Genomic DNA, 115,343 nt, shown 5'->3' on the forward strand with positions numbered 1-115,343 from the left:
CGTGCCGGTGCGGCACGGCGGGCGCCCATGTCACGCCATCTGGTCCTTGACCAGGAACGAGACGCTTCCCTGGTCGTCGGCTCCGGCGTCCAGTGACTTGTCCTCCAATACGGTGGCGGCCACGGGGTCGAGGTAGACGCGCGCCCCCTCGGTCTCGACGACCTCGTCGGCCGGCTCCGGAGCGGTGGCCAGCGTAAGGGTGAGCGAACTCGCGCCCTCTCCCTGAGACGAGATGCGGATCCCGCTCTGAGAAGGTTCGGGCGCAGACGAGGTCAGATCGCGGATCGCCTGGGCTGCGTTGGCTGTCAGGGTGAGCACTACGGCTCCTCCTCACGGTCGACGTTCAGGAGTTGCCTGCCCTTCCCCCGACTCACCGGCCCAACCCTCTTTGACTGTTTCTTTACTCAGATTTCCTGGAGCTCCCTATGGAGAATGGGAGCCATGGACTTCGCGGAGCAGAGGCAGGCCATGGTGGCGCAGCTGCGGGAACGCCAGGACATCAGCGATCCCGTGGCCGCCGCGCTGCTGGCGGTGCCGCGCCACCTCTTCGTGCCCGGCGTCGACCCCGAGGCCGCCTACCGCGACGCGCCCATCGTCACCAAGCGTGACGAAGCGGGCCGGCCGATCAGCTCGTCCTCGCAGCCCGCGATCATGGCCACCATGCTCGACCAGCTCGGCGTCGAGCCTGGGCACCGGGTGCTGGAGATCGGCGCGGGCACCGGCTACAACGCGGCGCTGCTGGCCCGGCTCGCCGGGCCCGCCGGGCATGTGGTGAGCGTCGACCTCGACGAGGACATCGTCGCGCGGGCCAGAGGGCACCTGTCCGCCGCCGGGGCGGCGCGGGTGGAGGCGGTGTGCGCGGACGGCGTCCAGGGGTACGCGGAGCGGGCCCCGTACGACCGCGTGATCGCCACGGTCGGCGTGTGGGACCTGGCCCCGGCGTGGCTGGAGCAGCTGGGGGAGGGCGGGCGGCTGGTGGCGCCGCTCGACCTGCGGGGCATGCAGGTGTCGGTGGCCCTCCAACGCGCCGGTGACCACTGGGCCAGCCGGTCGGTGGCGCCGTGCGGGTTCATGCGGATGCGCGGGGCGTTCGCCGGGCCCGAGGCGAGCGTGGTGCTGCGCCAGGATCCCGAGCTCGTGCTGGGCCTGCCCGAGTGGCGCGAGATCGGCGACGTGCTGGCCGCGCTCGACGCCGAGCCGGCCGAGGTCGCCGTCGACGGGGGCGAGGCGGCGGCGTACGGGCCGGGCGTCTCGCTGTGGCTGGCCCTGCGCGACTCCCGGTGCTGCGTCCTGACCGGCAGGCTGGGGCGGGGGTACGGGATGAGCGTCGGCCTCGTCGAAGGCCACTCCATCGCGTTGCTCGGAGGGCAGGGCGCGCACGTGGCCGGCGGCCGGGGGCCCACCGGCCCGGGTCTCGCCGCCCAGGGCCATGGACCCGGCGGCGCCGAGCTGGCGGCCGACCTGGCCGGGCACGTGCGAGCGTGGCACGAGGCGGGCCGCCCGGGGGTGAGCGACATGCGCATCCACGCCTATCCCGGGCACGCCCACGGCGACGGGAAGGGAACGGTCATCCCGAAGCGCCACACGACCCTGGTGGTCACCTTCGGCTGACCGCTCACACGCCGTGGCGGACCCGCAGGCGACCGCTCACCCCCCTTCGCCGATCTTCGGCCGGCCGATCTTTTGGCTGGCCGATCTTCAGCTGACCGTCCACTCGCCGTCGCGGATGAGGTCGCGGCCGCGCAGCTCGTTCGCCTCGCGCCAGGCCTGCAGGCGGACCGGCGTGATGCGGAAGTAGTGGTACGGCTCGGGCTCCTTGCGCGGGTCGAAGCCCGACTTCGCCGCGAACGCGTCGCCGACCTCGGCCGGGATCTCGGCATCGGGGATGGCCTCGGCCATGCCCTCGACGAGGACGACGTCGCGCACCAGCCCCACGCCCACGCGCAGCCGTCCGGAGGCGAGCAGGTTGCGGGCGGTCTGGCTGGCGCTGGTGGTGGAGATCAGCAGGGTCGCGCCGTCCCAGAGGAATGACAACGGCACCAGGTACGGCCCCCCGCCCTCGTCCGCCGTGGCCACCCAGGCGTCCACGTCATGCTCCAGCCGGTCGAGGGTGTCCCGCTTGCGCTGGTGGGGCGGGCGGGGGTCTGGGTGGGTCATCCGTGCTCCGGTCGCATCGGCCTCATGGTCGTCGCCATTATCGATGACGGCCCGCGGTGTGGCGGGCGGCGGTGGATCGCGGCAGGCGGTGGGGGTGGACGGGCTCGGAGGTGAAATGTCGGATATTGGGGGAAGGGTGATTACTGTCTGTATTTGATGTGTATCACCCTGTCATAGGAAATGCTCATGCGCACATTGTTGCTGGCCGCCGTGGCCCTCGCCGCTCTCGGGGGCTGCGCCGACGTGCCGACGGACACCGCCGGCCTGGCGCCGCGTACCGACACACAGCCCTCCGAGCAGGACAAGGCCTGGATGCGGGCCATCCACGAGGGCAACCTGGCCGAGGTCCAGGCCGGGCAGCTCGGGGTGGGCAAGGGTAGCTCGGCGCGGATCAAGTCGATCGGCAAGATGCTCGTCGCCGACCACACCAAGCTCGACACGAAGGTGACCAGGGCGGCCACGCAGCTCCACATCGCGCTGCCCATGTCCCCGAGCGCCGACCAGCGTGCCATGCTGGCCGAGCTGCAGGACTCGCCGCCCAACGAGTTCGACCAGGACTTCACCGCCGCCATGATCAACGCGCACCAGGAGGCGCTGGCGGCCACGAAGGTCGAGATCTCCCGCGGGACCTCGCCGACGGTGGTGGCGCTGGCCAGGACGGCGGAGCCGGCGCTGGTGGCGCACCTGACCGCGCTGCGGCAGCCCGGGGGCGGCCAGACCACGCAGACGCCTACCGGGTCGCCTACCGGGTCGCCCACGGAGTCGCCCACCGGCACGCCGACGCAGACGTCCCTGGGGCCGGAGACGCCTCACGGCGAGTAGAGCTCGAGCTCGTTGAGCATGCTGCACGTCCGGCCGAGCTCCGGCCCGCAGCCGGAGGTCGGCTCGGTGACGATCTTGATGTGCCGGCCCGTGCGGTCGATCGCCTCGTACCGCATCGCGTAGTCCGTCCGGTCCGTGATCGTGACGACGGGCTCGCCCCAGGAGCGGCCGTCCTTGGAGACGTACACGCGGGCCCCGGCCGGATGGCCCGGGCGCAGGCTCAGGCCGATCCGGGTCAGGGCGTACTGGCGGTCCAGGTGCAGCACGTACCGGCCGCGGCCCTTGGCGACGGCGCTCGACCAGTAGCCGGTGCTGCCGTCGAAGGCCCCGCCGGGGCGGCTCCTGGGGCGGCCGGTCCAGCGCATGGTCGTCTCGACGCTCAGCCGGCCGGTCCGGCGCATGGCGGCCAGGTCCAGCAGGCCGGGACCAGGAGGGTCGATCGTGAACAGCTGCCGCTTGATCGCGTACCAGCCGTGGTTCTCGAAGCGCCCGTGCGCCGGGCAGGCGGTCTCGTCCAGCAGGCCGCTGGGACGCACGCCGGGCAGCTTGCAGTTGTCGAACACCTGGATCAGCCGGTGCGGGCCGAGGGCCGCGATCCCGGTGTAGCCGGAGGAGCCGTGGACGGGCCAGATGCCGTCGCGGTTGTGGTAAGTCACCCGCGGCTCCAGCCACTCCTCACCGAGCCCGTCGGGGGAGGCAGCCATCCAGTTGTCCGGGCGCCCGGCGCTGAGCACGAGGACGCCGTCCGGCATCAGCAGCAGCCGTGGCGCCACGCCGCGGACCACGCAGTCCTGCCCCGCGAAGCGCAGCTCGCGGACCGGCGACCAGGTGCGCCCGCCGTCGGTGGAGCGGCTCTGGTGCAGCGTGGAGAACCGGCCGCCGTCGCGGCGCAGCACCGCCAGCAGGCTGCCGTCCATCGTCTGCGCGACGCTCGCCTCGTTGTAGACCAACCCGTCGGAGGGTGGCGCGATCACGCCGCGCCGCTCGAACGTCCGGCCGCCGTCCCGGCTGGCGTACAGCTCCGCCTGGTACGTCCCCGTGTCGCCGTACTGGGCGTACATCGTGATGAGGATCGTGCCGTCGGCGAGCTGCACCGGCAGCCCGTGCGTGGCCCCGCCGGGCAGCAGGTCGCCGGGCGTGGTCAGCGTCGCCTCCGAGCGCACCCAGCTCTCCCCGTCCTCCAGCGACGAGGTGGTGAGCACGCCCAGCGTGCCCGAGTGCGGGCTGGTGACCTGCAGGTAGTACTCGGTGGCGAAGTACCGGCCGTCGAGCAGCTGGATGGGGGCCTCGCGGAGCGGCGTCACGTTCGCCGGGCCGAACGAGAGCCCGCCGTCGTCGGAGAGCGCGACCGAGTTGGTGAGGGTGACGATCTGGTCCACGTTCGTGGTGAAGGTGCTGATCACCTTCTGCCGGGGAGCTCCGCCGGGGCCCACGACGTCGAGGACCGAGACGTTCGGGAAGCCCGCGAAGTCGAGCCGTTCGGACTCGGTCGGCTCCCGGTCGACGGGCGGCGGATTGGGATGAATCCAGTCTGGTGAGGAAGCAGTATCGATCAGGTAAGCCTCGCCCGGGATGGACGGCTGGGAGTGATCCGGTAGCTCGCAGTAACCGGCCGCCGCCTGCGCCGCGTCGGGCGGCGCGGGCAGTCCCGCGGCCACCGACAAGGCCACGACCACGGATCTTGGCACCCACACCGGCTCGCTCCCCGCATGACTCCCGAACTGACCGAACCGTTCGGACTCTAGATGATCCACGCTCCGTAACACCGGATTCACCTGCGGGAAGTCGCGGGTTCACGACTGCCGCCGATCGGGCGGCGAGTGATCCATGCTGGTTTGGTTAAGTACCAGTTGACAGAAAACCCGTGTCTGACGACGATCGGGACGGCACTATTAAGTGTCAATTTACGTAAGGCCGTCGGGAGGTGGCCCCAGATGAGCATCGAGCCGAGGGCGAGAGTGGCCCCAGAGCGAGTGCTGCCAGGCCCGGTGCCCCTGGCGCCGGAGACAGCCGCCCAGCAACGGGTGGTTCAGCGGATCTGCGCCAGGGTGGCACCCGCCGGCGTGGACGTCGGCGTCGACGAAGTACCCCCGGGCGGCCTGCAGGTGTGGATCGACACCCCGGTGCCGGTGGCCGCGCAGGAGTCCTGGGTGCTCTACCACCGCATGGCGCGCGAGGTCGCGCTCGTCGGCTGGCACTGCGAGGCCGACGCCGACCGCCTGCTGGTCCTCGGCTGGAGCGCCGCCTGCCTGCACAACCGCGTACGCCTGCTCCAGAGCGGGCTGCGCCGGCTGACCGACTTCGAATCGACCGCGCAGCGGGCCGTGCAGCTCGAAGGGCGGCGCCCGGACCAGCCCGCCACCGAGGTCGTCGCCGCCGTGAACGCCTCGATCGAGCGGCGGCTGCGCTGGCCCGAGCGGCTGGCCGAGCTCGACGGGTTCGAGCGCAGCTCGGGGCTGGCACACCTGCAGCTGCTCCTCGCCCAGGTCATCGGATTGGAGGCGAAGGTCTCGGCCGCCTGCGCGGAGCACCTCGTCATGGCCCGGGTGCTGGCGCGGGCCGTCTGCGAGCAGTACGCCCGCCACTCCGACCTGTCGCGTGCCCAGCGCGACGTGCTGGCGGAGTCCCGCCGTTGGGTGCACGCCAGCTCCATGATCCGAGGCTCGGCCGGCGCCCGGCCGGGCACCGGCGGCACCGCCGGCCGTCCCCACATGGGGCTGGCGGAGCGCCGCATCGCCGCGAGCGTCATCAACCACGGCGTGCCGCGGGCGACCCCCGCGGCCGTCACTCCGGTGGTCGACCACCTCGACCACAAGGAGGGCGCACGCTGACCCAGATCCGCTCAACGGCGAGCGGTCGCCCGGAAAAACCCCATCGAGTCCGGTAGGAGAGCTCCCGTCATGCGAACCCCCCCGCACCTGCCCGCCAGAACCATCCGCGACACCCGGGACACCGACACCATCCGGCCCCGCCGGCACCCCTACGGCCTGCACGAGGTCCCCGTGCAGGCGGCGCCGCTCGGAACCCTCGACCTCCCCGACGCTCCCGCCGAGCCCGACGAGTACGTCGAGCAGCGGCTGCTCGGCATCAGGGAGATGTCCAACCAGGCCATCGGCTCCATCGACGACCTGCTCCAGCACACCGCGTGAGCCGAAAGAGGAGAGTCATGCAGGGACTAGAGCGACTGGAGCTGAAGTCGCACGACGTCGGGGGCCACCAACCGCGTTCCGTGGCGGGCATCGACGCGCCGCGCAGCCTCGACGAGGTACGCGCGCTCGTACGGCAGTCCATGAGGACCGGCCGCCGCCTCTACCCGATCAGCACCGGCAAGAACTGGGGCATGGGCTCGGCCGTGCCGGTCACCGACGACAACCTGGTCGTCGACCTGAGCGGCATGAACCGCATCCGCAGCCTCGACCTGGAGGCCGGCTTCGCGGTCATCGAACCCGGGGTGACCCAGGCCCAGCTCGCCCAGGCGCTGCACGACACCCCCTGGATGCTGAACGTCACCAACTCCTGCGCCGACACCTCCGTCGTGGGCAACGCCCTGGACCGCGGCGACGGCACCTTCCGCTCCCGGGTGCACGACGTGGCCGGGCTGGAGGCCGTGCTGGCCGACGGCAGCGTGGTCACCACCGGCGGGCTCGACCCGGCGGGGCGCTACCACGGCCGGGTCGCCGGGCCCGACCTGACGCCCGCCTTCGTCCAGCACAACCTGGGCATCGTCACCGCCATGGCGGTCGCCCTCGTGCCGCGCCCGCAGACCGTCGGCCTCGTCCACGGCCGCATCCCGCGCGACCAGGTCGGCGTCGCGCTCGACGCGATCGCCGGTTTCCTGCGCCGCGGCAACCCCGCCGACGGGATGTTGCGCGTGCGCGAGCTGGCGCTCGTTCCGAGCCACGGCGACTGGTTCCTGCCCAGGGGCGTCGACCCCGGCCTGTTCACCGTCATGGGGCCGCTGCTCGGCAGCGACGCCGCCGTCGAACTGGCCGAGGAACTGCTGCGCAAGGCGCTCATCGAGGTCGAGGGCGCCGAGGCGCTGCGCGTGGTCGACGCGGCCGAGGTGGGCCCCGACGACCCGCTCTACCCGAGGGCGCTCATGTCCCAGGGCATCCCCACCTGCCTGGGGGTGCGCAACGCCCTGCGCGTCACCTCCTGCGACCAGATCGACGAGGGCCAGACCGGCTTCCTGGCGTTGATGCCGCTGATGCCGACGCACGCCCGCAGGACCGAACACATCCTGGCCGCCCTCCAGACGGCCGTGGACGCGCACACCACCGCGCTCATGGTCGAGTGGAACCTCGTCAGCCGGCACATGGCCAACGGCGTCATCCAGATCTTCTTCGAACGGGGCGTGCCGGATGCCCCCTACCGCGCCCACCAGCTCCGCAACGACGGCAACTGCCTGCTGCGCAGCCACGGGTGCGCCATCTACCGCTCGGACATCGACCACGCCGCGGCCGACGTGTGGTCGGAGACCAGCACCGCCAGCCTGGGCATGCTGCACCGGCTCAAGACCGCCCTCGACCCGGACGGCCTGCTCTCGCCCGGCCGCTACGGCGCCTGACCACTCGGGCCCGACTCGGGCCTGACCGTTCGTGCACAACCGAAGGACCCACCTCTGCCGGTCGCACAGCCGGAGTGTGCCGGTCGGCGGAGACCACTCATAGCTTGGAGGTGACCACGTGCGTCCGTCACCAGCGCGGGGGACGAGCACCATCGACCGTCGTCACGCCGTGATGCTGCGGCTGGTCGGTGCGGGTGTCATGTTGACGGTGATGGCCGACACCACGGCCACCACCCTGGCAGTCGGAGTCCTGCGGTACACACCCGCCGGGGCCGGCATGCCGCTGGGCGACCTGGTCTGGCTGACCAGCGCGGCGTTCATCCCGATCGCGGCGCTGCTGGCCACCGCGGGCCGCTGGGCGGACCTGTTCGGCCGCCGACGGGTCCTGGCCGTAGGGCTCGTGGTGTTCGTCCTGGGCGGTGTCGCCACCGTCCTGGTGGACTCCTGGTCGTACGTCCTGGCGGCCCGGGCCGTCCAGGGCGCCGGTGCCGCGGCGATGATCCCGGCCAGCCTCGGGCTGCTGCTCGGAGAGCTGCCGGAGTCGCAGCGGCGCGGCGCGATCGCTCTGTGGAGCTCCGCCTCCGGGCTGGGCTGCCTGCTCATGCAGGCGGGCGGCGGCTGGCTGGTCGTCTCCGTCGGCTGGCGGGCCCTGTTCGTTCCCGACGTCGTCATCGGCGTCGCGCTCCTGATCGCCTGCGCCGCGCTTCCGCCGGGTAAGCGCGCCGTGGCCAGGGGCCTGCCGGACGTCCTCGGCGCGTGGCTGCTCGCCGCGGGCATCGCGGTCATCGTGCTGGCCATCTCCAAGGCGATGGCCTGGGGCATGGACGTGGTGTGGCTGGCGCTGGCCGCGCTCGCCCTGCTGGGCGGCGCGCTCGCGCAGGCCAAGCACCACCGCCTGCCCGCGATCGACCTGGCCCTGTGGCGGCGTCCCAGATTCGTCTGGGGCTGGCTGGCGACCTGGGGCTTCGGCGCCCTTTCGTACGGGCTGCTGACCGTGCAGCCGCTGTACCTGCTCCACCTGGGCTACCCCATGCTCGAGGTGGCCATGTGGCTGACACCCACGTCGGTGGCGGTCGTCGTGACGAGCTTCCTGGCCGGGCGGATCGTCAAGCGGGTCGGCGCGTACGGGCTGATCTACGCGGGATCGCTGCTGTGCGGCGGCGCCTGCGTGCTCGTGCTGACGCAGGCCGGGCCCACCGTGTGGGGCCTGGTCGCCAGCGTCGTGGTCGGCATCGGCGTCGGCGCGCTCGCGCCGGGCACCTCCGTCGCCACCACCCTGGCCGCCCGCCCCCACCAGTACGCCTCCGCCGTCGGCGCGGCCACCATGGCCCGCATGGTCGGCGGGGCCGTCGGCGTCGCAGTCGTGTCGGTCGTCATCGACCACCCGTTCATGACCGGCCCCTTCGCGGGGCTGGCCGGCGCGCTCGCGATGTGCGTGGCCATCTCCGTGCTGATCGGCGCACTGGCCCTCACCAAGATCACCCGGCTGCGGACCGACCCGGGCGACGTCATGATCAAGGTTCCGCGCAGGATGCTGCTGGAGCTGCGCATGACTCTCGCCACCGTGGCGGCGGAGGCCGACGCGTTGCTGCCTGCCGAGACCCGCACACCCCCCACGGACCACATCCCGCGGCCGCGGGCGGCCGAGCCAGGCCCGCTCGCCGGTTTCCGCGGGAACCCGAACTAGTTCAAACACTCGAAAGGGCTTTCGTCATGGCAACCACATCGTGCGACGTAGCGATCGTCGGCGCCGGGCTCGGCGGCTGCTTCCTCGCCTTGCTGCTGGGTCGCCGCGGCCGTCGCGTCGTCGTCATCGAGCAGGGACCATCGATCCCCAGCGCGGGCGCGGACTTCCTCAAGCCACCCGGGCTCCGGGTGCTGGCCCGGCACGGGCTGGCCGACCTGGTCGGACGCCATGGCCTCAGGCGCGACACCATCCGCTACTACCACGACGGCGACCCCATCCAGGAGTGCCGCTTCCCGGACGGGGGCTTCCTCGTCCGCCCCTACCGGGAGCTGGTCGAGCTCATCTACACGAGCTGCGTCATGGAGGGCGTCGACTTCTGGTTCGACGCCAGCATCGACGACATCGCGATCGGTGACGGCCGCGTGGAGGAGCTGACGCTGTCGAACGGGCGCCGGCTGCGGGCCGGCGTCGTGATCGGCGCCGACGGCACCAAGTCGGCCGTACGGCAGGCGCTCGACATCGAGCAGCGCACGCTGCCGTACGAGCGGCTGCTGATGCGGGTGGCCACCGTCCCGCTGACCGCCAGCGTCGCCCAGCTCAACCGGCTCTACTTCAGCTCGGAAGGCTGGTTCACCTACCTCTACCCGATCAACAGGGACCAGGCCAGGGTGTTCGTCGGCCTGCCCCCCGAGGAGGACAAGGAGATCTTCCAGGACGGCATCCCCGCGCTGCTCGACGAGCTGAAGAAGTTCGTCACCGACAGCTCGGACGCCTTCAACGCCCTCCAGCCCGCGACCTGGCAGCGGATCAAGGTCTCCTCGATGCGGGTGTCGGAATACCACAAGGGCAACGCGGCGCTCCTGGGCTCGGCCGCGTTCGCCTGCCACCCCATGACTGGGATGGGCATGAGCTACACGCTGCACGACGCGGAGCTCCTGGCCGACGTCATCTGCGCGGCCGGCGGCGACGCGGACCTGCTGGAGCGGCTGCTGTCGGCCCGCTACGAGCCCCGCAGGGAAGCCCACAGGCAGCTGATCGACTACGGGGACGCCCTGGCCGCGACCTTCCACGACCGGGACGCCTACCTCGCGGCCTTCCGCCCGGAGCTGCACATCTACGGCGACGCCGCGGCCCTGCAGCCGATCTGAGCCGGTGTCCCCGCCGCCCGCCATTCCCCACCAGGTGAGGTCGTCCAGTGCCACGCTGAGTGCGATGGGCCGGCCCTATCCCCAGGCGGCGGGGGCGCCCATCGGGCGCCCCCGAAGGTAGGGCGTGCACTACCAAGAGAACGGGTGACAGCGGGGGTCCGCCGGGCCACCGTCTCTCGCGATGCTGATGAGTGATCACATACGACTCGTCAGCATCGGAGAGAAATGTGGGGACTGTGGGGACCGCCGCCGTTCAGCGCGGCAGTGACTTCGCGAGGCTGTCACGCCGCATCGCCGAGGCGGGGCTGCTGGACAAGCGGCCAGGCTATTACGCGGCCAGGATCAGCCTGGTGGCCGGCCTGTTCGCGGGGAGCTGGGCGCTGTTCGCCACGGCCGGCGACTCCTGGTGGCAGATCCCGGTCGCGGTGCTGCTCGCCGTCGCCTTCGCCCAGGTGACGCTCCTGGCCCACGACCTGGCGCACGGGCAGATCTCCCGCTCGCGGCGCACCAGCAGGATCGCCGGGCTGCTGGTGGGCAACCTGGCCGTCGGCCTCAGCTACGGCTGGTGGATGGACAAGCACACGCGCCACCACGCCAATCCCAACCATGAGGAGCACGACCCCGACGTCGCGCCCGACATCCTGATCTGGTCGCAGAAGCAGGCCGCGGAGGCGCGCGGGATACCCCGGTTCATCGGGCGTTGGCAGGCGTTCCTGTTCTTCCCGCTGCTCACCCTCGAAGGCGTGAACCTGAAGGTGTCGAGCTTCCGCGCGCTGCGCCGCCCCTCGCTCAAGAGCAGAGGGCTCGAAGGGCTGCTGCTGACCGCGCACGTGCTCCTCTACCTGGGGGCGGTGTTCCTGGTGCTGCCCTTCGGCACGGCGCTGGTCTTCGTGGCCGTGCACCAGGCCTGCTATGGCGTCTACCTCGGCTGCACGTTCGCGCCCAACCACAAGGGCATGCCGGTCCTGACCGCCGAGGACGAGCTGGACTTCCTCCGCCGCCAGGTCCTGACCTCCAGGAACGTACGCGGCGGGCGCGTGGTCAATACCGCGCTCGGTGGCCTGAACTACCAGATCGAGCACCACCTGTTCCCCAGCATGCCGACCGCGAACCTGCGCAGGGCGCAGCCCATCGTCCGCGAGTACTGCGAGCGGCTCGGCGTCGACTACGTCGAATGTGGCCTGTTCGCGTCGTGGGGCCAGGCCCTGCGGCACCTGCACGAGGCCGGCCGCCCGCTACGCGAGGGATCGGCGGGAGCGTAGCGACCAGAGCGGGGGAAGGCGACCGAGCCCGCCTCTGCGGAGCAGAGGCCATAAACAGGTGTTGGTAGGGTTTAGTCGCAAATAGGCGGATCTGAGCGGGTGGGGATAGGTGGAGGTCGAACAGACAGCGCTGCCGGGGATCGGGCTACGACACGACTTCACCACCCGCAAAGGACAGCGGGTCGGCGTCGTGTCCCACCGCACGGGCCGCCGTGACCTGGTGATCTACGACGCGGACGATCCCGACGCCGTCTGCCACGTGGTCAAGCTCAACGACGAGGAGGCCGACGCCCTGGCCGAGCTCCTCGGCGCCCCCCGCATCGTGCAGCGACTCAACCAGCTGCACGAGCAGGTCGAGGGCCTGGTCAGCGTGCAGCTGCCCATCCCCGACGGCTCCCCCTACGCCGGGCGTCCCATGGGCGACGCCCGCGTGCGGACCCGTACCAGCGCCTCCATCGTGGCCGTCGTGCGCGGCGGGCGGGTCTTCGCCAGCCCCGGCCCCGACTTCGTGTTCGCCGCGGGTGACGTCGTGGTCGTCGTGGGCAGCGAGGACACCACCGCCGAGGTGGCCGGCATCCTGGCGGACGGGTAGGGCCGCGGGTGCACCATACCGCGATCCTCTTCCTCGAGTTCGGTGCCATAGTCCTCGCCCTGGGAATCCTGGGCGCCCTCGCGCTGCGCGTGGGCATCTCGCCCATCCCGCTCTACCTGATCGCCGGCCTGGCGTTCGGGACCGGCGGGGTGCTGCCGCTGGCGACCAGCGACGACTTCGTCTCCGTCGGCGCGGAACTGGGCGTCGTCCTGCTGCTGCTGACGCTCGGCCTGGAGTACAACGCCGACGAACTGGTCACCAGCCTGACCGGCAACATCCGCGCGGGCATCGTCGACCTGGTGCTGAACGCCGCCCCCGGCGCGATCTGCGCGTTATTGCTGGGCTGGGGCCCGGTCGCGGCCGTGGCCATGGCGGGCGTCACGTACGCCACCTCCTCGGGCATCACCGCCAAGGTGCTGTCCGACCTGGGGTGGATCGGTAACCGGGAGACGCCGACGGTGCTGTCGCTGCTGGTCTTCGAGGACCTGACGATGGCCGTCTACCTGCCGATCCTGACGACCATCCTGGCCGGGGTGAGCCTGGCCAGCGGGGCGATCGCGGTGGGCGTCGCGCTGCTGACCGTGAGCGTGGTGCTGGTCGTGGCGCTCAAGTTCGGGCGCTTCATCGAGGCGTTCGTGGCCAGCCCCAACAACGAGGTGCTGCTGCTCAAGGTGGTCGGGCTCGCCCTGCTCGTGGCCGGGCTCGCCCAGCAGCTGAACGTGTCGGCGGCGGTCGGCGCGTTCCTGGTCGGGATCGCGCTGTCCGGCGAGCTCGCCGAGGACGCGCAGGCGCTGCTGGCGCCGCTGCGCGACCTGTTCGCGGCGGTGTTCTTCGTCTTCTTCGGGCTCCAGACCGATCCGGCGAAGATCCTGCCGGTGGCGGGGCTGGCCGCGCTGCTCGCCCTGGTCGGCATGGTCACCAAGCTGCTGACCGGCGTGTACGCGGCCAGGCGGGCGGGCATCGCCAAGGCGGGCCAGGCGCGGGCGGGCATCGCGCTGATCCCGCGCGGCGAGTTCAACATCGTCATCGCGGGCCTGGCGGGGGGGGGGGGGGGGCCGGCGCCCACCCCGACCTGGGCGCGCTGGCGGCGGCGTACGTCCTCATCCTGGCGGCCTTCGGACCCCTGGCGGCCAAGCTCGTGCAACCGCTCATCACCTCCATCGCCAAGCGGTCCTGATCCGCTAGTTTGTTCGCATGACCCAGCCCACCGAGAAGACGATCTGGTCCACCGACTGGGACAGCGTGGAGATCTCCGGCGAGAGCCATCGCCGGGTGCTGTTCCAGGACGTGGACATGACCGAGCTGGTCGACCACGGCTCCTCCTTCGAGGAGTGCCACTTCAGCAACGTGCGCTTCAACGTGTCGGTCCACGACGACGCCCGCTTCGTCAACTGCACGTTCACGCGGTGCTCGTTCTTCGACGCGACGTTCGACGGGTGCAAGCTGACCGGCAGCGTGTTCGACGGGTGCACGTACGGGCTGCTCAAGGTCGAGGGCGGCGACTGGTCGTACGTCGGCCTGGCCAACGCCGACCTGCGGGGCAGCGTCTTCCGCGGCACCCGGCTGCGGGAGGCCGACCTGTCGGGCGCCCGGCTGGAGGGCGCCGAGCTGCGGCGGGCCGACCTGTCGGGGGCGTCGCTGCGCGGCGCCGACCTGACGCGGTGCGACCTGCGCGGCAGCGACCTGAGCACGCTCGACCCGCTCACCGTCACGCTCAAGAACGCGGTCATCGACCCCTTCCAGGCGACGGTCGTGGCCGGCGCCCTGGGGCTCGACGTACGCGAGTAGGCGGCCACCGGGATCGGCTGCGGATCTCCGGCGGGCAGCGCAGTATGTCCGTGTGAAAATCACCGATCTCCACCCGGCCGAGCGGGCCGTGGCCGAAGCCGTGCCCCACGGCAGGGAAGTCGACCTGCGCTCGGGCGACCTCGACCCGGTCGTGCGCGCGCAGGCCCTGGCCGAGGTGCTCCTCGGCGAGCACGACGGGCCCAAGCCCGCGCTGCGCCTCATCGGCGCCCGGATCACCGGCCTGCTCCACCTGGCCTTCGCCGAGATCGGCTTCCCGGTCACCCTTGAGCAGTGCGCGTTCGACGAGACGCCCGACCTGTACCAGACGCGCACCCGGTTCCTCAGCCTGAGCGGCTCCACGCTGCCCGGCCTGATCGCCTCGAACCTCCAGGTCGACGGCAACCTGCGGCTGGCCGGCTGCCACGTCACCGGCGAGCTGCGCCTGTCCGGCGCCCGCGTCAGCGGCAACCTCAACCTCAACCGCGCCCACCTGGAGAACCCGGGCGGGGCCGTCGTCAACGGCGAGCACCTCGACGTCGGCGGCAACCTGCGGGCCCAGGACGGCTTCAGCAGCCACGGCGAGATCATCCTCACGGCCGCCCGGATCGGCGCCGCCGTCAACCTCGACGAGGCCCGCCTGCACGCGCCCGGCGGCATGGCCTTCGAAGCGTCCAACCTGACCGCCCAGGTGGGCCTGTTCGCGCGGAGGATGACCGTCGACGGGGAGATCTGCGTGCGCTCCGCCCGCGTCGGAGGGCCGCTCACGTTGCGCGGCTCGCGCGTGCGCAACCCCGGCGGCATCGCCGTGCGCGGTGGCGGGCTCAACGCCGAGGGCGGCCTGTTCCTGTCGCTGGTCGAGACCGAGGGCCAGATACGCCTGGGGAGCGCCGCCGTCGCCCGCTCGCTCAACCTCGACGGCGCCACCCTGCGCAACCCGGGCGGCGTGGCCCTGGCCGGCGACGGCCTCACGGTGGACGGCGCCCTGCACGCCCGCGACGGGATGACCGCGGAGGGCGAGATCAGCCTGCTCGACGCCTCCGTCACCGGCCCCGCCCACTTCGAGGGCGCCCGGCTGGCCAACCCCGGCGGCTCCGCCCTGACCGCCAACGGCATCACGGTCGGCAAGGTGCTCAACCTCTGCAGCGGCTTCTCGGCGCAGGGCCGGGTCCGGCTGACCAACGCCCAGGTCGGCAGCCGCCTGTGCTTCGACGACGCCACGCTGGAGGCCCCCGGCGAGGTGGCGCTCAAATGCTGGCGGGTGGAGGCGCGCGAGCTGGCCCTGCGCACCGCCGTACCCGTTCAGGGCACGGTGGAGCTGCGCCACGCGCGCATCGGCGTCCTGCGCGACGACCCCGGCGTCTGGCCGGACGCGATGCGCATGGACGGGCTCGCTTACGACGTGCTCGACCCCATGCTGCCCGCCGCCAGACGGCTCGGCTGGCTGGGCAGGGATCCCGAGGGCTACCTGCCGAACGCGTACGAGCAGCTCGCCGCGATGTACCGGCGGCTGGGCAGCGACGCCGACGCCCGCGACACGCTGCTGGCCGGCCAGCAGCGGCGGCGCGCCACCCTCCCGTGGTACGCCGGGTTCTGGGGTCACCTCCAGGACGCCACCGTCGGGTACGGCTTCCGCCCCTTACGCGCGGCCGCCTGGCTGCTGGCGCTCCTGGCCGTGGGCACGACCGTGTTCGGCCTGGCCGAGCCGCCGCCGCTGAAGCCGGGGGAGGCCCCGCCGTTCCACCCGCTCGTCTACACGCTGGACCTGCTGCTGCCGATCATCGACTTCGGGCAGGAGAAGGCGTTCAACCCCGGCGGCGGGACGCAGTGGCTCGCGTACGGGCTGATCGCCGCCGGCTGGGTGCTGGCCACGACGATCGCCGCGGGCCTGACCAGGTCGCTGCGCCGTGCGTAGCGGCGGTCAGCCGCTCACGGCCCGCAGGGCGCCCGGGAGGCGGCCTGTCAGCCGGTCGAGCGCGGCCGAGGTGGCGGCGTCGGCCGGCAGGTAGACGATCAGCCGCTGGTCGTCGTAGGAGAGCTCGAGCTGCTCGCGCTTGAGCCGCAGCTCCCCGGCCAGCGGATGCGCCAGCCGTTCCACGGGAGCCGGCAGCGGCGGGGCGGCCGGCCGGGCCGGCCGCCCGCTGAACGCCTCGCCCGCCGCGAACGACAGCTCCGCGACCAGCTCCTCCGCGAACGGGTCGGCCCTGGCGGCCGCCAGCTTGAGCGCGGTCGCGTGCTCGTCGGCCACGCGGTCCCAGTCGGGGTAGGCGGCCCTGGCCCGCGGGTCGGCGAACACGTACCTGACCATGTTGGGCGGATCGCCGTCGAGCAGCCCGACCGGGCCGTACAGCCGCTCGAACCCCGTGGTGCGGGCGAGCACCTCGCCCACCCGGTCGAGCAGCACCGCGGGCGCGGGCTCCAGCCGGTCGAGCACCGCTCGCACCGTCGGGCGCACCGTGCGGGCCGGTGCCTCGCCCGCGGCCGGGCACAGCAGCGCGTCGCCGCTGGCCACCTTGGCCAGCTGGCGCAGGTGGACGCGCTCCTCGGGCGTCAGCCGCAGCGCCTCGGCCAGCGTGATGATCACCTGCGTGGACGGGTTGCGGTCGCGGCCCTGCTCCAGCCTGGTCAGGTATTCGACGCTCACGCCCGCCAGGGTGGCCAGCTCGGACCTGCGCAGGCCCGGCGTGCGCCGCCGCGTCCCGCCGGGCAGCCCGACGTCCTCCGGCTTGACGGCCTCCCGGCGGGAGCGCAGGAACGCCCCCAGTTCGTTGTCACCCACAGGCCACGAGTGTAGGCCCGGCGCCCGGCCCGTATCGTGGCCCCGCGAGGGCCAGTCTCAGCGCGGTCTCCCTTGCCCGCCCGGCGTCCACGAGCCTGGGGCGCATGGAGAACATGACATTGGCAGTGATCACCGGCAGCGTTCGCGAAGGGCGGTTCGGCCCCAGGATCACGGAGTGGCTCACGGAGCGGGCACGCACGCACGGGCTGTTCGACCTCGACGTGATCGACCTGGCGCTGACGCCGCTGCCCGCGGTGATGCCCGCCACCCCCGAGGAACTGGCCGACGTGGAGTCCCGCCCGGCGGCGCTCAGGCGGCTGGCCGCGCGGCTGGCGGCGGCGGACGCGTTCGCGGTGGTGACGCCGGAGTACAACCACAGTTTCCCGGCCTCGCTCAAGAGCGCCATCGACTGGCACTTCTCGGCGTGGATGGCCAAGCCGGTCGCGCTCGTCTCCTACGGCGGGTACGGCGGCGGGGTGCGGGCGGCCGAGCACCTGCGGCCGGTCTTCGCCGAGGTGCACGCCGTGACGATCCGCAACACGATCAGCTTCGACCAGCACTGGAGCCGGTTCGGCCCCGACGGCGAGCTGCTGGACCCGGAGGGGCCCGACGTCGCCGCCAAGGCGCTGCTCGACCAGCTCGGCTGGTGGAGCGGGGTGCTGCGGGACGCCCGCCGGACCACCCCCTACGTGGCCTGAGGCCCTAACACAGGGCCATCGCGGTCTGCCACACGCCGGGCAGCGCCGCCAGGACCAGGTCTCCCTTGCGGCGGCGGTCCCGGCGCGTCTCGGCCCCGAGGTCGGCCAGGAGCTCGCGGAAGCCGTCCTCATACCCCTGCTCGCCCGCCGCGGCCCGCTTGGCCAGGCAGCGCGCGTAGGTGGCCACCAGCCAGAAGACCGCCTCCCGGTGCAGGCCGCTCCGGATGAGCTCGCGGGTGCCGTCGATGGCGATGGGCCGCGCCGGCGGGGTGATGTCCGAGTCGAACGGGTAGGAGGGGACGCGGACGGCCGCCGCGGCGTCGAACACCTTCTCCAGCACGGCCAGGTGCCGTTCGACCCGGGCCGCGCTCAGGTGCGCGGCGCCCAGCAGTTCGAGCAGGCTCTCGTGGAAGTCCAGCCGCCCGTGCTCGGCGAGCATGTCGCGCACGGCCACGTAGCGGCGCCGGATCGTGGGGTTGCGCAGCGCCGCCACCAGCAGCACGTGGGTGGTCACCCCGGTGCCGAACAGCCACGAGTTGACCTGGTCGGGCAGGGGCGCCCGCTCGTCGATGCCGTTGATGAACCCGCGCACCCGGTCCATGGCGTTGGTGCACCGGGCCAGGATCCACGGCCGCTCGGCGAAGTCGCGCGAGACCACCCGCTGGATCTCGGTCAGCCGCCCGGAGGGATCGGCCAGCACGCAGGGGAGGTGGAAGCTGCCGGCCAGGTGGTAGTCGCTCAGCACCTCGTGCGTGGAGCCCACCTCGGAGATGGAGGAGACCTCCAGCAGGACCCCGCGGTAGGCGAACTTGCCCAGGCGGGCGGGCTGGTCCGCGATCACCATGACGTCCACGTCCGAGGTCGCGGCCAGCTCGGCGGCCGGGTCGGCCCACAGGGCCGACCCGGTCAGGAAGGCCCCGTCGAAGCCCGGCAGCGCGGCGCCTTCCTCCAGCACCCACTGCCGAGCGATCTGTCTGGCTTCCTCAATCCGCATCCACTTCCTCCCGATCTGGGCCGCGGCGCGCGGTCCGGATCAGAACGAACGCGCCCAGCACGACAAGCACCACCAGCCCGCCCCAGATCCAGCCGGGAACCCCCGCGGATGCCGCGGGGGGCTCGCCGGCCGCCGCGGCGGACCCGACCGCCTGGGGCGGCGTGCTCGCCGTCGGCCCCCCGCCGATGGACGAGGGCGAAGCCGATGGAGAAGGTGATCCTTTCACGCTGAAGGGGATCTCGCCCTCAATGGGATGCCCGTCGGACGAAACGACACGCCAGGCGATGACGTACGGGCCCGGCGGGAGCGGCTGCGGGACGTCGGTGAGCACCTTCGGCCCGTCGAGCACCGGCTTGCCGAGCGGGACCTCCTTGCCCGCCGCGTCGTGCAGCACGACGAACGGGAACTTCACGCTCGCGCTGTATTCGAGCTCGATCTCGTCGACCGAGTCGACCTGGGAATCCTTCGCGGGCGAGCTGCTCTTGAGCGCGTCGTGCGCGAACGCCGGCGAAGCCGGAAATATCAGGATGAGGGCGCACGCGAGTGCCGCCCCGATGAGGTGTCGTGGCAGGAACGCCATGATGGGTCTCCAGAACGATCTCCCGGACTCGCGCGTGGCGCCGTCCGGACACAGGCAAGGGTACGCGCCCGCCGGGCGCGCCAAGGGACTCGTGCTTCAGCCGAAGTGCCTCGGCCCAGGGGGTGGGCCGCGCCTGAGGATCGCGCCGGAAACGGTCCTTCCCGCGTACGCGGTCAGGTAGGGGGTGACCGGCCGCCACGAGGGCCACCCGGCCTCGGCGGGGACGGCGGCGAGGAGCGGGACGATCGGCCGCGGTGCGCCGTACAGGCGGATCAGGAGCCACAGCGCCCGCTCGCCCCGGTGCAGCCACCAGGCCGTCAGCGCCGCCAGCGTGAGATGGACCAGCGCCATGCCGGGCGCGGGATGCCCGTGCGCCGGACCGGCGCCGGCGACGGGCGTGAGCCGCTCGAAGAGCTGGTGCATCAGCATCTGGGTGCTCACGGTCGCCACCAGCACCGCCGCCGGGCCGCGCTCGCGCCCGTCGATCAGGTACGCCAGCCCGAGCGCGGCCAGCACCCCCGCCAGGTAGACCTCGAACGGCACGAGGCCGCCGCCCGCCAGCGCGTGCCCGCCCGCCGACACCGCGCCGCAGACCGTCGCGAACACGACGGCCCGCGCGAGACGCAGCACTGACGACGCGGAGGGCACAGCCGATATTCTCCTGGAAGGTCGGGAGAAAGTCTCAGATTTCCCTCGGAAATGACCGTCCTGGCCGGTACGGGCGGCCCCGCGATCGGCGTCGTAGCAGGTCATCCGGCCCTTGTCCGGCTCTTCGGACACAGACCCGGCGACGCCGGAACACCGCGATGTGGGTTTGTGGAAGGGACGATCTGATATTGACACTTTTTCACCGGCGCTTTCCCAGCATGGGATATTCGCCTGCGGCGTGGCGTTGAAGAGCGCCTCGTCGCAACTGTAACCATCGTACCGATCTTGTCGGCCCGCTCGGCGGGCGGCACAGGCCGGAACCTGGCCTGACGCATCCCGAAAGGTACGGTACATGTCCACTCCCAATTCACGGACAAATGCCCCAGCCAATTCCGCCCGGACGAAGGCGCGTCACGCGATGAGATGGGCGATGAGCGGCTCACTTTCGATGGCCCTGGTCGCCGCCCTGGTGCCGGCCGCGAGAGCGGACGACGACGACACCGACCGCCGCAGCGACCGCACCGCCGACGCCGCGGAAACCGCCCAGACCGCCGAGGCCGCCGACACCGCCAACACCGCGGACACCACCGACGACCGCCGCCTCCGGCGCCACCGCCACCGCCACTTCCCCCTCATCCACGGTGACCGATGCAGCCCGCACCTCTTCTTCAAGGTGCACACGCTCTCTCCGCGGAACTTCTTCCTGCCCCGCACCAACTACGTCGACGGGCCCGGCGGCACGGTCACGGCGTCGGTCACGCGGGAGCACGAGGTCCGCGCGTTCCTGGAGACCGAGAACGAGAGGCGCAAGGCCGTCTCCACGAACGAACCGCTCACCCGCGTGGAACCGATCACCACCCAGGAAGTGGTGCGCGAGATGCGCCGGATGGGCCTTCCGCACCTCGAAGAGCGTCACATGGTCTTCACCGGCCACGAATACAGCCGGGAGATCACCAAGGGGATGTACGGCCATCTGTGGTACCGCGTCTTCGGCTACCGCGTCGGCTGGTCGGCCTGGCAGGTGATGGGCACGTGCCGCGACGTCAAGGTCGCCAGCGGATTCGCCAACATCCCCGCCAGGGTCGAGGGGTGGCGCTACTGGGAGACCAAGTATCCGACCTTCAAGCACCGCCGCCTGCCCTGGAAGCCGTGAGCGTACGGCGCCGTTGGCCATGGGCGCGCGGGGCGTGGGACACTTGGCCGGCGTGCGCCCGCGCGGGCGCGGAAACCGCGGACAGAGGCAGCGGCAGACATGGCGACTTCCCCGCCGATCCGGGTGGTGCTCGTGGAGGATCACGCCATGGTCGCCGAGGCCATCGGGCTGGCGCTGGAGCGGGTGCCCGAGATCGAGGTGGTGGCCCAGACCGGCAGCATCGCCGGGGCGGTGGCCGAGACCGGCAGGTTCCAGCCGGATGTCGTCGTGCTCGACCGGCGGCTGCCCGACGGCGACGGGATCGCGGCCATCGGGAGGATGGTGGCGGCGGCGCCCAAGGTGCGGGTGCTGGTGCTGACCGGCGAGGCGACCGTTTCCGTGGCGGCCCGGGCGGTGGCGGCCGGGGGGGCCGGGCTGGTGGTGAAGTCGTCCCGGCTGGGCGAGCTGGAGTCGGCGGTGCGGGAGGTGGCGGCCGGCGGGGTGGTGTTCGCGCCCGGGCTGCTGCCCGGGGTGCTCGACCGGCTGACCGGGCGCGCGGGACGCCTGGGGTCGGCGCTGACGGCCCGCGAGCGGGAGACGCTGCTGCTCCTGGCCGAGGGCATGGGCGCGCGCGAGATCGGCGAACGGCTCGGCGTGGCCCGCAACACGGCGCGCAACCACGTGCAGCACGTGCTGGAGAAGCTGGGAGCCAGGACGAAGCTGGAGGCGGTCGCGCTGGCCCGCAGGGAAGGGCTGCTCGACTGACGCATTTGCACCATCTCGCGTCCCACAGGTGTACCAGGCGGCCTGGCGCGGATGCGTCTCGTGATCGGATTGTGGCTCCCCGAAAGTAGAGGGGTGGTCAGCGAGAAGACCGGGCAGTACCAGGTTGACACGCCTCTGCCGAAGGAGATGGGCAGCATCACGGCGGCGCGCCGGATCGTCCGCCGGGCCCTTGCCGAGTGCGGCTACCAGGGCCACCACGAGGACGTCCTGCTCGTCGTGTCCGAGCTGGTGACCAACGCGCTCGTGCACGGCGACGGCCCGCCGTGCCTGAGGATGCGGGGTGGCGCGACACGGGTGCGGATCGAGGTGAGCGACGCCGGAGAGCGGCTGCCCGAGCCGCGCGAGCCCGGTCCGTCGAACGGCTGGGGGCTGCACGTCGTCCGGCTCCTGTCCATCGACTGGGGGACCATGCCCGTCGACGGCGAGACGGGCGGGAAAGTGGTGTGGTGCGAGCTGGCGCCCCGCCTCGCCCCGCTCCAGGCCCGCGCTTACGACAGCTAACCTGGCGGCAGGTTTGGGTCCTCGGGCCACGTCGTGAAAAGCTGCAGTATGGCCGTGGATAACCTTCCACAAGCGGATATGGAGCTACTCGTCCAGAGCATCCGCGATTACGCCATCTTCATGCTCGACCCCCGCGGCAGGATCGTGAGCTGGAACGCCGGAGCCCAGCACATCAAGGGGTACACCGCCGAGGAGATCATCGGAACTCACTTCTCCGTCTTCTATCCGCCCGAGGACGTCGCGGCCGGCAAGCCGTTCGCGGGGCTGGAATCGGCCGCCGCCGGCGGCCGCTGGGAGGAGGAGGGGTGGCGGGTCCGCAAGGACGGCACCAGGTTCTGGGCCAGCGTGGTGATCACCGCCCTGCGCGACGGGCGCGGCGAGCTGCGCGGGTTCGGCAAGGTGACGCGTGACCTCACCGAGCGGCGCATCCTGGCCAGGGCGCTGGACGAGCGCGGACTGCTGCTCGCCCACCTGGTCCAGGCGCAGGAACGGGAGCGCCGGCGCATCGCCTCCGACGTGCACGACGACACCATCCAGTCCATGGTCGCCGTCGGGATGCGGCTGCGGGTGCTGGGGGAGGGCCTGCCCGAGGAGCAGGCGGCCGACGTCCGCGTGCTCGGCGACGCCGTCGAGGCCGCCGTGGGGCGCCTGCGCGACCTGGCCTTCCGGTTACGCCTGCCCGGTGACGGGCTGGTGGAGGGGCTCGCCTCGTACCTGGAGCGGGAGATGGCGGGGGTGGCGTACGAGCTGGTGAACCGCCTGGACGGCGAGCCGCCCACCGAGACGGCGATCACCGTCTTCCGCATCTGCCAGGAGGCCCTCACGAACGTCCGCAGGCACGCCGGGGCCGTCGCCGTGGCCGTGGAGCTGGTCTCGATCGACGGCGGCGTCCAGGTTCGCGTGCGCGACGACGGGATCGGGATCACCAGCCGGGACGGCCAGAACGGTCATTTCGGCCTGATGGAGATGCGCGAGCGGGCCGAGACGGCCGGCGGCTGGTGGAGCATCCGCGGCGCGCCCGGCGCGGGCACGACGGTGGACTTCTGGGTGCCGGCCGTCGCGCGCCGCCCGTCATGACCCCCGGCTGATCAGCGCGAGGGTCTGGCGGGCGATCTCCCACTCCTCGTCCGTCGGGATGACGAGCACGGCCACCTCCGCGCCCGGCGGCGAGACCGCCCGCTCCTGCGCCGACCCGGCCTGGTTGAGCGCGGGGTCCACGGTGACGCCGAGCCGGTCGAGCCCGGCCAGGGACTCGGCGCGGGTGGCCGCGTCGTGCTCCCCGACCCCGCCCGTGAACACGATCGCGTCCACCCGCCCGAGCAGCGCGTAGTAGGCGCCGACGTACTTGCGGATGCGCCGCGTGTAGACCGCCAGGGCCAGCCGGGCCTCGGCGTCGTCGCGGGCGCGCACCTCGCGCATGTCGCCCGTCCCGGCGAGCGCCAGCAGACCGCTGTGGCGGTCGAGCCCGCTCTCCACCTGCCGGGCGTCCATCCCGTTCACGCGCGCCAGGTAGCCGGCGAGCGCGGGGTCGACGTCGCCCGAGCGGGTGCCCATGACCAGCCCCTCCAGGGGCGTCAGGCCCATGGAGGTGTCGACGCTGCGCCCGCCGGAGATCGCGGTCGCGCTGGCGCCGTTGCCCAGGTGCAGCACGATGAGGTCGAGCCCGGCCGGATCGCGGCCGAGGAAGGCGGCGGCGCGGCGGGAGACGTAGGCGCAGGAGGTGCCGTGGAAGCCGAAGCGCCGCACGCCGAGCCGCTCGCGCCAGTCGCGCGGCACCGCGTACGTGTACGCCTCGGGCGGCAGCGCCAGCTGGAACGCGGTGTCGAACACCGCCACCTGCGGCACCCCGGGAAAGGCTTCGCGCGCCACCCGGATCCCGGCGAGGTTGACCGGATTGTGCAGCGGCGCGAGCGGCGCCAGGTCCTCGATCGCCCCGATCACGGCGTCGTCGACCAGCACCGCCTCGGTGAACCGGGTCCCGCCGTGCACCACCCGGTGCCCGACCGCGACCGGGTCCAGCCGCGGCCCCTCCGTCTCGAACGCCTTCATGACCGCGGCCAGCCCCGCGTCGTGCCCGGGGAACGGCTCCTCCGACACGTACGGCGGCCGGTCCCCGGCGTGGTGCGTCAGCCGCCCGCGCTCCTCGCCGATGAGCTCCACCAGCCCCCTGGCCGGGCGCTCGCGGGTGCGGACGTCGACGAGCTCGTACTTGATGGACGACGAGCCCGTGTTCAGTACGAGGATGCGCCCGGCCACGTCCACGACCTGATCTCGGGGGTGTCCTCGCCGTACTCGCGCGTGTGGGCGCGGGCCCGCAGCCGCTCGTCGCTCATGCGCTGGCGCAGGTGCGCCGCCGTGGTGCCGAGCCCCGGCACCCGGTCGATGACGTCCATGACCAGGTGGTAGCGGTCGATGTCGTTCATCATGGCCATGTCGAACGGCGTCGTCGTGGTGCCCTCCTCCTTGTAGCCGCGCACGTGGATGTGGGCGTGGCCGTGGCGGCGGTAGGTGAGCTGGTGGATCAGCGACGGGTAGCCGTGGAAGTTGAAGACGACCGGCCTGTCGGCGGTGAAGAGGGTGTCGAACTCGGCGTCGGGCATGCCGTGCGGGTGCTCCGAGGGCGGCTGGAGGCGCATGAGATCCACCACGTTGACGACCCGTACCCGCAGCGCGGGCAGGTGCTCGCGCAGGATCGCGGCGGCGGCGAGCGTCTCCTGGGTGGGCACGTCGCCCGCGCAGGCCAGCACCACGTCCGGCTCGGCGCCCTCGTCGGTGGAGGCCCACGGCAGGATGCCCAGGCCGCGCGTGTTGTGCGCGATGGCCTCCTCCATGGTGAACAGGTCCAGCACCGGCTGCTTGCCGGCCACGATCACGTTGACGTAGTCGCGCGAGCGCAGGCAGTGGTCGGCGACCGACAGCAGCGTGTTGGCGTCCGGCGGCAGGTAGACCCGCACCACGGACGCCTTCTTGTTGATCACCACGTCGAGGAAGCCCGGGTCCTGGTGGCTGAAGCCGTTGTGGTCCTGGCGCCACACGTGCGAGGACAGCAGGTAGTTGAGCGAGGCGACGGGCCGCCGCCAGGGGATCTTCTGCGAGGACTCCAGCCATTTCGCGTGCTGGTTGAACATGGCGTCCACGATGTGGATGAACGCCTCGTAGCAGTTGAACAGCCCGTGCCTGCCGGTCAGCAGGTAGCCCTCCAGCCAGCCCTGGCACAGGTGCTCGCTCAGCACCTCCATCACCCGGCCGCCGGGGGCCAGGTGCTCGTCCGTCGGCAGCACCTCGGCGTTCCACGCCCGGTCGGTGGCCTCGAACACCGCCGACAGCCGGTTGGAGGCGGTCTCGTCCGGCCCCATCAGCCGGAACGTCCGCGGGTTGGCGATGATCACGTCGCGCAGGAAGCCGCCCAGCACCCGTGTCGGCTCGCTCGACTGCCCGGCGGGCGACTTGACCTCGACCGCGAGCCGGCGGAAGTCCGGCAGCCGCAGCGGCTCCAGCAGCTCCCCGCCGTTGGTGTGCGGGTTGGCACTCATCCGGCGCGTGCCGCGCGGCACGGTCTCCAGGACCTCCCGCACGGGCCTGCCGCCGGAGTCGAACAGCTCCTCCGGCCGGTACGAGCGCATCCACTGCTCCAGCATGGCCAGGTGGGAGGCGTTCTCGCGGACGTTGGGCAGCGGCACCTGGTGCGCCCGCCACGTGCCCTCCACCGGCAGCCCGTCGACCTCGCGCGGCCCCGTCCAGCCTTTCGGCGTCCGCAGGACGATCATCGGCAGCCGGTCGGCCCTGCCCTGCTTGTACGCCTCCATCTGGTCGAAGGCGGTGTCCAGCGTGCGTGCCATCTCCTCGTGCTCCGGCCCCACCAGGTGCGGGCGGTAGCCGTAGCCCTCCAAGAGCTGGCGCAGCTGGGGCTCGGGGATGCGGGCGAGCACGGTGGGGTTGGCGATCTTGTAGCCGTTCAGGTGCAGGATGGGCAGCACGATGCCGTCGCGGTCGCGGTCGGCGAACTTGTTGGAGTGCCAGCTCGCCGCGAGCGGGCCCGTCTCGGCCTCGCCGTCGCCGATGACGCAGGCCACGACCAGGTCCGGGTTGTCGAACGCGGCCCCGTACGCGTGCGCGAGCGAATAGCCCAGCTCCCCGCCCTCGTGGATCGACCCCGGTGTCTCGGGCGCCACGTGGCTCGGGATCCCGCCGGGAAAGGAGAACTGGCGAAACAGCCGCCGCATGCCCTCCACGTCCTGCGAGACCTCCGGATAACGCTCCGAGTAGGTGCCCTCCAGCCACGCGTGCGCCACCGCGGCGGGGCCGCCGTGCCCGGGACCGGCAATGTAGATCATGTCCTGGTCCCGCTCCCTGATCACCCGGTTGAGGTGGGCGAAGCAGAAGGTCAGCCCCGGCGTGGTACCCCAGTGGCCGAGCAGGCGCGGCTTGATGTGCTCGGGCCGCAGCGGCTCGCTCAGCAGCGGATTGTCCAGCAGATAGATCTGCCCGACGGACAGGTAGTTCGCCGCCCGCCAGTACGCGTCGATATGGTCCATCCTCTGCTGCTTCCTCCACAGAACGTGCTGAATCCCCCAAACGCCGGATAAGGTGCCGAATATGGCATTCAGGAGTTCGCGCTGGTACTCGGGGAACGACCGCAACTCCTACATCCATCGGGCGTGGATGCGGCGCGGCCTGCCCCGCGAGGCGTTCGAGGGCGGCAAGCCGCACATCGCGATCGCCAACACCGCCTCCGACCTCACCCCCTGCAACTCCCACCTGAACGAGGTCGCCGACAGCGTCGCCAACGGCGTCTGGGAGGCCGGCGGCGTGCCGCTCAACCTGCCGGTCGTCTCCCTGGGCGAGACGAACGTGCGCCCGACCGCCATGCTCTGGCGCAACCTGGCCGCCATGGCCACCGAGGAGATGCTGCGCGCCAACCCCATCGACGGCGTGGTGCTGCTCGGCGGGTGCGACAAGACCATCCCGTCGCTGCTCATGGCCGCCTCGTCCGTGGACCTGCCCGCCGTCGTGATGCCCGGCGGCCCCATGCTGACGGGGCACTTCCGCGGCGCGCCGCTCGGCTGCGGCACCGACGTGTGGCGCCTCAGCGAGGAAGTGCGCGCGGGCACGCTGTCGCGCGAGGAGTTCCTGCGGTCCGAGTCGTCCATGATCCGCAGCCGCGGCCACTGCAACACGATGGGCACCGCCTCCACCATGGCCTGCATGGCCGAGGCCCTCGGGATGACGCTCCCCGGCACCGCGGGCACCCCCGCCCCCGACAGCCGCCTGCTCGAACGCTCCCACGAGAGCGGCCGCCTGGCCGTGGACCTCGTCCTGCAGGGCCGCCGCCCCAGCCAGGTCATGACCAAGGGCTCGTTCCTCAACGCCATCGTGACCCTGGCCGCCGTCGGCGGCTCCACCAACGCCGTCGTCCACCTGCTGGCCGTCGCGGGCCGGCTCGGCGTGGACCTGTCCCTGGACGACTTCGACCGCACCGGGTCCGGGGTGCCGCTGCTCGTGGACCTCCAGCCCGCCGGGCGCCACCTCATGGACGACCTGTTCAGGGCGGGCGGCCTCGCGGCCGTGCTCAAGGAGGTCGAGGACCTGCTCGACCCGGAGGCGATCACCGTCACCGGCCGCCCGCTCGTCGAGCACCTCGCCGGGGCGCAGATCTGGGACGAGAGCGTCATCAGGCGCCGCTCCGACCCGCTGCTGCCCGACGCCGGCATCGCCGTCCTGCGCGGCAACCTCGCCCCCGGCGGCGCGGTGATCAAGCCCGCCGCCGCCTCGCCCGAGCTGCTGCGCCACCGCGGCCGGGCCGTCGTCTTCGACAGCATCGAGGACGTGTACGCCCGCCTCGACTCGCCCGACCTCGACATCGACGAGACCTCGGTGCTCGTGCTGCGCGGCTGCGGCCCCAAGGGCTACCCCGGCATGCCGGAGGTGGGCAACCTGCCGCTGCCCGCCAAGCTGCTGGAGAAGGGCGTGCGCGACATGGTGCGCATCAGCGACGCCCGCATGAGCGGCACCGCGTACGGCACGGTCGTCCTGCACACCGCGCCGGAGGCGGCGGCCGACGGCCCGCTGGCGCGGGTGCGCACCGGCGACCCGATCGTGCTCGACGTGGGCGCCCGGCGGCTCGACGTGGACATCCCCGACCCCGAGCTGGCCGCCAGGGAGCCCGTGAAGATCGGGCACGCCCGGCCCGTACGCGGCTGGGAGCGCCTCTACGTCGACCACGTCACCCAGGCCGACCGCGGCGCCGACCTCGACTTCCTCATCGGCTCCAGCGGCGACCACGTCGGCCGCGAATCCCACTGAGCCCTGAAAACTGAGCCCTGAAACTCCGCTCCGCCATGCGCGGAATGAGGCCCCGTGGGTAAGCGGTTCCCATGGGAGATCTGCGAAGCTGGATGCCGCTACGGTCCTTGCCGAGCACGACACGGTGCGGCGGTCAGCCGAGCGGGTTTCCCGTTGGCAGGGACAATGGTGATCCGGTTTGGCGACACGAGGAGGAAGCGTGAACGGCGACATCACCCAGAGCCAGGAGTGGGCGGCTCTCGGCAAGCACCATGAGGAGCTGGCGGGCAGGCGGCTGCGGGAGCTGTTCGCGCAGGACCCGGGCCGCGCCGGGCGCATGACCGTGACCGCCGGCGACCTCTTCCTCGACTACGCCAAGCAGCGCGCCACCGGCGAGACGATCGACCTGCTGGTGGCCCTGGCCGAGCGGGCGGGGCTGCGCGAGCGGATCGCCGCGATGTTCGGCGGCGAGCACATCAACGTCAGCGAGGACCGCGCCGTCCTGCACGTCGCGCTCCGCCTGCCGCGCTCCGCCGAGCTGGTCGTCGACGGGCAGGACGTGGTCGCCGACGTGCACGCCGTCCTCGAGAAGATGAGCGCCTTCGCCGACCGGGTCAGGTCCAAGGAGTGGAAGGGCGCCACCGGCAAGCCCATCGAGACCGTGGTCAACATCGGCATCGGCGGCTCCGACCTCGGCCCCGCCATGGCCTACGAGGCGCTGCGCGACTACGCCGACGCGGGCGTGGCGGCCAGGTTCGTCTCCAACATCGACCCGGCCGACATCACCGGCAACCTCGCCGGCCTCGACCCCGCGACCACGCTGTTCGTGGTCAGCTCCAAGACCTTCACCACGCTCGAGACGCTCACCAACGCCCGCGTCGCCCGCCGATGGCTGGTCGAGGCGCTCGGCGAGGACGCGGTGTCCAAGCACTTCGTGGCCGTCTCCACCAACGCCGCCAAGGTCGCCGAGTTCGGCATCGACACCGACAACATGTTCGGCTTCTGGGACTGGGTCGGCGGCCGCTACTCCTACGACGGCGCCATCGGCCTCTCCCTGATGATCGCGATCGGCCCCGAGCGGTTCCGCGAGATGCTGGCCGGCTTCCACACCATCGACGAGCACTTCCGCACCGCCCCGTTCGAGGCCAACATGCCGGTGCTGATGGGCCTGCTCGGGATCTGGTATACCGACTTCTTCGGCGCCGAGACCCGCGCCGTGCTGCCCTACAGCCAGCGGCTGCACCGCTTCCCCGCCTACCTGCAGCAGCTCACGATGGAGTCCAACGGCAAGTCCGTGCGCGCCGACGGCACCCCCGTCCCGGCCGCCACCGGCGAGATCTTCTGGGGCGAGCCGGGCACCAACGGGCAGCACGCCTTCTACCAGCTCCTGCACCAGGGCACCCGGCTCGTGCCCGCCGACTTCATCGGCTTCGCCGAGCCGTTCGAGGACCGCGAGGGCATGCACGACCAGCTCACCGCCAACCTCCTCGCCCAGACCTCGGCGCTGGCGTTCGGCAAGACGGCCGAGGAGATCGCCGCCGAGGGCACGCCGCCCGAGATCGTGCCGCACAAGGTGATGCCCGGAAACCGGCCCACCTCCACGATCCTCGCGCCCAAGCTGACCCCCTCCACGCTGGGCCAGCTCGTCGCGCTCTACGAGCACATCGTGTTCGTCGAGGGCACGATCTGGGGGGTCGACTCCTTCGACCAGTGGGGGGTCGAGCTGGGCAAGAAGATGGCGCTCGACCTGGCGCCCGCGCTCACCTCCGAGGAGCCGCCCACCGAGCTCCCCGACGCCTCCACCGAACAGCTCGTGCGGAGATACCGCGAGCTGCGCGGAAGGCGTGCCTGACATGCGCCACGCCTCCGGGACCGAGCACAGGCGGGGCGCGGAGCGGGCGGGGGCGCTGGTGCTGTTCGGCGTCACCGGCGACCTCGCGCGCAAGATGATCCTGCCCGCCCTCTACCGCCTGAGCGCCGACGGCCGGCTCGACCTGCCCGTCATCGGCGTGGCCAAGAGCGACCTCGACCTCGACGGGCTGCGCGAGCACGCCCGCGAGGCCGTCGGCGGCGTGCACGACGCGGCCTTCGACAAGCTCGCCGGAAACCTGCGGCTGGTCACGGGCGACTACCGCGACCCCGAGACGTTCGCCAGGCTCCGCGAGGAGGTGGCGGGCAAGGGCTTCCTCGTCCACTACCTGGCGGTGCCGCCGTCGCTGTTCGCCACGGTCGCCGAGGGGCTGGCCGGGGCCGGGCTCAACCACGACGCCCGGCTCGTCGTGGAGAAGCCGTTCGGCCACGACCTCGCCTCGGCCCGCGAGCTCAACGAGGAGCTGCTCAAGCACTTCGACGAGGACCACGTGCGGCGGGTCGACCACTTCCTGGCCAAGGAGCCGGTCGAGGACCTGATGGTGTTCCGGTTCGCCAACGCGCTGCTGGAGCCCATCTGGAACCGCAGCCACATCCGCAGCGTGCAGATCACCATGGCCGAGGACTTCGACGTGCGCGACCGCGGCGCCTTCTACGACGCCAACGGCACGGTCCGCGACGTGGTGCAGAACCACCTGCTGCAGCTGCTGGCCATCCTCGCCATGGACCCGCCGCCGTCCACCGACGCGCGTGCCCAGCTCGACGAGAAGTGGCGGGTGCTGCGCGCCGTGCAGGCCATCGACCCCGCCGACGTCGTACGCGGCCAATACTCCGGCTACCTCGACACCGACGGCGTGCGTCCCGGCTCCACGACCGAGACGTTCGTCGCCCTGCGCGCCTACATCGACAACTGGCGCTGGGCCGGCGTGCCGTGGTGCATCCGCTCCGGCAAGGGGCTGCCGACCACCGACCTGGAGATCGTCGCCGAGCTGCGCAAGCCGCCGGTGACGATGTTCCGCGGCGGCGACGCGCCCCACACCCCCAACCTCATCAGGTTCCGGCTGCAGCCGGACGCGGGGGTCACCTTCGACCTGCTGGCCAAGGAGCCGGGCAAGCAGCACACCAGGCCGGTGCCGGTCAGCGTCGACTTCACCAAGGTGCTCGGGCCGATGGAGGCCGCCTACGAGCGCGTCCTGGCCGACGCCGTCAGCGGCGACCCGCGGCGATTCGCCAGGTTCGACCTGGTGGAGGAGTCGTGGCGGATCCTCCAGCGGGTGCTCGACCTGCCGGAGCGGCCGCTGCCGTACGAGCAGGGCTCCTGGGGGCCCGAGGCGGCCGCGAAGATCGCGCCGGGTGGCTGGCACGAGATCTCGACGACGTTCGACTGACGCGGGGGAGACCCCGGTGGCCAGACGGGCGAGCTGTGGTCGACGATGGTGGGATGGACATCATGAAGGTGGTGGAGCAGGCGAAGGACGTCGCGACCGTCAAGCGCGTCTTCGGTGAGCCCGTTCAGCAGGGCGACGTCGTGGTCATCCCGGTCGCCCGGGTCGTCCAAGGGGGCGGCGGCGGGGACGGCCGGGGCAGAGGGGAGAGCGGCGAGGGCGGGGGCAGCGGCGGCGGCTTCGGCTTCAGCGCCACGCCCGCGGGCGTGTTCGTGGTGAAGGACGGCGAGGTCAGCTGGCGGCCCGCCGTCGACGTCAACCGCATCGTGCTCGGCGGCCAGATCGTGCTGATCGTGGCGGCGCTGACCGTGCGCTCCATCCTCAAGAAGCGGCGGCGCAGGCGCTGACGTGCTGATCGACCTGCTCGACGCCGAGCTGCCCGCCCGCGACTTCCTGATCCCGGGCTCCAACCTGCCGGTACGCCAGACCCGGCTGGACGGCTTGTCCTCGCTCGTCCGCTTCCCGCCCGGCTGGGCCCGGCCCGAACCCGGCCACTACCTGGCGGGGGAGGAGTTCGTGCTGCTGGAGGGGGAGCTGTCCGTCTCCGGCATCACGTACGCGGCCGGGCAGCACGGCTGGCTGCCCGCCGGGGCGCTGCGCCACTCCGGCGCGGCCCCCGGCGGCGCGCTGGCGTTCACGGCCTTCGCCGGTGAGGACACCTGGGTGCCCAGCGACCTGGACGAGCCGGACGGCCCGAGCCTGCGCACGCCCCTGGAGGGCGTCGTCATCCCCGAAGGCGGCCTGCGGCTCACCCCGCACTCCGTCCTGGTGGACACGCCCGTCGCCCTCGCCGGCCCCGCCGAGATGATCACTGTGCCGACCTGGACGTGGGAGCGGTCGGCCCTGATCCCCGAGGGGCGGGTCCTAGTTAGGTGGACGCCATGACCGCTGTGACGCAGTTCGTGGCCTTCGGGGGAGTCGTGCTGCTCGGGGCGATGTCGCCCGGTCCCGACTTCGCGGTCGTCGTACGCCGCTCCGCCGTCTCCGGGCGCCTGCACGGCATGGCGGCCGCGACGGGCATCGCCGTGGGCGTGTTCGTCTGGGCGGTGGCCTCCGCCACCGGCATCGCGGCGCTGCTGGCGGCCTCGGCGACGGCCTTCATCGTGGTGAAGGTGGTCGGGGCGGCCTACCTGCTCCACCTCGGGGTCAAGGCGCTGCGCTCCGCTCTGCGCACGGGCGGGAAGCTGGAGCTGGACCTGCCCGACCCGGCGAGGCGCGGCCCGTGGGCCGCGTTCGCGGAGGGGCTGCTGACCAACGTGCTCAATCCCAAGGCGGCGCTGTTCTTCGTGGCCCTGGTGCCGCAGTTCGTCGGCTCGGGGGCCTCGATGGGGGAGACCCTGCTGCTGTCGGCCATCGCGCCGGTGGGGACGGTCGTGTGGTTCCTGGTGGTGGCCAACGTGGTGAGCACGCTGCGCAGGGTGTTCGCCCGGCCGGCCGTGCGCCGCGCCGTGGACGGCCTGACCGGCGCCGCCCTCGTCGCCCTCGGCCTCAAGCTGGCCACCGCCACCCGCCCGTAGCCGCCCGCCGCCCGGGCCCGCGGTATCTCACCCCGCCCGCCGGGTCCCTCTATGGCCGTGCCACCCGCTGCCGGGCAGGCGTGCCGGACCCGCTGGGCGACTCACCCCGATCAGGCGATCCGGCGGCGCCCGGCGCCCGGTGGTCCGGGAAGGCCGAGTCGGCGGCGGCCGGGGTCCGGTGGTTCGGGAGGGCCGAGCCGGCGGCCAGGACGGCGAGTCCGGCGAGGGTGATCCCGGCGCCGACCCAGAGCGGCGAGACGAAGCCGAACCCGGCCCCGAGGGCCAGCCCGCTCAGCCAGGCGCCCAGCGCGTTGCCGACGTTGAAGGCCGCGATGTTGGCGCCGGAGGCCATCGTGGGCGCGTCCTGGGCGTATCGCATGATCCGCAGCTGCAGCCCGGGCGCGGTGGCCAGGCCGACCGCTCCCATCAGCAGCAGCGAGACGACCGTCATGCCCTTGCTCTGCGCGGTCAGCGCGAACACCGCGAGCACCGCGGTGAGCAGCGCCAGGATCGCGGCCAGCGACGTGTTCAGGGCCCGGTCGGCGAACCGGCCGCCGAGGAAGTTGCCCGCGAACGTGCCGGCCCCGAACAGCACCAGCAGCCAGGGCACGGTGGCGGTGGCGAACCCGCTGACCTCGGTGAGCGTGAACGCGATGTAGGTGAACGAGCCGAACATGCCGCCGAAGGCGAGCACGGTGACCGCGGCCGAGATCCAGACCTGCGGCCAGCGGAACGCGGCCAGCTCGCCGCGCAGGCTCGTCCCGGACGGCGCCGGCGTCGGCGGCACGAGCAGCCGGACCCCGGCCAGCGCGACCACGCCGATGATCGTGATCGCCCAGAACGTCGAGCGCCAGCCGAACTGCTGGCCGAGCAGCGTGCCCAGCGGGACCCCGAGCACGTTGGCCGCGGTCAGTCCCGCGAACATCAGCGCGATGGCCCCGGCCCGCCGGTTCGGCGCGACCATGTCGGCGGCGACCACCGAGCCGACGCCGAAGAACGCGCCGTGGCACAGCGCCGCCACGATCCGGCCCGCCATCAGCACCGGATAGGCCGGCGCGATCGCGGAGATCAGGTTACCCGCGATGAACAGCACCATCAGCGCCAGCAGCACCTTCTTGCGGTCGAACCGGGCGATGGCCGCGGTCAGCCCGATGGCGCCGGCCGCCACGCTCAGTGCGTAACCCGAGACCAGATATCCGGCGACCGGCTCGCTGACGCCGAAGTCCGCCGCGACCTGGGGCAGCAGACCGATGATCCCGAACTCGGTGAGCCCGATGCCGAAGCCCCCGAGTGCCAGGGCGAGAAGCCCGACAGGCATGGTTGATCCTCCATTGCAGTGCGTCCGCATTTATACGGCGTCTGCAATTATTGCCCGAGCCGCGACGCCTCTACGAGTGGCCGGTGAGCCACTATGCGAAAGATTCAGGCCATCTAGGACTTCGTCGCGCCGGCCGTGAGGCCGGTGATGAGGTGGCGCTGGACGAGGAGGAAGACGGCGCCCGCCGGGATGGCGATGAGGACGGCCGAGGCGGTCATCAGCCCCCAGTCGGACCAGTGCTGGCCGACGAACTGCTGCAGCCCGACCCCCAGGGTGCGCTTGTCCTCCTGGGACATGAACACGGTGGCGTAGCCGACCTCGCCCCAGGCGGTCATGAAGCAGTAGAACGCGGTCACCGCGATCCCCGGCCGCGCCAGCGGCAGCACCACCCGCCAGAACGTGCCGAACGGGGTCAGTCCGTCCACCATCGCGGCCTGGTCGATCTCCACCGGCACGGTGTCGAAGTAGCTCTTCATCATCCAGGCGCAGAACGGCACCGAGATCGTCATGTACGCGATCACCAGCCCGGGGATCTGGTTGAGCAGCCCCAGCCCGGCCATCAGGTTGTAGAGCGGCACGATGAGGATGGCGACCGGGAACATCTGGGTGATCAGCAGCAGCCACATCACGGAGCGGTGCCCGGGGAAGCGGAACCGGCTGACCGCGTACCCGGTGGTCGCCGCCAGGAACACCCCGGCCAGCATGGTCAGACCGGCGGTGAGCACGCTGTTGAGCAGCCACCGCGGGAACTCGGTCGCGGTCAGCACGCGGACGTAGTTGTCGAACGAGGAGTGGTCGAAGAGCCGCAGCTGCGCCGACAGCCAGCTGTCGCGCGGCTTGAGCGAGGTCAGCACCAGCCACACGACCGGGAACAGCGAGATGGCCACGGCGAGCAGCAGGCCCGCGTGCAGGCCGATCGAGGCCAGCGGGCCGCGCTCGCCGCGCCCGCGCGTCGTCGTGCTCACCAGGGATCTCCTTGACTACGCAACGTGCGGCGGTAGCCGACCGCCAGCACCACCAGCATGAGCAGGATGATCACGCCCCAGGCGGCCGAGCCCGCGTAGTTCCGCACGCCGGTGAAGGCCTCGCGGAAGGCGTAGGTGACCAGGATCTCGGTCTCGCTGCCGGGGCCGCCCCGCGTCACCAGGAAGATGATCGGGAACATGTTGAACGTCCAGATCGTGCCGAGCAGGATCACCGTGGACGACACCTGGCGCAGCCCGGGGAGCGTGATCGCCCGGAAGCGCTGCCAGGAGTTCGCCCCGTCCACCTCGGCCGCCTCGTACAGCTCGGCCGGGATCGACTGCAGGCCGCCGAGCATGGCGACCATCATGAACGGCACCCCGATCCAGACGTTCACCGCGATCACCGCGATCTTGGCCGTGGTCGGGTCGTCCAGCCAGCCCACCCCGGGCAGCCCGGCCGCCTTCAGCAGGCCGTTGATCACGCCGTAGTCGCTGTTGTACAGGTAGCGCCAGACGAAGGCGGCCACGAAGGCGGGCACCGCCCAGGGCAGGATCAGCAGCACGCGGTAGACGGAGCGGAAGCGGAGCCGGCGGTTGAGCATCACGGCCAGGCCGAGGCCGATGCCGTAGTGCAGCCCCACGCAGACCACCGTCCACACGACGGTCCAGGCGAGCTTGTCCCAGAACAGGCTGGAGGTCAGGATCTGCAGATAGTTGTCCAGGCCGACGAACTCGTAGGTGGCCGGGATGACGTTCACCCCGATGGTCCGGCCGATGTTGGCCTCGGTGGCGTCCGTCAGCGACAGATACACCCCGCGCGCCAGCGGCCAGCCGATCAGCACCGCCATCACGACCACCACCGGCGCGATCATCGCCCACGCGTACCAGTGGGCCGACAGCGCGCGCCGTAATGGCCCAGGCCTGTCGTGACGGCCGCGAGCCCCCTCGCCCGCGGCCGCCACCCGTCCGGTCGAGACCGCCACCGGTCAGCTCCAGTCCTTCATGATCCCGCGATACTGCTCGTCGACCTTCTTGAGCAGGTCCGCGGGCGCGGACTTGCCGCCGACGAGCGCCTGGTAGCCCTCCAGCAGCGGCTGGAACAGCTGCCCGCCCTCGGGGATCCAGGGCCGCGGCACGGCGGTGTCCATGATGGGCTTGAAGACCACGACGTCGGAGTTGCCCTGCACGTCGGGGTCGGCGTACGCGGAGGTACGGGTCGGCAGCAGGCTGATCTCCTTGGCGATCTTCGCCTGGGCCTCCACCGTGGTCATGAAACGGACGAACTCGTAGGCGGCCGGGATGTTCTTCGAGCCCGCGTAGATCGCCAGGTTCCAGCCGCCCGTGGGGGCCCCGGCCTTGACCGAGCCGGCCGGGACCGGCGCGATGCCCAGGTTCTTCCTGTCCTTGAACTCCTTGCCCTGGTAGATCTCCGACAACGACCACGGGCCGTTGTAGATCATCGCCGCCTTGCCCTCCTTGAGGGCGGTCATCGCGTTGGCGTAGCTCTCCGTCGTGGCGGGCTTGGGCGCGGCGCCCGAGCTGATCAGGTCGGCCACGGTCTGGATCGCCCGCACGTTCGCCGGCGAGTTCACCACGATCTTCTTGTTCGCCACGTCCAGCAGGTCGCCGCCCTCGCCGTAGATGAACGGCAGCAGGAAGTAGGAGTCGACGTTGAGCGCCAGCCCCTCGGCGCCGGTCTTGGCCTTGACGTCGAGCGCGGTCTGCTTCAGCTCGGCGATCGTCTTGGGCGCCTCCCCGTGTCCCGCCTCCTTCAGCAGCCGCTTGTTGTAGAGCAGCGCGAGGGTGTCGGTGACCTGCGGCACCGCGTAGGTCTTGCCGTTGTACCTGGTGCTGCTCAGCGGCCCCGGCAGGAAGTCGGCCTCGTTGTCCACCGCCCGCGTGCCGTCCAGCGGCTGCAGGTAGCCCAGCGACGCGAACTGCGAGGTCCAGGCCACCTCCGAGCGGATCACGTCCGGCGCGCCCGCCCCCGCCTGCGCGGCGGTCTGGAACTGCCCCTGCGCCTGGTCGGAGGGCACATTGACATACTTGACCTTGACCTGCGGATACTTCGCCTCGAACGCCTTGATCAACGCCTGGAACGTCGGCCCCTCGCTGTCCGGCCGCGTCGTGTCCCACCACGTGATCTCGCCGCTGACCTTCGACGGATCGGAGACGGTCGCGGTGGGGGCTGCCGCGTCCCCACCGCCGCAGGCGGAGACCGCCAGGGCGAGTGCCGCAACGACCGCTGCGGCGGGTAAGAGTCGTCGCATGTCCTTCTCCTCATTTTTTCGAGGTGGAACACGCCGGACGTTACGCCGAGGTGACGCTCCTTGAAAGATGGGTACGTAAGGTTTTGCAAGTTGTTACCTTGATCCACGGATCTGGCAGGCCGGTCGCCGGACCGCGGGTTCCCCAGCGTTTTCGCAGGTGGTCCCCTATGGTGGAGCCCTTCCAACCGCGCGTCCGCCGCCCCGCCGGCCGGGGAGCGGTCCCAGAGGTTTCAGAAATTTCCAGAAAGGGTTGCAAGGCGTCGTGATCCGCGAGGGCGAGACGAGGGCCCACTGGATCGACCGCGACACGGTGGCGTGGCAGGTCGACCCGTCGTTCGAGCACTCCCTGGCATGCGGCGCCGAGCGGGTCATCCGGCTGTCGCCCGGGACGCTGAGCGACGAGCAGCGCAGCGCGTGGCCGCACCTGGCGTCGTACACCGCGCTGAAGGTGGACCCGCGCGACGCCGGCCTCGTCCGCGAGGCGCTGCGCGAGCGGATCCTGGCCGTCGCGCGGGACGGCTCGGGCGAGCTCGTGGCGGCGACGGGCGTGCAGCTCCCCGGCGTGCTCGACGACCTCTACGCCGGGGCCGCCACCGCCCCGCTCGGCCCCAGGGGACGGGTGTTTCCGAGGCTGTCGCTGTGGGCGCCGACCGCCCGTAAGGTCGAGCTGGCCCTGTACGGCCCCGCTGAAGGGCGCGGCCGGAGCGTGCACCCGATGCGGCGCGACGACGCGACCGGCGTCTGGTCGGTACGCGGGCTGCCCACGTGGTGGGGCCGCGAGTACACGTTCCTGGTCACGCTCCACTCGGGGGCGAACGAGGTCACCGACCCGTACGGGCTGGCCGTGACCCCGGACGGCGGCCGTAGCAAATTCGTCAACCTCGACAGCCCCGCGCTCAAGCCGCCCGGCTGGGACCGGCTCGCCAAGCCTCCGGCCGTCCCGCAGCACCAGGCGACGATCTACGAGCTGCACGTGCGCGACTTCTCGGCCTCCGACGCCACCGTCCCGGACGGGCTGCGCGGCACGTACGCCGCCTTCGGCCTCGACTCCGCCGGGATGCGGGAGCTGCGGGCGCTGGCGCGGGACGGGCTGACCCACGTGCACCTGCTGCCGGTGTTCGACTTCGCCACGGTGCCCGAGCGCAGGGCCGACAGGACCGAGCCCGACTGCGACTTCGCCGCGCTGCCGCCCGACTCGCGGCGGCAGCAGGAGTGCGTGGCGCGCACGGCCGCGACCGACTCCTTCAACTGGGGGTACGACCCGCTGCACTACACCGTGCCCGAGGGCTCGTACGCGACGGACCCCGACAAGCGGATCAAGGAGTTCCGCGCCATGGTCGCCGCGCTCAACGGGGCCGGGCTGCGCGTGGTGATGGACGTGGTCTACAACCACACCCACTCCACCGGCGTGCTCGACCCGATCGTGCCCGGCTACTACCACCGCCTGCTGGCGGACGGCGCGGTCGCCGACTCCACCTGTTGCCCCAACACGGCGCCCGAGCACACGATGATGGGCCGGCTGGTGGTCGACTCGGTCGTCACCTGGGCGCGCCAGTACAAGATCGACGGCTTCCGCTTCGACCTCATGGGCCACCACCCGAAGGCCAACCTCCTCGCCGTCCGCCGCGCGCTCGACGAGCTGACCGTGGACGCGGACGGCGTGGACGGCAGGTCGATCATCCTTTACGGCGAGGGCTGGAATTTCGGCGAGGTGGCCGACGGGGCCAGGTTCGAGCAGGCCACTCAGGCCAACCTGGCCGGGACCGGCATCGGCACGTTCAGCGACCGGCTGCGGGACGCCGTGCGCGGCGGCGCCCCGTTCGACGCCGACCCGCGCGTGCAGGGGTTCGGCTCGGGCCTGGCGGGCGCGCCGAACGGCGCCCCGGCCAACGGCACGGCCGAGCAGCAGCGGGCCCGGCTGGCCGGCTACACCGACCTGATCAAGCTCGGGCTGGCCGGCAACCTGCGCGACTACGTGCTGCCCTCCGGGAAGAAGGGCTCGGAGATCGACTTCAACGGCTCACCCGCCGGGTACGCGGCCGAGCCGGGCGAGACGGTGACGTACGTGGACGCGCACGACAACGAGACGCTGTTCGACGCGCTGGCGTACAAGCTGCCGCAGCCGACGCCGATGGCCGGCCGGGTGCGCATGCAGGTGCTGTCGCTGGCCACCGTGCTGCTGGCGCAGGGGACGGCGTTCGTGCACGCGGGCAGCGAGCGGCTGCGTTCGAAGTCCTTCGACCGCAACTCCTACGACTCCGGCGACTGGTTCAACCGGCTGCTGTGGGACTGCTCGCTGGGCAACGGGTTCGGCGGCGGGCTGCCGCCCAGGGCCGACAACGAGTCCAGATGGCCCTACGCGGGCCCGCTGCTGGCGGACCCGGCCCTGCGCCCCGGGTGCGCGGCGATCGGCGAGTGCCGGGCCAGGTTCGGGGAGCTGCTGCGGATCCGGGCCTCGTCGCCGGCGTTCGCGCTGGGATCCGAGGTGCGCGAGCGGCTGACGTTCGCCGACTCGGCGGACGGCGTGATCGCCATGCACGTGGACACGTCCGGGCTGGACCCCCGCTGGTCCTCGGTCACCGTGGTCTTCAACGCCACCCCCTCCACGCAGGCTCAGCCCATGGAGCGGCTGGCGGGGCTGGAGGTGGAGCTGCACCCCGTCCAGGCCGCCTCCGGCGATCCGGTCGTCCGGGAGTCCTCTTTCGACCCGGGCACCGGCACGCTCACGGTCCCGGCCCGCACGGTGGCGGTGTTCGTCGCGGCCCCCGGCGGCAAAACCGGCATCGGATAGAGGTGGGACCGCTCGGGTAGGGGGAACATTCAGGACGAAGAACATACATCACTGGCGTTGGCGATCGCGACAGCGCAAACTGGATAGACGGCGATCGCGTGGAGCAGTGGAGCACCCGTGGACAATCACCTTGATCACATGCCGGTCCTGTCGCGCGGCAGACATCGCAATCCGAAACGCGGTGCCTGTTTCATGGAACTGGCCTCCTACCTGGCCGGAGAGCGGTGGAGCGACCACCCGGCCTGCACCCACCCGTTGCTGGCCGCACTCGCCCGCCTGGTCAACGACAACACCAGCGACGAGAGCCGCGCCCAGCTCGTCCACCTCGTCCCGTCCATCATCGGCCTGACCAGCGACGATCTGAGGGTGGACGCCCGGATCGCGCTGCGCTGCGCCACGACGGCCCTGCCGGTGGCGGCGGCCGAGCGCCAGCTCGCGCTGGCGGTGTCGGTGCTCGCGGCCGAGGAGATGCTCGCCAGGCTCGACGGGGCACCGTCGGGACGGCTCAGCGAGCAGAGCCGCCGGGCGATGGAGGAGGTGCCGCACGCGGCCGAACAGGCCAGGCGCTTCAGCCGTGCGGCCAGGATCACGGAGAAGGGCTTCCGCCGGTACGCGGCGCCGAACGCGGTGCAACTGTCGGTGGTGGGCATCGTCCAGGCCTGCATCTCCGACCCGGACGCGCTGCTGCGCCGCCTGCTGGAAGAGGCGATCGACGACTGCGCCGCCCTGGTCCGCGCCCCGGAGCGCACCGCTCCGGCCCCGGCCCGCGTCTGACCGGTTCACAGCGGCGCCCGGAGGCCGGGCGCCGCCTCTGAAGGGGCTTCTCCGCAGGTCAGGGAAGCCTCTCCTTCGTTGCGGATCTTGATGACCTGTGCCTACATTCCTGATGAAATATTGGGATTGGAGGCATTTCCGTGACTATTGAGCTGACTCATCCCTATTCGCCGGAGAAGCACCACAGTCACCGTGACGTCACCGGTGGGTGGTTGCGGCCGGCCGTCTTCGGGGCGATGGACGGGCTGGTGTCCAACCTCGCGTTGATCGCCGGAGTCGTGGGAGCGGCCGGGGCCGGGCGCGGCGCGGTGGTGGCCGGGGTCGCGGGGCTGATCGCGGGTGCCTGCTCCATGGCGGCCGGCGAGTACACCTCGGTGAAGTCCCAGACCGAGCTGATGCGGGCGGAGATCGCCGTCGAGCGGCGGGAGCTGGCGCGCAATCCCGAGGGCGAGCAGGCGGAGCTGGCGGCGATGTACCGGGCGAAGGGGCTCGACGAGGACCTCGCGCGGCGCGTGGCCGAGGGGCTGTCGGCCGATCCCGAGCAGGCTCTGCGGGTGCACGTGCGGGAGGAGCTGGGCGTGGACCCCGACGACCTGCCCTCGCCGTACGTGGCCGCCGCGTCGTCGTTCTGCGCGTTCGCCGCCGGGGCGCTGGTGCCGCTGGTGCCGTTCCTGTTCGGGGCGTCCGGGCTGGTGGTCGCCGTGGTGGTGAGCGTGCTGGCGCTGTTCGGGTTCGGGGCGGTGGTGGCGCGCATGACCGCGCGGCCGTGGTGGCTGGGCGGGGTGCGCCAGCTCGCGCTGGGCGCGGGGGCCGCCGCCGTGACGTTCGGGCTCGGGCATCTGCTGGGCGTCACCGTCTCGTAAGGCCCGCTCGGAACGTGTGACATTATCGTGACTGTACGTGATGAACCCCTGGGCGGGATCATGTCGGCATGGACGGATTCCTCGACGAGACCCGCTCGGGAGTGACCGAGCTGCGCGTCCACGGTGTCTCCGGCACACCCCCCGAGGGCATGCTCAACCACCCTCACCCCTGGATCGTCGCGGGCGACGGCACCACCGGGTTCTACCGGCGCTGGTGGACCGACGGACCGCCGGACGGCGAGCACGCGGACGTGCCGGACTCCCGCCACCGGGAGGCGTACGCGTGGGGCGGTCTCACCTCCGGCGGCAAGACGATCGCCCTGTGGCTGCTCCTGCTGCCGTTCGCGCTGGCGAACCTGTCCTACTTCATGCTCCCCAGGCCCGCGCGCGGCACTGGCCTGCGGCACGTGACCGAGGCGGCGCAGCGGCTGTTCGCCCTGCTGCTGACCGGGACCCTCGTCGGGGCCGTCACGCGGGCCAGCGTGGACCTCGTCGGCTGGCAGTGCACCGCGGCCGGGCGGGCCTGCACCTACGACACCGCGCCCGTGTGGGTGCACTGGCTGGGCGCGCTGTGGGGCAACGAGCCGTCCAGGCGGCTGGCGGTCACCGCGCTGGTCCCGCTGCTCGTCGTGGTGCTGCTGTGGTGGATCGCCCGGCGCACCTGGCAGCGGGACGAGCGCACGGCCGTCCCGCCCGACGGCGGCTCCGGCGCCGACCTGCCGCTGGCCCGGCCGCGCCTGTGGCACGGCGACGCGCCGGTGTGGCGGCTGCGGGTCGTGCACGTCTGCTTCGCGATCGCCTCGATCGGGATGGCCGTGGCCGCGCCGTTCGCGGGCACCCCGCTGGGGCTCGCCCTGACCGTCGCGAACGCGGCCGTGGAACTGGCCGCCGCGGTGCTGGTCGTGCTGCCGGGGATCGCCCGGCGGCTGGACCCGGGCGCGGATGAGCGGATCCCGGGCGGGCTCACGCTCGCGTGCCGGGCGCTGCGCGTGCTCGCGCCGCTGGTGTGCCTGGCCACGCTCGGGGCGGCGCTGGCCGGGATGGCGCCGGGCGCGCCCGGGCGGCAGCTTCCCGGCGTGGGAGTGGGAGCGTTCCAGTTCGCGCTCACGGTCGGGATCGGGGCGCTCATCCTGGTCGCCACCTGCGTGCTGGCCTGGATGGACCGAGCTTCCGGCGAGCCGCGGGCGATGGGCGGGATCGCCGCGTGGTTCGTGCTGATGGTGGCCGCCGGCAGCGCGAACGTGCTGGCGCTCGGCCTGCTGTTCTGGACCGCCACATTCTTCGGCGTCCCGGGCACCTCCGCCTCCCCGGAGCCGGTCGGCAAGAAGCTCTTCCTCGACGACCCGGTGTGGTGGACGGCCGCGCTGGTGCCGCTGCTGGCCGTCGGTTTCGCCGGCCTGGCCGTCACCCTGTACGCGATCCGCGGGTCCGACGCGGCCCGCCTGACCCCGGAGCTGAAGTCCCTGTACGGCGAGCGCGACGGCGGCGCGGTGGCCGGGAAGTGGGCGCTCGCCGCCCTGACCGACCGCGCCGGGCTCGTGCTGGCCGTGCTGACCGGGATCGGCGTCGCCGGGTTCGCCGCGGCGACCGTGATCAACCAGTTCCACCTGTTCACCCCGACCGGCGGGATCGTGGGACTGCTCGCCACGCTCGGGAGCTGGGCCATGGCGGCGGTCGTCGTGGGCCTGGCCCTCCTCGGCCGCCGCACGTACAGCGACTCCGGGCTGCGCCGGACGATCGGGATCCTCTGGGACATCTCCACCTTCTGGCCCCGCGCCATCCACCCGCTGGCCCCGCCGTGCTACACCGAACGCGTCATCCCCGAGCTGATCGACCGCGTGGGGCGGCTGGCCAGGAGCGGGCGCGACGAGGTGGTCCTGTCCGGGCACAGCCAGGGGAGCGTCATCACCGCCGCCCTGGTGCTGCAGCTCGGGCCCGAGGTGCGGGCCCGGGTCAGGATGCTCACCCACGGCTCGCCGCTGCGCCGCCTGTACGCCGCCTTCTTCCCCGCCTACTTCGGCACCGGCGGGCTGTCGGCCGTACGCGACGCCGTCCCCTGGTACAACCTCTACCGGCTGAGCGACCCCATCGGCGGGCCCGTCTTCGGCCGTGTCGACCCCCTGGCCCCCGGCTCCCCGAACGGCGTGGACGTGTTCTGCTGGGACCCGCACCGGCCCGCCCCCGGCGAGCCCCTGCCGGAGGCCCGCTGGCACTCGGACTACTGGCTCGACCCGGAGTACGACGAGGCGCTCGGCCGGTTGATCGTCGCGAAGCCCTTCGCCTGAGCCTTCGGGCCGGTAGGGTTTCGGGCGTTTCCAACTAGAGCGGGGGTTGGCCGGTGAGGTGGGTGCTGTTGCTCCTGGTGTCGTCCGCCCTGTGGTGGGCGGCCCCGCCTGCCCAGGCGGCGGTGCAGACCGCAGGGCAGGAGGACGCCGGAGGGCATGTGGCGTTCATCGGGGTGCCGGGGCTGATGTGGGACGATCTCGACCCGGCGGACACGCCCCGGCTGTGGCGGCTGGCCGGGCAGAGCGGGATCGGATCCCTGTCGGTCAAGGCCGTGGGCACCGTGACCTGCGCCTACGACGGGTGGCTGACCGTGGCCTCGGGCGTGCGGTCGGCGGTCGGGCGCCGGTGCGGGATGCCGCCCGAGCCGGTCGCGCAGGGGTCCGGGGCCGTGGTCTCCGAGGTCGCCGGGCTGCTGCGGCTGCGCGACGGGACCTACGCGGGCACGCTCGGCAGCGCCCTGCACGCCGCCGGGCAGTGCACGGCCGCCGTCGGGCCCGGCGCGGCGCTGGCCCTCGCCGACCGGACCGGCAAGGTCGACCTGTACGCCGCCGAGCCCGCCGGGCTGGCCGACTGGTCGCGCTGCCGGATGCTGGCCGTGGACGTCGACGTGCTGGTGAAGCCGTACATCGTGGACGGCAAGCTGCCGCTGGAGCCCGAGCTGCTCGCGCCGGAGCGGCGGCGCGCCCTGGTCCGCGAGGCCGACGCCAAGGTCGGCGCCGCGCTGGACAAGCTGCCCCCGGACACCGAGATCGTGCTGGCCGGGATCGGCGACCACGGCTCGGTGCCGCACCTGCGCGTGGCGCTGTGGAAGCGCCCGGGCATGGCGGCCGCGCCGGGCGGCGAGGTCGCCGGGCCGTCGGTGGGGGCCAACTCCACCCGGCGCGAGGACATCGTCGTGCTGCCCGACATCACGCCCACGCTGCTCAGCGCGGCGGGCATCGCCACGCCCTCCACCATGATCGGGCTGCCGTGGCGGCTCGGCGAGCGCACCACGATCGACGACCTGCGCAGGGCCGACCTCAAGGGCACCGCCGTACGCGGCACGACCGGCGTCTTCTTCACCGCCTTCGCCATCGTCCAGGTCGCCTTCTACGCCCTGGCCTACTTCCTGCTGTCCAGGCGCAGGCGGCTGGGCGGGGTCGGCGTGGCCGCCATCGTGCTCGCCTCCATCCCCGTCTCCACGTACGCGGTCAACCTGGTGCCGTGGGAGCGCAGCCCGTACCCCGTGCCGACGCTGATCGGCGGGGTGCTGGCGAGCACCGCGATCATCGCGGGCGTCGCGCTCGGCGGCCCGTGGCGGCGCCACCCGCTGGGCCCGCCCGCGGCCGTCGCGGCGACCACCGCCGCCGTGCTCGTGGGTGACCTGCTGACCGGGACGACGCTGCAGTTCAACAGCCTCATGGGCTACACCGCCGTGGTCGGCGGCCGTTACTACGGTTTGGCGAACATCCCGTTCGCGCTGCTGGCCACGGCCGTGCTGATGGTCACCGCCGTGGCCGCCGAGCACTTCGTCCGCGTCGGCCGCAAGCGGCTGGCCGTGGCCGGGGTGACGGGGCTCGGCGTCGTGGCGATGCTGCTGGCGGGCTGGCCCGGCGTGGGCAGCGACTTCGGCGGCGTGATCGCGTTCGTGCCGGGCATCGCGGTGACCGCGCTGCTCGTCGCGGGCAAGCGGGTGTCGGTGGTGAAGCTGGGCGCGTTCTGCGTGCTGGGCGGGGTGGCGGTGTCGATCATCGCGGTGCTCGACCACCTGCGCCCGCCCGCCTCGCAGACCCACCTGGGGCGGTTCGTGGGGCAGGTGATCGACGGGACGTTCCTGCCCATGATCGGGCGCAAGCTGGGCGCCATGCTCAACACCATGCTCTCCCCCAACCTCATGCCGATCGTGCTGGCCGGCCTGGCGTTCCTGGTCTTCGCGGTGCTGCGGCCCGGGCAGATCAGCGCGGGCATCGTGCCGAAGGCGTTCGCGCGGGCGCCCATGCTGCGGGCCGGGCTGGTCGGGGCGCTGGTCAGCGGGGTGGTCGGCATGCTGGTCAACGACTCGGGCACGGCCGTGCTGTCCATGGCGGTGGCGCTGGCCGTGCCGCTGGTGCTGCACGCGGGCGTGCGCTCGGCGGAGGAGCCGGACTCACCAGCTGAGGTGGAGCTCCTCGGGGGCCCGGTGGATGAGCGTGGCCGCCATGACGACGTCCTCGCCGGCGAGACGTAGGCCGGGCAGCTCGCGTACGAGCAGCTCGAGGGTGACCTTGAGCTGCTCGCGGGCCAGCAGCGCGCCCGGGCAGCCGTGCACGCCGTGCCCGAACGACAGGTGCCGCACCGGCTCCCGGGCGATGTCGAACTCGTCCGGCCGCTCGAACACCGCCTCGTCCCGCCCGGCGGAGCCGAACGACACGAACACCGTCTCGCCCTCGCCGAGCGCGGTCCCCGCCAGCTCCAGCGGCCTGGTGACGGTGCGGCGGAAGCCCTGCACGGGCGCCTCGTACCGGGCCGCCTCCTCGATCGCCGCGCCCGCCAGCTCCGGCCGCCCGCACAGCAGCTCCCACTGGCCGCGCTCGCGCAGCAGGCGGTGCACGACGGTGCCGAGCAGGGCGGTCGTGGTCAGGTGGCCGGCCAGCATGACGTTCTGCGTGTTGGCCACGATCTCGTCGCGCTGCTGCGGAGTCGGCTCGCCGGGACCGGGGGCCAGGCCGCGCGACAGCTCGCCGGTCAGGCTCTCGGCGGTCCTCGACCCGGCCGCGTGTGCCGCGAAGAGGTGACGCAGTGCGGCCACCTCGCGGGCCGCGGCGACCTGGTCGTCCTCCGACATCGGCGTGAACAGCAGGTCCTCGGCCCGGTTGCCGGCCCGGATCGCGGCGGGTACGTCGGCCGGGTCCAGGCCGAGCAGGTGGCCGATCACGGCGGCCGGGAGCGGCCTGGCGTACCCGGACATCCACTCCACGCGGCCGGCCTTGGCGAACGACCCGATCAGGTCGCCCGCCGTAGCGCGAACGAACGGCAGCGCCGCCGCCACCTTGGCGGGGGACAGGCCGCGGGTGAGCGGCCGGCGGTAGCGCGCGTGCGCCTCGCCGTCGGTGCCGAGCACCACCGGGGCGGCGCCGGGCGCGCCCGCCAGCTCTGCGAACGCCCGCGGGCCCGGGATCACGTCGGGCCGCAGCGCGCCCTTGGAGGAGAAGTCGTCCGGGCGCCCCAGCACCTCGCGCACGTCGGCGTGCCGGGCCACCAGCCAGGCGTCCAGCTCCTCGACGAAGGTCAACCCCGGTGCCGCGCGAGCCCTGGCGTAGACGGGATAGGGGTCGCGGTAGAGCGCCTCTCGATCCACGCGTACCATCCTGCAAGCCTGGCCGGGGGCCGACAAGATCTGAAATTTTCTTTTAGTTCACTCTTAAGTCTTGAAAGTTATATCCACGAGCGATTGAGTTCGGTCGTGCAGTCCCTCAGAATCCTGACAGCGTCGGTGCTCGCGTTAGGCCCTCTCGCCCTGGCCACGGCCCCGGCGCAGGCCGATCCCGCGCCCCCCGTAGAGGACGCGCTCAAGGCGTCGTCCTACCCGCCGCAGTCCACGCTGCTCGCCCAGGACGCCGGGCAGCGGCTGGAGACGGCCAAGAGGACCCGGCCGGTGGCGCCGGGCATCTCGCTCACCTCCTTCGACACCTACGACGCGCTCGGCTGGCTGCGCGCGGACGCGGTCACCGCCGACCTCGGCGGCGCGAAGGCCGACTACCTGTACTCCGGCGAGGTGTCCAAGACCGAGCCGCTGTCCGGGCCCGCCAAGCGCGCGCACGCCGTCGCGGCCGTCAACGGCGACTTCTTCGACATCAACAACTCCGGCGCCGCCCAGGGCATCGGCGTGCAGGACGGCTCGCTGGTGCAGTCGCCCGTCACCGGCCACGAGAACGCGGTCGCGATCAGCGGCGACGGCCTCGGCCGCGTGCTCAAGATGTACTTCGAGGGCACCGCCACCCCGGCCGGCGGCACGCCCATCGCGCTCACCCAGTTCAACCAGGTCGTGCGCAGCGGCGGCGTCGGGCTGTTCACGCCGCTGTGGGGCTCCTACAACCGGGCCCGCGCCGTCGAGGGCGCCACGTCCGTCGCCGAGGTCGTCCTGGTGGACGGGGTGGTCTCCGAGGTACGCACGTCCGCCGGCACCGGCCCCATCCCCGCCGGGACGACGATCCTGCTGGGCCGCGACGCCGGGGCCACCGCCCTGTCCGCCCTCAAGGCCGGCGACCGCGTGGACGTGGGATACCAGCCGAAGCCGTCGGACGGCGGCCAGGTCAAGGCCGCCGTGGGCGGCAACTGGGTGCTGGTCAAGGACGGGGTCGTGCAGAACTCCACCGACCCCGCCGCGCACCCCCGCACCGCCGTCGGGTTCTCGGCCGACGGCAGGAAGATGTACCTGCTGACCGTGGACGGCCGCCAGGTCGACAGCCGCGGCGTCACGCTCAACGAGCTCGCCGCCATGATGGTGGACCTCGGCGCCGCCAACGCGCTCAACCTCGACGGCGGCGGCTCCTCCACCATGCTCGCCCGCGAGCCCGGCTCCGCCGACGTCCAGGTGGAGAACAGCCCCTCCGACGGCGGCGAGCGCCACGTGCCCAACGGTCTCGCGCTCTACGCGCCCGAGGGCAGCGGCAAGCTCAAGGGCTTCTGGCTGGAGACCGCGAGCGACCCCGCCAAGGCGCCCGGCGTCGGCCCGGTCGCCGGTGGCCGCCCCGACCGCGTCTTCCCCGGCCTCACCCGGCGGCTGACCGCCGCCGGATACGACGAGACGTACGGCCCCGCCGCCGGCACGCCGTCGTGGCGGGCCAACCCGGCCGTGCACGGCGTCGTCCGCGACGGGAAGTTCCACGCGCTGGTGCCCGGCCAGACCACCGTCACCGCCTCGCGCGGCGGCGCCAAGGGCACTATCGACCTGACCGTCCTGCAGCCGCTCCAGCGGCTCGGCACCACGGCCGACCGGCTCGGCCTGGCGGGCGCGGACGGTGCGGCCACGTTCGGCGTGGTCGGCTACGACCGCAACGGCAACTCCGCGCCCATCGAGCCCTCCGACCTGACGCTCGACTACGACAAGAGCCTGTTCGAGGTGACCGCGGCCGAGCACGGCTACTTCACCGTCAAGGCCAGGAAGGCCAACGGGTCCGGCCTGATCACCGCCAAGGTCGGCAAGATCGGCACGGCGGTGCCGGTGACGGTCGGGTTCGAGGAGAAGCCGGTCGCCGACTTCGAGAACGCGGCCACGTGGACGTTCGCCGCCGCCCGCGCCACCGGCTCGCTGTCGGCCGCGCCCGGTCAGAGCGGGGGCGGGCTCAAGCTCTCGTACGACTTCACCACCTCGACCGCGACCCGGGCCGCGTACGCCAGCCCGCCGCAGCAGATCGTGGTGGACGGCCAGCCGCAGGCGTTCGGGCTCTGGATCAACTCCACCGGCAAGGGCGAGTGGCCCAGCCTGGAGTTCTACGACGCGCTCGGCCAGTCGCAGATCCTGCGCGGGCCGTACCTGACGTGGACCGGGTGGAAGTACGTCGAGTTCGCCGTGCCCCCGGGCGTCAACTACCCGCTCAAGCTGCGGCGCTTCTACGTGGCCGAGACCAAGGCGGACGCCAAGTACACCGACGAGATCCTCATCGACGGCCTGGTGGCCAAGGTGCCGCCGTCGATCTCCGCGCCCGCCGCGCCGAAGGTCGCCGATCCGGTGGTCAAGGCCGACGTGGGCCGGATGCCGTGGCGGTTCGCGGTCATGTCGGACGCGCAGTTCGTGGCCCGGGACCCCGACAGCGACATCGTCAAGAACGCGCGCCGCACGCTGCGGGAGATCAAGGCGGCCAAGCCGGACTTCCTGCTGATCAACGGTGACCTGGTGGACGAGGCGTCGCCCGAGGACTTCGCGCTGGCCAAGAAGATCCTCGACGAGGAACTCGGCGGAACCCTGGAATATCACTACATTCCCGGCAACCACGAGGTCATGGGCGGGAAGATCGACAACTTCAGGACCGTCTTCGGCGACACGTACAGCACCTTCGACCACAAGGGCACGCGCTTCGTCACCCTGGACACCTCCCGCTTGAACCTGCGGGGCGGCGGCTACGACCAGGTGGCCATGCTCCGGTCCCAGCTGGACAAGGCCGCCGGCGACGCGTCGGTGGGCTCGGTCGCGGTGCTGTTCCACGTGCCGCCGCGCGACCCGACGCCCGGCAAGGGCAGCCAGCTCGGCGACCGCAAGGAGGCGGCCCTGGTGGAGGGGTGGCTGGCGGACTTCCAGCGCACCACCGGCAAGGGGGCCGCGTACATCGGGGCGCACGTGGGGACGTTCCACGCCTCGCACGTGGACGCGGTGCCGTACTTCATCAACGGCAACTCCGGCAAGAACCCGGCCACCGCGCCCGACGACGGCGGGTTCACCGGGTGGTCGCTGTGGGGTGTCGACCCGGTGACGGCGGCCGAGGCCGAGCACGTGCGGCGGAACTGGTTCGCCGACGCGCCCGACTGGATCGGCACGCAGGTCCGGCCGCACGTGGACGACCTCGTGCTCACCGCCCCCGCGACGGTCGCGATCGGCGCTCCCGGCGCGGTGACGGCGGCGCTCAAGCAGGGCAGCCGTACGGTCCCCGCGGCCTACCCGGTCTCGGCGGCGTGGTCCGGCTCCCCCAACCTGCACGTCGGCGGCCGTGACGGCGTCAAGCCGTGGCACGTGGCCTCCTTCGACCCCGCCACGGGGACGCTGACGGCGCTGCGGCGGGGGCAGGTGACGCTCGCCGTCACGGTGAGCGGCGTCACCCGCCAGGCCACCGTGGCGCTGACCGCCAAGGCCGCCGCCTGACCGCCGGGCGGGCCGCCGCGGCGATGACCGCGAGGGCCTCTGTGGGGGCCGCCGCGGCGTGCTGCGGTGGCCCGCCCGCACACCGGACCCTATGGGCTGATCCGCAGTGGTCATGCGCGGGCCCGCCACGAGGAGCCCAGAGGGTCCGGTCGTAGTATCGAGACAAACGCACTCATGGCAGCGAGTCGCCGTCTCCTCCCGGGCGATCACGTCGCAAGGCGCTCATAGGAGACTGGAGACGCTGATGGCGCTCTTTGACACTGATGTGGTGATCGTCGGAGCCGGGCCGACGGGCTTGCTGCTCGCGGGTGACCTGGCCGCGAGAGGCGTCGCGTGCATGATCGTCGAACGGGAGCTTCGAGGTTCGAAGCTGTCCCGGGCCTTCGTCGTGCACGCCAGGACGCTGGAACAGCTCGACGCCCGGGGCGTGGCCGACGAGCTGATCGAGACCGGCGCGATCTTCCGGACGATGTCGCTGTTCGGCACCCTGGAACTCGACATGTCCCTGCTGCGGTCGCGGTTCCCGTTCCTGCTGTGCACCCCGCAGTACAACACCGAACACGTGCTGGAGAACCGTGCCTCCAGGCTCGGCGTGGAGGTCATGCGGGGGGTCGAGGTCGTCGGCCTGCGCCAGGACGACGACGGCGTGGACGTGAGCATGCGGATCGACGGCACCATACACGCGCGGCGGGCGAAATTCGTGGTGGGCGCCGACGGTGTGCGCAGCGTCGTGCGGGACGCGCTCGGCGTTCCGTTCCTCGGGCGTTCCGCCGTGGAGTCGGTGATGCTGGCCGACGTCCACCTCAGGCGGCCCCCGGCGCGTGAACTGGCCCTCAACACCGGCGCCGACGGCTTCTGCTTCATCGCCCCCTTCGGAGACGGGCGGTACCGGATCATCGCCTGGGACCGGCGGCGGCAGCTCCCCAGCAGCGCGCCGGTCACCCTCCAGGAGGTCAGCGACATCACCAGCAGCGTCATGGGCAGCGACCTCGGCCTGCACGACGTGCGCTGGCTGACGAGGTTCCACAGCGACGAGCGGCAGGTGCCCAGCTACCGCGTGGGCCGGGTGTTCCTGGCGGGCGATGCCGCGCACGCGCATTCCCCCGCGGGCGGGCAGGGGATGAACACCGGCCTGCAGGATGCGGCCAACCTCGGGTGGAAGCTCGCCGCGGCGGTCCAGGGCTGGGCCCCGGACGGCCTGCTCGACACCTACCACGCCGAACGCCATCCGGTGGGCGGCATGATCGTACGACTCAGCGGCCGCCTGCTCACCACGGCCCTGGCCCGTACCCGGCGTGACCGGGCCATGCGCGCGACGCTCCCGGTCATCGTGAACCGGTTCCCGCCGGCCGCCCGCCGGCTGCGGGAGGCCATCTCCGGCCTCGCGATCTCCTACTCCGCGCCTCTGGGATCGCACCCGCTGGCCGGCCGGCGGGTCCCCGACGTCCTCCTGACGGGCGACGCGACGCGGCTGTACGAGGCGCTGCGCGACGGGCGGTTCGTGCTCGTGGCTCCCGCCGACGAGCCCGGCGTGACGGAGAGCTTTCCGCTGGCGCGCGTCAGGCACGCCACGCCGAGAAGCGCCCGCCTGCCCTCCATGCTGGTCCGTCCGGACGGTTACATCGCCTGGGCGAGCACCGCCACCGATCCCGCCACGCGTGTCTTCGGCCTGCGTTCCGCCCTGGCGACCTGGTGCGGCTCGCCGCCGGAGCCGTCCGTGCCCGGTCCGGTCCGGACGAGGCTGCCCCGGTGACGGCCGAAGTCCACCTGCTCTGTGCTCTCATACCGGCCTGACCTGCGCGTATGTGGGTACACAGGTCGGTACACCGGGTGGCCGACACGAGATCGTCCGTTCCGGGCAGGACCAGGGAGGCGTACTACCGTGTCGAACCAGGACTCAGCGGCGGATGGCGGATTCAACATCCTGGCGGACGTCAAGCCGCCCTTCGTTCCCGACGGTGCTTCGGGGATGACCATCCTCGTCGAGTGGCCTCCCGGTCACCCCGGCCTTGCCCCGCACCGCCACGCGGGGCCGGCGTTCGGCTACGTGATCGAGGGCGCGATCCGGTTCGAGCTCGAGGGCGAGCCGGAGCGCGTGGTCGAGGCCGGTGAGACGTTCTGGGAGCCGGGCGGGGACGTGATCCACTACCAGGACGGCAACGCCCTGCCGGACGCGCCGGCCAAGTTCGTCGTGTTCATGCTGTGCGCGCCGGGTCAGCCGATGCTCACGTTCGTCGAGGAGGCGGAGCTGGCACAGCGCGCCCACCTGCGCGCCCCGCGCCCCACCGCCGGCTGATCCGCCCGGCCGGGCCCGGACACGTGCGCGCCCCGCGGGGCATATCCGCCCCGCCGGGCCCGGACCCGCACGGGGCGCCGGCCGGCCGCCGCCGCCCGTTCCGCAAGGTGCTTGAAAGTGGACGTCGGTCCGGCGGCAAGTCACCTGAAATCGGTGCATCGCACATTGTCGTCATCTCGCCACGAAAGGACGACCCCTGATGACGATCTCCCGCACCCTCGCCGGCCTGGCCGTCGCCGCCACCGCCACCATCGCCGCCGTCACGACCGTCGCCCCCGCCGCCCAGGCCGCGACCGCGTCGGGCTCGGCCGCCACCGCGTGGGGCCCGTACTACGCGCCGGGGCGCTCCGCCCACGCCGTGGGCACCCTGACGGCCACGGGGGAGGACCACGCCGACCTGCCGACGGCCGACGTCGTCCGGGTCTCGGGCAAGGTGTACGACCACACCCGGCGCACCGCCGCCTGCGGCTGGGCGGTCTTCCGCATCACGTACCGCTCCGGGAACAACCTGCCGTCCCGCCAGCACGCGGTGCGCGACTGCTCCTACCGCGCCCCGAAGCACTTCTCGTTCTCCTACCGGGACGTCTACCAGGTCGAGCTCAAGGTCTGCTCCGAGGCCAAGTCCGCCAAGCCGTCCCTCGTCTGCCTGTACGCGGGCACCTGGAAGACCCTCTACCTGTCGAAGTGAGCGTCCTCAGATCTCGGAGATGATCTGCCGCCGTTTGACGGCGTACTCGTCGTCCGTGATCGCCCCCGTCGCGCGCAGCGCCTCCAGCTCCTCCAGGCGGTGGGCGGCGGGCCGCTCGACCGGTGAGGCGGCGCCGGCCGCCGGTCGATCGGCGGCCCGGCGCACCACCACCCGGATCTGCTGACGCAGCTCCGGCCTGGAGCGCACGTCCATCATGCCCGTCAGCGGGATGCCGTTGGCCTTGAGGAGCTGCAGGATCTCCATCAGCGGGCCGGCCTGCCCGCTCAGGTCGTAGGTCCTGCCGTCCTCGGCCAGGTTGAACTTCGCCGGCATCAGCCCGTTCACCAGAGCGCTGCGCTCCCAGTCGATCTGATGCTCCTGCGTGGCCGGATCGACGAGTACGACGACCCGGCGCGCGTTGAAGTTGCCCGCCCGCGTCATGTTGGCGAGCACGCGGTCCTGGGTGTCGAACGCGAATCCCGGGCCCTCGACGCGCAGGCCGAGCTTGACCAGCGGCTGGCCGTTGATCCTGGTGCCGGTCTCCGACATGCCCGTGATGTGGGCGAGCGTCAGAACCCCGTTCCGCTCAAGGGCGGCGGTCTTGGCGGCCGCCTTCGCCCCGTGGCGGGCGATGAGCAGGGCGACCAGCACGTTGGACACCGTGAGCGCCAGCCCGACGTACAGCATCCACTGGATCTCCGCGCGTTCGGCCGGTTCGAGCGCGAAGTAGACGATCACGAAGATCGGCCCGACCAGCCCTCCGCAGAGCAGGACGATTAGTTGCGACCTCAGATAACGCCCGAACATCGGCTTGCTCCAGTCAGTGGGGCGGTGGATCGGGTGCCACAGTAACGATCGGTGATCTCGGTCGGGAATCCGTTTGAGGAAGAATCGGACCGTTCCATCGAGGCTTGAGGCGGCTCTGGACGGGAAAATATGCGGATTGTTGGCCTTTCAGGAGGTTCTCCTGGTGCTCGAGAGACTCAATGGACAAACTCTCTGACGACGACCTGGCGCTGTTACTGCTGATCCGGTTCTTCGAGCTCAAGCTGCTCGCGCTCTTCGAACGCGGCGAGCTCAACGGCACCACCCACACCTGCCTCGGCCAGGAGTACGTCCCCGTCTCCCTGCGAACGCTGCTGCGCGAGAGCGACTGGGTCTTCAGCAACCACCGGGGACACGGCCACTACCTGGCCAGGTTCGAGGACCCGGAGGGCCTGCTGGCCGAGATCATGGGGCGGAAAGGGGCGATCTGCGACGGCGTCGGCGGCAGCCAGCACCTGAAGCGCGACCGCTACCTGTCCACCGGCGTGCAGGGCCAGAGCCTGCCCGTGGCGGCCGGGGTCGCGTTACGGCTGAAGCGGCACGAGCCGGGCGCGCTCGCCTGCGCCTACATCGGCGACGGCACCTGGGGCGAGGGCGCCGTGTACGAGGCGCTCAACCTGGCCCAGCTCTGGCGGCTCCCGCTCCTGGTGGTGGTCGAGCACAACGGCATCGCCCAGTCCACGCCGACGGGGCTGCAGATGGCGGGCACGGTGGAGGGGCGGGCGCGGGCGTTCGGCGTGGCGCACCACCGGGTGGACATCGCGGAAATCCGCGAAATCCGGGCCCGGCTGGCGCCTCTCGTCGACCGGGTGCGGACGGAGTCGCGGCCGCTGGTCGTGGAGTTCGCCACCCATCGCCTCGGCCCTCACAGCAAGGGCGACGACACCCGCCCGCCGGACTTCCCGCGCGTCGACTGGTACGCCGCCTACCGGGCCGCGCATCCCGTACAGTCGGCCGGGATCGAGGCGGAGGCCCGTACGCGGATCGACCGGATCGCGGCCGAGGTCGCCGCCCGGCCGCCGTCCGTCTGGACGGCGGCGTGACGGTCGGCGGGGCGCCCGCAGGCGGCGCGCGGGCCGGTGGGGCGCGAGTAGGTGAGAACCTCAACCGCGCGCTGCACGGCCTCCTCGAGGACGACCCCTCCGTCTACGTCCTGGGCGAGGACCTCCTCGACCCCTACGGCGGCGCCTTCAAGATCACCAAGGGCCTGTCCGCCCGCTTCCCCGGCCGCGTGCTCACCACCCCGCTCAGCGAGGGCGCCATCGTCGGTGCGGCCTCGGGGCTGGCGCTGGCGGGCGGCAAGGCGGTCGTCGAGATCATGTTCGCCGACTTCGTCGCGCTCGCCTTCGACCAGATCCTCAACTTCGCCAGTAAATCCGTCTCCATGTACGGGACCCGCGTGCCCCTCCCGCTGGTGATCCGATGCCCGTCCGGCGGCCACCGCGGCTACGGCCCCACCCACAGCCAGAGCCCGCAGAAGCACTTCATCGGGATCCCCGGGCTGTCGCTGTTCGAGCTGTCGCCCTTCCACGACAACCGGGCGGTGCTCGACCGCATGCTGGCGCTGGGGGAGCCGTGCCTGCTGTTCGAGGACAAGGTGCTCTACACGCGGCGGATGTACGAGGTGGACGAGCTGTTCACGTGGGAGCTGGTGGGCGACGTGGCGGTGGTCCGCCTCGACACGGGGGGACCCGGCGGCCTGGAGATCCCCTCGGGCGATCTCGACTACGTGCTGATCACCCCCGGCGGGGTCACCCACCGCGCGCTGGCCGCCATGCGGACCCTGCTGCTCGACCACGACCTGGCCGGGGTCCTGATGGTCCCCTCGCGCCTTTACCCCTTCGACCCGTCGGAGCTGCTGCCGCTGCTCGGGCGGGCGCCGCTGGTGTGCGTGGCCGAGGACGGCAGCGCGGGCGGCACCTGGGGCGACCACGTGGCCGCCGACCTGCACACCCGCCTCTGGGGCCGCCTGCGGCGCCCGGTCCGGCTGGTCAGCTCGGCGGACAGCGTGATCCCCACGGCCGCCCACCTGGAGCGCGAGGTGCTCGTCCAGGACTCCACGATCCGCCGTGCCGTGCTGGAGGGACTGGATGGCTGAGATCAGGGTGCCGAAGCTGAACACCAACGACTCGGCGTACGTGCTGCTGGAATGGCTGGTGGCGGACGGGGCGCCGGTGCGCGGGGACGACGTGGTGGCCTCGGTGGAGACGTCCAAGACGGTGGAGGAGCTGGTCAGCGGACACGACGGGATCCTGGTCCAGCTGGTCCCGGCCGGCGCCGACTGCACCCCGGGCCAGCCCATCGCCCACGTCACCCCCCAGACCGCACAACCCCCCGCCCTGCCCGCCCCGGCCCCGCCCGCCCCGGCCCCGCCCGCGCCGGTCTCCGGTGGTCCTCCGGCTCTGCAAGCGCCCGCGACGGGCTCCGGGGACGCCCTGCCCTCTGAGGTGCCGCTGATCACGGCGCCCGCTCAGGCGCTCATGGACGAGCTGGGCATCGACCCCGCCCGCGTGCGCGCCCTGCCCGTGAAGGTGGTGCGGCGCGCCGACGTCGAGCGCCTGGCCGCAGCGGGCGCACCCCCGCCGCCTGCCGTCGCGCCCACGGTCGCGTCCACCTCCGCCGGGGCGGATGGGGAGGCCGCGGTCGGGGGGAGCGTGCGGGGGTTGAGCGGTAATCAGCGGGCCGTCGGGAGGACGGTGAGCCTTTCGCATCAGACGATCCCCGCCGCCTACACCGCCATAAAGGTGGACGTCGGCAAGGCCACCGCGGCCGCACGCGACCTCACCAAGCGCCTGCGCAAGCTCGTCGGCCTGCCCGACCTCCTCATCGCCGCCGTCGCCCGCCTCCACCAGGACTTCCCGCTGTGCTTCGCCACGCTCATGGACGAGGGCACGGCCGCCGTCCCCGACGCCCCCAACGTGGGCGTCACGATCGACCTCGGCACCGGCCTGTACGTGCCCGTCATCCGGGACGCGCACGGCAAGGGGATCGAGGAGATCGCCGGGGAGCTGGCCGGGTTCCGGAGGGCGGCCCAGCGGGGCGAGTTCAGGCAGGAGCAGTTCGACGGCGGCAACATCGTCGTCACCCTGCACCACGACCGCGACATCGTCATGGCCGTCCCCATCGTCTTCCCGGGCCAGGCGTGCGCCCTCGCGCTCACCTCACCGCAGCGGGAGGGCGAGCGCACGGTGGCGGTGATCGGGCTGGCCTACGACCACCGGCTGGTCAACGGCAGGGACGCCGTCCTGTTCCTCCAGGCGCTCAAGGAAGCCCTAGAGGCGGCGTCGTTCGAGGGACCGTAGGCCGACCAGGTCGTCGGGGGCGGCGTCGGCGGCGTCGTCCACCAGGGACGGCAGCCGGGACCGGAGCGCCACGACCGCCAGCACCGCCATCGCGACCGCGAACAGGACGTACATCAGTCCCACACCCCGCCCAGCCCCGGTCCCGATCATCTCGCCGACGGTCGAGGCGAGCGGCCCGTCCTGGGCGAGCAGCGGGTCGAACACCGCCGCCCCGTACGGCGCCACGAGCCCGAACCCCAGCGGCAGCGTCGACCAGGCGATCAGCGTGTTCAGCGCGAACACCCGCCCGTGGAAGCGCTGCGGCACCTTCACCTGCACGATCGTGGCGTAGACCCCGTTGAGCAGCGTCACCCACAACGACATCCCGAACGCCCCGAGCCCGATCGTCACCAGATCCGCCCGCAACCCCGTGACCAGGCAGAAGGCGGCCAGCGCGAGCGTGCACCAGAGCACCGCCCGCATCCGGCCGCGCCCGGGCCCGCCCCACACCGTCATGGCCAGGCCGCCGAGCAGCACCCCGAGCCCCGACAGGAAGGAGATCCGCCCCACGTCCTGCAGCCCCGCGAACGACAGCACCAGCGGCGAGATCATCAGGAAGAGCGGCGACAGGAACACGTTCAGGACCGCGAAGAACAGCAGCATCCGCCGGAACCCGAGCTGCCCCCACGAATACCGGAACCCGGCCACCAGCTCCGTCATGACCGGCTCCTTGCGCCGCCAGGCCATCGTCCTGGGGAAGCGCACCAGCAGTGTCACGGCGATCGCGAACACGTAGCTGACCACGTCCAGGACCAGGATGCCCCCGAGCCCGACGACCGCCATCAGCCCGGCGGCCGCCAGCGGCACGATGAGCTGGGTCATCCCTCCGGCCATCTGCACGATGCCGTTCGCGTGGCCGAGATGCCGCTTGGGCACGAGCTGCGGCACGGCCGAGCTGTAGGCCAGGCGCTGGAACGTGAGCGCCACCGACAGCAGCGCGAGCAGCGGGTAGACGTGCCAGGTCTGCAGGTTGCCGGTCCACAGCAGCACGCCGAGCAGGAGCTGCGTCCCGAGGGCGGCGAAGTCGCCGCCGAGCATCACGGCACGGCGGTCGCTGCGGTCCACGATGGCGCCCGCCAGCGGGGCCACCACCATGCCCGGCACCAGGCCGAGGACGGCGAGCAGGGCGAACTGGGCCAGGGAGCCCGTGGTGAGATAGATCCAGATGGGAATGGCGAACTCGGTCAGCGCCGAGCCCGTGATCGACAGCAGCTGGCCCCCGGCCACGACGAGGAACCGCCGCATGCTGGGCTGCGGCCCGGGGAGCGGGATCCGAGACAGGGGAGCGGAGGGGGCTGGCGCGGGGCCCGGGGGAGTGGCGGGGACCGAGCGTGCGGCCGGGGAGGGAGCTGGGGGCGGTTGGGTGAGGTGGGAGGTTTCGTGCAGGCGCCAGTTCGGGCCTGAGACCGGCTCGGCCGCGTCCAGGGCGAGGTGGGTGCGGGTGACGATCTCGGCCAGCTCCTGCGCCCGATATTTCAGGAAAAAGTGTCCGGCCTCATCCAGCTCCACCACTGCGGCCGTCGGACTCAGGAAGTGCCACTCGCGATACCGCTCCTCGAAATACTCGGTCGCCGGATCCCGCTCGCCCGCCACACTGATCACCGGCGCCCGCAACGGCTCCACCGCGCTCTCGAAGAGCCCGGTGAAATACTCTTCCGCGGCCTCCGTGTCCTCGCGCATGTTCCTGATGATGTGCCGCGCCTGCCCGGGATCGAGCTCGCTCATGTCGAGCCCCATCGAGGTCAGCCAGTTGGCGTAACTGCGGTCGCTGCGCAGGTACTCCCGCCGCGCCAGCCGGGACAGCGCCGCCAGCGCCCGGTTCCCCGGCCGAGCGAACGGGAAGATCGCCCCGATGTAGACCGCTTCGAGCCGCCGCCCGGCCGCCTCCAGCCGCCGCGCGATGGCGACCGTCAGCGCCGACCCGACCCCGCAGTGCCCGTACAGCGCGAGCGGCCCCCGTACCTTCTCCAGGATCTCCCGCACGCACCGGTCGGCCACCTCCTCCAGGGGCAGCCGGTCCTCCTCCAGTCCCACGTCGTGCCCCGGGATCGCCACCGCCCACAGCGCGTGCGTGGCGGGCAGCGCGTCGGCCAGCGGCTGGTAGGCCACCGCGGCGCCCCCGCCGTACGGGACGCACACGTACGTGAGCTCGGCGTGGGGGCGGCGCGGCGTCAGCTCGTGCAGCAGCCCGCGCGGCCCGTCGGCGGCGCCGTCGGCGAACGCGGCCAGCGCGCGCACGGTCGGATGCTTGAACAGGTCCACGACCGCGACCGGCGACGGGAGCTGCCTGCGCAGGCGCGCCACGACCTTGATGGCCAGCAGCGAGTGCCCGCCGACGTCGAAGAAGTCGTCGTCGATGCCGAACTCCGCCCCGTCGAGCACCTCCGCCCAGACGGCGCTCACCAGACGTTCGGTGTCCGTCTCCGGCGGGGTGCGCGTCCCGGCCGGGGCGGCGGAGGGGGCGGGCAGGCGGCGGCGGTCCACCTTGCCGTTGGGCGTGAGCGGCAGGCTCGGGAGGGCGACGAAACGGGCGGGGATCATGTACGCGGGCAGCGTCCCGGCGAGGTGGGCGCGCAGGCGCACCGGGTCCAGGCGCGGCGTGACCACGTACGCGACGAGCTGCGCCCCCGTGCCCTGCCCGTCGGTCGTGACCACGCACTCGGTCACGTCGGGGTGGCGGGCGAGGTGGGTCTCGATCTCGCCCGGTTCGATCCGGTAGCCGCGGATCTTGACCTGGGCGTCGGCCCGGCCGAGGAACTCGATCACGCCGTCGGCGGCGTACCGGCCGAGGTCGCCCGTGCGGTAGAGGCGCTCGCCGGTGCGGGGATGGGTGCGGAAGGAGGCGGCCGTCCGCTCGGGGTCGCGCCAGTAGCCGGTGGCCACGCCCGCGCCGCCGATGTACAGGTCGCCGGGGACGCCCGCGGGGGTGTCCCGCAGGCCGGGGCCGAGGATGTGGAACGTCTGGTTGGCGAGGGGGCGTCCGTACGGGATGGAGGTCCAGGACGGGTCCACCCGGCTGATCGGGTACGAGATGGACCAGATCGAGCCCTCGGTGGCGCCGCCCAGGCTGATGACCTCGGCGTCCGGGGCGAGGGCGCGGATGCGGTCGGGGAGCGTCAGCGGGATCCAGTCGCCCGACAGCAGGACCAGGCGCAGGGAGCCGAGGTCGGTGCCCTCGTGCTCGGCGTGGTCCACCAGGAGCTCCATGAGGGCGGGCACGGAGTTCCAGACGGTGACGCGTTCCTGCTCCACGAGGCGGGCCCAGGCGGCCGGGTCCTTGTCGGCGGCCGGGTCGCCCATGACGAGGGTCGCTCCGACGGCCAGCGCGCCGTAGACGTCGTACACGGACAGGTCGAAGCTCAGGGCCGACAGCGCCAGGAAGCGGTCGGCGGGGCCGACACGGAAGCGCTGGTTGAGGTCGCGGACGGTGTTCAGGGCGGCCCGGTGCTCGATCATCACCCCCTTGGGGGCGCCGGTGGAGCCGGAGGTGAAGATCACGTACGCGAGGTCGGCGGGGGAGGCGGGGCAGCCGGAGGGCGGGGCGTCCGCGTCCGGGTTCACCGCGAGCCGGGTCACCCCGGCGGGCCAGGTCAGGTCCAGCCAGGGCTGGGTGACGGCGATCGCGCATCCGCCGCGCTCGATCAGCTCGAAGCGCCGCTGGTCGGGCAGGTCGGCGTCGATCGGCAGGTACGCCGCCCCGGCCGCGTTGATCGCCAGCACCGCGACGACCTGCTCCCAGCCCCGCTCCATCACGACGGCGATCAAGTGGCCCGGCCCGGCCCCGGCCGCCCTGAGCTCGGCGGCCAGCGCCCGCACCCGGCGGCGCAGCTCGCCGTACGTGATCTCGCCCCCGGGATGCCGCACCGCCACGGACCCGCTCTCCGCGGCCGCCATGACCGGCTCGTGCAGCAGGCCCGGCGGGCCGAGGTCGGCGGTGGTGTCGTTCCAGCGCCGCCGCTCGTCAAGCTCCGGCGGCGTGAGCAGCTCCAGCTCCGACACCGGCGCCGCCGGGTCGGCCGCCACCCCCTCCAGCAGCGTGGCCAGATGCCCGGCCATGCGCTCGATCCGCCCGGCGGAGAACAGCGCGGTGTTGTAGACGAACAGGAACGACCCGCCGCCCCCGGTGTAGAGCTCCAGGTCGAACCGGGTCGCCCACACCCCCGGCTCGAACCCCTCCAGCGTCAGCGGTCCCGGCTCCGGCTCGCCGCCGTAGTTCTGCATGGCGAGGATGACCTGGAACACCGGCGACCTGGACGGCTCCCGCGCCACGTTCAGCTCCGACACCAGCCGCTCGAACGGCACCTCCTGGTGCGAGTACGCGTCCGCGGCCAGCTCACGCACCCGGCCCAGCAGCTCCGCGAACGACGGATCCCCGGCCAGGTCCACCCGCATCGCCAGCAGGTTGACGAAGCACCCGACCAGGTTGTCCAGCTCGGGCAGCGTCCGCCCGGCCACCGGCGAGCCGATCGCCACGTCGTCCTGCCCCGCGTACCGGCCGAGCAGCACCGCGAAGGCCGCCAGCAGCACCATGTACGGCGTCGCGCCGTGCTCCCTGCCCAGCCGGTCCAGCCGCTCGGCCAGCTCGGGGGCGATCGCGAAGTGGTGCGCCGCCCCGGCGTAGGTCAGCTCGGGCGGCCGCGGCGCGTCGGCCGGCAGCTCCAGGGGCTCCAGCCCGGCCAGCCGGTCACGCCAGTAGCCGACGTCGCCGTCCGCGCGTTCGCGCTGCCAGGCGGCGAAGTCCCCGTACGTGACGGGCAGCTCGGGCGCCGTCCCGCCGGTGCAGAACGTCAGGATCTCGCGCAGCAGGATGTTCGCCGACCAGCCGTCGGCCGCGATGTGGTGCACGGCCAGCGCCAGCACGTGGTCATCGGGCGCCAGCCGGACCAGCAGGGCTCTCATGACCGGGCCCGACACCAGGTCGAACGGCTCCGCCAGGAACGGCCCCACCAGCTCTCTCGCCGCTTCCGCCGACCCGGCCGCGGCGACGGTCAGCGGGATCTCGGTCTCGTCCGACACCAGCACGTCCGGCTGCCCGTCGGCGCCGGCGGGGAAGCGGGCGCGCAGCGGCTGGTGCCGTTCGCAGACCCTGCGCAGCGCCGCCGCCAGGGCGTCGGCCCGGAGCGGCCCGCGGACCCGCCGCACCAGCGGGATCGTGTAGGCGGCGTTCCCGGGGGCGTACTGCTCCATGAACCACAGCCGCTCCTGCGCGTACGACAGGGGCGGGGGCCGGTCGGCGGGCAGCGCGGGGATGGCCGGCCGCGACCCGCCGCGCCTGCGCAGCCGCTGGGTGAGCAGCGCCCGCTGCGCCTGAGTCAGCTCCGTCATGAGCCCTCCTCCGTCAGTCTCATGACCTGCTCGTCGGACAGCCCCGCCACCTCGGCCACCAGCGCCTCCTCGACGGCCTGCGCCAGCGCCGCGACGGTACGGCGGTCGAACAGCGTACGGATCGGCAGGTCCACCCCCGCCAGGGCGCGCAACCGGGCGGCCACCCTGATGGCGAGCAGCGAGTGGCCGCCGAGGGCGAAGAAGTCGTCGAACGCGCCGATCTTGTCCGCGCCCAGCACCTCCGCCCAGACGTCGGCCACCAGCTCCTCGGCGTCGGTCCTGGGCGGCGTGTCGTCGCTCCCGACGGGGGCGTCCGGCTCGGGGAGCGCGGCCCGGTCGAGCTTGCCGTTGCGGGTGAGGGGCAGCGCGTCGAGCAGCACCCAGTGCGCGGGGACGAGGTACGGCGGCAGCGCCCGCGCGACGTGCTCGGCCAGGCCCGCCACGCTGGTCTCCCCACGCGGGACCACATAGGCCACCAGATCGCCCGCACGCGCGAGCACGGCCGCCTGCCGGACGTCGGGGTGGGTGAGCAGGCGGTGCTCGATCTCGCCCGGCTCGACGCGGAACCCGCGCACCTTCACCTGGGCGTCCAGGCGGCCGAGGAACTCCAGCTGTCCGTCGCGCCGCAGCCGCACCCGGTCGCCCGTCCGGAAGTAGCGGCCCTCCGGCAGGGTCACGAACGGCGTGCCGGGGGCGTTGAGGTAGCCGCGGGCCACGCCGGGGCCGCCGACGTACAGCTCGCCCGGCGCGCCCGGCGGGGTGGGCGCGCCGTGGTGGTCCAGGACCTGGACCGGGGTCGCTCCCACCGGGCGGCCGATCGGCGGGTGCGGGTCCCCGCCCGCCAGCTCCGCGCACGTGGCGATGATCGTCGCCTCCGTGGGGCCGTACGTGTTGACCAGCCGCACCCGGTCGCCGAAGCGTTCGCGCCAGCGGTCCACGGCCTGCGCGCGCACCTGCTCGCCGCCGAGGACCACCAGGCGGAGCCGCTCCGGCCAGGGGATCTCGTCGATCAGGTCCACCAAGTGGTGGAAGTAGGCGGTGGGCAGGTCGAGCACGGTGATGTCGGGCCGCCGGGCGAGCAGGTCGGGCAGGGTGGCGCCGCCGCCGGGCAGCAGCTCGACCGTGGCGCCCGCGGCCAGCGCGGGGAAGATCTCCTCGGCGTGGGTGTCGAAGCTCAGCGAGGCGAGCTGGACGACGCGGTCGCCGGGGCGCAGATCGTACGCGGAGCGCATCCACCGGACCCGCTCGGCCAGCCCGGCGTGCTCGACGGCGACACCCTTGGGGGTGCCGGTGGAGCCCGAGGTGTAGATCACGTACGCCAGGCCGGGCCTGCGCTCCGCGGCGCCCGCCCCCGGCCCGATCCCGGCCGCGACGACGAGGGACGTTCCCGCGGCCATGGCGCGCAGGCGCTCCGGCGGGTACTCGGGGTCCAGGGGCACGTAGGCGGCGCCCACCCGCCAGATCGCCAGCATGGCCACCACGGCGTCGATCGAGCGGCCCGTCCGGAGCCCGACCAGGTCCCCTTCGCCCGCGCCCCGTTCGGCCAGCTCCCCGGCCAGCCGCGCGACCCGCCGCTCCAGCTCGGCGTACGTCACGGCCTCGGCGCCGCAGCTCACGGCCACCTCGCCGGCATGCGCCGCCACCGACTCGGCGATGAGCCCTCCGACGGTCCCCACCGCCCCCGCCGGAGGGCGGTCCAGCGACGCGAGCAGGGCCTCGTCGGACGGCGTCAGGACGGGCAGGCGCGACAGGGGCACCCGCCGGTTGCCCAGGTCGGCCACCCCCCGCAGCACCACCGCGAACCGCTCCGCCAGCTCCGCCACCGTCTCGGCGTCGAACAACCCCGCGTCGTACCCGAACGCCACCCGCAGCCGCCCCGGCGACCGCCACGCCTCCACGGTCAGGTCGAACTTGGCCTGCCGGTACCCGTCGTCGAAGAACGACATCCGCACCGGGCCGAGGCGGTCGCGTTCGCCGTCGGCGGTCTGGCTGTTCAGGGTGAACAGGGTCTGGAACATCGGCTTCCTGGCCAGGTCCCGTTCCACGTCCAGCTCGGCCAGCAGCTGCTCGAACGGCACGTCGTGATGGGCCATCGCGTCCAGGACGGTCCTGCGCGTCCTGGCCAGCAGCTCCTCCGGCGTCGGGTCACCTGACAGGTCGCCGCGCAGGACGAGAGTGGTGCTGAGGTAGCCGATGAGGGGCTCCAGCTCCACCCGGTCCCGTCCCGCCGTCGGCGACCCGACCAGCACGTCGTCCTGCCCCGTGTGCCGGGACAGCAGGATCTGGTACGCCGCCAGCAGCACCATGAAGAGCGTCACGCGATGCCGGCGCGCCGTCGACTCCAGCTGGGCGAGCAGCTCGCCCGGCACCTCCAGCAGGTGGAAGTCGCCGCGCGTCGCCCCGGCGCGGTGCGGCCGGTCCGGGTGCAGGTCCAGGGTGGGCGGGTCGGCGAGCTGCGCGCGCCAGTAGTCGAGGGCCGCGCCGCGGTCCTGTTCCCGCCGCCAGCCGGCGACGTCCCCGTGCTGCACGGCCAGCGGCGCGAGCTCGGCGGAGCCGTACAGGGCGGCCAGGTCGTCCAGGAAGACGGTGATCGACCAGCCGTCGGCCACGATGTGGTGCAGGACGACGCAGAGCACCTGATCGCCGGGGGAGAGCCGGACCAGCGTGACGCGCAGCGGCGGCGCGGCGCCCAGGTCGAGCGAGGCGTTCGTGCGGGCGGCGACGAGGGCCCGCGCCTCGGCCTCGTCGCGGGCTTCCAGCCGCTCGATCTGGACGGGTGCGGGCCGCTCCACCACGGCCACCGGCCGCCCGTCCACCTCGGGGAAGCGGGTTCGCAACGACTCGTGCCTGGCGATCAGCCCGGTCAGCGCCCGCTCCAGCGCCGCCTCGTCGAGGGGGCCCTGGAGCCTGCGCACGATGTACATGTTGTACGAGGCGTCGGAGGGATCAAGGCGGTGCAGGAACCACAGGCGTTCCTGGGCGGGGGAGAGCGGCGGCAGCGTGCCGGCCGGGCGCGGCACGAGAGGGCTGCCCGGCTCGCCCGCGAGCTCGTCCAGCGCCGCGGCGAACCCGGCGACCGTGGGATGGGTGAACAGCTCCCGCAGGGGCGCCGCCGTGCCGGCCGCCGCCAGCCGGGCGATGACCCGGGTGGCCAGCAGCGAGTGGCCGCCGAGCGCGAAGAAGTCGTCGTCCGCGCCGAGGTCGCCGGTGCCCAGCACCTCGGCGAAGATCCGCGCCACCTGCCGCTCCCTGGCGGTGGCCGGCGCGCCGCCCCGGCCCGCCGCCGGTCGCGCGGGCTCGGGCAGCGCCCGCCGGTCCACCTTCCCGTTGGGGGTCAGCGGCAGGGCCTCGAGGGGCACGACGACCGAGGGCACCATGTACGGGGGCAGCCACTCGGCCGCCCGCTCCAGCAGATCATCCGGGCACGCCGCCCCGTCAGAGTCGACGTAGGCGACCAGGTCGCCGCCACGCACCACCACGGCGGCCCGGCGCACCCCGGGATGCCGCTCCAGGGTGGCCTCGATCTCGCCCGGCTCGACCCGGTGCCCCCGCAGCTTGACCTGGCCGTCCTCGCGCCCCAGGAACTCCAGCGTGCCGTCGGCCAGCCAGCGCACCCGGTCGCCCGTGCGGTAGCACCCATCCGGGAACGCCTCTGGCGGCTCCCCCGGCGAGCGCAGGTAGCCGAGGGCCACCCCGGCGCCGCCGATGACCAGCTCCCCGGGGACACCGATGGGCGCCGGCGAGCCGGAGCGGTCGAGCACCCGTACCGTGGTGTTCGCCAGCGGCCGCCCGATGCTCACCCGGTCGGGGGAGGGCGGCACCTCCCAGGCGGTGGACCAGATCGTGGTCTCCGTCGGGCCGTACATGTTGAGCAGCCGCGCCACCCGCCGGCGCAGCCGCCTGGCCGTCGCGAGCGGCAGCGCCTCGCCCCCGGCCAGCGCCACCAGCCCCGACGGGTCCAGCCCGGCGGACAGCAGCATGCTCCACCCCGACGGCGTGGCCTGCACGTGGGTCACCCCGGACGCGCCGATCAGCCGGGCCAGCGCCACCCCGTCGCGCACGGCGTCGTCGCCGGCCAGCACCAGCCGCCCGCCCGTCACCAGCGGCAGGTACAGCTCCAGTCCGGCGATGTCGAACGACAGCGCCGTGCTGCCCAGCCACACGTCCTGCGGACGGGACCCGAGCAGCCGCTCCATCCCGGCCAGCAGGTTGACCAGCGCCGAGTGCGGCACCGCCACCCCCTTGGGCGTGCCGGTGGAGCCCGAGGTGTGCAGCACGTACGCCGGGGCACCGGCCGCCGCCTGCGATGTGGCGAAGGACGCCTCGGGCGCGGGTTCGATCCGTTCGACTGGTTCGGCGAAGGACGCCTCGGGCTCGATCCGTTCGACGTGCCCGGGCAGGGGCGCGGACGGGCCGGCCAGCGCGACCCGCACGCCCGCCCGGGCGAGCATGGCCGCGACACGCCCGGCCGGCAGCGCCGGGTCCACCGGCAGGTACGCGGCCCCCGCCATCATGACGCCCAGCAGCGTCCCCGGCAGCTCGGCCGAGCGCGGCAGGCACACCGCCACCACCGACCCGGGCCCCGCCCCACGCGCACGCAGGCCGGCCGCGACGAGCCGGGCCCGGCCGGCCACCTCGGCATAGGTGCGCGCCTCCCCGCGGCACTCCACCGCCACGGCGTCCGGCCGCAGCTCCGCCTGCCGCAGGAACAGGTCCACGACCGTGCCGGACGGGACGTCGGCCGCGGTGTCGTTCCAGGAGTCCAGCAGCCGGCGCTCCTCGGGCGGCAGCACCTCCAGCTCGGACACCCGCGCCCCGGGACGGCGGACGACGGAGCCCAGCAGGGCGAGGAACCGCGCCGCCAGCCGCTCCACCGTGGCCCGTGAGAACAGCTCGGCGCTGTGGACGAACGCGCCGCGCAGCCCGCCGCCGTCCGGCCACAGGTCCACCCGGAGGTCCACCATCGCGGGCGGCGTCCCGTGCGGGAACGGTTCGCTCCTCAGCCCGGCGAACGTGGCGGCCTCGCCGTACCCGACCGCCGCGTTGTGCAGCCCGAACATGGTCTGGAACAGCGGCGTGCGGCTGAGGTCGCGTTCGATGTCGAGCGCCGACAGCACCCGCTCGACGGGCGTCTCGCCGTGCGCCATCGCCTCCAGCACGCTACGGCGGGTCCGCCGCAGCAACTCCGTGAACGCCGGATCGCCCGACAGGTCGCCCCGCAGCACCAGCGTTGAGGCGAACAGCCCGATCATCGGCTCCAGCTCGGGCCGGTTCCGCCCGGCCGTGGGCGTGCCGACCACGATGTCGTCCTGCCCGGTGTGGCGGGCCAGCAGCGCCTGGTACGCGGCCAGCAGCACCATGAACAGCGTGCACCGCTCCGCCCGGGCGAGCCGCGCCAGCGCGGCCACCAGCTCGGGGTCGAGGTCGAACCAGGTCTCCCCGCCCGCGCTGCCCCGCCGGGCCGGGCGCGGCCGGTCGACCGGCAGGTCCAGCGGCGCGGCCCCGCCGAGCCTGGCCGTCCAGTGGTCCACGTCCGCGTCGGCCTCGCGCTGCGCGTCGGCGTACTCGGCGTAGGTCGTGGCCAGCTCCGGCAGCTCGGCCGGGGTGCCGTCCAGGCGGGCCGCGTAGCACCTGGCCAGGTCGTCCATGAGCACGTTCAGCGACCAGCCGTCGCCGATGATGTGGTGCAGCACGACGCACAGCACGTGGTCGCCGGGGGAGAGCCGGACCAGCGTGACGCGCAAAGGCGGGGCGGAGCCCAGCTCGAAGGGGGTGTTCGCGCGCTCTTCGAGCAGCCGCTCGGCCTGCTCGGGCGTGTCGAGGTCGACGCGCTCGACCGGTACGGGGCCCGGCGGCTCCACGATCGCGACCGGCTGGCCGTCGTGGTCGGGGAAGCGGGTGCGCAGCGACTCGTGCCGCGCCACCACGTCGCCGAACGCGCCGGTCAGCGCGTCGGGGTCGAGCGGACCGGAGATCCGCCGCACGACGGCCACCCGGTAGGCGGGGTCGGCCGGGTCGAGCCGGTGCAGGAACCAGAGCCGTTCCTGGCCGAGGGAGATCATGGGCGCAGCTCGCTGACCGCCGCGGCCACCCCGGCGACCGTCGGATCGTCGAGGAACACGTCGAACGGCACCTCGACGCCGAGCCGTTTCCTGATCCGGGCGCTGATCTGGGTGATGGTCAGCGAGTGGCCGCCGAGGTCGTACAGGTCCTCGTCGGGGGCGAGCTCCTCGATCCGCAGGACCTCCATCCAGATCTGGCGTACCTGCTCGACCAGCTCGCCGTCCACCGTCCCAGCGGCGGAGCCCGGCACGGGGGCCTCGACCGGCGCGGGCGCCGGCACGGGCGCGGCGCCTGGTATGGAGGCGGGCAGGGGCAGGTCGGCGAGCCGGAGGCCGGGGTCGGCGGCCAGCACGGCCCTCAGGTGCTCGCCGGCCCGCTCGACGTGCTCGCGCCCGATGAGGTCGGGGCTGTGGTGCAGGGTGAGCCGGAGCCCGTCGTCGCCGTCCACGGCCTGCAGGTGCAGGACGTTCCTGACCATGTGGTTGGACATCTTCCACTCGGCCACCACGTCCAGCCCGGCGAAGGCCACGTCGGCCGCGCGCCGCCGGAAGCTGATCGACACCGGCGCCAGCGCGGGGCGCGGCCGGATGCCGCCGGCCGCCCGGGCCGCGGGGATGTCGCGGAAGCGGTTCAGCTCGCGCAGCCGCGCCCGCAGGTCGTGGGCCAGCTCCGCGAGCGTGGTGTCCGGCGTGGGCGCGGAGTAGAGGGGTAACTCGGTGGCGAACAGGCCGATGTGCTCCCTGGTCTCGGGCCGCCGGGTCGACATGGCGACCGCGACCGCCGGCTCGGCGTTGCCGTACCGGAAGAGCAGGGCGTGCACGGCCGAGAGGAACAGCTCGAACCGCGTGACCCCGGCCCTCTCCCACCCGGACATCTCGCCCGTCAGGTCGAGCAGGACCGTCTCGCCGCGGCCGGCCGTCCGCGCGGTCCCGGCCACCCCGTCGATGACCACCGTCGACCGGTCGCGCCAGTGCTCGTGCCAGTACGCCGCGGCCTCGGGCGGGATCGCGGCGTCGGCCCCGTACGGCATGGGCAGCGGCGGCAGGGGCCCGCCCGAGTACGCCGCGGCCAGATCGCGCACCAGCAGGTCCTTCGACATGCCGTCGAACACCAGGTGGTGCCCCACGAACAGCAGCAGATGCCGCGACGGCCCCACCTCGGCCAGCGTGAAGCGCGCCAGCGGGCCCCGCCCCAGGTCGAACGGCCGCGCGATCTCCTCGCGCAGCAGGTCGTCCGCGTCCGCCGCCCGGACGAACGCGATCGGCGGCCGGTCGGCGGCGGGCACCAGGTGCAGCTCCCCGTCGCGGTCCTCGAACGCGCACCCCAGCACCGGGTGGCGGGCGAGCACCGACTCGCACGCCTTCAGCATCGCCCCCCGGTCCAGCGGGCCGTCGAACCACATGGCGAACGGCATGTGGTAGGCCGTGCCGCCGCCGTGCATCATCTCGGTGATCCACATGCCGTGCTGGGCCTGCGATGCCAGGACCATCGTCACTCCTCTGCCATACGGCGCAGTTCCCGCTTGATGACCTTGCCCGCGGCGTTCCTGGGCAGGGCGTCCAGGGTGAGCAGCACCGTGGGCAGCTCGTGCCCGGCCAGCCGGGCACTCAGGAAGGCCCGTACGTCGCTGAGCGTCAGCGGCGCGCCGGCCACCACCGCGGCGGCCACCGCCATGCCCATCACCGGATGCGGCACCCCGAACACCGATGCGTCCGCCACGGCCGGGTGCTCGTGCAGCGCCGACTCGACCTGGATCGTCGAGACCTTGAACGCGCCCGACTTGATCACGTCGCTCTCCCGGTCGACGAGGTACAGGTAGCCCTCGTCGTCGAGGCGGCCGAGGTCGCCCATGCGCACCCAGCCGTCCTGGAACGCGCTGTCCTGGTCGGTGTCGTAGTAGGCGCGAGGATGGGCGGCAGCCCTCAGCCACACCTCGCCCGTCTCGCCGGGCGCCACGGGGGTGCCGTTCGCGTTCGCGATCTTGAGCCGGGAGCCGCCGGCCGCGCGGCCGAGCGAGCCGGGCCGGTCCGGGTCGTAGATCATGATGGTCTGCGCCGGGGCGGCCTCGGTGGAGGTGTAGTAGTTCGCGACGGTCGCGTTCGGGAACGCGGCGGTCAGGCCGGCGGCGACCGGCGGGGGCAGCGCGGCGGCGGCCGAGCCGAGCAGCAGCACGCTGGACAGGTCGTGGCGGTCCTGCACGCGGGCGTTGAGCAGCTCGGCGGCCATCGCGGGGACGACGAAGACGGTGCCGGCCGCGTACTCCTCGATCAGGGCGGCGAAGCGGGCCGGGGTGAAGAGCGGGAGCGTCACCACCGCCGGGGCGGCGGTCAGGGCGTGGAGCAGCATCACCTGGCCGGCGTTCGTGCCGATGGGGAAGGCGTGCACCAGGTGCCGGGAATGGGCGAACGGGCGGCGCTTGGGGTGGACGGGCGGGGAGGTCAGGTTCGCGTGGGTGGCGGCCACGCCCTTGGGGCGGCCCGTCGTGCCGGAGGTGTAGAGGATCTGGGCGAGCGAGAGCGGATCCGGGCCCGCCGTCACCTCGCCGGCTGCCGGTCCCGACAGGAGCTCTGTCAACGGGACGGCCCGCTCTGTGGGGAGCGCCGTGTCCCCGCCGCCGTGGACGACCGCCGTCGCCCCGCAGTCCTCGATCATGTACGCCAGCTCCGGCGCGGCCAGCCGGTCCGAGAGCGGGACCGCCACGCCGCCCGCCTTCAGCACGGCCATCCAGCTCACCGCGTAGTCGAGCCACTCGCGGGCGCCGAAGACCAGCGCGACCCGATCGCCCTTGAGCGGCCCCGGGAGCGCGCGGGCGGCGGCGGTGGAGCGCTCGTCCCACTCCGCCAGGGTCAGGCTGCCCTGGCCGGCGACGATCAGCGCGGTGTGGTCGGGATCGGTGGCGGCTCGGGACTTCAGGAGATCGGGCACTGGAAGGGCCGACGGAACCACCCCCAGAATTTTTTTCGTCGTGCCGCTTGACGCTAGAAAAAATGCACACATGCGTCAAGCCCTTACCTACAGGCGCTTGCCGACGTCTGGCACCGCGTGACACACTCGCCCCGGATTCCCCGACGAGGGAGGGTTCACCAGGTGCTGATGGATGGGGAGCTTCACGAACGGCTCGCCGGCATGATCGCCAAGGCCGCCGACGGGGCGGTCGATCCGGCCGAGGTGCTGTCCGGGCAGACCCGGCTGAGCGATCTCGGCGTCACCTCACTGGCCTACTTACGACTGATCGACGCGGTGGAGGCCGAGTTCGGGGTCGAACTCGACCCCACGGCCATCGAGAGCCTGGACGCGCTGGTGGACTACGTCCGGCTCCATGGCTGACCCCGGTGAGCCGGCGGTCCGGGACGGGCCGCTGACCTGGGGGCAGCAGGACATCTGGCGGGCGGTGGTGGCCGCCGCGCCGCAGGAGCGCTACCTCAACATCGCCCGGGTCTTCGCGGCGCCCAGGCGTCCGGTGACCGTGGAGCGCGCCGCTCTGGCCCTCGAACGGCTGGTCGCCAGGCACGACTCGCTCCGCACCCGGCTCACGGGGTCGCGTGAGGCGCCGCTCCAGCGGGTCTGGGCGGCGGCGTGTCCTCCGTACGAGGTGGTCGAGTCAGAGCCGGTGGAGCCGGGGTCGGCTGGTTCGGGTGTGGCCGGTTCGGGTGTGGCCGGTTCCGGGGCCGTCGGCCTGGGGGCGGTCGGCTCGGGGCTGGCCGATGAGGTGGGTGAGCGGCTGGCGGCCGAGCCGTTCGCGTACTGGGAGGAGTGGCCGCTGCGGGTGGCGTTCGTGGTGGCCGGGGGATATGTCCGGCATATCGTCTTGGTTCTCTGCCATCTCGCCGCCGACGGCCACGCGGCCGAACTCGTGGTCAAGGACTTCCGCCTGCTCCTGCTCCGGGACTCCCTGCCACCCCTGCGCAGCGCCACCCCCCGCGAGCTCGCCGCCTGGCAGCACTCGCCCGAGGGGAGGCGCGTGTCGGGGGAGGCGATCGGGTTCTGGCTGGAGGAGTACGCCCGGATGGACCCCGTGCCGCCGTCCTCGCACGTGCCGGGGGAGCCGCGTTTCGTGGAGGCCACGATGCGCTCGCCCGCGCTGGCCGCCGCCGCGCAGGCGGTCGCCGCCCGCAACGGGGTCAGCTCCTCGACGGTGCTGCTGGCGGGCGCGATGCGGCTGGCCGGAGGGCTGACCGGGCAGCGGTTCTGCGGGATGCGGGTGATCGTCGGCAACCGCTTCGCGGCCGGACGGCGCGACGTGGTGTCCACGATCTCGCAGGAGGCGCTGGTGGTGCTGGACCTGCGTACGGAGTCCTTCGACGCGCTGGTGCGGCAGGCGTGGGGGACGGCGCTGCGGGCGTACCGGCAGGCGCAGTACGACCCGTACGCGATGGAGGGGGCGGTCACGCGGGTGGGGCCGGGGATCCGGTCGTTCGGCTGCTTCAACGACCAGCGGCTCGTCCAGGAGGACGGCCGGGCCGCCGTCCTGGAGGGCAAGACCGAGGTGGCCCGGACGGACGCGATGGACCGCAACATCTGCGACTTCCGCCTGCACGTCGGCGGCGAGCCGGGCCGCATGGAGGTCTCCTGCTACGCCGACACCGCCCTGCTGCCCCCGCCGGGGATCGAACAGTACCTGCTGGACCTGGAAGGCCTGATCGTGGAGGCGGCCCGTACATGAGCCTGTACGCGGAGGCGACGTCGTGCGCGCAGGGGGAGGAGCTTCGCTTCCGGCTCCTCGACGCCGGCGGCGGCCCGATCGTGGTGGAGGACGTGCCGTCGGGCCGGGTCGTCATGGAGGAGGATTCCTCCGGCGGGCCCTCCTGGACCCTGAAGATCGGCGACGACTGGCCCAGCTCCCTCTATCGAGCCATTTACCGTGACACCAGCGCATATTTCGTCGTACGCAGCTCTGTGCCCGCTTCGCCCATCCTCGTCTCGATCCCGTTCCCGACCTGGGAGGCGTACAACCGGCCCGGCGTCCCGGGCGAGGGCCTCTACCAGTCGGAGCAGCCCGACCGGGCCGTCAGGGTCACCTTCGACCGGCCGGGCGCGGGGCCGCAGATCGAGGAGTGGGAGCTCGGTCTGCTGCGCTGGCTCGGCCCGGCGGGCTACGCGGTCGACTACTGCTCGGGCCTTGACCTGCACGGCGGTCTGGATCTGCTCTCCCGCTACCGTCTCCTGCTCATCAACGGCCATGACGAGTACTGGTCGTGGGAGATGCGGGACGCGGTGGAGGCCTTTGCCCGCCATGGCGGAAATATCGCCATATTCTCCGGCAACACCTGCTGGTGGCAGGTCCGCTTCGAGGACGATCTCCGTACCATGGTCTGCTACCGCGACGCCACCGCCGACCCCATGGCCGCCACCGACCCCGGCAGGGTCACGGTCGAATGGCCGAGCGACCCCGTCAACCGCCCCGAGAACACCCTCACCGGCCTCACCTTCAGGAACGGCGCCGGCTGCTGGGTGGACTCGCGCGTCATGTCCCACGAGTCATACACCGCCAGATTCGCCGATCACTGGGTCTTCGAGGGGACGGGGCTCGCGGACGGCGACACGTTCGGAAGTGGAGCGCTCGGCTACGAGACGGACGCGGCCGACCTGGAATGGGTGGCCGGCGTCCCCCGGGCGACCGGCCGCGACGGCACGCCACCGTCGTTCGTCGTCCTCGCCACGGCCGACCTGTCGCACTGGCGCCGCTACGGCAAGGGCGGAGCCGCCACGATGGGCCTCCACCGCCTAGGCGCGGGCACCGTCTTCAACGCCGGCACCATCAACTGGGGCAACACCCTCGCCGACCCGGTCCTGGCCACCATCACCCGCAACGTCCTCAACCGCCTCTCCCACCCACCCACCACCCCCACCTGGGACCCGATCGGCCCCACCCCCCACCGGACCCCGGCGCCGGCTTCCCCACCTCCGGCCACCGCGCCGGCTTCGGCACCCTCGGTTTCCACCTCACTCCGAGCCACTGACCCCGCCTCACCGCCCCCGGCTCCGAGCCCACATCCAATCCCCGCGTCACCTTCGGCCACCACGTCCGCTTCGCCGCCCCTTGCCTCCGCCCACCTCGCGCCGCTCTCCGCCGCCTCCACCTCGCCGGCCGGCGGTCTCGCCCCGGAGGAGGGCGTCGAGCCGGACGGCGCCGCAGTCGTGCGGGCGCTCGTGTGCTGCGAGAACCGCCTCTACGCCGCCTGCTCGGACGGGACCCTCGCCGTAAGGGACGTGTGCGGCCAGAACCTCCCGTGGCAGACGATCGACGAGACCGACGCGATCGCGCTAGCCGCACCCCGGGAGGCGCACGGCGGCCCGCCCGCCGGGCTGTACGGGGTCGCCCCCGACGGCACCGTCCGTTACCGCGACCCCGTGAAGGCCCCGGAGCCGTGGCGGGACGTCAGCCGGGCACCCGAGGGCACCATCGCCCTGGCCGCCGTGGACGAAGGGCTGTTCGCCGTCACCTGCGCGGACGAGCTGTGGCACCTGCCCGTCAGGCGGCTCGGCACCCACGACTGGAGGAGCGTCGGCCCGGCCGCCGGCGCGGTGAGCCTGACCGCGATGAACGGCCGGCTGTTCGCCGTCTCCGCCGACCGGATCCTCGTGCGGACGGTCGAGCGGCACGAGGCCCGCTGGAGCGACCTGGGCCCGGCCGGAGGGCACACCGTACTGGCCGCCACCGCCGGACGGCTCATCGGCGCCGCACCCGACGGCGCCCTCCGCTGGCGGTCACTGCCGTAGAGCAGACCCCGGCCATCGTCATTGAGCCCGCCCACCAGCGGCCCCTCTCGCGCAGCGGCTCAGCCCGCCTACCAAGCCGCCGTCGGCCAGCCGCTCAGGCAGGCCGCGCCCGGACGAGCGCCGGAAGCGGCGTGACTCGAGCCCGGCACCAAGCCCCTTCGCCAGCAGGCGCTCAGCGCTCGGCGCTCAGCACGACCGCGCCGAACGGGGGCAGTCGCAGACGGTCCGCGACGGCGGCCTGGCCGTTCAGCAGGTCGACGGACCACGGCAGGGCAGGGTCGAGGTCGACGGTCGCCTCCTCTGTGGTGTGATTGAGCAGGAAGAGGTGGTCGGTGCCGTCGGCGGCGCGGCGGCGGACGGCTTCGACGCCGTCGGGGGTGTCCATGACGGGGGTGACGCCGGCGCCGGTGGCGCAGTCCAGGACGAGGCGGCGCATGGTGCCGGGGTCGGGTGAGGTGCCGAGGTAGGTGGCGGTGCCGGTGCCGAAGCGGTGCCGGGTGGCGGCCGGTTGTCCCTTCTGCTCGCCGGCGGTGTAGGCGGCCAGCTGCTCGGCGCCGTTGAGCAGGATGACGTCCTGCCAGTCGGTGGCCGTCCCGGCATGCCCGGCGTGGTGCAGCTCGTAGGCTTCGCCGATCTGGAGGGGATTGAGCTCGTCGATGTCGATGCCGAGCAGGTCGCGGAAGGCGCCGGGGTGGCCGCCGGGCCGTACCCGGTCATGCTGGTCGACGATGCCGGAGAAGTACGACATCAGCAGGTGCCCGCCGCCGCGCACGTACGCCGTGAGGTTGTCGGCGCCGGCGTCGTCCACAAGGTAGAGGTTGGGCACGATCACCAGGCGGTAGCGGCTCAGGTCGGCGTGCGGGTGGGCGAAGTCGACGGGGATGTTCGCGTGCCAGAGCGGCCGGTAGTGGTCGAGGATCCGTGCGGTGAACCTCAGGTCGCCGGATGGGTGGTCGGGCGCCTCCAACGCCCACCAGTTCTCCCAGTCCCACAGCATGGCCACGTCGGCGGGGTCGCAGGAGCCGCCGACCAGGTCAGCCAGGCGCGCCACGTCGCGGCCCAGGGCGACCACTTCGCGCCAGGTGCGGGTACGGGTGCCGCCGTGGGGGACCATCGCGGAGTGGAAGCGCTCGGCACCGGCGCGGGAGGCGCGCCACTGGAAGAACATCACCGAGTCCGCGCCCCGGGCCACGGCCTGCAGGGAGCGCACCCGCAGCTGGCCGGCGGGGCGGGCGGAGTTGCGGCCGCCCGTGAGGTTGTTGCCGGTGGCCGATTCCAGCATCAGCCATGGCCTGCCGCCGCGTAGCGACCGCATGAGGTCGAAGTTGTAGGCGGCCAGCAGCTGGCCTTCCGGGTCATACGGTTTGGCGTAGATGTCCAGGGATACGACGTCTTCCGCGGCGGCCCAGCGCCAGTAGTCCAGGTGCTTGAAGGAGCCCATGAAGTTGGTGGTCACCGGCAGGCCGGGAGTGTGGCGGCGGATGATGTCGCGTTCGGCGGTGAAGCACTCCAGCGACGCGGTGTCGGAGAAGCGGGCGAAGTCGAGGAGCTGGCCGGGGTTGGGCCCGGACACGAGCCTGCTGCGGGCGGCGGGGGTGCCGACGTGGTCGAAGGAGTCGTACCGCTGGCCCCAGAACGCGGTGCCCCACGCGTCGTTGAGGGCGTCGACGGTGCCGTAACGGTCGGCGAGCCAGCGGCGGAAGTGCGCGACGGAGACCGGGCAGTGGCAGCCGAACCCGACATACTCGTTGCCGACGTGCCACATGGCCAGCGCGGGATGGCCGGCGTAGCGCTCGGCCAGCCGTTCGGTGATCCGCGCCGCGTGGTACCGGTACACCGGCGAGGACGGGCAGAAGTGCAGGCGCGCGCCGAAGGCGATCTTGCGGCCCTCCGCGTCCACCGGCAGCGTTTGCGGATGTTCGTGGGCCAGCCAGGAGGGCGGCGCGGCGGTGGGGGTGGCCAGGTCGACGCCCACCCCTGCCTCGGCCAGGAGGTCCATGACCTCGTCCAGCCGGCCGAAGTCGAAGACGCCCGGGCGGGGCTCCAGCAGGCCCCAGGAGAACACGCCGACGGTGACCAGGTTCACCCCGGCCTCGCGCATCAGACGGACGTCCTCCCGCCAGGTGCCGGCCGGCCACTGCTCGGGGTTGTAGTCGCCGCCGTAGGCCAGGCCCTGCAGGCGCTGCCGCAGCCCGGCCAGGCGTTCGCCGGCGGGGTCGGTGCGGGACACGGATCGCTCCTTGGTGGTGTCGTGGCTCACTTCTGTGTTCCCCTCAGCAGGGCCATGGCGTCGCGGCCCAGCAACTCCGCTGCAGCGGCGGCCAGTCCTGGCGCATGGTCCGGTCCCGCGTCGGCCACGGCGACGCCGTAGCGGAACCGGACCGTCCCCGAGGCTGGCACGGTGTACTCCTCGCTGAAGAACGGCGCCGGGTTGAGGCAGCCGAACGCCTCGGTGCGGGCGAACCACTGTGGCGGGTGCCGGGGGTTGTCCGCGGCGTCGGCGATCAGCACCAGCGACTGTGCGTCGTCCTCGTCGTGCCGGCCCGCGAACGCCATCCAGGGGTGGCGCTGTCCGCGTAGTTCGTCACCGCCCGTGCCGGACGGGGTGACGAGCGTGCCGTCCGTGAAGGAGCGCGGGCCGCGCCAGAACAGGCCCCCGTACCCGGCGTTGTCCCGGCCCCGTGTGGTGGGGGAGCCCAGTGCGAGGTCCGCGCCGGAGACGTTGGTCAGCTCGGTGCCGTAGACCAGCCCCCAGGCGGTGGGGGACAGCAGCGTGACGCTGAGGGTACGCCGCTCCGTGAACATACGGCTGCCACCCTGAGTGATCCAGTCCAGTTCGTGGCCGATCATCGCCGTTCCGTCGGTGGTGCCGACGCCTGTGAAGCGGCGGTGCAGCTGCGCGCCGTTGTTGTCCAGCTGCACGTAGTCCTTGCCGTGGACGTACGTGGGGCCGCCCCAGAAGTTCTCCTCGCCGACCACGGGGAGCGCCCAGGACAGGCCCTTGTGCCAGACGTGGTCCCACGGCCGGAACAGGCTGACCAGGCGGCCGGAGCGGGTCCGCATCGGGTGCAGATACGGCTTCGGGGACTCCAGGCCGGGTGTGTCGGGCCGGTAGACGTAGCGAAGCAGCTCCGTCCCGCCGCCTTCGTCGGTGCGGTCGAGGACGGTGACCTCCGTGCCGCTGTCGTGGACCGTGAGCCCCGCCCCGGTGCCGGGACGGCCGTCCAGCGCGGTCATCCGGCGTCCTTGACGCGCGGCCACGGCACGGCGCCGCCGTCCATGGCGCGTACGAAAGGATCGTCGCCGGTCAGCTCGCCGGCGGCGACGGGGCGGCGGCGGAACGCGGAGGCGTAGGTCGCGGCGGCGAACTCCAGGGTGCGGCGCGCCTCGGCGAGGCTCACCGCGGGCTCGGTGCCGTGCCGCAGCGCGTCCAGGACCGCCGCGATCTGCAGCAGGTGCCCGCTCTCGGCGTCGTCCGCGCCGTCGCCGCGCCACAGGTCGGCCAGGTGCTCGTGGCCGGGGGCGGGAGTGAAGCGCCAGTGCTTCTCGCGGTAGCCGTAGAGGTGCTCCAGCTCGACGGTGGCGTGCTCGAAATCGAAGCGCAGGCGTGAGGTTTCGCGCGGGGCGAGCAGCGAATTGACGACGCTGGCCATGGCCCCGTTCTCGAACCGGGCGAGGGCCATCGAGACGTCCTCGGTGTCGGTGGGCCGCGCGAGACGGCCGGCCACGGCGGTGACCTCGCTCCACGGGCCGAGGACGGAGAGCAACAGGTCGAACTGGTGGATGCCGTGGCCCATGGTCGGGCCGCCGCCCTCCACCTCCCAGCGCCCGCGCCAGGGCACGTCGAAGTACGCGTCGGTGCGGTACCAGAGGGTCTCGCAGACCGCGGTGAGCGGCCGGCCGAGCGCTCCGGAGGAGACCAGCCGGCGCAGCCGGACGGCGGCCGGGCCGAAGCGGTGCTGGAAGACGGTGAGGACGGGCGTGCCGGTGGCCTGCTGCACCGCGGCGAGTTCGTCCAGCTCGGCGAGGCTCAGCGCGGTCGGCTTCTCCACCAGCACCGGCACCCCGGCGCGCAGGGCGGCGACGGCCAGCGGCGTGTGGCTGTGCGGCGGGGTGCAGATGTGCACCAGGTCGAGGCGCTCCGCTGCGAGCAGCTCCTCCGCGTGGGTGTACACGCCCGGCACGGAGAAGCGCCGGGCGAAGGCCTCGGCGCGGTCGCGGTCGGTGTCGGCGACGGCCACCAGGCCCGCCCGGTCGGACAGTTCGGCCAGGGCACCCGCGTGGGCGTGAGCGATGCCGCCGGCGCCGACGATGGCGACGCGGGCGGACGGGGACGGGTCCGGCATGGACGAGCTCCCTCGATAGGCATAATAGTGAACGTTCACTTTTGCTTGGAGGGAAACCGTAGTGAACTTTCTCCCGCAGGGCAATAGGGTGCGTTCAGCACAGGGGGTTCCATCCATGACCGAACGATCCGCACCGATCAGGCGGCCCACCATCAAAGAGGTGGCACGCCTGGCGGGCGTCTCGCACCAGACCGTGTCGCGATATCTGAAGTCCCGACAGGGCCTGCGTCCGGCCACGCTCGAGCGCATCGACGGCGCCGTCGAGAAACTCGGTTACCGCCCCAACCTCATGGCTCGCTCCATGCGCACCCGGCGCACCGGCCGCCTGGCCGTCGTCATGCCCCTCAACACCTTCAACCACGCGCGCCTGCTCGCCGGTGCCCTGGCCGCGGCCCACGAGGCGGGACACGTGGTCGAGGTGGTCAGCGTCGAGGGCTCCACCGCGACCCGGACCGAGCGAGTCCTCGAACTCACCCACGCCGGACAGGTGGACGGGGTGCTGTCCCTGACGCCCATGACGGCCGGCTTCGAGGAGGCCCTGCCCAAGGGGGCGGCCGTCGTCGTCTCCCCGGACTTCGACGACGGCATGCGCAGCATCGGCGAACTCACCGACGCCTCGCCCGTCAGCGAGCTGATGGAACGCCTGGCCGCCCTCGGCCACCGGCGTTTCCTGCACGTCGCCGGCGATCAGGAGTTCGCCTCGGCACGGGCGCGCAAGGCCGCCTACCTGGAGGCGATCGAGCGGCTCGGACTCGAGTCGGTCGGGGTGGCGGAGGGCGACTGGTCCGGCGAGTCGGGGGTGGAAGCCATCCGGCAGATGGACCCCGACCGGCTGGCCACCGCCGTGATCGCCGCCAACGACGTGGTCGCCTCCGGGGTGTTGCGCGGCGCCCGTGACCGCGGCCTGGACGTGCCCGGTGACCTGAGCGTCACCGGGTGGGACGACAACGAGCTGTGCCGGTTCCTCCCCCCGTCGCTCACCACCGTCCGCATCAACTGGGAAGGAGCCGGGCGCAACGCGGTGCGGCGGCTGATCAAGGCGGTCGGTGGGCCCGAGCTCGAACCATGGAGCGGACCGGTGGCGCAGGTCATCTGGCGAGAGTCGACGGCACCCCCGCGCCGTCACCCCGCGTCCGCGCCCGGCGGGAGGCGTTGACACCGGCGGGCCGCCGCGCACCCCGCCGCGGCGCCGCACGGCGGGGTGGCGTTCCGGCCCGGTCTCACGCCACCTGATCCGGTACACCCGGCTCCGCGGCCGTCCGGGGCGTTCCGGGCGCGGCCCGGCCCAGCTCCGGATCCGCGCCGTACCAGATCTCCTCGGCGAGCTGGAGCGTGGCCCAGCAGTAGTTGCCCATCGCCAGCCAGTACGCGTACTCCCGCCGCGTCGCGCCTTGATACACGAAGACCAGCTGCGTCCGGCCCGCGTACAGCGTGCGGATGCGGCGCTGCCGGAGGTGTTCCCCCTCGCGGAAGGTGACGGTGCGCTCCATCTCCACCGCCCCGCCCACCGTGCCCTCGCGCGCCTCCAGGACCTCCCGTTCCGGCAGGGTGGCCAGGCCGGCGTCGAAGCCGTCACGCAGCTCGGGCAGGTCGCCGGCGGTCACGTCGGCCGGGAGGGTGCTCACCCAGGCGGCCACATAGGTGTCCGGATCGTCCGCGCCGGGCCTGAGCATCACCCCCTCGCGGTCCTGGTCGAGGCGGCCGGCGTACCAGTCCCAGGGGTAGCGGAAGGAGAACCGGCCCCGCGGGTCGCGGTAGCGGGTGATGCCGGTGAACTGCGGCACGTCGTCGGTCATGGCACTCCTGTCGTACGCCCGGTGGCGCGAGAACTGGTCAAGAGGCGGGCGCTGCCGTGGCGGCGCCCGCGAGCGGCAGCGCGCCGGCGAAGTGGCAGGCCGAGAGGTGGCCCTCGCCCACCTGGCGCACCGGCGGGGTCTCCGTGGCGCAGACCGGCTGGGCGTAGGGGCAGCGCGGGTGGAAGTAGCAGCCGCCGGGCGGGTTCGCGGGGCTCGGCACGTCGCCGGTCAGCAGCTTCGGACGGGTTCGCACCCGCGGATCGGGCTGCGGCACGGCGGCCAGCAGCGCCTCGGTGTACGGGTGCTTCGGCGCGGTGTAGAGCTGCTCGACCGGTCCGCTCTCGACGATCCGCCCCACGTACATCACCACCACCCGGTCGGCGATGTGCTCGACGGCCGCCAGGTCGTGGCTGATGAAGAGATAGGCGAGGCCCAGCCGGCGCTGCAGCTCCTCCAGCAGGTTGAGGATCTGCGCCTGCACGGACACGTCCAGGGCGGAGACCGCCTCGTCGCACACGATCAGGTCCGGGTTGAGGGCGATCGCCCGCGCGATGCCGATGCGCTGGCGCTGGCCGCCGGAGAAGGCGTGCGGGTAGCGGTTCGCGTGCTCGGGGCGCAGGCCGACCAGGGTGAGCAGTTCCGCGACGCGGTCCTTCAGCGCCCGCCCGGCCGCCGCCTTGTTGATGACGAGTGGTTCCTCGATGATGCTGCCGACGGTCATCCGGGAGTCCAGGGAGGCGAACGGATCCTGGAAGATCATCTGGAGGTGGGGGCGGACCGCGCGCAGAGTGCGGGCGTCGGCGGACTCGAGGTGGACGGGGCCGCGTCCGGGGCGGTGGAAGACGACCTCGCCGGCGCTCGGCTCTTCCAGCCGGACGATCGTGCGCCCGGTCGTGGACTTGCCGCAGCCGGACTCGCCGACCAGGGCGACGGTCTCGCCCCGGTGGACCGTCAGATCGACGCCGTCCACCGCCTTGACGTCCCCGATGCGGCGGCGCAGGAAGCCGCCGCGGACGGGGAAGTGCTTGCGCAGACCGGCTACTTCGAGCAGTGGTTCGTTCATGCGTCCTCTCCCGGCTCGGGCCGGCCGGCCTCATCGTCGCCCTGGTGGAGATGGCAGTGCACGGTGTGTCCCGGTCCGGCGGTGCTCAGGGCCGGGACGGCCGTGTCGCAGCGGCCCGGGAGCGCCTCCGGGCACCGGGGGTGGAACGGGCAGCCGGCCACCCGGGTGTGCGGATCGGGCACCGAGCCCTCGATCACCTCCAGCGGCACCTTGCGGTTGCCGCCGATGCGGGGTATCGAGCGGAGCAGCGCCCGGGTGTAGGGGTGTTTGGGGTCGTGGAAGAGGTCGTCGACGCTGCCGCGCTCCACGATCCGCCCCAGATACATCACGATCACCTCGTCGCAGAGCTGGGCGACCACGCCCATGCTGTGGGTGATGAACATGATCGACATGCCGGTCCGGTCGCGCACGTTACGGATCAGTTCGAGGATCTGCGCCTCGGTGGTGACGTCGAGCGCGGTGGTGGGCTCGTCGGCGATGAGCACCGTCGGGTTGCAGGAGAGCGCCATGGCGATCATGGCGCGCTGCCGCATGCCACCGGAGAGCTGGTGCGGGTAGGACGCGGCGACCGCCTCCGGGTGTGGCATGCCCACCTGGCGCAGCATCTCCACCGCGCGCTCGTGCGCCTCCTTGCGGTTCCGCGTCTGATGGATGAGGACGGCTTCGGCGATCTGGGCGCCGATGGTGTACACCGGGTTGAGCGAGCTCATCGGCTCCTGGAAGATCATCGCGATCTCGCCGCCACGCAGCGCGCGCATCCCCGCGCTGTCCGGGGCGAGCCCGGTGATCTCGGTCTCCCCGTCCGCACCGCGCAGCGTGATGCTGCCGCCGGTGATGCGCCCCGGCCTCTCGACGATCTGCAGGATCGCCCGGGCCGTCACGCTCTTGCCGCAGCCGGACTCGCCGACGATCCCCAGCACCTTGCCCCGCGGGACGTCGAAGGTCACGCCGTTCAGCGCGCGTACCATGCCCAGCGGGGTCGGGAACTCCACCTCCAGGTCGCGGACGGACAGCACGGGGTCTCCGGCGCCGCGCGGCACCTCCGCCGGGGCGGCGGCAGGTGCTCCTTCCTCTGCCGCGTATGACTGGCTCATCGTGCGGTTCTCCGGCTTGGTCGGGGGTCGGTCGGGTCCTGTCACGTGGGTTGCCACGGCGCCCTCATCCGTAGGGGTCGACGGCGTCGCGCAGCCCGTCGCCGATCAGCTGGAAGCAGGTCACCGCGAGCACCACCAGGGCCGCCGGGATCAGGAGCCACGGGTGCTGCTGGACGGCCGAGACGTTCTGCGCGTCCGAGAGCAGGACGCCCCAGCTCACGGCGGGCGGCAGCATGCCGACGCCGAGGAACGACAGCGACGTCTCGGCGATGATCGTGGCCGGCACTGCCAGCATCGACGTGGCGACGATGTGGCTGGAGGCGTTCGGGATCAGGTGCCTGAAGACGATGCGGGCGCTGGAGGCGCCGGCGATCCGGGCGGCGGCGACGTAGTCGCCGGCCGCGTACGACATCACCTTGCCGCGGATCTGCCGCGCCAGGCTCGCCCAGCCGACCAGCGACAGGATGAGAGTGATCAGGAAGTAACGGCTGGTGACGGACATCTCCTGTGGCAGGATCGCGGCCAGCGCCAGCCACAGCGGCAGTGTCGGCAGCGACATCAGCAGTTCGATGAAGCGCTGCAGCACCGTGTCGACGGCTCCCCGGAAGTACCCCGAGACCGTGCCGATCGTCGCGCCGAGGAAGGTGCCGACGGCCACGCCGAACAGGCCGATGGTGAGCGACACCCGCGCGCCCTGCATGGAGCGGGCGAACACGTCCCGGCCGGCGCTGTCGGCGCCCCAGAGCAGCAGGGTGTGCGGCGCGTCCACCGTCACCAGGTGCCGGTCGGTCGGGATCAGGCCGAACAGCTTGTACTCCTGCCCCTTGCCGAAGAACCGCAGCGGTACGGGCTTGCTGCAGTCGCTGCGGTACTCGTAGGAGAAGGTCTCGGTGTCGAGCTGCTGCTCGCGGCTGCAGATCGCCGGTCCGCCGGACCAGACGACGGCCGTCGGGGGCGCGTTCTTCAGGTCGGCGTCCTGGCGGTCGTACGGGTTGGGGGACAGGAACGGGGCCAGGATCGCGCACAGGTAGAGCACCGCGAGCACGACCGCGCCGGCCACCGCGAGGCGGCTCTTGAGGAAGCGGCGCAGCATGAGCCGCCACTGCGGCAGGGTGGCCGTCCCGTTGCCGGCCTCGGCGGGCGCGGAGGGGGCGGGTGGCTCCATGACGGGAGCCGGTGGCGTTGTCGTCATCTCCGATCACTCTCCGAGCCGGATGCGGGGGTCGATCACGGTGAGCAGGAGGTCGGCGACGAAATTGCCGATCACCAGCAGGGCCGAGAGGATGAGCAGGATGGTGCCCGCGACGTACATGTCCTTGTTGAGCAGCGAGTTGACCAGCAGCGGCCCGATGGTCGGCAGGTTGAGGACGATCGAGACGATCGCCTCGCCGGAGATCAGCACCGGGAAGGTGGTCCCGAAGGTCATCACCAGCGGGTGCAGCGAGTTGCGCACCGCGTGCTTCCAGATCACCTTGCGCTCCGACACCCCCTTGGCCCGCGCGGTCTGCACGTACTGGTTGTTGAGGACGTCGAGCAGGTTGGCGCGCACGACGCGGGTCAGCCAGGCGGTCGAGCCGGCCGCGATCACGACCAGCGGGACCCACAGATGTCCGAGCAGATCGGTGAACTTGGCCCAGCTCCACGGGGCGTTCTCGTACTGGTTGGAGAAGAGCCCGCCGACGTCCGCGCCGAGGTGGTCGGCGGCGAACGTCATGACCACGAGCGCGAACAGGAATTCCGGGATGGCGACCCCGATGAACTGGATCACCGTGATGACGCTGTCGGGCAGCGAGCGCCGATGGGTGGCGGAGTAGACCCCGATGGGGATCGACAGGCCCCAGGCGATGAGCAGGGCCCCGATGCTGAGCAGCAGCGAGAGTCCGAGCCGGCTCCAGATGAGAGAGCCGACGGGTTCGTTGAGAGTGAAGGAGAAGCCGAAGTCGCCGTGCCAGAAGCCGGATATCCACTTGCCGTACTGGGTGAGCCAGGACTGGTCGACGCCGTACTGCTCCTTCAGCGCGGCGATCTGCGCGTCGGTCACCTCGCCGCCCTGCGACTGCAGCTGGGAGATCTTCTGCGAGAGAGCGCTGCCGGGCGGGGCGGCGATGATGGCGAAACTGAGCATGGACACGACGGCGAGGGTCACGATCATGTAGACGGCCCGGCGGGCGATCACGATCAGCATGCGGCTCTCCCCGGGATGACGGCCGGCCGGTCCGCGCTGGATGCGCTCACGAGTGCTTGTCCGGGTTGGTCCAGTACCAGCACTCGGGGTCGTAGGTGGCCGGGGCGGGGATGTGCCAGGGGCCGGTGATGCCGCCGAGGGCGAGGTTCTTCGGGCCGGGGACGTTGGCGAGGTCCCGGTTCTTGACGATCGGCTCGGGGAAGTTGGCCGTGGAGCCCATGAAGAACGGCCCGTCCTCAATGTGGATCTTGAACATCTGCCAGACCAGCTGGTTGCGCTTGACCGGGTCTGCTTCGGTCTTGGCCTGTTTGTACAGACTGGTGAGCCTCTCGACTGGGTCGCCCGGCTCGGGCTCCATACGCGGGGGGTGCCGCTTGATCGGCTCGAGGTCCAGCTCCTCCTTGTTCTTGCCGCTCGCGCTGTTGGCGTACCAGGCGGCCTCCAGCGGGGCCCAGTACTGGGTGTTCACCGGGACCAGCCAGTTCGGCACCACCATGATCGAGGTGCCGTTGGCGTTGCCCCAGTTGGTGTGGGACATCAGCTGCCCCGCCGTCCACTGCTCGCCGAAGGCGGCCGGCGACATCGGGACGCGCTTCATGCGCAGCCCGATCTTCTGCATGTCGGCGACGAGCTGCTCGTCCTTGTCGGCCTCCGGCTTGGAGATGTCGGCCGAGTAGGGGACCTGGATCGTCAGGGGCGCGCCGTCGGGGAACTCCACGTAGCCGTCGCCGTCGGCGTCCTTCAGGCCGATCTCCGCCAGCAGTGCCTTGGCCTTGGCGATGTCGGGGCCGAGGAAGGAGTCGCGCCACTGCTGGTACAACTTCGGGCCGTCCGGCTCCGCGTGGAACTCGGCAGTGCCGGGCCCGATGGTCCCGGTGGTGAGCTCGCCCTGGTTGAAGTACAGGCTCTTGCGGGTGGCCTTGCGGTCCCAGCCGAGCGAGACGGCCTGGCGGAAGCGCTTGTCGCGGATGAGCTTGCCGTACTTCTCGTCCTTGGCGATGTAGTCGTAGTTGAAGAAGAAGATCGAGCCGGTGCCGTCCCCGCTGTTCCACAGCAGGATGTCGTAGTGGCCTCTGTCCTTGTACTGGGAGAGCGTGGACACGTCGGCGAGGCTGACCTGGTTGAAGAAGCCCTGGCAGTAGTCGACCGCACCCTGCTGGATCTTGAGCTTGAGCGCCTCGGCGTTGGTCTGCATCGAGAAGCTGATCTCGTCGATGTAGGGCAGCTGGTCGCCGTTGGTGTTGACGACCCAGTAGTACGGGTTGCGCTCGAGGACGATGCCGGTGTTGTTGTCGAAGGACTTGCACCGGTAGCCGGTGAGCGTGGGGCAGTCGGGGTTGCGCTTCCAGTCGGCCTTCTGCTCCCACAGGCCGCCCGGGGTGTCCCAGTCCTTGGGGACCTTCTTGTTGTACTCGGGGTGGAACTGCTTCAGGTAGTGCTTGGGCAGCACCCAGGTCGGGCCGTTCCTGCCCAGGCCGCCGTTGACATAAGTGGCCAGTTGCTCGGGGAAGAGCGGCTGCGGGGTGTCCCAGGTGAACTTCAGCGTATGGTCGTCCACCTTGGTCATCTTCACCGCGGTGCCCTTGCCGGAGATGTTCGACGGCGGTGGCGTCTGCGCGTTGTGGCCGGGCAGGACCATGTCCTCCCACCAGAACAGGATGTCGTCCACGGTGAAGGGTTCGCCGTCGGACCACTTGAGGCCCTCGCGGAAGTGGACGGTCCACTCGGACGCGTCGTTGTTGGGGCTCCAGCGGTCGGCGAGACCCGGGCCGACGTCCAGGCCGTCGTTGAGGAAGCGCAGGGGCGAGTTGCCGTAGAAGAATTCGGCGATCGAGTTGGCGTTGGCGGCGCCCGTGGCGCCGAAGGCGAGCATCTTCAGCTTCCCTCCGTACTTCCCCTCACCGGTCCAGCGGTGCGGGATGACGTACGGGTTCGCGGGGATGCGCTGCTCGACGGGCGGCAGACCCTTGCCCTTCAGCGCGGGCGACTCCTGGATCTTCGCCGGCCGCGCCAGAGCCTTGGTCACGTCGCCCTTCTTGTCCGAGCCACCGCTCGGGGAGGTCGCTTCGGGCTTTTCGGAGCGATCGGTGGTGCACGCGGCGAGCATCACGCCGCCGGCGGCGGCCGCGGCAGTGCGCAGCAAGTGGCGTCGGCTGATTTGGCTCATGGTCCAACTCCCTGGACTTGGAGGCGTCGGGACGAGGAGAAGTGGCGGCAGCGTGCGCGTGCCGGTGCGGGTGAGCTGCGCGAAAGCGGCCCCGCTAACCTGTGGCGACGCGGTTGCGTTGAGGCTAGTGAACGTTCACCTTTGGGTCAATACACCTGACGTGATCGATCACTTTTAAGTGGGCGGGGAGTGAGAGCCGTGCTCAACCCGGCCCGCGAATGGTCGAGCGGACCGTCCGCAGGCTCGACGGGGTCGACATCCTGCAGGCCAACGCGGCGTGGCGTGCTCCTGGCCGGCGGCCCCTCTCCCGCCGTGGCTCAGTCCGCCTGAGGGCGGTCGCTTTCGTAGGCCAGCCATTGCGCGAACGTATGCAGCCCGTAGTCCAGCGTCACACCGGCTCGCCACCCCAGCTCGGTCCCCGCCCGCTCGACGTTCACCAGCGGGCCGGGAGGCTCGTCGGACGTCTTGACGTCCATCGGCCGCACCGCCTTGGCCACCGCCTCGGCCAGCTCGCCCGTGCGCAGCCGCTTCCGGTTGGCGACGTTGTAGACGCGCCCCGCAACCCCGCGTTCCAGCGCGGCCAGCACCGCCCCGGCGACGTCCTGTACGTGCACCAGCTGCACCGGGGGCCCCGAAACAGGCGCGGGACGGTTGAGCGACGACCGCAGCACCAGGTCGGCCACCGGCCCCCGCTGCGGCATGCCGGGCCCGTACGGCTCGCCCAGCCGCAGCACCGCCGCTCCCGGCGCGGCCGCCTCCACCTCCAGCAGGGCGCGCGACAACGGCGTGGCGGCGGGTGACACGGGCGTCTGCTCGTCCACCCACTTCCGCCGCGGGTAGACGTGGACCGAGCTGAGCAGCACCCCGCCCCGCCCGCCCGCGAAGGCCGCCCGCGCCAGTCGCAGCTCCTCCTCCGGGTCGGCGGCCGGGGACCAGCCGAGGGCGCACACGTGCACCACCGGCGCGCCGGAGTCCACGGCGGCGAGACGGAGGCCCCGGTCGGCGAGGGCATGGGCCAGGTGCTCCCGGACGAAGGTCTCGGCACCGCTCACGGCCACCACCGCGCCCGGCCCCGGGGCCACGGTCGAGGGGAGTGGGGACGGCACGGCGCGCGGCGCGCGATCGGCCAGGGGCGGCGAGGGAGCGGAGCGCGGCGCGCGATCCGCCGGGTCCGCCGCGAGGCCTGCCGCCAGGCCCGCCCGCGCCACCTCGTGCAGCTCCGCCGACAGCCGCCCCAGCTCCCGCCCCGAGAGCTCGTGGCACAACCCGCCCGGCCCCATCGTGGCCAGCGCCTCGTCCACGACCCGGGCGTCCCCCAGCCCCCGCCCCCCGTGCACGACCCCCATCGTGTACGCCGTCAGCCACAGCGCCCCGTGCGCCCCCGCGCCCGCCCGCGCCGACAGTGCGCCCGCGTCGATCCCCAGCCCCGCCAGATAGTCCTCGCACCGCAGGTCCCGCCACCGCCCCGACCCCGGCACCCGCACGGCACACTGCGCGACCCCCCGCTTGAAGAACGGGATCACCGGCAGATCATCGAGCAAGGAGTCCTCGCCCAGGCCCGCCAGCGGGTCGTCGGTGAAGAAGCACGGCGCGCGGCGCACCCCCTGGAAGTCGTTGTCCACCAGGCTCGCCAGGTCCTCGTGCTCGGCCAGGCTGGGCACCGCCACGAACACCGGCACCCCTGCCTGCCGCAGGTAGCGCCCCATGAGCACGTCGTCGGGCCACGTGTCGCCCCGGCCCGCGGCCCACTCCACGTACCCCTCGGCGACCTCCTTGGGCAGCAGCAGGGCGGCCACTGGCGTGTACTCGCCCGCCCCCGCCACCCACCGCGCCCCCGCCAGCGCCCCCTGGCGTACGGCGGCGCCGTTGCGCGAGTTCCAGAACGCGAACAGGGCGAGCGCGGCGTGCGGCATGGCGCGGGCGGCGCGCTCGGCCCGTTCGAAGAACGTGCTCGACAGCACCATGTCGTCGTGCAGGACGAAGTGGTGGGTGGAGTCGCCGGGGATGCTCGACCAGGCCAGCAGCGAGGTGCGGAACGCCGAGGGCCGCCCGCCCGGATCGGGGTCGGTGACGACGTCCAGCATGCCCCCCGCCAGCCGCGCCGCCGCCTCCCTGCGCCGGGGATGCGCCATCACGGCCCCGCTCAGCCGCACGCTCCGATTCACGCCCCCAGGCATGCGCCTACCGTGAGCTCGCCCGACTCGACGAGGTCCAGGGCGTCACGCCGGTCCCCGCCCTCCCACTGCACCTCGCGTACCACCAGGAGCCCCGACCCGCAGGCCACCAGCACCCCGCCGGTCCCCGTGGACCACACGGGGGCGAGCACGGTCCCGGCCGGCTCCGTGCCGCCGTGCTCGATGAGATCTGCGCTGTGCACGTACAGCCGCCGCCCGGAGACGGACGTGAACGCCCCCGGATAGGGCGAGGTCAGCGCCCGTACCCAGTCGTAGAGGTCGGAGGCGGGCCGCGACCAGTCGATCAGCCCGTCCTCGGGCCGCCGCTTCTCCCACCATGACCCGCCGGGCCCCTGCAGGCGCGCCACCACGCGGCCCTCCAGCAGCAGCGGGATGTACGTCGCCAGCAGGTCCACGTTGATCTCGGTGACCTTGCGGTAGACCGCGCCGACGTCGTCACGCCGGGTGATCGTGAACTCCCGCTGCGCGATCAGGTCCCCGGTATCGGCCCCCTCGTCCAGGAAGAACAGGCTGACCGCGCTCGTCTCCAGCCGCTTGATGATCGTCCACGGCAGCGCGGCCCGCCCCCGCCCCTCGGGCAGCCGCGTGGGATGCAGCCCGATGGACCCCAGGGGGCACACCGACAGCAGGGGGTCGCGCACGAGCTGCGACCATCCCGCGATCACGAACAGGTCCATGCCCTTGACCAGCTCGTACGCCTGCCCGTCGTTGATGTCGGCCGTCTCCAGCAGCGGGATGCCGTGCTTCTCGGACGCCTCCCGCAGCGGCGCGAACCCGGAGCGGTGCTGCAGCTTCGGCGGGTAGCCGATCAGCAGCGACGGCGGGGTGCCCTGAGCCACCAGCACGTCCACCGCCGGCGCGGCGAACTCCATCCCGGTGGCGAACGCGAACGTCTTCACAGGACCTCCCTCAGCACCCCGAACGCCTCCGCATGAGTGACGCCGATCTCCGCTCCGCGTAACGTGGCCAGCGCCGTCACCGAGTCCTCGCTCCTGATGTGGGGCGAGGGCCGGTGCTGGCTCTTGTACGCCCGCAGCGCCTCCAGCTTCCGCCCCATATAAGTGGATATGTCGCAGTACGCCGTCGAGCGGGGCATCGGCTCGGACGCCCACTGGATCTTCGACATCTCGTACATGAAGACGTTCGGCACCAGCCACTTGCCGAACTGCTGCGCGATCGGGCGGGCGGCGGCGAACCCGGCGTCGAAGACCGCGCAGTGGTCCTGGTCGTAGTCGGCGAAGCTGGGCAGCAGCAGCAGGTCGGGCCGGCGCTCGTTCAGGGCCTGCTCGAACAGGTCCACCAGCTCCCGGCGCGGCAGCGTGTCGAGCCGCTCGGTCAGCCCGCGGTCCCCGTACGCGATCTCGAAGGTGAAGCCGAGCAGGCCCCGCACGGCCTCGAGCTCCTCCAGCCGCTGCGGGTAGGTCGTGGCGCCGGCCAGCCCGTAGTGGCGCATGCCGTCCACCGCCAGATACAGGACGTGCACCTCGGCGCCGAGCTCGGCCTGCGCGGCCATCAGACCGGCGCAGCCCAGGACCTCGTCGTCGGCGTGGGGGGAGATCACCAGGACGCGGTCAAAGCGGCGCATTCACTGCCCTTCGGTCCTCGCGGGCGCGGTAGTAGTCGGCGGTGGCCATGATCAGCTCGTCGAGGGTGACGCGGGGCCGCCAGCCCAGGTCGGTGGCCGTCCTGAGCGCCGGGATCTTGTGGAAGGACTCCGCCTCGGCGTAGTCCGGCCCGTGCACGGTGCGGCCGTCCACGCCGACGATGGGGGAGGAGCTGCCGAGCAGGGCCTTGACGCGTTCGGCGAGCTCCATGACGGTGACGGCGTTGGCCGGGTTGCCGACGTTGATGATGACGTCGTCGCCGTCCAGCGCCGCGTCCATGAAGCCGAGGAGGAACGCCGTCAGGTCGCCGGCCGCGATGAACGCCCTGACCTGCTCCCCGCCCGCGAACACCGTGATCGGCCGCCCGGCCAGGGCCTGCTGCACGAACGTGGGCATCACGAACCCGCCCGCCCGCGACTGCCGCGCGCCCGCCACGTTGAAGGGCCGGATGACGATGCCGCGTAACCCGTGCCGGCGGCTGTTGCAGACCATGGCCTCGGCCAGCGTCTTGGCGACGGCGTACTCGATGCGCGTGTTGTACTGGGCCGGCACGACGATGTCGTCCTTCTCGTCGAGCACGCCGCTGCGCCCGTACACCTCGGCCGAGCTGAACATGCACAGCGGCACCCCGGCGGCGGCGCACGCCTCGATGACCGGCGCTGTGCTGCCGATGATGTCGTGCCCGAGCCGCCCCGAGCGCGACAGGATGCTGGCCGGGCCCACGTAGGAGGCCGCGTGGATGACGCGGTCCACGCCCGTGAAGTCGCCGCCGGAGGCCAGGTGGTCCTCCACGCGCTGCCTGATGACCGTGCAGCGCGGGTCGGTGTCGTAGTCCTCGCCGTCGACGACCGCTCCGGCGTTCGAGTCGATGATCCGTACGCGGTGGCCCGCCGCGAGGTAGGCGTCCACCAGATGTGAGCCGATGAAACCGAGACCGCCGGTGATGACTACTTCGCCACCTGGTGCTCGCACGGACCCGCCTTTCCTGCTCGAGGAAAACGGTCATACTGGGACCTAGGCGGGATTAAAACAGTTTTCGTCTGTCTTGTCACCCATGGCCACAACTTTTCACCGCGGCGCGTGAACCCCTCCCGGCACGGGTAGCTGCCTATCCTGACCGGGTACGCAGACCTGGGGAGACGCGGCCGATGTCCAGTGAGCTCGACCTCATGCCCGCCGGCTTCGTGCGCGCCATCGAGGAGATGGCGCTGGTGGACCACCACGTGCACGGCGTCACGTCCCACGACCTGTCGCGCCGGGCGTTCGAGGAGCTGATCACCGAGTCGGACCGGCCGGTGCCGTCGTGGATGACCCCGTTCGACTCCCAGGTCGGCCATGCCATCCTGCGGCACTGCGCGCCGGTGCTCGGGCTCGACCCGCACTGCACGCCGGAGGAGTACCTGGCCAGGCGCGCCCGGCTCGGCGCCCACGAGGCCAACCGGCTGCTGCTCGGCGCGAGCGGCATCGGGCACTTCCTGGTCGAGACCGGTTACCGCGGCGAGGAGCTGCTCGGGCCCTCCGGCATGGCGGAGGTCACCGGCGTGCCCGCCGACGAGGTGGTGCGGCTGGAGACCGTGGCCGAGCAGGTGGCCGCCGGCGGGTGCGGGGCGGGGGCGTTCGCCGACCGGTTCGCCGAGGCGCTGTGGGAGCGCACGCGTACGGCGCGCGGGCTCAAGAGCATCGCCGCCTACCGCTGCGGTCTCGACTTCGACCCGGCGCCGCCCGCTCGCGAGGAGGTCACGGAGGCCGCCGGGCGCTGGTTGTCCGAAGGGGGCGGGCGGCTGTCCGATCCCGTGCTGCTGCGCCACCTCATCTGGACGGGGCTGGAGCGGGGCCTGCCGCTGCAGTTCCACGTCGGGTTCGGGGACCCGGACGTGGACCTGCGCCGCTCGGACCCGCTGCTGCTGCGCGGGCTCATCGAGCTGGCCGAGCCGACCGGGGTGCCGCTGCTGTTGCTGCACTGCTACCCGTACCAGCGGCACGCGGGGCTGCTGGCGCACGCGTACCCAAACGTGTACTTCGACGTGGGCCTCGGCGTGAGCTACACCGGCGCGCGCAGCGTGGCGCTGGTGGCCGAGAGCCTGGAGGTGGCGCCGTTCGCGAAGCTGCTCTTCTCCTCCGACGGCTTCGGCCCGGCCGAGCTGCACCACCTCGGGGCGCTGCTGTGGCGGCGGGCGATGGCGCGGGTGCTCGGCGGGTTCGTGGCCGAGGGGGAGTGGTCGGTGGAGCAGGCGATGCGGGTGGCCTGGATGGTGGGCGCGGAGAACGCGCACCGCGTCTACGAGCTCGGAGGGTGAGGCCGAATCATGTTCCGCCCAAGTGAGGACAGAAAACTCATCGATGACGAAACCATCTCTAACCTCTAGGCTCGACCGCGATGGATCTCGAAACTTTCTCCCCCGGTTCGGGTCTGCTCGAACCCCGGGCAGCACTCCGCTCTGACGCGCCCGCCCTCGACCTCAACGGCACGTGGCGCTTCCGCCTCTCACCCACCGCGAACGTCCCGGACGACTTCGCCCAGCCGGCCTTCGACGACGCCGGCTGGGACGAGCTCCCGGTCCCGTCCCACTGGAACCTGCACGGGCACGGCGCGCCCGCCTACACCAACGTCGACTTCCCGATCCCCGTCGACCCGCCCCACGTCCCGAACGAGAACCCGACGGGTGACTACCGCCGCGTGTTCGACCTGCCGGAGGGATGGACGGGCGGCCGGCTGCGGTTCGAGGGCGCCGACTCCTTCGCCAGGGTCTGGCTCAACGGCCACGAGCTGGGCTTCTGGACCGGCAGCAGGCTGCCCGCCGAGTTCGACGCGGGGCCGTACCTGCGGCCGGGGCGCAACGTGCTGGCCGTCCGCGTGCACCAGTGGTCGGCCGCCAGCTACCTCGAGGACCAGGACATGTGGTGGCTGCCGGGCATCTTCCGCGACGTCACCCTCACCCGCTCCACCGCCGACGTCTTCGTCCGCGCCTCCTACGCGGACGGGCGCGGCACGCTGAGCTTCGAGGGCTCGGGCACGCTGAGCGTCCCCGAACTGGGGGTCGCGGACCTCGCGCCCGGGGCGGAGGTGACGCTGGAGGCGGAGCCGTGGACGGCCGAGACGCCCCGCCTGTACGACGCCGTCCTCACCCTCCCCGAGGAGACGGTACGGCTGCGCGTCGGCTTCCGCACGATCTCCATCGTGGACGGCGTGCTCCTGGCCAACGGCCGCCCGCTGCTGTTCAAGGGCGTGAACCGGCACGAGTTCCATCCGGAGAGCGGCCGTGCGGTGACGTACGAGACGATGCGCGAGGACGTGCTGCTGATGAAGCGGCACAACGTCAACGCCGTCAGGACCAGCCACTACCCGCCCCACCCCGACTTCCTCGACCTGTGCGACGAGCTGGGCCTGTGGGTCGTCGACGAGTGCGACCTCGAGACCCACGGCTTCGGCGAGGTCGGCTGGCGCGGCAACCCCACCGACGACCCCCGCTACGCCGACGCGCTGCTCGACCGCATGCGCCGCATGGTCGAACGCGACAAGAACCACCCCAGCGTCATCATGTGGTCGCTCGGCAACGAGGCGGGCGTCGGCAGGAACCTGGCCGTGATGTCCGACTGGACCCGCGAACGCGACCCGTCCCGCCCGATCCACTACGAGGGCGACCGCTCCTGCGCGCACACCGACGTCTACTCCCGCATGTACGCCTCGCACGCCGAGGTCGAGCTCATCGGGCGGCGCGAGGAGGCGCCGCTGGACGACCCCGAGCTGGACGCGCGGCGGCGGGGCATGCCGTTCATGCAGTGCGAGTACGCCCACGCCATGGGCAACGGGCCCGGCGGGCTGGCCGAGTACCAGGAGCTGTTCGAGAAGTATCCGCGGCTGGCCGGCGGGTTCATCTGGGAGTGGATCGACCACGGGCTGGCGCATCCGGAGTACGAGTACGCCTACGGCGGCGACTACGGCGAGCCCGTGCACGACTCGAACTTCGTCATCGACGGCCTCGTGTTCCCCGACCGCACGCCGTCGCCGGGCCTGATCGACCTGAAGAAGGTCTTCGAGCCGGTGCGGTTCGAGTTCGGGGACGGCGTGGTGCGCGTCGTCAACGGCCACGGCTTCGCGGACCTGTCCCACCTGGAGTTCCTGGCCACGGTGGAGGCGGACGGGAAGACGGTCGCCGAGCACCGGCTGACCGTGCCCGCCGAGGGCGGCGAGGTCAAGCTGCCCGCCGCGACCGGCCCGGACCCGGGCTCCGAGGTGTGGCTGATCGTACGCGCGGTGCTGGCGGCCGACCAGCCGTGGGCCGGGGCGGGCCACGAGGTGGCGTGGGGCCAGGCGCTCCTGTCACCGCTCGTCGGCGAGGCCGTCGAGGGCGCGCCCGCGACGTGGACCGCTGGACTGGTCCGCGACGGCGGTGAGATCTCCGTGGGCGAGTCGGCCTTCGACCTGGAGACCGGGCGCCTGGTCAGGCTGTTCGGCGTGGAGGTGGAGGGGCCGCGGCTCGGGCTGTGGCGGGCGCCCACCGACAACGACACCTACGGCGGGCTGGCCGGCAAGTGGCGCGGGCTCGGCCTGCACCGCCTCACCCACCGCGTGGACGAGGTCGAGATCGGCGACGCGCTGACCGTGCGCACCCGGGTGGCCCCGGCCGCGACCGACCTCGGCCTGCGCGCCACCTACACCTGGACGGCCGCGGGCGCTGGCCTGGAGCTGACGGTGGACGTCGAGCCGGAGGGCGACTGGGCCGATCCGATCCCGCGCCTCGGGCTGGACATGACGCTGCCCGCGGGCGCGGTCGAGAATGTCACCTGGTTCGGCAGGGGGCCGGGCGAGGCGTACCCGGACACCGGCATGGCCGCCAGGGTCGGCCGCTGGCGGGCGAGCCTCGACGAGTTCCAGACGCCGTACGTGTTCCCGCAGGAGAACGGCCACCGGGCGGACGTGCGCTGGGCCGACTTCGGCGCCTTCACGGTGCGCGGGTTCCCGGTGTTCGGGCTGACCGCGCGGCCGTGGAGCGCCTTCGACCTGGACCGGGCGCGGCACCGGCCGGACCTGGTGCCGGGAGAGCGCGTGCATCTCGGCCTGGACCTGGCCCAGCAGGGCATCGGCACCGCCACCTGCGGGCCCGGCGCCCTTCCCGCCTACGACCTCAGGGCCGGGCGGGTGACGTTCAGGCTCCGCTTCGAGCCCAGCTGACCGACGGATCTGATCATGCGCGGTCCCCTTCCCGGGGGCCGCGCAGCCTTCGTGCTGACCGTTCACCGACGTTCAACGGGAGGAATGTGATGGATGCCAAGGAATACCTGGCCGGTGTGTTCGACCGCGCGTCCGGGACGTACGAGCAGGTGGGGGTGCCGTTCTTCGCGCCCGTGGCCGCCGAGCTGGTACGCCAGGCCGCGCCCGGGCCGGGCGACCGCGTCCTGGACGCCGGCTGCGGGACGGGCGCCTCGCTCGTGCCCGCGGCCCAGGCCGTCGGCCCCACGGGGCGGGTGGTCGGGCTCGACCTCGCGCCCGGCATGGTCGCCGCCGCCACGGCCGAGATCGAGCGGCACGGCCTGAGCCACGCGACCGTCCTGCTGGGCGACGCGGAGCGGGCCGAGGAACTGCTGCCGGGCGAGCGGTTCGACGTCGTGCTGGCCGGGATGATGCTGTACTTCCTGCCCGACCCGCTGGCCGCCGTACGCTCGATGACCGGGCTGCTACGGTCCGGGGGCCGGCTGTCCGCCAGCCTGCTGGTCCGGTCGAGCCCGGTCGAGGTCGAGCTGCTCGGCCTGGTGGGGCGGGCGCTGGAGCCGTACACCGCGGGGGCGGGCGGCGCCCCGTTCAGCCACACGCTGGGCTCGGCCGAGGAGCTGACCGGGCTGTTCGAGGCGGGCGGGCTGGGCGGGGTCCGGCACGAGGACGTGGTGTTCGAGGTGGTCGTCGAGGCGGGACAGGTGTGGGACTGGCTCTGGTCGGCCGCCCGCAGGGCCCCGCTGGAGGCGATCCCGGAGCACCTGCGCGAGGAGGCCCGGGCGGCCCTGGAGGCGGCGCTCCCCCAGGACCGCTTCGTGCTTCCCCGCACGGTCCGCTTCGCGACGGGCTCCCGCCCCTGACCGGACCGAGAGCGGGTCAGGCGTCGGGCACGGTGAGGATCGTGCCCGCGCCGACCGTCAGCCCGCCCTCGCGGATGGCGAAGCCGAGCCCGGGCTCCAGCGCGACCGCCTTGCCCAGCTCGACCGACACGTCCACCGTGTCACCCGGCCGGGCGGCGACGGCGTCGGCGCCGAGCGTCAGCTCCCCGGGCACGTCGGTCGTCCGCAGGTAGAACTGCGGCCGGTACCCGGACGCGATGGGCTTGCGCCGCCCGCCCTCCTCCGCGGTCAGGAGGTACACGCGGGCGGTGAAGGACCGGTGGGCCCGCTGGCTGCCGGACGCCGCCAGCACCATGCCGCGCCGTACCTGCTCGCGGCGGACCCCGCGCAGCAGCACGGCCGCGTTGTCACCGGCCTCGCCCCGCTCCATCGTCTTGCCGAACGTCTCCACTCCCGTGACGACGGCGCCGAACGCGTCACCGAACCCGACCGCCTCCACCGTGTCACCGACCCGGACGGTGCCGCGCTCGATGGCCCCGGTGACGACCGTGCCCCGGCCGGTGACCGTGAGCACGTTCTCGACCGGCATGAGGAACGGCGCGTCCACGTACCGCACCGGCACGGGGATGTGCTCGTCCACCGCCTGGAGCAGCGCCTCGATCGACGCGATCCAGACCGGGTCGCCCTCCAGCGCCCGCAGCCCGGACACCCGCACCATCGGGACGCCGTCGTAGCCGTGCTCGGCCAGCAGCTCCTGCAGCTCCAGCTCGACCAGGTCGGTCAGCTCCGGGTCCGCGCCGTCGGCCTTGTTGACGGCCACGACCAGGTGCTCGACGCCGACCCGCTTGGCGAGCAGCACGTGCTCCCTGGTCTGCGGCATGATCCCGTCGTGCGCGGACACGACGAGGATCGCGCCGTCCAGCTGCGCCGCCCCCGTGATCATGTTCTTCACGTAGTCGGCGTGCCCGGGCATGTCCACGTGCGCGTAGTGGCGGGTGGCGGTCTCGTACTCGACGTGCGAGATGTTGATCGTGATCCCGCGCCGCGCCTCCTCGGGCGTGCGGTCGATCCGCTCGAACGGCGTGTACGTGGCCTGCCCGCGCTGCGCCAGCACCTTCGTGATGGCGGCGGTCAGCGTGGTCTTGCCGTGGTCGACGTGCCCCATCGTGCCGATGTTGAGATGCGGCTTGTTCCGTACGTAGGCCTGCTTGGCCATGGTTCCTTCCTTGAGACCTGGTTTCCGTGTGACCCGTGCTCGGGGCCGACAACCTCCCCCCGCCGGGTCACCTCAGGACTCACGGGAGGAGGTCAACGCTCCAGGCCGTCGCAGGCACGCTCGAGCACGCCCGGCACCGCGGGCGTCGCAAGGAGAGCGTGCAGGAACATGAGGAACATAGTGCGATCCTCAGCACACGACCGCAACCGAATATTCCCAGGCCTGGGCGAACCGATGCCACCCTCCCGTCGCCCATCTGGGTGGCCGGCCGCATTCCTGTCCTGCGCCCCTCATCGGACCCTGAGCAGCTCGTATACGGCGGCGAAGCTGTCGTCGCCATGCCCGTCGGCCGACCGCCTGTCGAGCAGCTCCTTCAGCGGCCGGTGCAGGGCCGGGTCGACGCCGCGCTCGCCGCTGACGGCGATCAGGGTGTCCACCGCGGGCCTGTTCAGGTCGATGGTCGAGGCCGCGCCCCCGTACCGGCCCGATCCCGCCTCCCCGGCCAGCTCGGGCAGGAACGCGGCCATGCCCCGCAGCCAGGCGGCCGCCGCCGGCGCCAGCGTCTCGGGATCGGTGCCGAAGGTCTCCAGCAGCGCCGCGGCGTGCAGGAACCCGGTGAGCGCGGCGTACCCGGTGCCGAGCACGGCCAGGCTGTGGACCTCCGCCGCGGCCGGGTCGGCGCCCACGTAGTGGGCGGCGGCCATCACCTCCAGCGCCGTGCGATGCTCGGCATACGCGCGCTCCGGCCCGCTGTAGAAGAAGAACGCCTCCGGCGTGGCGACCGTGTGCGGCAGGGCCATCATGGCGCCGTCCAGGTAGTCGGCGCCGTGCCCCGCCGCCCAGGCCGCCAGGTCCCCGGCCTGCTGCGGGGTGCCGTTGGCGAGGCCGACCACCGTACGACCGGCCAGGCGGGGCGCGGCCTGTTCCAGAGCCTGCCGGACCGCGCCGGGGTCGAGCAGCGGCACGATCACCAGGGGGCCGGCCTCGACGGCCGCGGTCACGTCGCCGGCGGGTACGGCTCCCTCAGCGGTCAGGACACCGGCCTTGGCGGCGGTGCGGTTCCACACGGTGGTGCGGTAACCGGCGGCCAGGAAGGCGCGGGCGATGGCCGTACCCATCCGGCCCAGGCCGAGGACCGTCACGCGCGGCGCGTCGCGCTCAGTCACGCCGCGACTCCTTGGACAGGGCCTGGGCGGTGCTCGCGATGCCGTCCGCGCTGTGGCCGCCGGTGGCGGCCACCTCCAGCAGACCCCTGAAGAGGTCCGGCACGTCCGTGCGCACGCCTGCGGCGGCGCTCGCATGGATGAGGTGGTCCATCGCGGCGGCGTGCACGTCCACCGTGCCGTCGTCGTCCGGATAGCGGCCCTCCTCGATCTGGCGGGCGTGCTCGGTCAGGAGCGAGGTCACGAACGGCATGTGGCCCACCGCCGCCTGCGCGAACGCGGTGGGGGCGACTCCTTCCGCGGAGACCAGGGCCACCGCGTGGTAGAAGCCCGCCAGCGTGCCCCACGCCAGGCCGAACAGCGCACCGTCGTACACCGAGGCCAGCGCCGGGTCCGCGCCCAGATGCACGGCGTTGCCCAGACTCGCCAGCGCCGCCCGGTGCGCGGCGAAGGCGTCCGCGTCACCGCTCAGCACGAACAGTGCCTCGGGCCGGCCGACCAGCCGCGTGCCGCTCATCGCCGCGCCGTCCAGGTAGCCCACGCCGTGCCCGCCCAGCCAGGCGGACATCTCGCGGGCGGTGCCGGGAGTGCCGGAGGTGAGGTTCACCACGGTCTTGCCGCGCAGCTCGTCCCGTACGGGATCCAGCACCTCGCGGACGGCGTCGTAGGAGGTCAGGCAGACCACCACCAGCGGGGCGGCGGCCACCTCCGTGACCGTCGCCGCAGCCGTCGCCCCCTGCGCGACCAGCGCGTCCGCCTTGGCCCGCGTCCTGTTCCACACCACCGTCCGATACCCGGCCGCCAGGAACGCCTGAGCCAGCCGGGTGCCCATCTGCCCCAGGCCGACCACCGATACGTCCATGCGAGAACTCCTTACCCTGTGCTCTGTCTTTCGGCGACCACTCTGCGCGGCGACGCTGTCGGGATGCTGTCGATCTCCTGTCGGCCGCTGGGTAGCGTTGCGGCATGCACTTCGCGTATCTGGGGCCGCTGGCCGTCACCACGTCCGATGGGCGGCCGGTCGCGATTCCGGAGGCGAAGGTCCGCGCTCTGCTGGCGGACCTGCTCGTCCACGCCGGGCGGCCGGTGGCGGCCGACCGGCTGGTGGACGACCTGTGGGGCGAACGCCTGCCGGGCGATCCGTCCGGGGCGCTGCAGACCAAGGTCTCCCGGTTGCGCGGCGCGCTGGGCCGGGCCGAACCCGGGGCCGAGGCGCTGGTGGTGTCCCAGGCGCCGGGATACGCGCTGCGGGTCGGACCTGAGGACGTGGACGCCGGGCGCTTCGCCCGCATGACGGCCGCCGCGTACGCGAGCGACGATCCGCGCGCCCGCGCGGACCTGCTGGCGGACGCGCTGGCGTTGTGGCGGGGACAGGCGTTCGCCGACCTGGCCGACGCCGAGTTCGTCGCCGTCGCCGCCACCCGGCTGCGGGAGCAGCGGCTGATCGCGCTGGAGACGCTGGCCGAGGCCCGGCTCGAACTGGGGCAACACCTCGAGCTGCTAGGAGAGCTGGGCGAGCTGGTGGCGCTCCACCCGTTGCGCGAACGGCTGCGCGCGGTGCAGCTTCGTGCGTTGTACCAGGCGGGGCGGCAGGCCGAGGCACTGGCCGCCTACGCCGAGCTGCGGGAGCGGCTGGCCGACGAGCTCGGCGCCGATCCCGGCCCCGAGCTGACCGCCCTCCATCAGGCGATCCTGACCCACGATCCGGAACTGAGCCCGCCCCGGTTCCCGACGACAGTCCCGGCCTCCTCCACACCGGCGCCGCTGACCGAGCTCGTCGGGCGCGACCCGGCCGTGGCCGCCGTACGCGAGCTGCTGGCCGGGAACCGGCTGGTGACCTTGACCGGGCTCGGCGGCGTGGGCAAGACCCGGCTGGCGGAGGAGGTGGCCAGGCTCGAAGGAGGGGACGGCCGGCTCGGCGAGGTGCGCGTCGTGGGGCTGGCCGAGGCGGTCGGCGCGGACGAGCAGGTGAGTGCCGCCCTGGGCGTGCGCGAGGATGCGGCAGTGCGGCTGGAGGACCTGCTGCGGTCGCGCCGGCTGCTGCTGGTGCTCGACAACTGCGAGCAGGTGATCGACTCGGCGGCCGATCTCGTACGCCGGCTGCTGCGCGCCGCCACGGGCCTGCGCGTCCTGGCCACCAGCAGAGAGCCGCTCGGACTGGCCGGAGAGGCGGTGTGGACGGTGCCGCCGCTGTCGCAGGACGACGCCGAGCGCCTGTTCACGACCCGCGCGCAGGCGCTCGCGACCGGGGCGGACCTGGATCCGGAGGCCGTCGCGTCCATCTGCCGCCGCCTCGACCGCCTCCCCCTCGCCCTGGAGCTGGCCGCCACCCGGGTGCGGGCGTTCGGAGTGCGGGGGGTGGCCGCCCGGCTGGACGACCGGTTCCGGCTGCTGGCGAACGGCCCGCGCGCCCTGCCGCCCCACCAGCGGAGCCTGCGCGCCGTGATCGACTGGAGCTGGGACCTGCTGGGCGAGGACGACCGCCGGGTCCTGCGCCGCCTGGCCGTCTTCTCCGGCGGCTGCACGCCGGCGGCCGCAGAGGCGGTGGGCGGCCCGGACCTGGACGTCCTCGACCCGCTCGTACGGCTGGTTGACCACTCGCTGGTCACCGTCACCGGCGGCCCGCGCTACCACCTGCCCGAGTCGGTCGGCGCCTACGCCCTCGAACGGCTGGCCGAGTCGGGCGAGACCGAATCCGCCGAGGCCCGGCACGGCGCGTACTATGCCGGACTCGCCGAGCAGGCCGACCTGCGCGGCCCCGAGCAGCCGCGGCGGCTGGCCCGCCTGGACCTGGAGCTCCCCAATCTGCGTGCCGCGCTCCACCGCGCCGTGCGACGGGGCGACGCAAGCGGTGCGACGCGGCTGGCCCTGGCACTGACCTGGTACTGGCTGCTGCGCGGCCGGTTCACCGAGGCCCGGCGGTCGCTGGAGGAGACGCTGACGCCGGCAGGCGACGTTCCGGCGGACCTGCGCGACGCAGCCGCTGTCTGGCATGCCGGCTTCACGCTCCTGGCCGGAGGCGACGCTCCGGCCGACGTGCCCGAGAGCGACGACGCGCCGGCCACCTGGTTCCTCGGGTACGCCCTGTTCACCAGCGGCAAGGACCTCGCCAGGAGCGAGGACTCGATGGCGCGGGCCATGGCCTGCTTCCAGGCCGCCGGCGACCGATGGGGAGTCGCGGCCACGCGCAGCGTCCAGACCCGGCAGGCCTTCATGCGCGGTGACCTGAGAGCGGCGCGGGAGTACGGAGAGTCGGCCCACGCCTTGTTCGAGGAGCTGGACGACCGCTGGGGGCGGCTGCAGACGACGTACCCGCTCGCGGCCCTGGCCGAGACCAGCGGCGACTACGAGCGCGCGGCGCGGCTGCACCGAGACGGTCACCAGTTGGCCGAGGAGCTCGGCTTCTGGACCGAGGCCGCGGACCGGCTCACCGGACTCGGCCGGATCGCCCTGCTCAACGGCGACTTCCGGGGGGCGGAGGAGCTGCACGGGCAGGCCGTGCGGATGGCGGCCGAGCACGGGTACGCGGCCGGGGAGGTCCATGCCGAGATCGGGCTCGCGCTCGGCGCCCGCAGGGAGGGCCACCTCGACGAAGCCGAGGTGCGCCTGAGGAGGCTGCTCGCCTGGCATCGCGCGCGCGACTTCGACCCGGGGCCGGCGCTGCTGCTGGCCGAACTCGGCTTCGTGGCCGAGCGCCACGGCGACGCCCGTGCCGCGCTGGAGCTGCACCGCCAAGGGCTGGACGTGGCACGTTCCGGTGGCGATCCGCGGGCACGCGCCCTCGCACTGGAGGGGCTGGCGGGTGCATACGCGCTGGCAGGAGAGCCGGCACGGGCCGCTCGCCTGCTGGGGACGGCGGCCCGGCTTCGCGAATCCGCGGGAGCCCCGATGCCGCCGGCCGAACGCGGCGACGTGGACCGCATCACCGCCAGGATCCGCGCCGCCTTGGACGAGGAGGATTTCGCCACCGAGTTCGCCACCGATGCGCCCGACGGGGATGGCGAGCTCGACGCGCAGACCGGCAACACTCACTGAGGACCACTCAGACGGGACCGGAGCCAGTGCCGGTAGGTGGCCAGCGTGGATCTCATGCGTGCGACGACTGTTCCACGCGGTCGCCGAGGCCGCGCAGCCAGCCCGCCAGCGCGGAGCCGATTCGAGACCAGCACCAGGTTGCCGGAGAACGCGAGCAGCACCCACAGCGCGGCCGGCGATCACGGTGTGGAACGCAGGTTCTCGCGGGCGGCCCGGCGGCCGGTGGCGAGCAGGAGGAGGTCGGCCGCCGGTCCGCGCACCTCGCGCGGTCCCTCGCCCGCCGACCAGCCGGCGTCCGTGGCGATCAACCGCGTGGTGCGCAGCAGCTCCCGGCCACCGTAGAACCGGCTGGCCGCCACGTGGTCGAGCGCCGCGACCGCCGGCTCGGCGGGCATCTCGCGCGTACGGCCCAGCGGGCGGGCCATGTCCTGACCGTGGACGAGCGCGTCGACCAGCGGGTCGAGCGGGCTCGCCCCCGGAGCGCGGCGGGCCGAGCCGGCCGTTTCGCGCAGCTGCGCGATGAGCTCCCGCGGCTGGAACCGGGCCGCACGCTCCCGGGCGAGGTCGGCGACCATGCGGTTGAAGTCGCCCCGCGCCCGGATCGCGCCCTTGATCGCCACGAACAGGGTGGTACGCGTCGAGAGCGTCAAATGGGCGGCCACGTCCCGGACCGTCCAGCCGTCACACAGCGAGGCGGCGTCCCACTCGTGGTCGTCCAGGTCTTCCAGGAAGGCGGCGAGGCCGAGCCGCTCCGCCTTCGTCCAGGCGAGTATGTCGTCGTGTCGCATGTCGGATCCCCTCGATCGATGGTTTTCGAGCCGCGGCCGGTACGGCATGACCACGAACGGGACCCGGCCGGATGGACCGCCGCCCGCGAAATTCCTCAGGATTCTTCGACGGCGGCCAGGCGGCGCAGGAGGTGGACGCGCTCCGGCTCGCTCCCGGCCACTTCCAGGGCCGCGCGATAGGCCGCGGCGGCCTCGGGGAGGCGGCCGAGCCGGTGCAGCAGGTCGGCGCGCGCCACCAGGTACGGGTGGTAGCCGCGCAGCCGTGGCTCGCCGGCCAGGTCGTCCAGCAGGGCCAGCCCCGCCTCCGGCCCGTCGCGCATGGCCACGGCCGCCGCCCGGTTCAGCGCGACCACCGGGGACGGGTCGAGTGCGAGCAGCACGTCGTACAGGGCCACGACCTGCGGCCAGTCGGTCGTGGCCAGGTCCGCCGCCTCGTCGTGGAGGGCCGCGATGGCGGCCTGCACGCCGTACACGCCGGGCGGGCCGCCGCTCAGCGCGGTCACCACCAGCGCCGAGCCCTCCTGGATCAGGTCCCGGTCCCAGCGGCCGCGGTCCTGCTCGTCCAGCAGCACCGGCTCGCCGCCGGGGCCGGTACGGGCATCGCGGCGCGCGTGGACCAGCAGCAACAGCGCCAGCAGCCCGGCGACCTCCCGCTCCGAGGGCAGCAGCCGGCGCAGGATGCGCGCCAGCCGGATCGCCTCCTCGGCCAGGTCCAGGCGCTGCAGGTCGGGGCCGGAGCTGGCGGCGTACCCCTCGGTGAAGATCGAGTAGATCACCTGGAGCACCCCGGGCAGCCGCTCCGGCAGCTCGTCCGCGCCGGGCACGCGGAACGGGATGCGGGCCTCGCGGATCTTCTTCTTCGCCCGGACGATCCGCTTGGCCATGGTCTGCACCGGCACCAGGTAGGCCCGCGCCACCTCCGGCGTGGTCAGCCCCGCCAGGCAGCGCAACGTCAGCGCCCCGCGGTCCTCGGCGGGCAGCGCGGGGTGGGCGCAGGTGAAGAACAGCTGCAGCCGCTCGTCCGGCAGCTCGCCGTCCGCGTCGGCCGGCGGGGCGTGCTCCGCCCGCTCCGCCTCCACCTGCAGGATGGCCAGCCGCGCGGCGAAGGCCTGGTCGCGCCTGAGCCGGTCGACCGCCTTGCGCCGCGCCGTCGTCATCAGCCACGCGCCCGGCTTGGGCGGCACGCCCTCGACCGGCCAGTGCTTCAGCGCCGCCTCGATGGCGTCCGAGGTCACCTCCTCGGCGAGGTCGAGGTCGCCGAACCGGCGCACGAGCGCGGCCAGCAGCCTGCCGCGCTCCTCCCGGAAGACCGCCTCGACCTCACGCACCTCAGAGACCTCAGACACCGAAGTCGGCGACCGGGCGCACGACCACCGACCCGCCGCCGCGCGCTCCCGGGCAGCGGGCGGCCCAGTCGAGCGCCACGTCGAGGTCCGGCACGTCGATCACATAGAAACCGCCCAGAACCTCCCGGGTCTCGGCATACGGCCCGTCGGTCACGGTCCGCACGCCGTCCCTGTCCACGCGCACGCTCGTGGCGGTCACCAGATCGGCCAGCGACTCGCCGGAGACCCAGATTCCCGCCTCGCGCACCTCCTTGTCGTAGGCCATCCAGTCCTCGACGGTGCAGGGGTCGTCCTGGTCGTCGGAGGTAGCGGCGTTGATCAGCATCATGTACTTCACGGTGTTCCCCTTCATGGGTGAGGCCGGTGTACGGCAGGCCCGCCGCACACCATCACCACGAACGGCCCCCCGCCAAATGGACAACTGCTTCTCACGAAGTTGCGGTCTCCAGAGAACGGGTCAGCCGCACTCCTTCTTCCAGGTACCCCAGCGCGGCGTAGAACCGCCGGGCGGCCGGGTTGGCCGCCCCCGTCTCCAGCGTCAGGTGGCGCAGACCCTGCTGCCGGGCCCAGTCCTCGGCGGCGGCCATCAACCGCCGGCCCACTCCCGTTCGGACGGCTCGCGGATGGACGGCCAACTCGCCGACATAGGCGTCCACCGCACCGGTGAAGTGCTGCTGCCGCTGGACGGACACCACGCCGACCACCTGCGAGTCCCCGCCGTCCACCGCGACGAACACCGCTCCCCGCCCGCTCTTGGCCGCGGCAAGGGACCCGGCGAGCCACTCCCGCGCCGCCCGCATGGCACCCTCGGGATCACGCCACGCCGCCACACCTTCGGCGAGCCGGGGAGCCAGCGCCATGACGGCTTCCAGGTCCTCATCGCTGACAGGCCGGATTGGAACAAGCCCCTGATCCTCGTTCACGAATGGCAGCATGCCAGCCGGAAGCCCGCCGAAAAAACCCCTGTCACGTGCGAGACCACGGTCCGCGGCAGCGGCATGCCGCCGGAGTTCTGCGTCAAAGCCGGGCGTCGCCTTCCGTCACCCCGTCGAGGAGGAGGCCGAGCAGCACCGTCCGACGTTCGGTGTCGTCGGCGATCGCGGTGAACACGATGCTCCAGCCCAGGTCGGGTAACCGAGCCTGCATGGCCCGCAGCCCCGGCCAGCCGCCCCCGTGCCGGTAGACGCGATGCCCGGCGTGCGAGCGGACGCCGATGCCCCAGGCGTAGTCGATCGGCGTCCCGTCATCGAGGCGGCCCGGGGTTTGCATGATGGTGGAGACGCCGAGCTCGTCGGCATTGAGCGCCTGGCTCCACCGCAGCAGGTCGCCGGCGGTGGCCCAAACGCCACCGTCACCCAGGGACAGCGGGGCGGGGTGCTCAGGAGTCAGCGGTGCCGCGCCGGGAGGCGCGGGAGCGGGGCCGGCCCAGAAAAGCGTCTCGCTCATCGACAGCGGGGCGAAGAGCCGGTCCCGCGCGAAATCCGGAAGCGGTTGACCTGCTGCTCGTGCGGCCGCAGCGGCGAGGCAGACATATCCCGCGTTCGAATAGGCGTAATTGCCGCCAGGGCTGCCCTGGAGGGCGGGAAATCGAGTGAGAGCCTGGATGACGCCTTCGCTGGTCCGGTCGGCATCTCCGGCCAGGATGGCGTCGATGTCTCGATCGGCGGGCAGCGCCGCGGTGTGATGGAGAAGCTGCCGGAGCCGGATGTCGTCGGCCCATGGAGGCAGCTGCGGCAGCCAGCGCGACAGAGCGGATTCAAGGTCCAGCGCACCCTGCTGGACGAGCAAGGCCACGCATGCGGCGGTCATTTGTTTGGAAAGGGAGGCCGCGTAGACCGGCGTCGTGGCGGACAACGGCTCCCCCCTGGCCGTCATCCCCTGCGCGTGAAAAGCCGGCGCCTCGTCGCGTTGCTGCAGCCCGACCACGATCGGCTCGTCAATCCGGTAGCCGGCTTCGGCGACCATGGCTTCTATTCGATTCTCAGGATGGGGCACGGAAGTAATTTTTCATCAGCGGGGCCTGGCGAGCGACCACAGAGCCGCCGCCATGAGGAGGGCGGTCAGCCCGCCGCAGATCATCGTCGTGGAGACCGAGAAGGCGTCCACGACCTGGCCGCCGGCAAGCGCTCCGAGGGCGAAGGTGGCCTGGAAGGAGGAGGTGAAGACGACCGTGGCGGCCTCCGGCGTCCGAGGGGCGGCGTTCATGAACCAGGCCTGGGAGCAGACGGGAACGCCCCCGTAGGCCAGTCCCCACAAGACCACCAGCGCGATGGCCCCGGCGGTGGAGGTGCCGGCTACGGGCAGCAGGAGCGTGGTGAGGGCGATCAGGGCGCCGCAGGCCAGGAAGGCCGCTCGTGGGGCGGTCGCGACCGCCTTGCTCGCCAGGAAGTTCCCGGCCGTCCCGGCGATGCCGTACGCCAGGAGCGTGGCGCTGACGGCGGCCGGGCCCAGGTGGGTGACGTTCTGGAGGAAGGGGGTGACGTAGGTGTAGGTGCCGAAGTGCGCCAGGACGATGAGGAACGTGGCCAGCAGGGCGATCCTGGTGCCCCGTTCGCGCAGGAGGCCGAGCAGGACGCGGCCGCTGGTGACCTCGCGGGCGGGGAGCGGCGGCAGCAGCATCAGCAGGGCGATCAGGACGAGGACCGACAACGCGGCCAGGGCGAGGAAGGCGGTTCGCCAGCCGGCGAGGTGGCCGATGAACGTGCCGGCCGGGACGCCGAGCACCGAGCCCAGCGGGACGGCCGAGAAGATCAGCGCGGTGGCGGCGCCGACCGAGCGCGGCGGCACGAGGCGGGCGGCCAGCCCGGCCCCGATCGACCAGAATCCGCCGATGGTCAGGCCGACCAGCACCCTGGAGACCAGCATGATCCAGTACGAGGTCGCCACCGCCGCCAGGACGTCGGCGATCGCGAGCACCGCCATGAGCGCGCACAGCATCACCCGGCGGTCCAGGCGGGCGGTGGCGAGCGTGACGGCGGGCGCGGCGACGGCGGCGACGATGCCGGGCAGGGTCATGGTCAGCCCGGTGGTGCCGTCGGAGATGCCGAAATCGGCGCCGATGTCGGTCAGCAGGCCGATGGGCAGGATCTCGCTGGTGACGATGGCGAAGATGCCCAGCGTGAGCGAGGTGACGGCCAGCCAGCTGACGAGGGGTGAGCGGGGCCGGGCATGGGTGATCGTGGACATGGTTCCGTTCGGGTTGGGACCGTGGGGTAACGGAACCAGCCAAGCAGCGGCGGTAGGGCGGATACCGGCAGGTTTCAGACCACACCATGCCGTGACGACACCCTTCGAGGAATGCGGCACCAGTCGGTGAGACACGAGGAAGCTGAGGTCACCTACGGCTGGAAGGCGCCGATCATCGCCGTCTTGCGACGAAAGCATGCTCGTGGTCGGTGTCCTCGCCGACGGAGCCCACGGCCCACAAGTTGGAGGTGCCGGGGATGGCCGCGATGGCGGCGTGACCACTGTTACCGGCGCTGATGTCCTCGCGCCTCCACGACGTGCCGTCGTAGTGGAGGAGGAGCGCGACACCTGGCTGACGGGGGTCGGTACCGGTCGCCCACAGGTTGTTCTTGCCGAAGGCGGTCAGGCCGTGCAGAGCACCCTTCAACGGTGGCAGTTCCACCCGCTGCCAGGCCGACCCGTTCCAGTGCATGACGAGCGGCGTGGGGAGGGATCCCGGGGTCTCCGCCCCCTCCCCGCCATCTGAGGTTGGGCGGCAGTTCGCCGGGGGATACATCTCCGGGTCGTAGCCTCCGATCGCGCCGACGGCCCAGACGTCTGTCGGCGTGATCGCCAGCACGCTGTCCAGGCGACCTCCGGGGACCTCCGGAACGGACATGTCCTGGTTGTAGCTCCACCTTCCGTACGGAGACATGTGGGCGACCGTCGGCCTGGTGCCCTGGCAATCCTTCAGCGGGCCGTGACGGGCAGGGCTTGGTGACGGGCGCGCATCGGGCCTGCCGCAACGGGATGGCGCGGGTCACCTGTTCATCCAGGTACGGCCGTCCGTCGCGCCGGCTCGAACCCGGCGGAAGCATGGCGAAACGATCGATTCGCCAACAGCGGACCTCAGCAGGTGTCGGCTCCGTCGAAGGTCCGGACGCCCCTTGCGACCTGGGAGGAGATGGTCCCGCCGGGCCGGACGGTGGAGCACTCGCCGTCGGTCCCGCGTGCCCACACGATGTTCAGCCGGAGAGTCCTGCCGCAGTCGTTGCGCGCGTATCCGGTCTTGGTGATCCTGCCCGTGGTCTGCCAGACGGTTACGCAGGTGGGTGCGTTGCCTGCTGGGGCCGCGGCTTGGGCCGGACGGCTCGAGGCGAGAGCACAGCAGGTGAGGGTGAGGGTGGCGAGGGCTGCTCCGGCGGCTGGACGCACGGGGCTCCTTTCTGCGGCGAACACGCTCCACAGCGATTAGTAGTCAAACGGACGCGGAAAGTCAACAGCCTCCGCCGCGACCCACGCCGGAGCCGCGGGGAGGCCGTCGTGACGACGCTCAGAGCGTGATCCACTCCGTGCTCGTGGTCACCGCGTCGAGCACCTCCGGGATCGGGTCCACGCCCAGGCCCGGCCCCGCGGGCACCTCCAGGTGGCCGTCGGACAGCTCGAACGGCCGGGTGATGTCGGTGGAGTAGTAGCGCCGAGACCCCGAGGTGTCGCCGGGCAGCGTGAAGCCCGGCAGGGCGGCCAGGGCCACGTTCGCCGCCCGGCCGAGGCCGGTCTCCAGCATGCCGCCGCACCACACCGCGATCCCGTTCGCCCGGCACAGGTCGTGGATGCGCCGCGCCTCCAAGTAGCCGCCGATCCGGCCGGGCTTGATGTTGACGATCGAGCACGAGCCGAGCGCGATGGCGGCGGCCGCGTGCTCGGCCGACTCGATCGACTCGTCCAGGCAGATCGGCGTCTTGAGCTGTTCGGCCAGCCTGGCGTGCTGGACGAGGTCGTCGTTGGCCAGCGGCTGCTCGATCAGCAGCAGGTCGAACGCGTCGAGCCGGGCCAGGCGGCGGGCGTCGCTCAGCGAGTAGGCGGCGTTCGCGTCGACCTGGAGGAGCAGGTCGTCGCCGAACCGTTCGCGCACGGCCCGGACCGGCTCGACGTCCCAGCCGGGCTCGATCTTGAGCTTGATGCGGACGTACCCCTCGTCGAGGTAGCCCCCGACGGCGTCGAGCAGCTGCGGGATCGAGTCCATGATGCCGACCGACACCCCGCACGGCACCCGCGTGCGGGAGGCGCCGAGGAAGCGGGCGAACGACTCGCCCGCCGTCCTGAGCTGCGCGTCCAGCACCGCCGTCTCCAACGCGGCCTTCGCCATGCGGTGGCCCTTGACGGGCTCCAGCGCGCGCCCGACGTCGTGCACGTCCAGCGTCTTCGGCAGCGCGGGCAGCAGGAAGCGCCGGATCACCTCGGCCGCGCCGTCGGTGTACTCGGAGGAGTAGAGCGGCTCGCCCATGGCCACGCACTCGCCCCACCCCTCGGCGTCCGGCGTCACCACCCTGACCAACAGGACGTCGCGGGCCGTCTCCGTGCCGAACGACGTGCGGAACGGCGCCACCAGCGGCATCGCGATCCGCCGCAGCTCAACTCCAGTGATCTTCACTTTGTCTCCACCACGTAGTAGGACTTCCCCGAGAACCCCGTGACCGCGCGGCCCTCGGCCATCAGAGCGCCCAGCACGTCGCGTACGGCGTGCCGCCACGTCTTGGCCGTTCCCGGGTCGGCGCGGCGCAACCCCGCGATGTCCGCGGGCACGGCCACCAGCACCGTGCCCGCGTCCACCGGGCCGGGCACCGGCCGCCCGCCCACGTCGGCGAGCGCGACCACGGCACCCGGCGGCGACGCGTCCAGCCCCGGCGGCTTTGGTAGCGCCGGAGCATCCACCCGCGGGCCCGGCTCGACGCGCGGATCCCGCCGTGCCAGGGCCTCCACGCGCGGCTCCCGCCGTGCTAGGGCCTCCACGCGCGGATCCGACAGCGGCCAGGCGGTCAGGAGCCGGTCGGACTCGTCGCCCTGGTTGATCGCGTCGTCCATGACCCCGTAGAAGCAGGGCAGGTACTCGCGGGGCCGGGCGCCCAGCTTGGCCAGGTTGAAGTGGGCGTTGCGGCGCATCAGCGGGTCGTACGTCCAGGTGATCCGCTCCAGGCCGCGTTCCAGGGCCCAGCGGCGCTGGTGCAGCTTGAGCGCGAACCCGATGCCGCGCCCGGCCGCCGTCCCCGTGACGTGGGAGTGCAGGGCGTCGCCGCCGGCCAGGAACCCGACCGAGCCGCCCACCAGGCGGCCGCCGTCGAAGGCGCCCGCCACGTGGCCGCCCGCGTGCGACAGGGCCCGCATCAGCTCGACCGTGATGGGCGGGGCGCCGGTCCCGAAGTGCCAGATGCCGTCGAACAGCGCGTTCACCTGCTCGAACTCCGCCATCTCATGGAGCTCCCTGACCTCGACCAACCTGCCGCTCCTCGTCTCGGACGTTCACAGGCGACGGTATTCGACGGCGGGGCCGCCGCGATTCGTCCGGGTTCACCAAGCCGGGGCCGGGCTTTGGTGGAAGCGGCTAAAAGGGCGTGATGAGGAGCCTGCTGGGGGCCTCCTGGCTGAGGCGTACCGACTCCAGGGGGACGCTTCCGGCCAGGCAGGCGCGTACGGCCTCCGCCCGCACGTCCCCGTCGAGCGAGCTGCGCCCGTCGCGGCGGACCTCCACCGCGCACGGCCCCGGCTGCGCGGCCATGACGAGGCCCGCGGCGGTCGCCCCGGCCAGCGCGCCCAGATCGCTCCCGGTCCAGCCGTAGTGCCACATGCCCGCCGCCACCACCGGCGCCGAGGGGCAGCAGTCCGGCGCGGTGGCCACCACGTCGATCCCCTGGGACAGGGCCTCGGCGATCTCCTGCGCGGACGTCGCCACGAGGGAGCCCACGCGCAGCCCGGGAAAGTCGGGCATCGGGCCGCCCACCCCGTAGATGAGCTTGATGCCCGTTTCGAGAGGCCCTGGGCCGCCGTCGTGCCAGCCGCAGACCACCACGTCGAGCGACCCGGCGGACCTCCACGTGCCGATGCGCAGCATGATTCTGGACTACCCTTCGCCGTGGATCATCACACACCGTCACGGGTGCTCGGTGGCGCCGACACCCGTCGTCGAGCCGCTCACGCACCACCCGCCGAACGCGGTGACCGGCGGCGTCTGGCGGGTGCGCAGGGGGTCGGCGGTGCTCAAGGTGCTGACCCGCCGCAAGGAAGGCGGCGAAGGGGTGGGGGCACGGCCCGCCGGTTCAGGGAGCGGGGTGAGGCGCTGACGTTCCTGGCGGGGTGGGCCGATGAGGCTCGCAGGCTGGCCGAGGCGGTCGAGCTGCCTCAGCGGTCGAGGACGTGCAGGGTGTGCGGGTACGCGCCCAGCGGCACCGGCCCGTCGTCCGCGCACACCACCACGTCCGCGACCCGGGCCCCGAACAGGTCGGGCACGTAGATGGCGGGCTCCAGGCAGAACACCATCCCCGGCTCGAACACGGCGTCCTCGCCCGGCCACGGCCCCTCGTCGTGCCCCAGCCCGACGCCCCGGCCCACGTGCGCCGCCGCGAAGTGCCCGTACCCGCTGCCGTCGATCACCTCGCCCACGGCCCTGGCCACCTCGTCCACCGGCACGCCGGGCCGCACGGCCGCGAGCCCGGCCCGGTGGGCGGCCAGCACCACCGAGTACATCGCCTCGAAGTCATCCGG

General features: G+C 72.6%; 90 protein-coding genes and 2 pseudogenes (1 of these 92 cut by a window edge). 44 read left to right on the top strand and 48 right to left on the bottom strand.

What is annotated here, in order from left to right:
• Positions 1-30: 30 nt before the first annotated feature.
• On the bottom strand, positions 31-318 hold the full coding sequence (locus ACFKCF_RS07100) for an iron-sulfur cluster biosynthesis family protein (RefSeq protein ID WP_185074102.1): 288 nt from the start codon (positions 316-318) through the stop codon (positions 31-33).
• A gap of 123 nt (positions 319-441) precedes the next feature.
• On the opposite strand from ACFKCF_RS07100, the gene fxlM reads away from it, so the two are divergent.
• Positions 442-1,611 carry a methyltransferase, FxLD system gene (gene fxlM / locus ACFKCF_RS07105; RefSeq protein WP_394491866.1) on the top strand — a complete coding sequence of 390 codons (1,170 nt, stop codon included), beginning with the start codon at positions 442-444 and terminating at the stop codon, positions 1,609-1,611.
• Positions 1,612-1,698: 87 nt separating this feature from the next.
• On the opposite strand, the gene ACFKCF_RS07110 is transcribed toward fxlM, so the two are convergent.
• A complete protein-coding gene (locus tag ACFKCF_RS07110) occupies positions 1,699-2,157 on the bottom strand; it encodes a pyridoxamine 5'-phosphate oxidase family protein (RefSeq protein WP_394491868.1) in 459 nt (152 codons plus the stop codon).
• Between the two features lie 186 nt (positions 2,158-2,343).
• Between ACFKCF_RS07110 and ACFKCF_RS07115 the strand changes: the two genes are divergently transcribed.
• Positions 2,344-2,979, top strand: a complete 636-nt coding sequence (locus tag ACFKCF_RS07115; RefSeq protein ID WP_394491870.1) for a DUF4142 domain-containing protein — start codon at positions 2,344-2,346, stop codon at positions 2,977-2,979.
• Here the strand turns inward: ACFKCF_RS07115 and ACFKCF_RS07120 are convergent.
• Positions 2,967-4,673: a sialidase family protein gene (locus ACFKCF_RS07120; protein ID WP_394491872.1), complete on the bottom strand. Its 1,707-nt coding sequence runs from the start codon at positions 4,671-4,673 to the stop codon at positions 2,967-2,969. The genes ACFKCF_RS07115 and ACFKCF_RS07120 overlap by 13 nt on opposite strands.
• Positions 4,674-4,913: 240 nt before the next feature.
• On the opposite strand from ACFKCF_RS07120, the gene ACFKCF_RS07125 reads away from it, so the two are divergent.
• The 10 genes and pseudogenes from ACFKCF_RS07125 (at position 4,914) to ACFKCF_RS07170 (ending at position 15,935) form a co-directional block, all read left to right on the top strand.
• Complete coding sequence (locus tag ACFKCF_RS07125; RefSeq protein ID WP_394491874.1) at positions 4,914-5,810, top strand: hypothetical protein; 897 nt, start codon at positions 4,914-4,916, stop codon at positions 5,808-5,810.
• 69 nt (positions 5,811-5,879) lie between these two features.
• Positions 5,880-6,128 carry a hypothetical protein gene (locus ACFKCF_RS07130; RefSeq protein WP_394491876.1) on the top strand — a complete coding sequence of 83 codons (249 nt, stop codon included), beginning with the start codon at positions 5,880-5,882 and terminating at the stop codon, positions 6,126-6,128.
• Between the two features lie 17 nt (positions 6,129-6,145).
• A complete protein-coding gene (locus tag ACFKCF_RS07135; RefSeq protein ID WP_394491878.1) occupies positions 6,146-7,546 on the top strand; it encodes an FAD-binding oxidoreductase in 1,401 nt (466 codons plus the stop codon).
• 118 nt (positions 7,547-7,664) lie between these two features.
• Positions 7,665-9,233: an MFS transporter gene (locus tag ACFKCF_RS07140; protein WP_394491880.1), complete on the top strand. Its 1,569-nt coding sequence runs from the start codon at positions 7,665-7,667 to the stop codon at positions 9,231-9,233.
• A gap of 26 nt (positions 9,234-9,259) precedes the next feature.
• Positions 9,260-10,381 (top strand): FAD-dependent monooxygenase, encoded by a 1,122-nt coding sequence (locus tag ACFKCF_RS07145; protein WP_394491881.1) that lies wholly within the window; start codon positions 9,260-9,262, stop codon positions 10,379-10,381.
• A 227-nt stretch (positions 10,382-10,608) separates the two neighbouring features.
• Positions 10,609-11,643, top strand: coding sequence for a fatty acid desaturase family protein (locus ACFKCF_RS07150; RefSeq protein ID WP_394491883.1), 1,035 nt, complete (start codon positions 10,609-10,611; stop codon positions 11,641-11,643).
• A gap of 109 nt (positions 11,644-11,752) precedes the next feature.
• Complete coding sequence (locus ACFKCF_RS07155; RefSeq protein WP_394491885.1) at positions 11,753-12,235, top strand: cation:proton antiporter regulatory subunit; 483 nt, start codon at positions 11,753-11,755, stop codon at positions 12,233-12,235.
• Between the two features lie 89 nt (positions 12,236-12,324).
• Positions 12,325-13,221 (top strand): annotated as a pseudogene (locus ACFKCF_RS07160) (cation:proton antiporter); the annotation flags it as partial.
• Positions 13,222-13,429: 208 nt separating this feature from the next.
• Positions 13,430-14,023: a pentapeptide repeat-containing protein gene (locus ACFKCF_RS07165; RefSeq protein WP_394491887.1), complete on the top strand. Its 594-nt coding sequence runs from the start codon at positions 13,430-13,432 to the stop codon at positions 14,021-14,023.
• 52 nt (positions 14,024-14,075) lie between these two features.
• Positions 14,076-15,935 carry a hypothetical protein gene (locus ACFKCF_RS07170; protein WP_394491889.1) on the top strand — a complete coding sequence of 620 codons (1,860 nt, stop codon included), beginning with the start codon at positions 14,076-14,078 and terminating at the stop codon, positions 15,933-15,935.
• Between the two features lie 6 nt (positions 15,936-15,941).
• Here the strand turns inward: ACFKCF_RS07170 and ACFKCF_RS07175 are convergent, their stop codons facing one another.
• Positions 15,942-16,799: a helix-turn-helix domain-containing protein gene (locus ACFKCF_RS07175; RefSeq protein WP_394491891.1), complete on the bottom strand. Its 858-nt coding sequence runs from the start codon at positions 16,797-16,799 to the stop codon at positions 15,942-15,944.
• A gap of 113 nt (positions 16,800-16,912) precedes the next feature.
• On the opposite strand from ACFKCF_RS07175, the gene ACFKCF_RS07180 reads away from it, so the two are divergent.
• Positions 16,913-17,497, top strand: coding sequence for an NADPH-dependent FMN reductase (locus tag ACFKCF_RS07180; protein ID WP_394491893.1), 585 nt, complete (start codon positions 16,913-16,915; stop codon positions 17,495-17,497).
• 4 nt (positions 17,498-17,501) lie between these two features.
• Here ACFKCF_RS07180 and ACFKCF_RS07185 read toward each other — a convergent pair whose 3' ends face one another.
• The 3 genes from ACFKCF_RS07185 to ACFKCF_RS07195 all read right to left on the bottom strand — a co-directional run bounded on the left by ACFKCF_RS07185 (position 17,502) and on the right by ACFKCF_RS07195 (position 19,719).
• Positions 17,502-18,491 carry a hypothetical protein gene (locus ACFKCF_RS07185; protein WP_394491895.1) on the bottom strand — a complete coding sequence of 330 codons (990 nt, stop codon included), beginning with the start codon at positions 18,489-18,491 and terminating at the stop codon, positions 17,502-17,504.
• Positions 18,481-19,071 carry a copper resistance protein CopC gene (locus tag ACFKCF_RS07190; protein ID WP_394491897.1) on the bottom strand — a complete coding sequence of 197 codons (591 nt, stop codon included), beginning with the start codon at positions 19,069-19,071 and terminating at the stop codon, positions 18,481-18,483. Before ACFKCF_RS07190 ends, ACFKCF_RS07185 begins: the two co-directional genes overlap by 11 nt.
• Before the next feature lie 96 nt (positions 19,072-19,167).
• Positions 19,168-19,719 (bottom strand): hypothetical protein, encoded by a 552-nt coding sequence (locus ACFKCF_RS07195; protein WP_394491899.1) that lies wholly within the window; start codon positions 19,717-19,719, stop codon positions 19,168-19,170.
• A 430-nt stretch (positions 19,720-20,149) separates the two neighbouring features.
• Between ACFKCF_RS07195 and ACFKCF_RS07200 the strand changes: the two genes are divergently transcribed.
• From ACFKCF_RS07200 to ACFKCF_RS07215, 4 genes are all read left to right on the top strand, one after another.
• Positions 20,150-20,872 (top strand): hypothetical protein, encoded by a 723-nt coding sequence (locus ACFKCF_RS07200; protein WP_394491901.1) that lies wholly within the window; start codon positions 20,150-20,152, stop codon positions 20,870-20,872.
• A gap of 99 nt (positions 20,873-20,971) precedes the next feature.
• Positions 20,972-21,616 carry a response regulator transcription factor gene (locus ACFKCF_RS07205; protein WP_394491903.1) on the top strand — a complete coding sequence of 215 codons (645 nt, stop codon included), beginning with the start codon at positions 20,972-20,974 and terminating at the stop codon, positions 21,614-21,616.
• Between the two features lie 93 nt (positions 21,617-21,709).
• Positions 21,710-22,138 carry an ATP-binding protein gene (locus ACFKCF_RS07210; RefSeq protein WP_394491905.1) on the top strand — a complete coding sequence of 143 codons (429 nt, stop codon included), beginning with the start codon at positions 21,710-21,712 and terminating at the stop codon, positions 22,136-22,138.
• Between the two features lie 78 nt (positions 22,139-22,216).
• Complete coding sequence (locus ACFKCF_RS07215; RefSeq protein WP_394491908.1) at positions 22,217-23,215, top strand: PAS domain S-box protein; 999 nt, start codon at positions 22,217-22,219, stop codon at positions 23,213-23,215.
• Here the strand turns inward: ACFKCF_RS07215 and ACFKCF_RS07220 are convergent.
• Entirely contained in the window at positions 23,210-24,394 is a 1,185-nt protein-coding gene (locus ACFKCF_RS07220; protein ID WP_394491910.1) for an acetate/propionate family kinase, read from the bottom strand. The genes ACFKCF_RS07215 and ACFKCF_RS07220 overlap by 6 nt on opposite strands.
• Positions 24,370-26,673 carry a phosphoketolase gene (locus tag ACFKCF_RS07225; protein ID WP_394491912.1) on the bottom strand — a complete coding sequence of 768 codons (2,304 nt, stop codon included), beginning with the start codon at positions 26,671-26,673 and terminating at the stop codon, positions 24,370-24,372. Before ACFKCF_RS07225 ends, ACFKCF_RS07220 begins: the two co-directional genes overlap by 25 nt.
• Before the next feature lie 61 nt (positions 26,674-26,734).
• Here ACFKCF_RS07225 and ACFKCF_RS07230 point away from each other — a divergent pair, with 61 nt between their 5' ends.
• The 6 genes from ACFKCF_RS07230 (at position 26,735) to ACFKCF_RS07255 (ending at position 33,251) form a co-directional block, all read left to right on the top strand.
• Complete coding sequence (locus ACFKCF_RS07230) at positions 26,735-28,441, top strand: IlvD/Edd family dehydratase (RefSeq protein ID WP_394491914.1); 1,707 nt, start codon at positions 26,735-26,737, stop codon at positions 28,439-28,441.
• Between the two features lie 199 nt (positions 28,442-28,640).
• Positions 28,641-30,272 carry a glucose-6-phosphate isomerase gene (pgi, locus tag ACFKCF_RS07235; protein WP_394491916.1) on the top strand — a complete coding sequence of 544 codons (1,632 nt, stop codon included), beginning with the start codon at positions 28,641-28,643 and terminating at the stop codon, positions 30,270-30,272.
• Position 30,273: 1 nt separating this feature from the next.
• Entirely contained in the window at positions 30,274-31,677 is a 1,404-nt protein-coding gene (gene zwf, locus ACFKCF_RS07240) for a glucose-6-phosphate dehydrogenase (protein ID WP_394491918.1), read from the top strand.
• A 53-nt stretch (positions 31,678-31,730) separates the two neighbouring features.
• Entirely contained in the window at positions 31,731-32,081 is a 351-nt protein-coding gene (locus ACFKCF_RS07245) for a spore germination protein GerW family protein (RefSeq protein WP_394491920.1), read from the top strand.
• Position 32,082: 1 nt separating this feature from the next.
• Complete coding sequence (locus tag ACFKCF_RS07250; protein WP_394491922.1) at positions 32,083-32,619, top strand: hypothetical protein; 537 nt, start codon at positions 32,083-32,085, stop codon at positions 32,617-32,619.
• A complete protein-coding gene (locus tag ACFKCF_RS07255) occupies positions 32,616-33,251 on the top strand; it encodes a LysE family translocator (RefSeq protein ID WP_394491924.1) in 636 nt (211 codons plus the stop codon). Before ACFKCF_RS07250 ends, ACFKCF_RS07255 begins: the two co-directional genes overlap by 4 nt.
• A 49-nt stretch (positions 33,252-33,300) precedes the next feature.
• Here ACFKCF_RS07255 and ACFKCF_RS07260 read toward each other — a convergent pair whose 3' ends face one another.
• The 4 genes from ACFKCF_RS07260 to ACFKCF_RS07275 form a co-directional block, all read right to left on the bottom strand.
• Positions 33,301-34,569 (bottom strand): MFS transporter, encoded by a 1,269-nt coding sequence (locus ACFKCF_RS07260; protein ID WP_394491926.1) that lies wholly within the window; start codon positions 34,567-34,569, stop codon positions 33,301-33,303.
• A 113-nt stretch (positions 34,570-34,682) separates the two neighbouring features.
• Complete coding sequence (locus tag ACFKCF_RS07265) at positions 34,683-35,534, bottom strand: sugar ABC transporter permease (RefSeq protein WP_394491928.1); 852 nt, start codon at positions 35,532-35,534, stop codon at positions 34,683-34,685.
• A complete protein-coding gene (locus ACFKCF_RS07270; protein ID WP_394491930.1) occupies positions 35,531-36,517 on the bottom strand; it encodes a carbohydrate ABC transporter permease in 987 nt (328 codons plus the stop codon). The genes ACFKCF_RS07265 and ACFKCF_RS07270 overlap by 4 nt, the downstream gene beginning before the upstream one ends.
• Before the next feature lie 3 nt (positions 36,518-36,520).
• Complete coding sequence (locus ACFKCF_RS07275; RefSeq protein WP_394491932.1) at positions 36,521-37,804, bottom strand: extracellular solute-binding protein; 1,284 nt, start codon at positions 37,802-37,804, stop codon at positions 36,521-36,523.
• A gap of 262 nt (positions 37,805-38,066) precedes the next feature.
• Here ACFKCF_RS07275 and pulA point away from each other — a divergent pair, with 262 nt between their 5' ends.
• The 5 genes from pulA (at position 38,067) to ACFKCF_RS07300 (ending at position 46,724) form a co-directional block, all read left to right on the top strand.
• Positions 38,067-40,595: a pullulanase-type alpha-1,6-glucosidase gene (gene pulA / locus ACFKCF_RS07280; protein WP_394491934.1), complete on the top strand. Its 2,529-nt coding sequence runs from the start codon at positions 38,067-38,069 to the stop codon at positions 40,593-40,595.
• Positions 40,596-40,787: 192 nt separating this feature from the next.
• The gene (locus ACFKCF_RS07285; RefSeq protein ID WP_394491936.1) at positions 40,788-41,369 is read left to right on the top strand and encodes a hypothetical protein; all 582 of its coding nucleotides are present in this window, start codon (positions 40,788-40,790) and stop codon (positions 41,367-41,369) included.
• 140 nt (positions 41,370-41,509) lie between these two features.
• The gene (locus ACFKCF_RS07290; RefSeq protein ID WP_394491938.1) at positions 41,510-42,232 is read left to right on the top strand and encodes a VIT1/CCC1 transporter family protein; all 723 of its coding nucleotides are present in this window, start codon (positions 41,510-41,512) and stop codon (positions 42,230-42,232) included.
• A gap of 68 nt (positions 42,233-42,300) precedes the next feature.
• Positions 42,301-44,517: a hypothetical protein gene (locus tag ACFKCF_RS07295; protein WP_394491940.1), complete on the top strand. Its 2,217-nt coding sequence runs from the start codon at positions 42,301-42,303 to the stop codon at positions 44,515-44,517.
• Between the two features lie 62 nt (positions 44,518-44,579).
• Entirely contained in the window at positions 44,580-46,724 is a 2,145-nt protein-coding gene (locus ACFKCF_RS07300; RefSeq protein WP_394491942.1) for a hypothetical protein, read from the top strand.
• On the opposite strand, the gene ACFKCF_RS07305 is transcribed toward ACFKCF_RS07300, so the two are convergent.
• A complete protein-coding gene (locus tag ACFKCF_RS07305; RefSeq protein ID WP_394491944.1) occupies positions 46,644-47,834 on the bottom strand; it encodes a cytochrome P450 in 1,191 nt (396 codons plus the stop codon). The genes ACFKCF_RS07300 and ACFKCF_RS07305 overlap by 81 nt on opposite strands.
• A gap of 105 nt (positions 47,835-47,939) precedes the next feature.
• On the opposite strand from ACFKCF_RS07305, the gene ACFKCF_RS07310 reads away from it, so the two are divergent.
• From ACFKCF_RS07310 to ACFKCF_RS07325, 4 genes are all read left to right on the top strand, one after another.
• Positions 47,940-51,332, top strand: coding sequence for a phosphodiester glycosidase family protein (locus ACFKCF_RS07310; RefSeq protein WP_394491946.1), 3,393 nt, complete (start codon positions 47,940-47,942; stop codon positions 51,330-51,332).
• Between the two features lie 244 nt (positions 51,333-51,576).
• Entirely contained in the window at positions 51,577-53,085 is a 1,509-nt protein-coding gene (locus ACFKCF_RS07315; RefSeq protein WP_394491948.1) for an FAD-dependent monooxygenase, read from the top strand.
• A 129-nt stretch (positions 53,086-53,214) separates the two neighbouring features.
• Positions 53,215-53,628, top strand: a complete 414-nt coding sequence (locus ACFKCF_RS07320) for a cupin domain-containing protein (protein ID WP_394491950.1) — start codon at positions 53,215-53,217, stop codon at positions 53,626-53,628.
• A 199-nt stretch (positions 53,629-53,827) separates the two neighbouring features.
• The gene (locus ACFKCF_RS07325; protein ID WP_394491953.1) at positions 53,828-54,316 is read left to right on the top strand and encodes a hypothetical protein; all 489 of its coding nucleotides are present in this window, start codon (positions 53,828-53,830) and stop codon (positions 54,314-54,316) included.
• A 6-nt stretch (positions 54,317-54,322) separates the two neighbouring features.
• On the opposite strand, the gene ACFKCF_RS07330 is transcribed toward ACFKCF_RS07325, so the two are convergent.
• Positions 54,323-55,123, bottom strand: coding sequence for an SHOCT domain-containing protein (locus tag ACFKCF_RS07330; RefSeq protein WP_394491955.1), 801 nt, complete (start codon positions 55,121-55,123; stop codon positions 54,323-54,325).
• Between the two features lie 179 nt (positions 55,124-55,302).
• Between ACFKCF_RS07330 and ACFKCF_RS07335 the strand changes: the two genes are divergently transcribed.
• From ACFKCF_RS07335 to ACFKCF_RS07345, 3 genes are read left to right on the top strand one after another with little or no spacing between them, the layout of a single operon-like run.
• The gene (locus ACFKCF_RS07335; protein ID WP_394491958.1) at positions 55,303-56,184 is read left to right on the top strand and encodes a thiamine pyrophosphate-dependent dehydrogenase E1 component subunit alpha; all 882 of its coding nucleotides are present in this window, start codon (positions 55,303-55,305) and stop codon (positions 56,182-56,184) included.
• A complete protein-coding gene (locus ACFKCF_RS07340; protein WP_394491960.1) occupies positions 56,181-57,239 on the top strand; it encodes an alpha-ketoacid dehydrogenase subunit beta in 1,059 nt (352 codons plus the stop codon). The genes ACFKCF_RS07335 and ACFKCF_RS07340 overlap by 4 nt, the downstream gene beginning before the upstream one ends.
• Positions 57,232-58,443 (top strand): 2-oxo acid dehydrogenase subunit E2, encoded by a 1,212-nt coding sequence (locus ACFKCF_RS07345; protein WP_394491962.1) that lies wholly within the window; start codon positions 57,232-57,234, stop codon positions 58,441-58,443. The genes ACFKCF_RS07340 and ACFKCF_RS07345 overlap by 8 nt, the downstream gene beginning before the upstream one ends.
• On the opposite strand, the gene ACFKCF_RS07350 is transcribed toward ACFKCF_RS07345, so the two are convergent.
• Genes ACFKCF_RS07350 through ACFKCF_RS07365 form a run of 4 tightly spaced genes read right to left on the bottom strand, consistent with a single transcriptional unit; the run spans position 58,414 to position 72,795 of the window.
• Positions 58,414-63,807 (bottom strand): amino acid adenylation domain-containing protein, encoded by a 5,394-nt coding sequence (locus ACFKCF_RS07350; RefSeq protein ID WP_394491964.1) that lies wholly within the window; start codon positions 63,805-63,807, stop codon positions 58,414-58,416. The genes ACFKCF_RS07345 and ACFKCF_RS07350 overlap by 30 nt on opposite strands.
• Positions 63,804-69,869, bottom strand: a complete 6,066-nt coding sequence (locus ACFKCF_RS07355) for an amino acid adenylation domain-containing protein (RefSeq protein WP_394491966.1) — start codon at positions 69,867-69,869, stop codon at positions 63,804-63,806. The genes ACFKCF_RS07350 and ACFKCF_RS07355 overlap by 4 nt, the downstream gene beginning before the upstream one ends.
• Entirely contained in the window at positions 69,866-71,359 is a 1,494-nt protein-coding gene (locus ACFKCF_RS07360; protein ID WP_394491967.1) for a condensation domain-containing protein, read from the bottom strand. Before ACFKCF_RS07360 ends, ACFKCF_RS07355 begins: the two co-directional genes overlap by 4 nt.
• Positions 71,360-71,361: 2 nt before the next feature.
• Entirely contained in the window at positions 71,362-72,795 is a 1,434-nt protein-coding gene (locus tag ACFKCF_RS07365; protein ID WP_394491969.1) for a class I adenylate-forming enzyme family protein, read from the bottom strand.
• Between the two features lie 168 nt (positions 72,796-72,963).
• Here ACFKCF_RS07365 and ACFKCF_RS07370 point away from each other — a divergent pair, with 168 nt between their 5' ends.
• From ACFKCF_RS07370 to ACFKCF_RS07380, 3 genes are read left to right on the top strand one after another with little or no spacing between them, the layout of a single operon-like run.
• A complete protein-coding gene (locus ACFKCF_RS07370) occupies positions 72,964-73,197 on the top strand; it encodes an acyl carrier protein (protein ID WP_394491971.1) in 234 nt (77 codons plus the stop codon).
• Positions 73,190-74,533 (top strand): hypothetical protein, encoded by a 1,344-nt coding sequence (locus tag ACFKCF_RS07375; protein WP_394491973.1) that lies wholly within the window; start codon positions 73,190-73,192, stop codon positions 74,531-74,533. The genes ACFKCF_RS07370 and ACFKCF_RS07375 overlap by 8 nt, the downstream gene beginning before the upstream one ends.
• A complete protein-coding gene (locus ACFKCF_RS07380) occupies positions 74,530-76,590 on the top strand; it encodes a N,N-dimethylformamidase beta subunit family domain-containing protein (RefSeq protein WP_394491975.1) in 2,061 nt (686 codons plus the stop codon). Before ACFKCF_RS07375 ends, ACFKCF_RS07380 begins: the two co-directional genes overlap by 4 nt.
• A gap of 172 nt (positions 76,591-76,762) precedes the next feature.
• Here ACFKCF_RS07380 and ACFKCF_RS07385 read toward each other — a convergent pair whose 3' ends face one another.
• From ACFKCF_RS07385 to ACFKCF_RS07395, 3 genes are read right to left on the bottom strand one after another with little or no spacing between them, the layout of a single operon-like run.
• The gene (locus ACFKCF_RS07385) at positions 76,763-78,820 is read right to left on the bottom strand and encodes a beta-galactosidase (protein ID WP_394491977.1); all 2,058 of its coding nucleotides are present in this window, start codon (positions 78,818-78,820) and stop codon (positions 76,763-76,765) included.
• A 26-nt stretch (positions 78,821-78,846) separates the two neighbouring features.
• On the bottom strand, positions 78,847-79,827 hold the full coding sequence (locus ACFKCF_RS07390) for a PmoA family protein (protein WP_394491979.1): 981 nt from the start codon (positions 79,825-79,827) through the stop codon (positions 78,847-78,849).
• Positions 79,824-80,936, bottom strand: a complete 1,113-nt coding sequence (locus ACFKCF_RS07395; protein WP_394491981.1) for a Gfo/Idh/MocA family protein — start codon at positions 80,934-80,936, stop codon at positions 79,824-79,826. Before ACFKCF_RS07395 ends, ACFKCF_RS07390 begins: the two co-directional genes overlap by 4 nt.
• A 115-nt stretch (positions 80,937-81,051) precedes the next feature.
• On the opposite strand from ACFKCF_RS07395, the gene ACFKCF_RS07400 reads away from it, so the two are divergent.
• A complete protein-coding gene (locus ACFKCF_RS07400; protein WP_394491982.1) occupies positions 81,052-82,092 on the top strand; it encodes a LacI family DNA-binding transcriptional regulator in 1,041 nt (346 codons plus the stop codon).
• 64 nt (positions 82,093-82,156) lie between these two features.
• On the opposite strand, the gene ACFKCF_RS07405 is transcribed toward ACFKCF_RS07400, so the two are convergent.
• The 10 genes from ACFKCF_RS07405 to ACFKCF_RS07450 form a co-directional block, all read right to left on the bottom strand.
• Positions 82,157-82,732 (bottom strand): hypothetical protein, encoded by a 576-nt coding sequence (locus ACFKCF_RS07405; protein ID WP_394491984.1) that lies wholly within the window; start codon positions 82,730-82,732, stop codon positions 82,157-82,159.
• A 37-nt stretch (positions 82,733-82,769) separates the two neighbouring features.
• The gene (locus tag ACFKCF_RS07410; RefSeq protein WP_394491986.1) at positions 82,770-83,795 is read right to left on the bottom strand and encodes an ABC transporter ATP-binding protein; all 1,026 of its coding nucleotides are present in this window, start codon (positions 83,793-83,795) and stop codon (positions 82,770-82,772) included.
• Complete coding sequence (locus ACFKCF_RS07415; protein ID WP_394491988.1) at positions 83,792-84,889, bottom strand: ABC transporter ATP-binding protein; 1,098 nt, start codon at positions 84,887-84,889, stop codon at positions 83,792-83,794. The genes ACFKCF_RS07410 and ACFKCF_RS07415 overlap by 4 nt, the downstream gene beginning before the upstream one ends.
• Before the next feature lie 64 nt (positions 84,890-84,953).
• Entirely contained in the window at positions 84,954-86,081 is a 1,128-nt protein-coding gene (locus ACFKCF_RS07420) for an ABC transporter permease (RefSeq protein WP_394491990.1), read from the bottom strand.
• 6 nt (positions 86,082-86,087) lie between these two features.
• Positions 86,088-87,074, bottom strand: coding sequence for an ABC transporter permease (locus tag ACFKCF_RS07425; RefSeq protein WP_394491992.1), 987 nt, complete (start codon positions 87,072-87,074; stop codon positions 86,088-86,090).
• A gap of 46 nt (positions 87,075-87,120) precedes the next feature.
• A complete protein-coding gene (locus tag ACFKCF_RS07430) occupies positions 87,121-89,241 on the bottom strand; it encodes an ABC transporter substrate-binding protein (protein WP_394491994.1) in 2,121 nt (706 codons plus the stop codon).
• 317 nt (positions 89,242-89,558) lie between these two features.
• A complete protein-coding gene (locus ACFKCF_RS07435) occupies positions 89,559-91,406 on the bottom strand; it encodes an NAD-dependent epimerase/dehydratase family protein (protein ID WP_394491997.1) in 1,848 nt (615 codons plus the stop codon).
• Positions 91,403-92,335: a methionyl-tRNA formyltransferase gene (locus ACFKCF_RS07440; protein ID WP_394491999.1), complete on the bottom strand. Its 933-nt coding sequence runs from the start codon at positions 92,333-92,335 to the stop codon at positions 91,403-91,405. Before ACFKCF_RS07440 ends, ACFKCF_RS07435 begins: the two co-directional genes overlap by 4 nt.
• The gene (locus ACFKCF_RS07445) at positions 92,332-93,021 is read right to left on the bottom strand and encodes a PIG-L deacetylase family protein (protein WP_394492001.1); all 690 of its coding nucleotides are present in this window, start codon (positions 93,019-93,021) and stop codon (positions 92,332-92,334) included. Before ACFKCF_RS07445 ends, ACFKCF_RS07440 begins: the two co-directional genes overlap by 4 nt.
• Positions 93,008-94,012 (bottom strand): NAD-dependent epimerase/dehydratase family protein, encoded by a 1,005-nt coding sequence (locus ACFKCF_RS07450; protein ID WP_394492003.1) that lies wholly within the window; start codon positions 94,010-94,012, stop codon positions 93,008-93,010. Before ACFKCF_RS07450 ends, ACFKCF_RS07445 begins: the two co-directional genes overlap by 14 nt.
• A 176-nt stretch (positions 94,013-94,188) precedes the next feature.
• On the opposite strand from ACFKCF_RS07450, the gene ACFKCF_RS07455 reads away from it, so the two are divergent.
• The 3 genes from ACFKCF_RS07455 (at position 94,189) to ACFKCF_RS07465 (ending at position 99,112) form a co-directional block, all read left to right on the top strand.
• Entirely contained in the window at positions 94,189-95,337 is a 1,149-nt protein-coding gene (locus ACFKCF_RS07455; protein ID WP_394492005.1) for an amidohydrolase family protein, read from the top strand.
• An 80-nt stretch (positions 95,338-95,417) separates the two neighbouring features.
• Positions 95,418-98,213, top strand: a complete 2,796-nt coding sequence (locus tag ACFKCF_RS07460; RefSeq protein WP_394492007.1) for a glycoside hydrolase family 2 TIM barrel-domain containing protein — start codon at positions 95,418-95,420, stop codon at positions 98,211-98,213.
• Positions 98,214-98,302: 89 nt separating this feature from the next.
• Positions 98,303-99,112, top strand: coding sequence for a class I SAM-dependent methyltransferase (locus ACFKCF_RS07465; RefSeq protein WP_394492009.1), 810 nt, complete (start codon positions 98,303-98,305; stop codon positions 99,110-99,112).
• 16 nt (positions 99,113-99,128) lie between these two features.
• On the opposite strand, the gene tuf is transcribed toward ACFKCF_RS07465, so the two are convergent.
• The 4 genes and pseudogenes from tuf to ACFKCF_RS07485 form a co-directional block, all read right to left on the bottom strand.
• Positions 99,129-100,307: an elongation factor Tu gene (gene tuf, locus ACFKCF_RS07470; RefSeq protein ID WP_394492011.1), complete on the bottom strand. Its 1,179-nt coding sequence runs from the start codon at positions 100,305-100,307 to the stop codon at positions 99,129-99,131.
• 290 nt (positions 100,308-100,597) lie between these two features.
• Complete coding sequence (locus tag ACFKCF_RS07475; RefSeq protein ID WP_394492013.1) at positions 100,598-101,473, bottom strand: NAD(P)-dependent oxidoreductase; 876 nt, start codon at positions 101,471-101,473, stop codon at positions 100,598-100,600.
• Positions 101,466-101,879, bottom strand: coding sequence for a hypothetical protein (locus ACFKCF_RS07480; protein WP_394492168.1), 414 nt, complete (start codon positions 101,877-101,879; stop codon positions 101,466-101,468). Before ACFKCF_RS07480 ends, ACFKCF_RS07475 begins: the two co-directional genes overlap by 8 nt.
• A gap of 6 nt (positions 101,880-101,885) precedes the next feature.
• Positions 101,886-102,356: pseudogene (locus ACFKCF_RS07485) on the bottom strand (NAD(P)-binding domain-containing protein); the annotation flags it as partial.
• 80 nt (positions 102,357-102,436) lie between these two features.
• On the opposite strand from ACFKCF_RS07485, the gene ACFKCF_RS07490 reads away from it, so the two are divergent.
• Entirely contained in the window at positions 102,437-105,505 is a 3,069-nt protein-coding gene (locus ACFKCF_RS07490; RefSeq protein WP_394492015.1) for a BTAD domain-containing putative transcriptional regulator, read from the top strand.
• A gap of 179 nt (positions 105,506-105,684) precedes the next feature.
• On the opposite strand, the gene ACFKCF_RS07495 is transcribed toward ACFKCF_RS07490, so the two are convergent.
• The 11 genes from ACFKCF_RS07495 to ACFKCF_RS07545 all read right to left on the bottom strand — a co-directional run bounded on the left by ACFKCF_RS07495 (position 105,685) and on the right by ACFKCF_RS07545 (position 114,693).
• Positions 105,685-106,293: a maleylpyruvate isomerase family mycothiol-dependent enzyme gene (locus ACFKCF_RS07495; RefSeq protein WP_394492017.1), complete on the bottom strand. Its 609-nt coding sequence runs from the start codon at positions 106,291-106,293 to the stop codon at positions 105,685-105,687.
• Positions 106,294-106,388: 95 nt separating this feature from the next.
• A complete protein-coding gene (locus tag ACFKCF_RS07500; RefSeq protein ID WP_394492019.1) occupies positions 106,389-107,621 on the bottom strand; it encodes an RNA polymerase sigma factor in 1,233 nt (410 codons plus the stop codon).
• A gap of 10 nt (positions 107,622-107,631) precedes the next feature.
• Positions 107,632-107,967, bottom strand: coding sequence for a YciI family protein (locus tag ACFKCF_RS07505; RefSeq protein ID WP_394492170.1), 336 nt, complete (start codon positions 107,965-107,967; stop codon positions 107,632-107,634).
• 100 nt (positions 107,968-108,067) lie between these two features.
• The gene (locus tag ACFKCF_RS07510; RefSeq protein WP_394492021.1) at positions 108,068-108,574 is read right to left on the bottom strand and encodes a GNAT family N-acetyltransferase; all 507 of its coding nucleotides are present in this window, start codon (positions 108,572-108,574) and stop codon (positions 108,068-108,070) included.
• A gap of 82 nt (positions 108,575-108,656) precedes the next feature.
• Positions 108,657-109,604 carry a serine hydrolase domain-containing protein gene (locus tag ACFKCF_RS07515; protein ID WP_394492022.1) on the bottom strand — a complete coding sequence of 316 codons (948 nt, stop codon included), beginning with the start codon at positions 109,602-109,604 and terminating at the stop codon, positions 108,657-108,659.
• A gap of 45 nt (positions 109,605-109,649) precedes the next feature.
• Positions 109,650-110,825 (bottom strand): MFS transporter, encoded by a 1,176-nt coding sequence (locus ACFKCF_RS07520; protein WP_394492024.1) that lies wholly within the window; start codon positions 110,823-110,825, stop codon positions 109,650-109,652.
• 172 nt (positions 110,826-110,997) lie between these two features.
• Positions 110,998-111,483 carry a hypothetical protein gene (locus tag ACFKCF_RS07525; RefSeq protein ID WP_394492026.1) on the bottom strand — a complete coding sequence of 162 codons (486 nt, stop codon included), beginning with the start codon at positions 111,481-111,483 and terminating at the stop codon, positions 110,998-111,000.
• A gap of 230 nt (positions 111,484-111,713) precedes the next feature.
• Positions 111,714-112,019: a hypothetical protein gene (locus ACFKCF_RS07530; protein ID WP_394492028.1), complete on the bottom strand. Its 306-nt coding sequence runs from the start codon at positions 112,017-112,019 to the stop codon at positions 111,714-111,716.
• A gap of 118 nt (positions 112,020-112,137) precedes the next feature.
• Positions 112,138-113,238: an o-succinylbenzoate synthase gene (gene menC / locus ACFKCF_RS07535; protein ID WP_394492030.1), complete on the bottom strand. Its 1,101-nt coding sequence runs from the start codon at positions 113,236-113,238 to the stop codon at positions 112,138-112,140.
• On the bottom strand, positions 113,235-114,080 hold the full coding sequence (locus ACFKCF_RS07540; RefSeq protein WP_394492032.1) for a GNAT family N-acetyltransferase: 846 nt from the start codon (positions 114,078-114,080) through the stop codon (positions 113,235-113,237). The genes menC and ACFKCF_RS07540 overlap by 4 nt, the downstream gene beginning before the upstream one ends.
• 106 nt (positions 114,081-114,186) lie before the next feature.
• Complete coding sequence (locus tag ACFKCF_RS07545; RefSeq protein WP_394492034.1) at positions 114,187-114,693, bottom strand: acyclic terpene utilization AtuA family protein; 507 nt, start codon at positions 114,691-114,693, stop codon at positions 114,187-114,189.
• Positions 114,694-114,745: 52 nt separating this feature from the next.
• On the opposite strand from ACFKCF_RS07545, the gene ACFKCF_RS07550 reads away from it, so the two are divergent.
• Entirely contained in the window at positions 114,746-114,922 is a 177-nt protein-coding gene (locus ACFKCF_RS07550; protein WP_394492036.1) for a hypothetical protein, read from the top strand.
• A 58-nt stretch (positions 114,923-114,980) separates the two neighbouring features.
• On the opposite strand, the gene ACFKCF_RS07555 is transcribed toward ACFKCF_RS07550, so the two are convergent.
• Positions 114,981-115,343 carry the final stretch of a M24 family metallopeptidase gene (locus tag ACFKCF_RS07555; RefSeq protein ID WP_394492038.1) on the bottom strand. 684 nt of this gene lie beyond the right edge of the window, so 363 of the gene's 1,047 nt are visible here — the last part of the coding sequence; its start codon lies off the right edge, out of view — the gene reads right to left on this strand; its stop codon occupies positions 114,981-114,983.

The sequence above is a fragment of the Nonomuraea sp. JJY05 genome (genome assembly GCF_043496855.1).
Taxonomy (GTDB): domain Bacteria; phylum Actinomycetota; class Actinomycetes; order Streptosporangiales; family Streptosporangiaceae; genus Nonomuraea.

What these genes read in the sequence shown, in the direction of transcription:
- fxlM (WP_394491866.1), top strand. Translation starts at nt 442, where the DNA reads ATGGACTTCGCGGAGCAGAGGCAGGCCATGGTGGCGCAGCTGCGGGAA.
- ACFKCF_RS07110 (WP_394491868.1), bottom strand. Translation starts at nt 2,157, where the DNA reads ATGACCCACCCAGACCCCCGCCCGCCCCACCAGCGCAAGCGGGACACC.
- ACFKCF_RS07115 (WP_394491870.1), top strand. Translation starts at nt 2,344, where the DNA reads ATGCGCACATTGTTGCTGGCCGCCGTGGCCCTCGCCGCTCTCGGGGGC.
- ACFKCF_RS07125 (WP_394491874.1), top strand. Translation starts at nt 4,914, where the DNA reads ATGAGCATCGAGCCGAGGGCGAGAGTGGCCCCAGAGCGAGTGCTGCCA.
- ACFKCF_RS07130 (WP_394491876.1), top strand. Translation starts at nt 5,880, where the DNA reads ATGCGAACCCCCCCGCACCTGCCCGCCAGAACCATCCGCGACACCCGG.
- ACFKCF_RS07135 (WP_394491878.1), top strand. Translation starts at nt 6,146, where the DNA reads ATGCAGGGACTAGAGCGACTGGAGCTGAAGTCGCACGACGTCGGGGGC.
- ACFKCF_RS07145 (WP_394491881.1), top strand. Translation starts at nt 9,260, where the DNA reads ATGGCAACCACATCGTGCGACGTAGCGATCGTCGGCGCCGGGCTCGGC.
- ACFKCF_RS07165 (WP_394491887.1), top strand. Translation starts at nt 13,430, where the DNA reads ATGACCCAGCCCACCGAGAAGACGATCTGGTCCACCGACTGGGACAGC.
- ACFKCF_RS07180 (WP_394491893.1), top strand. Translation starts at nt 16,913, where the DNA reads ATGACATTGGCAGTGATCACCGGCAGCGTTCGCGAAGGGCGGTTCGGC.
- ACFKCF_RS07185 (WP_394491895.1), bottom strand. Translation starts at nt 18,491, where the DNA reads ATGCGGATTGAGGAAGCCAGACAGATCGCTCGGCAGTGGGTGCTGGAG.
- ACFKCF_RS07190 (WP_394491897.1), bottom strand. Translation starts at nt 19,071, where the DNA reads ATGGCGTTCCTGCCACGACACCTCATCGGGGCGGCACTCGCGTGCGCC.
- ACFKCF_RS07200 (WP_394491901.1), top strand. Translation starts at nt 20,150, where the DNA reads ATGAGCGGCTCACTTTCGATGGCCCTGGTCGCCGCCCTGGTGCCGGCC.
- ACFKCF_RS07205 (WP_394491903.1), top strand. Translation starts at nt 20,972, where the DNA reads ATGGCGACTTCCCCGCCGATCCGGGTGGTGCTCGTGGAGGATCACGCC.
- ACFKCF_RS07215 (WP_394491908.1), top strand. Translation starts at nt 22,217, where the DNA reads ATGGAGCTACTCGTCCAGAGCATCCGCGATTACGCCATCTTCATGCTC.
- ACFKCF_RS07225 (WP_394491912.1), bottom strand. Translation starts at nt 26,673, where the DNA reads ATGGACCATATCGACGCGTACTGGCGGGCGGCGAACTACCTGTCCGTC.
- ACFKCF_RS07230 (WP_394491914.1), top strand. Translation starts at nt 26,735, where the DNA reads ATGGCATTCAGGAGTTCGCGCTGGTACTCGGGGAACGACCGCAACTCC.
- zwf (WP_394491918.1), top strand. Translation starts at nt 30,274, where the DNA reads ATGCGCCACGCCTCCGGGACCGAGCACAGGCGGGGCGCGGAGCGGGCG.
- ACFKCF_RS07245 (WP_394491920.1), top strand. Translation starts at nt 31,731, where the DNA reads ATGGACATCATGAAGGTGGTGGAGCAGGCGAAGGACGTCGCGACCGTC.
- ACFKCF_RS07255 (WP_394491924.1), top strand. Translation starts at nt 32,616, where the DNA reads ATGACCGCTGTGACGCAGTTCGTGGCCTTCGGGGGAGTCGTGCTGCTC.
- ACFKCF_RS07260 (WP_394491926.1), bottom strand. Translation starts at nt 34,569, where the DNA reads ATGCCTGTCGGGCTTCTCGCCCTGGCACTCGGGGGCTTCGGCATCGGG.
- ACFKCF_RS07275 (WP_394491932.1), bottom strand. Translation starts at nt 37,804, where the DNA reads ATGCGACGACTCTTACCCGCCGCAGCGGTCGTTGCGGCACTCGCCCTG.
- ACFKCF_RS07285 (WP_394491936.1), top strand. Translation starts at nt 40,788, where the DNA reads ATGGAACTGGCCTCCTACCTGGCCGGAGAGCGGTGGAGCGACCACCCG.
- ACFKCF_RS07295 (WP_394491940.1), top strand. Translation starts at nt 42,301, where the DNA reads ATGGACGGATTCCTCGACGAGACCCGCTCGGGAGTGACCGAGCTGCGC.
- ACFKCF_RS07315 (WP_394491948.1), top strand. Translation starts at nt 51,577, where the DNA reads ATGGCGCTCTTTGACACTGATGTGGTGATCGTCGGAGCCGGGCCGACG.
- ACFKCF_RS07325 (WP_394491953.1), top strand. Translation starts at nt 53,828, where the DNA reads ATGACGATCTCCCGCACCCTCGCCGGCCTGGCCGTCGCCGCCACCGCC.
- ACFKCF_RS07330 (WP_394491955.1), bottom strand. Translation starts at nt 55,123, where the DNA reads ATGTTCGGGCGTTATCTGAGGTCGCAACTAATCGTCCTGCTCTGCGGA.
- ACFKCF_RS07335 (WP_394491958.1), top strand. Translation starts at nt 55,303, where the DNA reads ATGGACAAACTCTCTGACGACGACCTGGCGCTGTTACTGCTGATCCGG.
- ACFKCF_RS07345 (WP_394491962.1), top strand. Translation starts at nt 57,232, where the DNA reads ATGGCTGAGATCAGGGTGCCGAAGCTGAACACCAACGACTCGGCGTAC.
- ACFKCF_RS07350 (WP_394491964.1), bottom strand. Translation starts at nt 63,807, where the DNA reads ATGACGGAGCTGACTCAGGCGCAGCGGGCGCTGCTCACCCAGCGGCTG.
- ACFKCF_RS07355 (WP_394491966.1), bottom strand. Translation starts at nt 69,869, where the DNA reads ATGATCTCCCTCGGCCAGGAACGGCTCTGGTTCCTGCACCGGCTCGAC.
- ACFKCF_RS07360 (WP_394491967.1), bottom strand. Translation starts at nt 71,359, where the DNA reads ATGGTCCTGGCATCGCAGGCCCAGCACGGCATGTGGATCACCGAGATG.
- ACFKCF_RS07370 (WP_394491971.1), top strand. Translation starts at nt 72,964, where the DNA reads ATGGATGGGGAGCTTCACGAACGGCTCGCCGGCATGATCGCCAAGGCC.
- ACFKCF_RS07375 (WP_394491973.1), top strand. Translation starts at nt 73,190, where the DNA reads ATGGCTGACCCCGGTGAGCCGGCGGTCCGGGACGGGCCGCTGACCTGG.
- ACFKCF_RS07380 (WP_394491975.1), top strand. Translation starts at nt 74,530, where the DNA reads ATGAGCCTGTACGCGGAGGCGACGTCGTGCGCGCAGGGGGAGGAGCTT.
- ACFKCF_RS07390 (WP_394491979.1), bottom strand. Translation starts at nt 79,827, where the DNA reads ATGACCGCGCTGGACGGCCGTCCCGGCACCGGGGCGGGGCTCACGGTC.
- ACFKCF_RS07395 (WP_394491981.1), bottom strand. Translation starts at nt 80,936, where the DNA reads ATGCCGGACCCGTCCCCGTCCGCCCGCGTCGCCATCGTCGGCGCCGGC.
- ACFKCF_RS07400 (WP_394491982.1), top strand. Translation starts at nt 81,052, where the DNA reads ATGACCGAACGATCCGCACCGATCAGGCGGCCCACCATCAAAGAGGTG.
- ACFKCF_RS07405 (WP_394491984.1), bottom strand. Translation starts at nt 82,732, where the DNA reads ATGACCGACGACGTGCCGCAGTTCACCGGCATCACCCGCTACCGCGAC.
- ACFKCF_RS07410 (WP_394491986.1), bottom strand. Translation starts at nt 83,795, where the DNA reads ATGAACGAACCACTGCTCGAAGTAGCCGGTCTGCGCAAGCACTTCCCC.
- ACFKCF_RS07415 (WP_394491988.1), bottom strand. Translation starts at nt 84,889, where the DNA reads ATGAGCCAGTCATACGCGGCAGAGGAAGGAGCACCTGCCGCCGCCCCG.
- ACFKCF_RS07420 (WP_394491990.1), bottom strand. Translation starts at nt 86,081, where the DNA reads ATGACGACAACGCCACCGGCTCCCGTCATGGAGCCACCCGCCCCCTCC.
- ACFKCF_RS07425 (WP_394491992.1), bottom strand. Translation starts at nt 87,074, where the DNA reads ATGCTGATCGTGATCGCCCGCCGGGCCGTCTACATGATCGTGACCCTC.
- ACFKCF_RS07430 (WP_394491994.1), bottom strand. Translation starts at nt 89,241, where the DNA reads ATGAGCCAAATCAGCCGACGCCACTTGCTGCGCACTGCCGCGGCCGCC.
- ACFKCF_RS07445 (WP_394492001.1), bottom strand. Translation starts at nt 93,021, where the DNA reads ATGCGCCGCTTTGACCGCGTCCTGGTGATCTCCCCCCACGCCGACGAC.
- ACFKCF_RS07455 (WP_394492005.1), top strand. Translation starts at nt 94,189, where the DNA reads ATGTCCAGTGAGCTCGACCTCATGCCCGCCGGCTTCGTGCGCGCCATC.
- ACFKCF_RS07460 (WP_394492007.1), top strand. Translation starts at nt 95,418, where the DNA reads ATGGATCTCGAAACTTTCTCCCCCGGTTCGGGTCTGCTCGAACCCCGG.
- ACFKCF_RS07465 (WP_394492009.1), top strand. Translation starts at nt 98,303, where the DNA reads ATGGATGCCAAGGAATACCTGGCCGGTGTGTTCGACCGCGCGTCCGGG.
- tuf (WP_394492011.1), bottom strand. Translation starts at nt 100,307, where the DNA reads ATGGCCAAGCAGGCCTACGTACGGAACAAGCCGCATCTCAACATCGGC.
- ACFKCF_RS07490 (WP_394492015.1), top strand. Translation starts at nt 102,437, where the DNA reads ATGCACTTCGCGTATCTGGGGCCGCTGGCCGTCACCACGTCCGATGGG.
- ACFKCF_RS07495 (WP_394492017.1), bottom strand. Translation starts at nt 106,293, where the DNA reads ATGCGACACGACGACATACTCGCCTGGACGAAGGCGGAGCGGCTCGGC.
- ACFKCF_RS07505 (WP_394492170.1), bottom strand. Translation starts at nt 107,967, where the DNA reads ATGATGCTGATCAACGCCGCTACCTCCGACGACCAGGACGACCCCTGC.
- ACFKCF_RS07510 (WP_394492021.1), bottom strand. Translation starts at nt 108,574, where the DNA reads ATGCTGCCATTCGTGAACGAGGATCAGGGGCTTGTTCCAATCCGGCCT.
- ACFKCF_RS07515 (WP_394492022.1), bottom strand. Translation starts at nt 109,604, where the DNA reads ATGGTCGCCGAAGCCGGCTACCGGATTGACGAGCCGATCGTGGTCGGG.
- ACFKCF_RS07520 (WP_394492024.1), bottom strand. Translation starts at nt 110,825, where the DNA reads ATGTCCACGATCACCCATGCCCGGCCCCGCTCACCCCTCGTCAGCTGG.
- ACFKCF_RS07525 (WP_394492026.1), bottom strand. Translation starts at nt 111,483, where the DNA reads ATGTCCGTTCCGGAGGTCCCCGGAGGTCGCCTGGACAGCGTGCTGGCG.
- ACFKCF_RS07545 (WP_394492034.1), bottom strand. Translation starts at nt 114,693, where the DNA reads ATGCTGCGCATCGGCACGTGGAGGTCCGCCGGGTCGCTCGACGTGGTG.